Annotated in this window: 102 protein-coding genes and 2 pseudogenes (1 of these 104 running past the window's edge); 43 read left to right on the forward strand and 61 right to left on the reverse strand. The window is 33.6% G+C overall.

All coding sequences use genetic code 11. From position 1 onward, the window contains the following. From J7E44_RS18810 to J7E44_RS18830, 5 genes are all read left to right on the forward strand, one after another. Window positions 1-284 carry the 3' portion of a lipocalin family protein gene (locus tag J7E44_RS18810; protein ID WP_214832456.1) on the forward strand. The gene continues 163 nt to the left of window position 1, outside the view, so the window shows 284 of its 447 coding nt (coding positions 164-447); the start codon falls outside the window, past its left edge; it ends in the stop codon at window positions 282-284. Between the two features lie 142 nt (window positions 285-426). Further along, entirely contained in the window at window positions 427-2,130 is a 1,704-nt protein-coding gene (locus J7E44_RS18815; RefSeq protein ID WP_214832458.1) for a S41 family peptidase, read from the forward strand. 71 nt (window positions 2,131-2,201) lie between these two features. Continuing rightward, window positions 2,202-3,116 (forward strand): alpha/beta fold hydrolase, encoded by a 915-nt coding sequence (locus J7E44_RS18820; RefSeq protein ID WP_214832467.1) that lies wholly within the window; start codon window positions 2,202-2,204, stop codon window positions 3,114-3,116. Window positions 3,117-3,186: 70 nt separating this feature from the next. Continuing rightward, entirely contained in the window at window positions 3,187-3,603 is a 417-nt protein-coding gene (locus J7E44_RS18825; protein ID WP_214832469.1) for a VOC family protein, read from the forward strand. Between the two features lie 176 nt (window positions 3,604-3,779). Then, a complete protein-coding gene (locus tag J7E44_RS18830; protein ID WP_214832471.1) occupies window positions 3,780-4,514 on the forward strand; it encodes a DUF3108 domain-containing protein in 735 nt (244 codons plus the stop codon). A gap of 78 nt (window positions 4,515-4,592) precedes the next feature. Here J7E44_RS18830 and J7E44_RS18835 read toward each other — a convergent pair whose 3' ends face one another. From J7E44_RS18835 to J7E44_RS18845, 3 genes are all read right to left on the reverse strand, one after another. Continuing rightward, window positions 4,593-5,519, reverse strand: a complete 927-nt coding sequence (locus J7E44_RS18835) for a malate dehydrogenase (RefSeq protein WP_214832473.1) — start codon at window positions 5,517-5,519, stop codon at window positions 4,593-4,595. A gap of 139 nt (window positions 5,520-5,658) precedes the next feature. Continuing rightward, window positions 5,659-6,210, reverse strand: coding sequence for a biliverdin-producing heme oxygenase (locus tag J7E44_RS18840; protein ID WP_214832475.1), 552 nt, complete (start codon window positions 6,208-6,210; stop codon window positions 5,659-5,661). A 26-nt stretch (window positions 6,211-6,236) separates the two neighbouring features. Then, a complete protein-coding gene (locus J7E44_RS18845) occupies window positions 6,237-8,426 on the reverse strand; it encodes an ATP-binding protein (protein WP_214832477.1) in 2,190 nt (729 codons plus the stop codon). Between the two features lie 539 nt (window positions 8,427-8,965). Between J7E44_RS18845 and J7E44_RS18850 the strand changes: the two genes are divergently transcribed. Genes J7E44_RS18850 through J7E44_RS18870 form a run of 5 tightly spaced genes read left to right on the forward strand, consistent with a single transcriptional unit; the run spans window position 8,966 to window position 14,937 of the window. Beyond that, entirely contained in the window at window positions 8,966-10,123 is a 1,158-nt protein-coding gene (locus tag J7E44_RS18850; RefSeq protein WP_214832479.1) for a porin, read from the forward strand. 20 nt (window positions 10,124-10,143) lie between these two features. Then, window positions 10,144-11,574 (forward strand): anion permease, encoded by a 1,431-nt coding sequence (locus J7E44_RS18855; RefSeq protein WP_214832481.1) that lies wholly within the window; start codon window positions 10,144-10,146, stop codon window positions 11,572-11,574. A 19-nt stretch (window positions 11,575-11,593) separates the two neighbouring features. Continuing rightward, entirely contained in the window at window positions 11,594-12,250 is a 657-nt protein-coding gene (locus tag J7E44_RS18860; protein ID WP_214832483.1) for a succinate dehydrogenase cytochrome b subunit, read from the forward strand. 9 nt (window positions 12,251-12,259) lie between these two features. After that, complete coding sequence (locus tag J7E44_RS18865; protein WP_214833197.1) at window positions 12,260-14,176, forward strand: fumarate reductase/succinate dehydrogenase flavoprotein subunit; 1,917 nt, start codon at window positions 12,260-12,262, stop codon at window positions 14,174-14,176. A gap of 11 nt (window positions 14,177-14,187) precedes the next feature. Then, on the forward strand, window positions 14,188-14,937 hold the full coding sequence (locus J7E44_RS18870; protein WP_214832485.1) for a succinate dehydrogenase/fumarate reductase iron-sulfur subunit: 750 nt from the start codon (window positions 14,188-14,190) through the stop codon (window positions 14,935-14,937). 122 nt (window positions 14,938-15,059) lie between these two features. On the opposite strand, the gene J7E44_RS18875 is transcribed toward J7E44_RS18870, so the two are convergent. Next, window positions 15,060-16,073, reverse strand: a complete 1,014-nt coding sequence (locus tag J7E44_RS18875) for a nucleoid-associated protein (RefSeq protein WP_214832487.1) — start codon at window positions 16,071-16,073, stop codon at window positions 15,060-15,062. Window positions 16,074-16,443: 370 nt separating this feature from the next. Between J7E44_RS18875 and J7E44_RS18880 the strand changes: the two genes are divergently transcribed. The 3 genes from J7E44_RS18880 (at window position 16,444) to J7E44_RS18885 (ending at window position 17,518) form a co-directional block, all read left to right on the forward strand. Further along, complete coding sequence (locus tag J7E44_RS18880; protein ID WP_214832489.1) at window positions 16,444-16,800, forward strand: DUF7674 family protein; 357 nt, start codon at window positions 16,444-16,446, stop codon at window positions 16,798-16,800. Between the two features lie 134 nt (window positions 16,801-16,934). Continuing rightward, window positions 16,935-17,066 (forward strand): hypothetical protein, encoded by a 132-nt coding sequence (locus tag J7E44_RS24145; protein ID WP_261511196.1) that lies wholly within the window; start codon window positions 16,935-16,937, stop codon window positions 17,064-17,066. Window positions 17,067-17,119: 53 nt separating this feature from the next. Next, window positions 17,120-17,518: a DUF7674 family protein gene (locus J7E44_RS18885; RefSeq protein WP_214832492.1), complete on the forward strand. Its 399-nt coding sequence runs from the start codon at window positions 17,120-17,122 to the stop codon at window positions 17,516-17,518. Window positions 17,519-17,582: 64 nt separating this feature from the next. Here the strand turns inward: J7E44_RS18885 and J7E44_RS18890 are convergent, their stop codons facing one another. After that, window positions 17,583-18,104: a thioredoxin family protein gene (locus J7E44_RS18890; protein ID WP_214832494.1), complete on the reverse strand. Its 522-nt coding sequence runs from the start codon at window positions 18,102-18,104 to the stop codon at window positions 17,583-17,585. A gap of 104 nt (window positions 18,105-18,208) precedes the next feature. Then, complete coding sequence (locus J7E44_RS18895; RefSeq protein WP_214832496.1) at window positions 18,209-19,315, reverse strand: heparan-alpha-glucosaminide N-acetyltransferase domain-containing protein; 1,107 nt, start codon at window positions 19,313-19,315, stop codon at window positions 18,209-18,211. Between the two features lie 490 nt (window positions 19,316-19,805). On the opposite strand from J7E44_RS18895, the gene J7E44_RS18900 reads away from it, so the two are divergent. From J7E44_RS18900 to J7E44_RS18910, 3 genes are all read left to right on the forward strand, one after another. Then, window positions 19,806-20,594, forward strand: a complete 789-nt coding sequence (locus J7E44_RS18900; protein WP_214832498.1) for a helix-turn-helix domain-containing protein — start codon at window positions 19,806-19,808, stop codon at window positions 20,592-20,594. 92 nt (window positions 20,595-20,686) lie between these two features. Further along, window positions 20,687-21,112 carry a DoxX protein gene (locus tag J7E44_RS18905; protein WP_214832500.1) on the forward strand — a complete coding sequence of 142 codons (426 nt, stop codon included), beginning with the start codon at window positions 20,687-20,689 and terminating at the stop codon, window positions 21,110-21,112. Window positions 21,113-21,128: 16 nt separating this feature from the next. Continuing rightward, complete coding sequence (locus J7E44_RS18910) at window positions 21,129-21,482, forward strand: cupin domain-containing protein (protein WP_214832502.1); 354 nt, start codon at window positions 21,129-21,131, stop codon at window positions 21,480-21,482. Between the two features lie 183 nt (window positions 21,483-21,665). On the opposite strand, the gene J7E44_RS18915 is transcribed toward J7E44_RS18910, so the two are convergent. Next, the gene (locus J7E44_RS18915) at window positions 21,666-22,205 is read right to left on the reverse strand and encodes a hypothetical protein (protein WP_214832504.1); all 540 of its coding nucleotides are present in this window, start codon (window positions 22,203-22,205) and stop codon (window positions 21,666-21,668) included. 137 nt (window positions 22,206-22,342) lie between these two features. On the opposite strand from J7E44_RS18915, the gene J7E44_RS18920 reads away from it, so the two are divergent. Then, the gene (locus tag J7E44_RS18920) at window positions 22,343-23,239 is read left to right on the forward strand and encodes a winged helix-turn-helix domain-containing protein (protein ID WP_214832505.1); all 897 of its coding nucleotides are present in this window, start codon (window positions 22,343-22,345) and stop codon (window positions 23,237-23,239) included. Between the two features lie 444 nt (window positions 23,240-23,683). Here the strand turns inward: J7E44_RS18920 and J7E44_RS18925 are convergent, their stop codons facing one another. Together J7E44_RS18925 and J7E44_RS18930 are read right to left on the reverse strand one after the other, a co-directional pair. Next, window positions 23,684-26,098 (reverse strand): tetratricopeptide repeat protein, encoded by a 2,415-nt coding sequence (locus tag J7E44_RS18925; RefSeq protein WP_214832507.1) that lies wholly within the window; start codon window positions 26,096-26,098, stop codon window positions 23,684-23,686. A gap of 439 nt (window positions 26,099-26,537) precedes the next feature. After that, a complete protein-coding gene (locus J7E44_RS18930) occupies window positions 26,538-26,930 on the reverse strand; it encodes a hypothetical protein (protein ID WP_214832509.1) in 393 nt (130 codons plus the stop codon). A 496-nt stretch (window positions 26,931-27,426) separates the two neighbouring features. Between J7E44_RS18930 and J7E44_RS18935 the strand changes: the two genes are divergently transcribed. From J7E44_RS18935 to J7E44_RS18945, 4 genes are all read left to right on the forward strand, one after another. Beyond that, entirely contained in the window at window positions 27,427-28,500 is a 1,074-nt protein-coding gene (locus J7E44_RS18935) for a DUF4297 domain-containing protein (protein WP_214832512.1), read from the forward strand. Window positions 28,501-28,551: 51 nt separating this feature from the next. Then, window positions 28,552-28,827 (forward strand): hypothetical protein, encoded by a 276-nt coding sequence (locus J7E44_RS23985; protein WP_251040624.1) that lies wholly within the window; start codon window positions 28,552-28,554, stop codon window positions 28,825-28,827. Between the two features lie 11 nt (window positions 28,828-28,838). Continuing rightward, window positions 28,839-30,293, forward strand: a complete 1,455-nt coding sequence (locus tag J7E44_RS18940) for a hypothetical protein (RefSeq protein ID WP_251040625.1) — start codon at window positions 28,839-28,841, stop codon at window positions 30,291-30,293. Window positions 30,294-30,418: 125 nt separating this feature from the next. Beyond that, window positions 30,419-31,171 carry a methylamine utilization protein MauJ gene (locus J7E44_RS18945; RefSeq protein WP_214832514.1) on the forward strand — a complete coding sequence of 251 codons (753 nt, stop codon included), beginning with the start codon at window positions 30,419-30,421 and terminating at the stop codon, window positions 31,169-31,171. Between the two features lie 264 nt (window positions 31,172-31,435). On the opposite strand, the gene J7E44_RS18950 is transcribed toward J7E44_RS18945, so the two are convergent. From J7E44_RS18950 to J7E44_RS18965, 4 genes are all read right to left on the reverse strand, one after another. Further along, entirely contained in the window at window positions 31,436-33,322 is a 1,887-nt protein-coding gene (locus tag J7E44_RS18950; RefSeq protein WP_214832516.1) for an AAA family ATPase, read from the reverse strand. Window positions 33,323-33,356: 34 nt separating this feature from the next. Next, window positions 33,357-33,848: a hypothetical protein gene (locus J7E44_RS18955; RefSeq protein ID WP_214832518.1), complete on the reverse strand. Its 492-nt coding sequence runs from the start codon at window positions 33,846-33,848 to the stop codon at window positions 33,357-33,359. A 10-nt stretch (window positions 33,849-33,858) separates the two neighbouring features. Further along, entirely contained in the window at window positions 33,859-35,022 is a 1,164-nt protein-coding gene (locus tag J7E44_RS18960; RefSeq protein WP_214832520.1) for an ImmA/IrrE family metallo-endopeptidase, read from the reverse strand. A 185-nt stretch (window positions 35,023-35,207) separates the two neighbouring features. Continuing rightward, entirely contained in the window at window positions 35,208-36,881 is a 1,674-nt protein-coding gene (locus tag J7E44_RS18965; RefSeq protein ID WP_214832521.1) for a helix-turn-helix domain-containing protein, read from the reverse strand. A 393-nt stretch (window positions 36,882-37,274) separates the two neighbouring features. Here J7E44_RS18965 and J7E44_RS18970 point away from each other — a divergent pair, with 393 nt between their 5' ends. Together J7E44_RS18970 and J7E44_RS18975 are read left to right on the forward strand one after the other, a co-directional pair. After that, entirely contained in the window at window positions 37,275-37,703 is a 429-nt protein-coding gene (locus tag J7E44_RS18970) for a MauE/DoxX family redox-associated membrane protein (RefSeq protein ID WP_214832523.1), read from the forward strand. A gap of 202 nt (window positions 37,704-37,905) precedes the next feature. Continuing rightward, window positions 37,906-38,235 (forward strand): hypothetical protein, encoded by a 330-nt coding sequence (locus tag J7E44_RS18975; protein WP_214832525.1) that lies wholly within the window; start codon window positions 37,906-37,908, stop codon window positions 38,233-38,235. Between the two features lie 61 nt (window positions 38,236-38,296). Here J7E44_RS18975 and J7E44_RS18980 read toward each other — a convergent pair whose 3' ends face one another. Genes J7E44_RS18980 through J7E44_RS18990 form a run of 3 tightly spaced genes read right to left on the reverse strand, consistent with a single transcriptional unit; the run spans window position 38,297 to window position 44,160 of the window. Then, window positions 38,297-39,640, reverse strand: a complete 1,344-nt coding sequence (locus J7E44_RS18980; RefSeq protein WP_214832527.1) for a RagB/SusD family nutrient uptake outer membrane protein — start codon at window positions 39,638-39,640, stop codon at window positions 38,297-38,299. 10 nt (window positions 39,641-39,650) lie between these two features. Continuing rightward, window positions 39,651-42,854, reverse strand: a complete 3,204-nt coding sequence (locus J7E44_RS18985) for a SusC/RagA family TonB-linked outer membrane protein (protein ID WP_214832529.1) — start codon at window positions 42,852-42,854, stop codon at window positions 39,651-39,653. A 13-nt stretch (window positions 42,855-42,867) separates the two neighbouring features. Further along, a complete protein-coding gene (locus J7E44_RS18990; RefSeq protein WP_214832531.1) occupies window positions 42,868-44,160 on the reverse strand; it encodes a TlpA family protein disulfide reductase in 1,293 nt (430 codons plus the stop codon). A 944-nt stretch (window positions 44,161-45,104) separates the two neighbouring features. On the opposite strand from J7E44_RS18990, the gene J7E44_RS18995 reads away from it, so the two are divergent. Continuing rightward, window positions 45,105-45,626, forward strand: coding sequence for a helix-turn-helix domain-containing protein (locus tag J7E44_RS18995; protein WP_214832533.1), 522 nt, complete (start codon window positions 45,105-45,107; stop codon window positions 45,624-45,626). 89 nt (window positions 45,627-45,715) lie between these two features. On the opposite strand, the gene J7E44_RS19000 is transcribed toward J7E44_RS18995, so the two are convergent. The 14 genes from J7E44_RS19000 to dnaK form a co-directional block, all read right to left on the reverse strand. Beyond that, entirely contained in the window at window positions 45,716-46,774 is a 1,059-nt protein-coding gene (locus J7E44_RS19000; RefSeq protein WP_214832535.1) for a hypothetical protein, read from the reverse strand. A 278-nt stretch (window positions 46,775-47,052) separates the two neighbouring features. Next, on the reverse strand, window positions 47,053-47,673 hold the full coding sequence (locus tag J7E44_RS19005; RefSeq protein ID WP_214832537.1) for a hypothetical protein: 621 nt from the start codon (window positions 47,671-47,673) through the stop codon (window positions 47,053-47,055). Further along, the gene (locus J7E44_RS19010; protein ID WP_214832539.1) at window positions 47,655-48,893 is read right to left on the reverse strand and encodes an RHS repeat-associated core domain-containing protein; all 1,239 of its coding nucleotides are present in this window, start codon (window positions 48,891-48,893) and stop codon (window positions 47,655-47,657) included. The genes J7E44_RS19005 and J7E44_RS19010 overlap by 19 nt, the downstream gene beginning before the upstream one ends. Window positions 48,894-48,934: 41 nt before the next feature. Beyond that, window positions 48,935-50,398: a hypothetical protein gene (locus J7E44_RS19015; protein ID WP_214832541.1), complete on the reverse strand. Its 1,464-nt coding sequence runs from the start codon at window positions 50,396-50,398 to the stop codon at window positions 48,935-48,937. Between the two features lie 629 nt (window positions 50,399-51,027). After that, window positions 51,028-51,639, reverse strand: coding sequence for a hypothetical protein (locus J7E44_RS19020; protein ID WP_214832543.1), 612 nt, complete (start codon window positions 51,637-51,639; stop codon window positions 51,028-51,030). 20 nt (window positions 51,640-51,659) lie between these two features. Continuing rightward, window positions 51,660-52,808: a relaxase/mobilization nuclease domain-containing protein gene (locus tag J7E44_RS19025; protein WP_214832545.1), complete on the reverse strand. Its 1,149-nt coding sequence runs from the start codon at window positions 52,806-52,808 to the stop codon at window positions 51,660-51,662. Further along, window positions 52,801-53,250: a plasmid mobilization protein gene (locus J7E44_RS19030; protein WP_214832547.1), complete on the reverse strand. Its 450-nt coding sequence runs from the start codon at window positions 53,248-53,250 to the stop codon at window positions 52,801-52,803. The genes J7E44_RS19025 and J7E44_RS19030 overlap by 8 nt, the downstream gene beginning before the upstream one ends. A gap of 147 nt (window positions 53,251-53,397) precedes the next feature. Then, a complete protein-coding gene (locus J7E44_RS19035) occupies window positions 53,398-54,276 on the reverse strand; it encodes a DUF8464 domain-containing protein (RefSeq protein ID WP_214832548.1) in 879 nt (292 codons plus the stop codon). Between the two features lie 221 nt (window positions 54,277-54,497). Further along, on the reverse strand, window positions 54,498-55,727 hold the full coding sequence (locus J7E44_RS19040; RefSeq protein ID WP_214832550.1) for a primase-helicase family protein: 1,230 nt from the start codon (window positions 55,725-55,727) through the stop codon (window positions 54,498-54,500). Next, a complete protein-coding gene (locus tag J7E44_RS19045; protein ID WP_159745262.1) occupies window positions 55,724-56,101 on the reverse strand; it encodes a helix-turn-helix domain-containing protein in 378 nt (125 codons plus the stop codon). Before J7E44_RS19045 ends, J7E44_RS19040 begins: the two co-directional genes overlap by 4 nt. A 112-nt stretch (window positions 56,102-56,213) precedes the next feature. Then, window positions 56,214-57,005 carry a DUF2214 family protein gene (locus tag J7E44_RS19050; RefSeq protein ID WP_214832552.1) on the reverse strand — a complete coding sequence of 264 codons (792 nt, stop codon included), beginning with the start codon at window positions 57,003-57,005 and terminating at the stop codon, window positions 56,214-56,216. A gap of 1 nt (window position 57,006) precedes the next feature. After that, window positions 57,007-58,248, reverse strand: coding sequence for a site-specific integrase (locus J7E44_RS19055; RefSeq protein ID WP_214832554.1), 1,242 nt, complete (start codon window positions 58,246-58,248; stop codon window positions 57,007-57,009). After that, on the reverse strand, window positions 58,245-58,814 hold the full coding sequence (locus J7E44_RS19060; protein WP_214832556.1) for a helix-turn-helix transcriptional regulator: 570 nt from the start codon (window positions 58,812-58,814) through the stop codon (window positions 58,245-58,247). Before J7E44_RS19060 ends, J7E44_RS19055 begins: the two co-directional genes overlap by 4 nt. A 238-nt stretch (window positions 58,815-59,052) precedes the next feature. Then, on the reverse strand, window positions 59,053-60,948 hold the full coding sequence (gene dnaK, locus J7E44_RS19065) for a molecular chaperone DnaK (protein WP_214832558.1): 1,896 nt from the start codon (window positions 60,946-60,948) through the stop codon (window positions 59,053-59,055). 622 nt (window positions 60,949-61,570) lie between these two features. Between dnaK and ppk1 the strand changes: the two genes are divergently transcribed. The 4 genes from ppk1 (at window position 61,571) to J7E44_RS19085 (ending at window position 68,869) form a co-directional block, all read left to right on the forward strand. Then, window positions 61,571-63,643: a polyphosphate kinase 1 gene (ppk1, locus tag J7E44_RS19070; RefSeq protein WP_214832560.1), complete on the forward strand. Its 2,073-nt coding sequence runs from the start codon at window positions 61,571-61,573 to the stop codon at window positions 63,641-63,643. Further along, entirely contained in the window at window positions 63,640-64,524 is an 885-nt protein-coding gene (locus J7E44_RS19075; protein WP_214832562.1) for a Ppx/GppA phosphatase family protein, read from the forward strand. The genes ppk1 and J7E44_RS19075 overlap by 4 nt, the downstream gene beginning before the upstream one ends. Window positions 64,525-64,893: 369 nt before the next feature. Continuing rightward, the gene (locus J7E44_RS19080) at window positions 64,894-65,553 is read left to right on the forward strand and encodes an NAD-dependent epimerase/dehydratase family protein (protein ID WP_214832563.1); all 660 of its coding nucleotides are present in this window, start codon (window positions 64,894-64,896) and stop codon (window positions 65,551-65,553) included. Window positions 65,554-65,827: 274 nt separating this feature from the next. After that, a complete protein-coding gene (locus tag J7E44_RS19085) occupies window positions 65,828-68,869 on the forward strand; it encodes a choice-of-anchor I family protein (RefSeq protein WP_214832565.1) in 3,042 nt (1,013 codons plus the stop codon). A 70-nt stretch (window positions 68,870-68,939) separates the two neighbouring features. Here J7E44_RS19085 and J7E44_RS19090 read toward each other — a convergent pair whose 3' ends face one another. The 5 genes from J7E44_RS19090 to J7E44_RS19110 all read right to left on the reverse strand — a co-directional run bounded on the left by J7E44_RS19090 (window position 68,940) and on the right by J7E44_RS19110 (window position 73,954). Beyond that, a complete protein-coding gene (locus J7E44_RS19090) occupies window positions 68,940-69,554 on the reverse strand; it encodes a response regulator transcription factor (RefSeq protein WP_214832567.1) in 615 nt (204 codons plus the stop codon). Window positions 69,555-70,260: 706 nt separating this feature from the next. After that, window positions 70,261-71,844, reverse strand: a complete 1,584-nt coding sequence (locus J7E44_RS19095; RefSeq protein WP_214832569.1) for a flotillin family protein — start codon at window positions 71,842-71,844, stop codon at window positions 70,261-70,263. Between the two features lie 28 nt (window positions 71,845-71,872). Continuing rightward, window positions 71,873-72,439: an NfeD family protein gene (locus J7E44_RS19100; RefSeq protein ID WP_214832571.1), complete on the reverse strand. Its 567-nt coding sequence runs from the start codon at window positions 72,437-72,439 to the stop codon at window positions 71,873-71,875. A 112-nt stretch (window positions 72,440-72,551) separates the two neighbouring features. Next, window positions 72,552-72,800 carry a NifU family protein gene (locus J7E44_RS19105; protein ID WP_214832573.1) on the reverse strand — a complete coding sequence of 83 codons (249 nt, stop codon included), beginning with the start codon at window positions 72,798-72,800 and terminating at the stop codon, window positions 72,552-72,554. Between the two features lie 44 nt (window positions 72,801-72,844). Further along, a complete protein-coding gene (locus J7E44_RS19110; RefSeq protein WP_214832575.1) occupies window positions 72,845-73,954 on the reverse strand; it encodes an Mrp/NBP35 family ATP-binding protein in 1,110 nt (369 codons plus the stop codon). Between the two features lie 285 nt (window positions 73,955-74,239). Between J7E44_RS19110 and J7E44_RS19115 the strand changes: the two genes are divergently transcribed. Then, window positions 74,240-74,572, forward strand: coding sequence for a hypothetical protein (locus J7E44_RS19115; RefSeq protein ID WP_251040626.1), 333 nt, complete (start codon window positions 74,240-74,242; stop codon window positions 74,570-74,572). A 14-nt stretch (window positions 74,573-74,586) separates the two neighbouring features. Here J7E44_RS19115 and J7E44_RS19120 read toward each other — a convergent pair whose 3' ends face one another. After that, entirely contained in the window at window positions 74,587-76,929 is a 2,343-nt protein-coding gene (locus J7E44_RS19120) for an outer membrane beta-barrel family protein (protein ID WP_214832577.1), read from the reverse strand. A gap of 93 nt (window positions 76,930-77,022) precedes the next feature. Between J7E44_RS19120 and J7E44_RS19125 the strand changes: the two genes are divergently transcribed. Next, on the forward strand, window positions 77,023-79,824 hold the full coding sequence (locus tag J7E44_RS19125; protein WP_214832579.1) for a GH92 family glycosyl hydrolase: 2,802 nt from the start codon (window positions 77,023-77,025) through the stop codon (window positions 79,822-79,824). A gap of 181 nt (window positions 79,825-80,005) precedes the next feature. Here J7E44_RS19125 and J7E44_RS24425 read toward each other — a convergent pair. Next, a pseudogene (locus tag J7E44_RS24425) lies at window positions 80,006-80,725 on the reverse strand (phytanoyl-CoA dioxygenase family protein). A 15-nt stretch (window positions 80,726-80,740) separates the two neighbouring features. Continuing rightward, a complete protein-coding gene (locus J7E44_RS19135; protein WP_214832581.1) occupies window positions 80,741-81,991 on the reverse strand; it encodes a dicarboxylate/amino acid:cation symporter in 1,251 nt (416 codons plus the stop codon). 202 nt (window positions 81,992-82,193) lie between these two features. Here J7E44_RS19135 and J7E44_RS19140 point away from each other — a divergent pair, with 202 nt between their 5' ends. The 3 genes from J7E44_RS19140 to J7E44_RS19150 all read left to right on the forward strand — a co-directional run bounded on the left by J7E44_RS19140 (window position 82,194) and on the right by J7E44_RS19150 (window position 85,137). Then, window positions 82,194-82,682, forward strand: a complete 489-nt coding sequence (locus J7E44_RS19140; protein ID WP_214832582.1) for a BON domain-containing protein — start codon at window positions 82,194-82,196, stop codon at window positions 82,680-82,682. 5 nt (window positions 82,683-82,687) lie between these two features. Then, window positions 82,688-83,107, forward strand: coding sequence for an SH3 domain-containing protein (locus J7E44_RS19145; protein WP_214832584.1), 420 nt, complete (start codon window positions 82,688-82,690; stop codon window positions 83,105-83,107). Window positions 83,108-83,277: 170 nt separating this feature from the next. Next, window positions 83,278-85,137, forward strand: coding sequence for a CocE/NonD family hydrolase (locus J7E44_RS19150; RefSeq protein WP_214832586.1), 1,860 nt, complete (start codon window positions 83,278-83,280; stop codon window positions 85,135-85,137). Between the two features lie 38 nt (window positions 85,138-85,175). On the opposite strand, the gene J7E44_RS19155 is transcribed toward J7E44_RS19150, so the two are convergent. The 4 genes from J7E44_RS19155 to speB form a co-directional block, all read right to left on the reverse strand. Continuing rightward, window positions 85,176-85,784: an alpha-ketoglutarate-dependent dioxygenase AlkB family protein gene (locus tag J7E44_RS19155; RefSeq protein WP_214833201.1), complete on the reverse strand. Its 609-nt coding sequence runs from the start codon at window positions 85,782-85,784 to the stop codon at window positions 85,176-85,178. A gap of 4 nt (window positions 85,785-85,788) precedes the next feature. Beyond that, window positions 85,789-86,499: a class I SAM-dependent methyltransferase gene (locus J7E44_RS19160; protein ID WP_214832588.1), complete on the reverse strand. Its 711-nt coding sequence runs from the start codon at window positions 86,497-86,499 to the stop codon at window positions 85,789-85,791. A gap of 23 nt (window positions 86,500-86,522) precedes the next feature. Further along, on the reverse strand, window positions 86,523-87,380 hold the full coding sequence (locus tag J7E44_RS19165; protein WP_214832591.1) for a bifunctional helix-turn-helix domain-containing protein/methylated-DNA--[protein]-cysteine S-methyltransferase: 858 nt from the start codon (window positions 87,378-87,380) through the stop codon (window positions 86,523-86,525). Window positions 87,381-87,448: 68 nt separating this feature from the next. Continuing rightward, window positions 87,449-88,303: an agmatinase gene (speB, locus tag J7E44_RS19170; protein ID WP_214832593.1), complete on the reverse strand. Its 855-nt coding sequence runs from the start codon at window positions 88,301-88,303 to the stop codon at window positions 87,449-87,451. A gap of 207 nt (window positions 88,304-88,510) precedes the next feature. Between speB and J7E44_RS19175 the strand changes: the two genes are divergently transcribed. Continuing rightward, entirely contained in the window at window positions 88,511-89,173 is a 663-nt protein-coding gene (locus J7E44_RS19175; RefSeq protein ID WP_214832595.1) for an HAD family hydrolase, read from the forward strand. Window positions 89,174-89,246: 73 nt separating this feature from the next. Here the strand turns inward: J7E44_RS19175 and J7E44_RS19180 are convergent, their stop codons facing one another. The 5 genes from J7E44_RS19180 to J7E44_RS19200 all read right to left on the reverse strand — a co-directional run bounded on the left by J7E44_RS19180 (window position 89,247) and on the right by J7E44_RS19200 (window position 93,668). Further along, window positions 89,247-90,638, reverse strand: a complete 1,392-nt coding sequence (locus J7E44_RS19180; protein ID WP_214832597.1) for a type III PLP-dependent enzyme domain-containing protein — start codon at window positions 90,636-90,638, stop codon at window positions 89,247-89,249. Between the two features lie 130 nt (window positions 90,639-90,768). After that, window positions 90,769-91,644, reverse strand: coding sequence for a tyrosine-protein phosphatase (locus J7E44_RS19185; protein WP_214832599.1), 876 nt, complete (start codon window positions 91,642-91,644; stop codon window positions 90,769-90,771). A gap of 111 nt (window positions 91,645-91,755) precedes the next feature. After that, on the reverse strand, window positions 91,756-92,403 hold the full coding sequence (locus J7E44_RS19190) for a thiamine diphosphokinase (RefSeq protein WP_214832601.1): 648 nt from the start codon (window positions 92,401-92,403) through the stop codon (window positions 91,756-91,758). Further along, window positions 92,393-92,962 carry a cob(I)yrinic acid a,c-diamide adenosyltransferase gene (locus tag J7E44_RS19195; RefSeq protein ID WP_214832602.1) on the reverse strand — a complete coding sequence of 190 codons (570 nt, stop codon included), beginning with the start codon at window positions 92,960-92,962 and terminating at the stop codon, window positions 92,393-92,395. Before J7E44_RS19195 ends, J7E44_RS19190 begins: the two co-directional genes overlap by 11 nt. A gap of 121 nt (window positions 92,963-93,083) precedes the next feature. Continuing rightward, window positions 93,084-93,668 carry a hypothetical protein gene (locus J7E44_RS19200; protein ID WP_214832604.1) on the reverse strand — a complete coding sequence of 195 codons (585 nt, stop codon included), beginning with the start codon at window positions 93,666-93,668 and terminating at the stop codon, window positions 93,084-93,086. Between the two features lie 185 nt (window positions 93,669-93,853). On the opposite strand from J7E44_RS19200, the gene J7E44_RS19205 reads away from it, so the two are divergent. Beyond that, entirely contained in the window at window positions 93,854-94,357 is a 504-nt protein-coding gene (locus J7E44_RS19205; RefSeq protein WP_214832606.1) for a DinB family protein, read from the forward strand. A gap of 87 nt (window positions 94,358-94,444) precedes the next feature. Here the strand turns inward: J7E44_RS19205 and J7E44_RS19210 are convergent, their stop codons facing one another. Both J7E44_RS19210 and J7E44_RS19215 read right to left on the reverse strand, forming a co-directional pair. Beyond that, window positions 94,445-95,545 carry a linear amide C-N hydrolase gene (locus tag J7E44_RS19210; RefSeq protein WP_214832608.1) on the reverse strand — a complete coding sequence of 367 codons (1,101 nt, stop codon included), beginning with the start codon at window positions 95,543-95,545 and terminating at the stop codon, window positions 94,445-94,447. Between the two features lie 16 nt (window positions 95,546-95,561). Continuing rightward, complete coding sequence (locus J7E44_RS19215) at window positions 95,562-96,515, reverse strand: helix-turn-helix transcriptional regulator (protein WP_214832610.1); 954 nt, start codon at window positions 96,513-96,515, stop codon at window positions 95,562-95,564. A gap of 99 nt (window positions 96,516-96,614) precedes the next feature. Here J7E44_RS19215 and J7E44_RS19220 point away from each other — a divergent pair, with 99 nt between their 5' ends. Together J7E44_RS19220 and J7E44_RS19225 are read left to right on the forward strand one after the other, a co-directional pair. Then, window positions 96,615-97,184, forward strand: coding sequence for a Crp/Fnr family transcriptional regulator (locus J7E44_RS19220; protein ID WP_214832612.1), 570 nt, complete (start codon window positions 96,615-96,617; stop codon window positions 97,182-97,184). A gap of 78 nt (window positions 97,185-97,262) precedes the next feature. Next, window positions 97,263-97,724, forward strand: coding sequence for a carboxymuconolactone decarboxylase family protein (locus tag J7E44_RS19225; RefSeq protein WP_214832614.1), 462 nt, complete (start codon window positions 97,263-97,265; stop codon window positions 97,722-97,724). 71 nt (window positions 97,725-97,795) lie between these two features. On the opposite strand, the gene J7E44_RS19230 is transcribed toward J7E44_RS19225, so the two are convergent. The 3 genes and pseudogenes from J7E44_RS19230 to lptB all read right to left on the reverse strand — a co-directional run. After that, entirely contained in the window at window positions 97,796-99,523 is a 1,728-nt protein-coding gene (locus J7E44_RS19230; protein ID WP_214833203.1) for an ABC transporter ATP-binding protein, read from the reverse strand. Between the two features lie 182 nt (window positions 99,524-99,705). Further along, the gene (locus tag J7E44_RS19235; RefSeq protein ID WP_214832616.1) at window positions 99,706-100,785 is read right to left on the reverse strand and encodes a baeRF3 domain-containing protein; all 1,080 of its coding nucleotides are present in this window, start codon (window positions 100,783-100,785) and stop codon (window positions 99,706-99,708) included. A 646-nt stretch (window positions 100,786-101,431) separates the two neighbouring features. Next, window positions 101,432-102,157, reverse strand: a pseudogene (gene lptB, locus J7E44_RS19240) (LPS export ABC transporter ATP-binding protein); the annotation flags it as partial. Window positions 102,158-102,261: 104 nt separating this feature from the next. Between lptB and J7E44_RS19245 the strand changes: the two are divergent. From J7E44_RS19245 to J7E44_RS19255, 3 genes are all read left to right on the forward strand, one after another. After that, window positions 102,262-102,555, forward strand: coding sequence for a TM2 domain-containing protein (locus J7E44_RS19245; protein WP_214832620.1), 294 nt, complete (start codon window positions 102,262-102,264; stop codon window positions 102,553-102,555). Window positions 102,556-102,626: 71 nt separating this feature from the next. After that, window positions 102,627-103,355, forward strand: coding sequence for a hypothetical protein (locus tag J7E44_RS19250; RefSeq protein ID WP_214832622.1), 729 nt, complete (start codon window positions 102,627-102,629; stop codon window positions 103,353-103,355). Window positions 103,356-103,395: 40 nt separating this feature from the next. Beyond that, on the forward strand, window positions 103,396-103,578 hold the full coding sequence (locus tag J7E44_RS19255) for a bacteriocin (protein WP_214832623.1): 183 nt from the start codon (window positions 103,396-103,398) through the stop codon (window positions 103,576-103,578). A 54-nt stretch (window positions 103,579-103,632) separates the two neighbouring features. Here J7E44_RS19255 and hemB read toward each other — a convergent pair whose 3' ends face one another. Then, window positions 103,633-104,622: a porphobilinogen synthase gene (gene hemB, locus J7E44_RS19260; RefSeq protein ID WP_214832624.1), complete on the reverse strand. Its 990-nt coding sequence runs from the start codon at window positions 104,620-104,622 to the stop codon at window positions 103,633-103,635. A gap of 119 nt (window positions 104,623-104,741) precedes the next feature. Between hemB and J7E44_RS19265 the strand changes: the two genes are divergently transcribed. The 3 genes from J7E44_RS19265 to J7E44_RS19275 all read left to right on the forward strand — a co-directional run bounded on the left by J7E44_RS19265 (window position 104,742) and on the right by J7E44_RS19275 (window position 107,424). Further along, the gene (locus tag J7E44_RS19265) at window positions 104,742-105,092 is read left to right on the forward strand and encodes a T9SS type A sorting domain-containing protein (protein WP_214832625.1); all 351 of its coding nucleotides are present in this window, start codon (window positions 104,742-104,744) and stop codon (window positions 105,090-105,092) included. 105 nt (window positions 105,093-105,197) lie between these two features. Beyond that, entirely contained in the window at window positions 105,198-106,109 is a 912-nt protein-coding gene (locus J7E44_RS19270) for an ABC transporter ATP-binding protein (RefSeq protein ID WP_214832627.1), read from the forward strand. A 4-nt stretch (window positions 106,110-106,113) separates the two neighbouring features. Next, entirely contained in the window at window positions 106,114-107,424 is a 1,311-nt protein-coding gene (locus J7E44_RS19275) for an ABC transporter permease (RefSeq protein WP_214832629.1), read from the forward strand. A 70-nt stretch (window positions 107,425-107,494) separates the two neighbouring features. On the opposite strand, the gene J7E44_RS19280 is transcribed toward J7E44_RS19275, so the two are convergent. The 8 genes from J7E44_RS19280 to J7E44_RS19315 form a co-directional block, all read right to left on the reverse strand. Next, window positions 107,495-108,163: a porin family protein gene (locus tag J7E44_RS19280; RefSeq protein ID WP_214832631.1), complete on the reverse strand. Its 669-nt coding sequence runs from the start codon at window positions 108,161-108,163 to the stop codon at window positions 107,495-107,497. A 17-nt stretch (window positions 108,164-108,180) separates the two neighbouring features. Then, window positions 108,181-109,053 carry a succinate--CoA ligase subunit alpha gene (sucD, locus tag J7E44_RS19285; protein ID WP_214832633.1) on the reverse strand — a complete coding sequence of 291 codons (873 nt, stop codon included), beginning with the start codon at window positions 109,051-109,053 and terminating at the stop codon, window positions 108,181-108,183. A gap of 91 nt (window positions 109,054-109,144) precedes the next feature. Further along, entirely contained in the window at window positions 109,145-110,047 is a 903-nt protein-coding gene (locus tag J7E44_RS19290) for an LpxD N-terminal domain-containing protein (RefSeq protein WP_214832635.1), read from the reverse strand. A gap of 69 nt (window positions 110,048-110,116) precedes the next feature. Beyond that, window positions 110,117-110,680, reverse strand: coding sequence for an elongation factor P (efp, locus tag J7E44_RS19295; protein WP_214832637.1), 564 nt, complete (start codon window positions 110,678-110,680; stop codon window positions 110,117-110,119). A gap of 34 nt (window positions 110,681-110,714) precedes the next feature. After that, on the reverse strand, window positions 110,715-111,503 hold the full coding sequence (gene lpxA / locus J7E44_RS19300) for an acyl-ACP--UDP-N-acetylglucosamine O-acyltransferase (RefSeq protein WP_214832639.1): 789 nt from the start codon (window positions 111,501-111,503) through the stop codon (window positions 110,715-110,717). Continuing rightward, window positions 111,504-112,901, reverse strand: a complete 1,398-nt coding sequence (locus J7E44_RS19305) for a bifunctional UDP-3-O-[3-hydroxymyristoyl] N-acetylglucosamine deacetylase/3-hydroxyacyl-ACP dehydratase (protein WP_214832641.1) — start codon at window positions 112,899-112,901, stop codon at window positions 111,504-111,506. Next, complete coding sequence (lpxD, locus tag J7E44_RS19310) at window positions 112,894-113,925, reverse strand: UDP-3-O-(3-hydroxymyristoyl)glucosamine N-acyltransferase (RefSeq protein ID WP_214832643.1); 1,032 nt, start codon at window positions 113,923-113,925, stop codon at window positions 112,894-112,896. Before lpxD ends, J7E44_RS19305 begins: the two co-directional genes overlap by 8 nt. Before the next feature lie 72 nt (window positions 113,926-113,997). Then, window positions 113,998-115,224, reverse strand: coding sequence for an HD domain-containing protein (locus tag J7E44_RS19315; RefSeq protein WP_214832645.1), 1,227 nt, complete (start codon window positions 115,222-115,224; stop codon window positions 113,998-114,000). Window positions 115,225-115,343: the final 119 nt, after the last annotated feature.

Below are 115,343 nucleotides of genomic sequence, written 5' to 3' on the forward strand. Positions count from 1 at the left end.
AATATCTTCCTGATGACTGTAAAAAACAAAGCACTTATGAGTACAGAAATGACGGAATATATATATCTAATGATTACAATAATATTGGTAACTCTTGTATAAAAAAGACCGATACCCGCGATTATGTTTACAAACCATCCGAACAGAAAATCATCATAAATAACTCTGTAGAAGCAAAGGTCCTGGAACTCACTTCAAACAAATTAGTGATTTATGTCCCCGATAATTACGATTATAACGGAGATGGCACATTTGATTACTTAAAATATATTTTTTACAAATAAGAACAAATAGTTTCAACTGATAAAAACGCATCATTAGATGCGTTTTTTTATTTTTATTGATCAAGCTTTTTAATTATTTAAATATATAATCATTTAAGATATCTTTATGCAATAAAAACTAATCTGATAAACTTCCATTTCCATGAAAAAAATCATTATTCTTTTCTTCTTGTTTCTCATTCAACAGGTCATTTATGCTCAAAAAGAGCAGTATGCTTTTTTTATGAAAACCTGGAATTTTCTAAAATATTATCATCCGGATCTAGCAAGTGGAAAAGTGGATGCTGATAGTCTATTTTTAGCTAATATTGAGAAGGTAGATGAGAAATCGGATGCTAACTCTATTATTAAGCAACTATCAGGAAAACTGAGTAATCCTATTTCCCATTCACTTGTGATTGATGAAGCTAAAGAAGCTTTAACGGTAAATCAGAATTTTGATTGGTATAAAAAGAATAAAATGCTCACTGCGGAAGGTAAAACGATTTTGAGCACTATATTTGAACACCGGTATATAGGAAAAGTTCTAAAAGAAAAACAATATGAGCTTTCCAAAAAAGAACAATTACCACTGCCCTTCAGGCTGCTCATACTTGCTAAGATACAAGGCTCCATAGATTATTTATTTCCGCATAAATACCTTATGGATAAGAACTTCGAAGTCTTCTTTACAGATCTGGTGGGACAAGCAATATCTTCACCTTCAAGAAAAGATTTTGAAATTATTCTTGCAAAAGCAATTTCTAAAATGGAAGACAGTCATGCTTTTAAGTTCTATGATCAATTAAACTATAAAAATGAAATCCTGCACAGATTTTATTATGCTCCTTTTGATTACCAAGTTTTTAATGATCATCTCTTAATTACTCATCTTATTTTTCCTGAGATCTGCTCTAATGCGCAAATAGTGGTTGGAGATAGAATAACCGAAATCAATGGTAAAAGTATTAAACAGATCATCAATGAAAAAAGAGAACTGCTTTCCGTTTCAAATCTTGAGAATCTATTATATCACCTTTCAGATTATCAAAGAAATATGATATGGCCAGATGATGTACAACAAAAAGATTTCAAAATACTACATACCCAAAACAATAAAGCTGAACATACAAAAATCACCTTTATTAATCCTACAGATCAGCAACAAACGTCTGTCATCTCAGCTTATTTAACTGAGAAAATCAGTCTAAAACAGCAACACAAATTGGTTCACAATGATATTGCATATTTTAAAATCAATGATGTATTTTCTCTGACTGATAATATTGCAGATGATAAGTTTGACAGTCACATGGATACTATTTTTAAAGAAGCTTCTTCTAAAAAAGCAATTGTCTTTGATATGAGAGGATATCCGAACTGGGGTGGATTTGTTTTTCATTATATTTACAAATACTTCTCACCCAGAGAAAATTATTTTGGAAAATATTATGAGCCTAATTTAAAAAATATGGGTACTTACATTCCTATCAGTTATAAGGTGTATGGCCACTATTACCCTAAGATTGAGAACAAAACAGTAAACCCATATAAAGGAAAAGTTTTTATAATCGTCAATCCTGAAACCTTAAGTATGAGTGAATGGAACACTATGAATCTGCAAAATATTTTTCCTCAAGCCATTACAATAGGACAGCAAACAGCTGGTGCTGATGGAGATACAGTAGAAATACAATTACCAGCAGGCTATTCACTGGTGTTTACAGGGAATGGCATATTCTATTATGATAACACACAAACTCAAAAAGTAGGTATAAGAATTAACGAGTTGATAAAATATACCGATGATGATATTATTCAAAATCGTGATCTGGAATTTGAACATATTTTAAAAGCTATTAAATAAGACAAATAAAATCCAGCATGTAATAAATACATTTACTAATCTGTTCTACTAATATAAAATGTACAAAGCATATGAAAGCTCTTTTCTTTACCCTGTTGTTATTTTTCAACTACCTGCCTGCTCAAGGTCAATCCAAATCTGAAGACTTTTTTCAGACCAGTGATCATGTGCAGATCCATTATAAAGTTTCGGGAACCGGAGAAGCCTGCATTTATATTCCAGGGGGACCGGGACAGGGCTATCCTTCATTTGAACTAATGGGAGGAAATCATCTTGAGAAAAACCTAAAGATGATCTATATGGATCAGAGAGGATCCGGAAAATCTGCTCAGTCGGATGATTATCATTTAGATAAAATGGTACAGGATATTGAGGAATTAAGACAACACTTGAAATTAAATAAGGTTTTCCTCATGGCTCACTCTTTTGGTGGAATTATCGCGGTAAGCTATGCCAAGAAATACCCTCAAAATGTAAAAGGTCTTATTTTAGCCAACGTAACCTTACATTTCTTAAATAATGAATCAGTTAAGGAACAAATTGATTATGCCAATGAACTTCTCCATCTAAAAAACAGAAAAATAGAAAACGATAGTCTTTCTTCCGAGCTTTCCAAATTAAGCAAATCGTTAAGATCAAAACGAATGGGATACAGATTCCTTACTGATGACATTGAGACGATCAAAGAAATGGACAAAATAGATTCATTAAATCCGAGAATTATTGATTTTGGAATGGCTGTGATCTCAAAACCTAAAGAATATCCGGAATATTATGCTGATTATGCGCAATCAACAAAAGACATTAAGGTTCCAACTTTAATCATTACAGGAAAAAAAGACAAAGCGGTAGGTACAAAACATTATCAATCATTCAAATTCGTTAATAAACAAGTGGTTTCAATTGATGGTGGGCATCTTTTGTATTATGAGAAAAACCCAGAATTCATTAATACCGTATGGACCTTTGTAAAGAAGGAAAAATAAATTAGATAGTGATTGTCACTGTTGGTATTGTATTGGATACCTCAACCTTACACCAAAAAAATATTAAGTTATGCAACCACTAAAAAAAATCGACGAGAATACCAATGTTATTACCTGGTTTGAAATCCCTGTTACTGATACCAGCAGGGCAAAAACATTTTATGAGACAATTTTAGACATTAAAATGATTACCCGTTCTATTCCCGAAACCAATGAGGAACTTACTTTTTTTCCTTACAACCCGAATGTAGTTCAGGCAACCTCCGGCAGAATTACAGGCGTTTTATCAAAATCAAAAGACAGCCACCCTTCAGATAAGGGAACGCTGGTCTATATCAATGCTTATCCTGAAATTCAAAAAGTTTTAGATAAGGTGGAGTCTGCTGGTGGGAAAATAGTAACTCCACCCATTCAAATGAACGCAGGTTATATTGCTGTTATCACGGATACAGAAGGTAACAGGATTGGTCTACATGCCGAAAAATAATTTATCATTACTATTTTATTAAAGAATATAAAACGTACTATCAGGTGCGTTTTTTTGTTTGGATTTTTTATTCGTTACCGATAATCAAATAAAAAAATTACCATTCTTTAGCGTGTGTGCTGTAACATTTGTTCATTTCCAAAGACTTAATAATAAAATCAACAAAATAATATAATATGAAATCAATCCACTTTTTGAGTTCTGTTTTTGTAATCTTATCTTTTTTCTCTCTTACAAATGCACAGATTAAAGATCAGACTCCTGAAAAGAATGAAATTGTTCCGAATCTAATAAAGAACGGAAAAGAAACAATGATCTGGTATGCATTAAAGGATACCACTAAAATTGAAATTGCAAAAATATACACCGATATCAGTCGCAACGGTAAAACCATCAATGTAAAAACCACTGTAAAAATGTCAGGAAAACCTGATTGGGTAGATGAAACTACGGCTGAACTTCCTCAATTAAAACCGATAAAACATACCTCCTTTAATACCCAAAGGGATATGTCTTTAAATTTCGGGAAAACAGTAACCGGATATTACACAGACAAAGTGACAAATGCCAAAACTGAAATCAATGAAAAAGTGGACGGAAGTTTTTTTGACAGTAATCTATACCCTCAAATTATTCGTTGGCTGCCATTAAAGGATAATTACAAAACTGATATTGCCATTTTTGATTATAATCCAAAATCAGGCTCAGGATTAATGAAAGCCCATATTACAAACACTCAAAAAGGAAGTTTCCAAAATAAGGAAGTCTGGATCGTTAGCGTAACGGATGATATTTCAAGTAATGCTGTAAAGATGACTTTTTATATCGATACAAAATCCAATCAGGTATTGAAGCAGGAAATTGACGCAGGGGGAAGAAAAATGCTTATTGAGAGAATTGAAGGAAATTAAGAAGGGAACAGAATAGAGAATATAAAGAGAAAACGCGCCCTTCGGGCGCGTTTTCTCTTTATATAAAGTTTAAAATAATTAAAACTTCAAATCTCCATTTACTTCTCTTACCGCTTTAGCAGCTTCAGCAAACTTCAATTGTTCTTCTACTGTAAGGGTAATGTTTACGATTTTTTCTACACCGTTTTTACCGATAATAGCAGGAACACCTAAACAGATATCACTTTGATTGTATTCACCTTCCAGCATTAAAGAACAAGGAATCATTTTCTTTTGATCACATGCAATTGCCTGAACCATTACAGAAACAGCAGCACCTGGTGCATACCAAGCAGAAGTTCCTAATAATTTAGTTAATGTAGCTCCACCAACTTTAGTTTCTTCAATTACATATTTTTGTTGCTCATCATCAAGGAAGTCAGTTACAGGAACTCCGTTTCTTGTCGCTTTGCTTAATAATGGAAGCATTCCAGTATCACTGTGAGCAGCGATTACCATTCCGTCAACGTCAGAAATTGGGCTTTCTAATGCTTCAGCCAATCTGTATTTAAATCTAGCAGAATCCAGTGCACCTCCCATTCCGATAATTTTGTGTTTCGGAAGACCAGAAGTTTTGTGTACCAAATAAGCCATTGTATCCATTGGATTAGAAACTACGATGATAATAACCTCTGGAGAATGTTTTACTAAGTTTGCAGTAACATCTTTTACAATCCCTGCGTTAATACCTATTAATTCTTCTCTTGTCATTCCAGGTTTTCTTGGAATCCCTGAAGTGATCACTGCTACATGAGAACCTGCAGTTTTGCTGTAATCTCCTGTTGTCCCGGTAATTTTGGTATCAAAACCGTTAAGCGACGCTGTCTGCATCAAATCCATTGCCTTACCTTCAGCAAAACCTTCTTTAATGTCTACTAAAACTACCTCTGAACAGAAGTTTTTCATAGCGATGTATTCTGCACAGCTTGCTCCTACAGCGCCTGCACCTACTACAGTTACTTTCATAATGTATACTTTTTAAAATTATTTATTTTTAGTTCAGTCTAAAAATTTGACTCCCAAATTTAACAATTCCTGAAAAATTGAGCAATCTTTCAGGAAGTTAATTATCTGCAAAGGATAGATTTAGATTTTAATTTGAAAATTAATTAACGTTTAATAAGAACGTATATAATTTTTTAGCTCCTGATAATACTTCGTTATAGTTCTCTTCAGCAACTTCTGTATCCAGAACTTCTTTAAAATTCTTCCACATTGGCCCTGTATTTTCCTGATAACACCCAAAGAAATTGAACGTTATATCATCGAAACCTTCTGTTTTAGAAAGTTGTTTTGCAATCACGTTTCCACCTAAAGTAGACCCTTCGATCACATACATCATTCCTAACGCTTCATTTTCATTATTAATTTCAAGAGCATGAGAAACAACTTGATTTTTCAAAGCAAGGCTTACAAGATCTTTTTCAATCAATGGAAGCTTTTTTCTTTGATTCAATTGAAGTTTCTCAGCGAATTTTCCATTAAGGCTATTAAAAATTTTGTCTTCAGAATGCAAAAGCATTAAATAATTGGTATTGATGATTTTTTTGTAATCTTCTAAACTGAAAGTCTTGTTAAAAATCTTTTCAGAGTTAAAAAGTTTCTCAGCAGCATCGTGATATTCTGCTGTATTTTGTTTAAGATATTCTGAAACCATAATTAGAGTTTATAAGTCCTCCAAATTTAAGGCTTTTTAAACGTTAAAAGGAAAGAAGTACCATCTTTATTACTTTCATAATCCACATTTCCGCCTATTCTTTTCATAATTCGATGAACAATTGACAGGCCTATTCCATTGCCTTTAAATTTCTTTGCATTATCCATCCTGTTAAAAATTTTAAACATCTTATGTTTCTCTTCTTCAGGAATTCCTATTCCGTTATCTGAAATTCGGTAAACAATGGTTTCGTTATTTTCTATCCCTTCAATTTCTACTCTTGGATGATCCTGATCTGACGAATATTTTACAGCATTATTGATGACATTTAGAAATACCTGATGGAGCATTGTTTTATCGGCCAATACTTCCGGACAGTTTTTAATAATGATCTCGCTTTTTGGACTTTCAAAAGTCATTTTAGCATTTTCAGAGATTTTTCTTATCGTATGAACTGTGGGCAGGCTTTCAAGTTCTATTTCACTGTGTTTTGCCCGGCTTAGCTGCAAAACATCATGCATCATCTCTGCCATATTATCAATTTCCTCAATAATAGACTTTAGCTTATTTTTCTCTTTCTCAGATTTATCAAAATTAGCGAGCAGCATTTGAGCATTTAGTTTCATTACGGTAAGCGGGGTTCCAAGATCATGGGAAATGGTATAGGAAAAACTATCAAGTTCTTCATTTACCTTTTTAAGCTGATCATTAAGCTGCTTTATCGTATTGTACTGTTTATGTGAAGTTTCCAAGATCACATCTCTGATTGCCTGTACACCACTTGTATTTCTTGAGCTCCATCTTTTGGAATTCCCTTTAATATTTTCTTTAAAAACTTCAAAAGATGTTCTTGGAGATACCATTTTTTTTTCTTCACCATTGTGAAAGAAAACATCAGTTTTCTTTTCAGGATTTCCGGCCCATTGAATATGCTCATCAAATTCCTTACGAAACCAGATCAGCATCTCATTTTTAGTCCGATCGATAAAATATATAATAATACCTGCTGAATCTTTGTCCAATCCTAAATTCTCACCATATTCCTTCAGGAAACTGCGGTTTACATAAATACTTTTATTCGTATTTTCATATGCCCATTTTACTATTTTTTCAATAATCGCATGTGGAGGAGTTGCTCCCGTTCTTACAATATTTTCATCAGAAATAATAGCGAGTCCATCAGCTTCAGCAAGATCTTTAATTTCTATTCTGTTTTGAACTAAAGAATCAAATAAAGAATTTTGTTTCAGAAATTCTGTTTTCAGATAGGCTGATTTTTCATTAAGATCCATACGATACTCCAGCTCTTTCTTGGTCTTAAAAGATGAATAAGCGTTGGATGCTAAAGCGGTAAAAATTCCGGCCTGTACCCTGTCCTCAAGATCAATATGTTTAGATTCTGAATTCTGACATGTAACCAACCCCCAAAGTTTATCATCAATGATAATAGAAATACTGAAACTGGAAGAAGCTCCGGAATTTTTTATATACTGACCATGAATCGGTGACATTCCTCGTGAAGCCGTAAACGTAAGATCAATATTTTGTTTTGTTTTGCTTAAAATCGGAACTGTTTCAGAATATACATTACTGAAGATTCTTTTTCTCTTCTTCATATACAGCGCTCTTGCCTGTTTGGGAATATCCGTTTCAGGATAATGCAGGCCAAGGTAACTTTGCATATTATCATCTCTCTTTTCAGCAATTACCTTCCCAGAACCGTCTGTCATGAATTTATAGATCATCATCCGGTCATAGTTTACAATTTTAGAAAGTGTACTTAGAAGCTGATCCCAAATATCCTGTGCGTTATCAATCACATAGAAATTATCATATTTGTTCGAAATACGTTTATCAGGATTTTCCAGTACGGTTTCAAACTCTAAAAAGATTTGGCCTCCATTACGGAAAACAGAAAAATGATATTCAGTTCCTTTAATAAAAATTTTATCAAAATAGGTTTCATTTTCACGTCTTGTAAATGTGTCCAATGACTTGTAAATATCAGATTCTATAATGCTTTGAAAGCTTTCAGGAAGATCAGTAATTTTTTTATCGAAAAGTGATTCCTTATTTTCGATAGTAAATATATCCCGGATATTTTCACTGAAAAAAGTAATGAGATAAGATTCTGCGTCAATGCCAATCAGGTATCCAAAACTTTGTATATACCCTGGAATATGGATGGGTTCTTCATGACACTCTACAAAATTCATAATATTCTAAAATCAATCAAATATAACGAATTTTTTGCTGATATATTATAGTGTGGTATCTAATTTACGAATAGCAATAACTAACTGAATTTAAATACTTTACATACATACCAATTGTCTTTAATATACACAATTCTGTTAACAAAATCACAATTTTTTCATAGAAATTAATGAGAAATGATTATTAACATTAAAACAGTATTAAAATAAAATTATTCTCTTAATTAAGTAAAATTTAGTAGATTTATATCACCAAAACATGAAAATACGGATAAATAATTGAATATTATTATAAAAAATTCATTATTTACTTCTCTAACAATCAAATACATCAGTATGAAAAAATTCCCATCCATTATGCTTCATTCTTTTCTTCTATCTGGATTATTAAGTCATATCAATTCCAAGGAAAAAATAATAGTGATCAATTCTGATAATATCAAAAATTTATCATGAGCACACAAAATTTCGCGAAGATCTGGTTTTCTAAATTCCGAGGATTTTAGCATTCACCCAATCATTAACCAATACAAAGCACTATGACTTTTTTTTCAATAAAAAAAAGAACGCAATTATTTTGCTTCTTAGTCTTCTCTTTATCAATGAGTGGACAGGTAAAAGATTCTGTTCAAAATAAAACAGAGGAAGAAAATGTAAAATATCCCATACTACAGATCAAAGGTCTTTTCCAGGCTCGATACCTTTTAGGTATGACCAAAAATGTAGACGTTAACGGCCTTCATCACGAGGATGGATCAGGAACAGACAATAATTTTATGCTGAAATATATGCGGGTACAGGTTCGGGCACAGATCAGCAAACGAACAGAAGTTGTTGTTTTGGCCAATCTCGCCGACTTTAAGAATGACCCCAAAAGCAGGGTTCTTGAAAATGCCTATTTAAAATACACTTTTAACCCTAAACTGGCCATTACTGTAGGTCAATTCCGTCCATTATTTGGTATCGAAGAAACTTATCCTATTGATATCATCAAGTCTTTGGATTGGTCTAATCAGTACACCGAGTTTGGAAAATTAGGCTGGACGAGTTTCCAAATTGGAATGGCGGCAACAGGTCAGCTGGAATTGGGAGAAATACCTTTTCAATATGCCGTTTCTGTAGTTAATGGAAATGGGAAAAATCAGGTTAATGATAACGATAATGGAAAGCAGTATTCAACACGATTGGTATTCGGACTGTCCAAAAAATATAATTTTAATGTTGGCTTAAATGGTGGTATTGGTGAAGTCCTGGGCAAGAAAGTATATGCATTGGGGGTTGACTTCAGCTCATTGATCAATTTCGATTCCAAATGGAGTCTTGATATGCAACTAGAAGGTAAACAGGCAACCAACCATGTTTTGTACAACTCCATAACCCCAGAACAAAGACTTTCTAATCCCGATGATTATCTTATTCGCGGAGTTTATTTCCTTCCTAATCTGAGGTATGAAATTAACCATAGAAATCTTAGCGCCTTTGAGCTGTCGTGCCGTTATGAATATCTGGATACTAATTTCAGAGTAAGCTCTAATCCCAGACAGACGGTTACCCCAATGTTCGGATTGGAATTCCTCAAAAACTATGGTGCCAGAATTCAGTTGGGTGTACAATTCGACAGATATAAAAAACAGATCGCAAACACCTCACAATACAATAATAATCTATTCATTGTTCAGGTACAAAGTAGATTTTAATCATTAATATCAATACTATTATGAAAGAAATTAATATCAAGAATACGGCAATAACTTTTGCTGTTGCTCTTATCATCTGGTTTATCCCTGAACCCGATGGTGTTACTGCAGATGCATGGCATCTGTTCGCTATTTTCGCCGCAACAATTTTAGGAATTATCCTTAAAGCTGCTCCCATGGGAACTATGTGTATGATGGCCATTGCGTTTACAGCGCTTACACAAGTGATCGCTCCCGGAGATGCTGGAAAATCAATTACCAAAGCACTTTCAGGTTTTGGAGATAAAGTGATCTGGTTGATTGGGATCTCATTTTTTATTGCCCGTGGATTTATTAAAACCGGATTAGGAAACCGTATTGCTTTTTTATTTATCAGAATATTTGGGAAAAGTTCCCTTGGATTAGCCTATGGTTTAGGACTGGCAGACGTTTGCCTTGCCCCGGCTATTCCAAGTAATACCGCAAGAGGTGGTGGAATCATCTACCCTATTATGAAATCCATGGCCATCAGTTTTGATTCTGTTCCTGAAAAACCTGAAACCCACAGAAAACTGGGTTCATTTTTAACACTGAACAGCTACTATATGAATCTGATTGCTTCTTCAATGTTCTTAACAGGAACAGCCAGCAACCCGATGTGTCAGAAGTTTGCAGCCAACCTTGGCATCAATATCACATGGATGTCATGGGCAGCTGCAGGTTTCCTACCTGGTCTGGTAGCATTTTTTGTTGTTCCTCTTGTATTGTATAAATTGTATCCACCAGAATTGAAAAAAACGGGTGATGCTCCTAAAATGGCCGCTCAAAAGCTGAAAGAAATGGGTCCGATCTCCAAAAATGAATGGCTCATGTTATTGGCATTCTTTATCTTATTAGCTCTCTGGATATTTGGAGGATCCCTTTCAATTGATGCCACTACAACAGCCTTCATAGGTTTAACCCTGTTATTGTTAACTTCTGTACTGACATGGGAAGATGTAAAAGCTGAGAAAGGTGCCTGGGATACTATTGTATGGTTTGCAGTATTGGTCATGATGGCCAGTTCGCTTAATGAACTTGGATTTATTGGATGGTTCAGTGACCTTATCAAGGTTAAGATCGGTGGATTGAGCTGGCAGATAGCCTTTCCTGTAATTATTGTAGTTTATTTTTTCAGTCACTATATTTTTGCAAGTGCTACAGCTCACGTTGCTGCGATGTATGCTGCATTATTAGGTGTAGGAGTTGCTGTTGGAATTCCACCCATGTTATTAGCGATGATGCTTGGTTTCTTAGGATCTATTTATGGGGTTCTTACCCATTACGGTCATGGTCCTGCTCCCGTATTTTTCGGAAGTGGATATGTAGAATTAAAAGCATGGTGGCTTCGAGGTCTCGAAATAGGAATTGTATTACTTATTATTTATATGGTAGTAGGAGGTCTCTGGATGAAAGTATTAGGATATTATTAAATTAATAAAACAAAAAATTATGCTGTCTACTTTGTCAAGAAAAATGCTGATGTGTCTTACCGGACTTTTCCTGAGCTTCTTTTTGTTGATTCATTTCCTTGGAAATCTTCAGCTATTTCTTCCCCAGGATCAGGCTCATTTACAGTTTAATGCGTATTCACATTTTCTGTCAGGAAATATTGTGATTAAAATAGTTTCTTACGTTCTGTATGCAAGCATAATTCTTCATGCAATTGATGGTTTAATAATCACTTTGAAGAATAAGAAATCCAGCGCCCATTATCAGGCTGACAGACGTGGAAGAGCCAGCAAATGGTATTCCCGCAATATGGGAATATTAGGAACATTACTATTAATTTTTCTGGTTATCCATTTTCAAAACTTTTGGTATGTGTATAAATTCGGAACTCCCCCTCTGGATGAAAACGGAAATAAAGATTTATATATTCTTGTGGTTGCAGTTTTTAAAGAATGGTGGTATGTGATCATTTATATTATATCAATGGCCGCTTTGTGCTACCATCTTATTCACGGGATATACAGTGCTATAAGAACATTAGGATTATATCATCCTAAATTTGTAAAATGGGTTAAAACCATAGGAATTGCTTATTCAGTAATTATAAGTATCGGCTTTGCACTGATGCCCATCTATATATTCTTTACTTCTAATTAAAATAAAATGATGATGCTAGATTCTAAAATACCTCAAGGACCATTAGAACAAAAATGGACCAATTATAAAAAAACAGCAAAGCTCGTTAATCCAGCCAACCGTAAAAAATTAGATGTAATTGTTGTAGGAACAGGTTTAGCAGGGAGTTCTATTGCTGCATCTTTAGGCGAAATGGGATACAATGTAAAATCATTTTGTTTTCAGGACAGCCCGCGAAGAGCACATTCTGTAGCAGCTCAGGGCGGAGTGAATGCTGCTAAAAATTATAAAAATGATGGTGACAGCGTCTACAGAATGTTTGTAGACACTTTAAAAGGTGGCGATTTCAGAGCACGGGAAGCTAATGTATACCGCATGGCAGAGTGTTCTTTAAACCTCATCGATCAGGCTGTAGCCCAAGGAGTTCCATTTGGGAGAGAATATGGTGGTTATCTCAATAACCGTTCTTTTGGTGGAGTTCAGGTTAGCCGGACTTTTTATGCAAGAGGACAAACCGGACAGCAATTACTTTTAGGAGCTTATCAGGCTTTGATGAGACAGGTTGGCAAAAAAACAATTGAATTATTTTCAAGACATGAAATGCTGGATCTGGTGGTTATAGATGGAAAAGCAAGAGGGGTTATCGTAAGAAATTTAGATACCGGAGAAATTGAAAGGCATGCTGCTCATGCTGTTGTATTGGCTACCGGAGGATATGGCAAGATATACTACCTTTCTACATTAGCAATGGGGTGTAATGGCTCTGCCATTTGGAGGGCTCATAAAAAAGGAGCTTTAATGGCTTCTCCCAGCTGGATTCAGGTACATCCTACTTCGCTCCCACAATCTGGAGATTATCAGTCGAAATTAACCTTAATGTCGGAATCACTTCGTAATGATGGGAGAATATGGGTTCCTTCAAAAGAAAATGAAACCAGAGCTGCTAATGATATTCCTGAAAATGAAAGGGATTATTATCTCGAAAGAAGATATCCGGCTTTTGGAAATCTTGCTCCGAGAGATATCTCATCCCGAGCTGCAAAAGAAAGAATTGATGCCGGGTTCGGAATCGGACCTTTAAAAAATGCTGTATATCTCGATTTTTCAAAAGCAATTAAAGAACAGGGAAAAGAGAAGATTCAGGAAAAATATGGAAACTTGTTTGATATGTATCTTAAGATCACAGGATATGATGCCTATCAGGAGCCTATGATGATATCTCCTTCGGCTCACTTTTCTATGGGTGGTTTATGGGTAGACTACGAGCTGATGACTACTATTCCAGGATTATTTGCTTTAGGGGAAGCTAATTTTGCAGACCATGGAGCTAACAGACTTGGAGCAAATTCTCTTCTTCAGGCTTCCGTTGATGGTTATTTCATCGCTCCTTATACAATTGCCAACTATCTTTCTAATGAAATCCATACTGGAAAAATATCTACAGAAGATCCGGCATTTGAAAAAGCTGAAAATGCAGTTAAACAACAGGTAAAAAATCTGATCAACATCAATGGAACAAAAACCGTAGATCATTACCACAAAACCTTAGGAAAGTTGCTTTATGATTATTGTGGCCTGGCTAGAAATGAAAAAGGTCTAAAATACGCTATTCAGGAAATACAAAAGCTAAAAGCAGAGTTCTATAGAAATGTAAAAGTATCCGGACAGGGAAACAGCATGAATACGGAACTGGAAAAAGCGGGACGCGTTGCTGACTATTTCGAAATCGGAGAATTGATGTGCTATGATGCCTTGACCCGAAATGAATCCTGTGGTGCTCATTTTCGCGAAGAATATCAAACTCCAGACGGTGAAGCTTTGAGAAATGACAATGAATTCCAGTTCATTTCAGCATGGGCATGGACGGATGAAAACAAAGAGCCTGAATTAATTAAAGAACCGCTTGTATTTGAAGAGGTACAACCAACGGTGAGAAGTTATAAATAAAAACAAAAATTATGGATTTACATTTGAAAATATGGAGACAGAAGGACGGAAAGACCGAAGGAAAGCTGGTAAATTATGATTTAAAAGAATTGAATTCTCATATGTCTTTTCTTGAAATGCTGGACACTTTAAATGAAAAACTGATCACTGAAGGCGAAGAACCCGTAGAGTTCGATCACGATTGTCGTGAAGGAATCTGTGGACAATGTGGAATGATGATCAACGGTTTAGCTCACGGTCCTTTAAAAAATACCACGACATGTCAGTTGCATTTACGTTCTTTCAAAGATGGAGAAACTATTGTTATAGAACCCTTCCGGGCAGAAGCATTTCCTATAAAAAGAGATTTAAAAGTAGATCGTTCAGCTTTCGACAGAATAATCTCCTCAGGAGGTTTCGTTTCCATAAATACGGGACAGGCTCCTGATGCAACAGCCATAGCTGTTACGCATCAAACTGCCGAAGAAGCTTTTGACTCCGCTGCCTGTATAGGATGTGGGGCATGTGTGGCAACCTGTAAAAATGCAAGTGCCGCTTTATTTACATCTGCCAAAATTACACATATGGTTCTTCTTCCTCAGGGTAAGGAAGAAAGAAGTAAGCGCGTTATAGATATGGTAAAGCAAATGGATAGCGAGTTATTTGGACATTGTTCCAACACTGAAGCCTGTGAAGTAGAATGCCCGCAAGGTATTTCAGTTCTCAATATCGCCAGAATGAATTATGAGTATAGCAGAGCTTTATTTTTCGGGAAGAAGTAGTTGAATAGTGATAGTCCTAAACTGTAAAAAGCAAAAGGGTAAAATTACTTTTACCCTTCTTACTCATCTATTCTTTTCTGAGACTTTAGCAATTCATCGCTTTACTGCTTTTATCCTTTGTTTTAAACTTCCTTATCGAAATACAGCATATAGAATTTTCCTTTTTCATCTTGTCCCTGCTCCAGCATTTTTCGATCACCATGGATGTAAATATGGAAATTCTTATCTAATTTGATAATACTCTTAAAATGTCGCTGCGTCTTTTTCACCGCAGCTTCACTGATTGGGAATTCTTCAGCAATATTGATCTGCATATCCTGTTCATAATCTGTTTTAAAATTAACGAAACTTTCTATCACATGCTGGTCACCTAATACTTCAGTTGCAAAATCATCAAGTTTAAATTCCTCTTTTTCTTTGAAGAAATTAATCGATTTATTTAAAAAGTCAGCCTGATCTGCTTTTGAAACTTCAAACTCCTGAGGAAGCTGTTTTGTAATATAATCTTTATAAACCATTAACGCTTCCTGAGTGTGGAAATACTCATCATCACGCTGTTTCACTTTCAGGAAATCTTCAAACCAATAATACATATCTCCGTTTTTGTTGTTATCAACTACAGACAATACGTATCCATTCTCTTTATGATTATTATAGATCAAAGCTGCTTTATCAATTTTTGATAATCCGATACCCTGATCTTTTTCCAATGCAAAAGTTTCTTCCTGAGGGAATATCTTTAAGAAAGATTCTCTTTTTTCAGTTTTAAAAATCCCGATCTTATCTACTTTCTCATCCCCTTCTCTCTCATCTTCAAAGAATACAATAAATAACTCACCCCCCTGAACTCTAGGGTTTTCAGCAGCTTCAAAAAGATGCTTAGCAATGTTTTCAGACTCCCATAGGAATTTAGCCTTATCCTCAAAAATTTCTGTTACAGAACTGTAAACAGGATTATTTACTAAATAAGTATCACTATAAAACTGATAGGTTTCTTCTGTTTTAAAAGAACCTAAAAAATAATCTTCAAGCATTTCTGCCATCCCTTCTTCCAACTGCAATTCTTCCTGAGAAAGTGTTAAAGACTCACCATTGATCTTATTACCGACTCTGTGTACTATAATTTTTGAAAACATTTTTGATTTTTATGGACTGCAAAGATATTAATAATCTCAAATATCGAGCAGCATTTCGTTTTGATAATAACCTTATCATTTTGGATAGCTTTTTTGCATTATAAAATTCAACAAAAATAATCAACACATTGAATTACAACTAATTAAAATAAACCAATCTTTAAAGGAATGCAATTGGCATCATCATTATCAAAACATACAAAAATGGACTTAAAAACTTTAAACAAAATCGACAAGCTACGAAGATTAAAAAGCACAGGGCCAAAAACTCCAAAATGGATGAAGCCCTATCATCTGTTGCTTATAGCATTCTTAGTGATTTTTATTTTTGGAGGATTTATAAAATTTTTAGAACAAAATCATTATTAATATGAATTATTTACAAGCCGTTCAGGAAATTACAGAAGTAATTCCTAGCATACAGTATGAATTGGATGAAACTAAAACACAGAGTTCTTATAGTATGATGAATACTTTTACAGATCACATCAAAAGAATGATTCGTCAAAATGAAAGACCTCTTTTATTTAAAAGTCTAAAAAAGATGGGTACGATCTATAAAAACGGAGATGCAGTACTTAAAAATGCCATAGAATGCACTTTTATCTATTCATTGGACAATGTAACAACTTTCTGCAGTGAAGAATACCGAAAAGCTATCTTTAGTCATATGTCCAAGGATCTTCAGAGAATTTATTCCAAACAGATTTATACACATGGTATATAATGGCAGTAATTGTAAGAAGAAATAATCATTTTGTCACATTACAGAGATTTTTCTAAAAATAGATTCCTCAAAAAACTGACACTACTTTTTTTTATTACATTTTTCAACGATTTCATTACAAAATTATTACGATTATGAAGACAAAAATCAGAAAACAATTTGACTGGAAACAATGGAAAGAGTCGAATTCCAGACACAATATTGAAATCCTAGCTACTCACATTGCACTGATCATCGGAGTATTTATTTTTGCTGCCTGCTTATAAGTTTGGTACACTTTTAGCGGCAGTAAAAGTGTTTGAAAAATAAAATATTATTTATGATGAACGAGCCAATGCAAACTATTAATGAAGAGACCGCTGTAGAGTATTTAAAATTTTTCTATCCCACTCTTAGAGGTGAAATTACACAGTTATCGGTGCAAAATAATTTTGCAGGTATTATCCAATCAACTGTAAACTACTTAAAAAACCTTTTACGAGAGTCCAAAATCAATATTATCGGCCATCACATCAAACTGATGGAAGGGATCTATAGAAGTGCAGATTCATATGTAAAAGATATTATCGAAAATCTTTTCGTAAGATCTTTTGAAAGTTTTAAGAAACATACTAAGATACAGCATTGGAATGCCATTTTCCAGTACATGCCTGTCAATTTCCAGGAGATCTATCTGGATCAACAAAAAAAAGATCAAATATTTTTTGGTAAAAAATAATTTTAAATAAAAATACCCCCGAATCAATAGATTCGGGGGTATTTTTTATCTTAATCTCTTTTTCCTATTGAGCTTTTTTCTTCACAAAAACCTTTTGAATAGTAGCAAGTTCCTCTTTATTGAGCTTTGTTGTTTTTTCCAGTTTAGCTAAAAAAACGTCAACCTCTTCTGGTGTTGCCGGAGATCCTAGATTTTCGCCTTTATCATTAAAAGAATCTGCCAGAACCTCGCCTTTAGGATTTAAGATCAGCCAAAAAGGAAGTCCTGCATCTTTTCCTTTATACCTGCTCATCATTTCCTCCCCACCCGGATTTTCAAGTGCTTTCTTTTCTCCTCTTTCCTGAACATCAAGATAAGTGGTAACATAGTTTTTATCAAATAGTGGTTTTGTTTCCGGCAGGTTCATATTTTTCTCCATTAGCTTACACCATTGGCACCATGAAGCATGAAACACTAAAAGGACATTTTTATTTTCTTTTTTTGCTTCACTAAGCGCTTTATTTAATACTACATCTGCTTTTTCCTGTGCAAAACCTATCTGAAATAACAATAAGGTAAGAACCAAAATAATTTTAGAATACTTCATTTTTGTCTTTTAAAAAATTTAACTAAACGAATGTACTTAATTTTTCTTTTGAAAATTCTGATTGACAAAAATATCTTTTACGAAGATTAATCAAATCGTAATAACTACTTCAGGACAGTTTCCTCTGTTGCGATTCGTCGAAAAATAATTAACGGTTCTTTCTTCCTTAAGATATCTAACAGGATCTGAACTGAAAATGTAAGAATCAAATAAAATAGTATAAGGAGTAATACGAATCCAATTCCATGTTGTCTATATCCGAAAATACCTTTACCCCAAGAAATTAGTATCCATTGTATCATATACATTGATGTCAGATTTTTACTACAATATTTTAAAATTCTCATGAATGCATTTTCTTTAGCATTGGAAGTCATCCTAAAAATAACCCAAAGAAAGATCAAAGTCCATCCTGCAAAATAAATAACACCTCCAGGCCCCATATGATAAAAGCCATTGTAATTATAGTCTCCATACACAAAAACTAATGGTGCTCCAAATGCTGCAAACACAAGTCCCACATACAGCATGTTTTTAAATAATTTCTTACTGTCATAGTTTAACTCCTGAAACCATTTACCAAAAAACATCCCAATGATAATAAAGGACATCCACGGAAAAACAGGGAAATAGACATAAGCAGGAAAGTCATTATTAAAAAGAAGATCTAAAACATAATTAATTCCCGGAACGTCAATATTAATTCCACTAACTTCTCTGGATACCAACGCTACTAACAATCCTATAGCCAGAATGCCAAATTTATTTTTAACATATTTTCTTATAAAGCCAACAAATAGTAAAGACATTCCCGCTAATTGTAAAATATCACCTAGCAAGACCAAATACACATATTGCTGCTCTATTGGGGCATGCCATCCATACTTTTGAATAAAATTATCCGGTGCAAAACCAAAAATTACAGGAATCATAAATTTCATGAAATTCATGAAAAGAGCTGCCAGTAAAAGTAAACCACCCCGCTTTATTGAACTTTTAAGACTTTGATGACTGGACGTCATAAATGTTACCCCCATACAAATCAGAAAAATAGAAGTACCTCTGCCCAGAAAGACAATAAAACTACCGATAGCTGTTTCTGATTGCGATTTCACATTCGCAAATATGAGTAAGGTGTGAATAATGACCATTCCTATAACACTCATTCCCTTTATTAAATCCAGTGCCAGAATTCTTTTATTTTGTTTCATAATTTTTTAGTTTTTAAAAAGCTTCAAATTCTATCATACATGAACTATTTGAAGCTAGCGAAAGTCCTTTTTGTATTAAATTTCTGTTATCTCGTTACTATTATTTTTTTAGCAGAATAATCAACCTTTCTCTAATTCCTTATTTTGCTGGGTTCTCCAATACTTTTCTCATCCTAAAATTAATTATATTTTATTTAGAATAAATAAAAACAAATATATAAATAAAAAGTAAATATTTTATTTTGGTAATAAATTTTCATAATATTTTGGTGATTTTCCAGAATTAAATACCATTAGCCTGGATATGAAAGTCATTTGGATACCGCTAACTACCCTTTCAATGGAATATCAGTTAAATAGAAACCTAATCTTTCGACCCTGTTTTTACATTCACTTTTTTTGTAATTTAGATTCAAAAGAATACAACGATTCATAAGAACATAGATTCATTTCTGGTTGAACATAAACTCAATTCTAATGCTCATCAAACATGATTGAAATAAAAAAATATTCAAATCAAATAAACCATTCTGAACCAAGACGGGTGATCAGATACACCTTATTCTGGTGCAAGAGTGGATCTGCTGAAATCTTGATTGATGAAAATATCTTTAATCTTACGGCTGGAGAAACAGTAACCATCACTTCAGGGCAATTTCATCAATTGAGAGCTGTTGAAGGAGAAGTGACAGCACTTGAGTTTACTCTTGATTTCTTTAGTAAAAATGACAGCGATATTGAACTCATTTTTCACAACGGTTTATTCTGTCATTTTGGAATGAATGAAAAGATAAGTGTCCGTCAACCCGTATTTTTCACTGAAACATTGAATCTAATTGAGAATGAAATCAGTGAGAAGCCCTATCAGTATTTAATTTCAACACATTCACTGGTTGAATTATTACTTATTGAGATCAACCGCAGTAAAATAGCAAATGGTGATGAGATCTGGAAGCCTGACGCTTTATTTTTAAAATTTCTGGAAAGCGTACGTAATCATTTTGCAGAAAACTATCAGGTATCTCATTTTGCAGATCTCCTAGGAACTACAGAAGCTAAATTGAATGAAGTTTCAAAACTGCATACTAACAAAACAGCACAGAATGTTATTTACAGCCTTATCATTTCTGAGGCTAAAAGATTATTACTTTACGAAAAGTTAACTGTAAAAGAAATCGCCTACCAGCTTGGGTTCAATGATCCCTTTTACTTTTCCAACTTCTTTAAAAAACACACTTCCCTATCTCCAAAAGATTATCAGAAGTCGGTAAAAAACTAAATATTATATGCTTTTCCCAGAATTGTCTATTCTTTAGGCTACGGCTATCACCGAACTTTGTACTTGTAATTAATCAACTAAGATTTTTAAGTATGAAGACTAAACAAGATATAGCCGTTTTCCTGTTAAGAATAACATTAGCGACAGGTTTTTTATCAGCTGTTGCAAGCAGGCTTGGTTTTTGGGGTAGCTATTCTTCGGGTTGGAAAAATTTCGTCAGTTATACCGCTGAAACCAATTCCTTTTTACCACAGACATTTGCACCATGTATTGCTTTATTGTCAACTATTGCTGAATTATCGATTGGTATTTTTCTTCTTGTTGGCTATCAAATCAGTAAAACTGCTTTATCCGCTTCTATTCTCACTTTATTATTTGCATTAGCCATGTCTATTTCTTTTGGTTGTAAAGAGCCTTTGGATTATTCAGTTTTTGCATTCAGTGCGGGAGCATTTTTGCTAAGTACTTTCTCACGTTACAAATGGACCTTAGAAGAGTTTTTAAACACAATAAAATAATTTAAATTTTAATATCATGAACACAAACATCCACGATTACATCGTAAAAACAGAACAAACAGAGTGGCAGCCATTAATTGAAAAAGGAATTCACTACGAAGGCATATTTGTAAAGTCTTTAAAATTTGATCCTGAAAAAAACCGGTCTACAACCATACTTTTAAAATTTGAGCCAGGTGCGAGTTATCCCTATCATAATCATCCAGCTGGAGAAGAATTATTTGTAATGGAAGGAGATGCTGTTATTGCAGGAGCACATTTGGAAAAAGGGGATTATTTATATACTCCATCAAATTTTAAACATTCCGTGAAATCAGAGAATGGTTGTATACTTTTTTTCATGATACCAGAAGAAGTAGAGATTCTTTAAAGTATTTATTTCAATAAAAAAACCGGGGTAAAACAATGTTTTACTCCGGTTGTATAATCAAGTGTAAAGAATTACCTATATATTATTACACACAAAACCTTTTTCTAAGCATCATTATAGAACAATATTGGTTCGTTGTTTTTTCTTGCTTCTCATGCAGATGTATATCATAATTTATTTTACTTAACAGCCTCCTTTGCGGGGGATACGTTGAAAAATTATCTTACTATCCCGTTCTACATATTCGCCAGATACTATTGGGTATGAATACTTGGGTGCATGCAATATGTTATGGCTTCTTACAATTATTTTGTCGTTAACTTTCAGACTATGCAATTGTTTTAGTTGAGACTTTTCCGGCTCAAATTTTACAATGTAATCGTCACCATTAATTCTGACCATCACCCCAAAACCTAATCTTGAACCTGGCGGAAGAGAAAGTGAGGTTACAACTCCATCCATATTGGTATAATCTTTAATGTTCTTCCATATTTTAGCTTCAGCGTCCCGTACTTTTTTACCTGCGGGAGACACTTCCCATTTTTTATACATTATACCAGCAGGAGTAGCCTCCCACTGTTTCAATGCAGCTTTCCTTTCAGCAGAAGAGAGAGTCTTTGGGATTGATTTTTTAGAAGTTTCATTTTTAATTTCACGATTAGCAAATACCAATCCACTTACCACAATCAGCAGCAAGCTCAGCACATAAATCATTTTTTTCATGTTTTTTGTAGGTTTAATTAATAACATCGCTTTATCTTCTTTTAAAGTTTATGCGATAAAATTACTTTAATGTTTTTCTGCCTGTGAACTTAAAATTGTAAATAAAAATGTAAACTTTGTAAAAAAAACTTGACACTATGTTTAATAGCAGAAATCTCCTTTCAGGAAAACGCAAATACCTGTTCGGATTAATACTTCTCTCATTTATTTGTGTAATCTATGCATATGCGGATTTCAGCAGTGAGAATAGTGACGACTTTGACTTTGCCAGAAGGGAAGTTTTGCTCCGCAGAATCGGACATGAAATACTTCTACAGTCGGGTGATAGTATATCAAGAGTACTCCCTGTGAAAAAAATTGCGAAAAATGAATATCTGATCAGCTTTGAGAATAAAATTACTTTTCAACCGGACTCCTTAGTTAATACGACTCAACGTTTGTTAGCCAAAGACCCGCTCACAAGTGATTATATTGTAAATGTACTTAACTGTGACAACTCCAGCGTAGCCTATGGATATGCTATATCTAAAAATAAACGAGATGATGTTGTACCGTGTAGAGGAAGAAAGCAACCCGTTGCCTGCTATATGATCAAAATTAAATTCAAACCCACAGGAATAAACATAGTGAAAAATGGGTATCTTCTGGGTGGCCTGTCATTTTTAGCATTTGTTGGTTTTATTATTTTCAGATATGCTCAGCCCCGGAAAACTTTACCTGAAAATCAGCATACAGATATGTTCACTTTGGGCTCAGTGTTGTTCGATGCGAAGAACCGTAAGCTTATAATAAATGGAAATACAATAGAATTGACCGGAACTGAAGCACGTCTGTTACTTATTTTCGCATTATCTCCTAACGAAACTATAGAGAGAAGCAGGTTGCAAAAAGAGATATGGGAAGATGAAGGTGTTATTGTGGGGCGTAGTCTGGATATGTTTATTTCAAAACTTAGAAAAAAACTGGAATTTGATCCGAATATCAAAATTGTTGTTATACGCGGAAAAGGATATAAGCTTGAAATTAACGCTTAAGAACTTACCGCATTGTTCGGTACAATAAACCGAGGTGACAGTTTTAGGTATAAACTGTGCATCATAAATGGGACACTTTTTTTAATCCTATTATAATAAAAATTTACTTAAGTTTCACTTTATCACAACTTAAGTTCTGGTACAAATAATTAAAAACGAAATATAAAACACATAAACAATAGTTATTAAAAAAATAAAAACCGCTATGGACAAAGGTCAATAGCGGTTTTATATGTTTTATTGATTAATATTAATCAATAATTATTTTACTTCTTCAAAAATAACAACGACTGATTATCAATACTATATAATTTTATGGTACAAAAAAGATACAAAATAAAAAGAATTCCATATGTTATTTTAAAATTCTCAATTTATCCTCATAGATTTTTGCAGCTTCAAAATCATTTTGTACTCTGCATAAATCTATCAAAAACTGAAACATTAATATAATATGAGCATTTTTATCTCTTGTGACTCCAAAATCTCAGTGCATTTTTGTTGGTACATTATAGCAGACTGAAGGTTATTTTTAATTAAAGAATATTCGGACAGTTTGTTATAATAACTGGAAAGTAAGAAATCATTTCTTTTTTCAATAGGAATTAGATTATGATATCTTATAGCGTCTTTGATAAGACTTTCAGATTTATCAAAATCTTTCGTCTTTTTATAAAGTTCGGATAATATAGTGTAACCAACTCCAATTTGCGCATCTTCATAAAAATAATATTTTTTTCTGAGAGCGGATACTTTTTGGAAGTATTTAATTGCATTATCAATATCATTTTTGAAAAGATATGCTTGAGATAAATTATTTAGTGCCGTTATGAACATTAATAAGTCTCCATCTTTATAATTATCAGCATTTTTATAGTATACATTAACGGCACTGCTCAAATAATTAATAATTTCATCTAGTGATTTCTCCGGCTTTAAGCTTAAGGCCAAATTATTGTACATAGCTGCCAAAGAAACATCCTCTCTACCCAAATAATTCTCGCTTCTTTTAATCAAATCCTTCCACAATTCAGCGATATCTTGCCTGATAAAGAAAAAAGCTGATAAATGCAAATACTCATTCTCGAGCATTAGAAGTGGCTGGTAAACGCTTTCACGATATTCCTCTTTAATAGTATTAAGAATGGATTCCGCATATTTTAAAAAACGGAAGGAGTCCTTAGGAGAATTATAGCCATCTGACAACCTGCCTGTCAACCACGCTATATAATGGAATGAACTAAAGAATGCACTTTTTTGATCTCTTATCGAGTATAAAATGGCATCCTGTAATATTTTGTGAATACGGATACTTTTTTTATCATTCTCATACTGTATAAACCCCTTTTTTTCTAAAGAATTAGTCAAATTGATATAGTTGGTTTTGTTACCATCATAAAAATCTTTGCCACAAATTAGTATTAAATCTTCAATTATAATGTTGGAGGAAGGAAGTAAAGAAAGATATTCTAAAAAATATTTTTCGCTATTGTTAATACCTTCGAGCGAAAACTTTTGAAGTATAAAATCAAAAATCCTAATAACTTTACTCTCTTCTTCTGGAAGTTCAATCTCTATTTTTAATGATTCATCATCTAGGTCTTGGTTTTTTAAAGAATCGAAAATATATTCTAGTGTCAAGTCGAAGCTATTTTCGATAGTTTTGGCAACTAACTCTATAATCAGATTATTGCAATCAATATATTCCAGAAACTCTCTAAAAACAACATCATTAATATTGTGCGAACTATGTAATTGAAAGAGTTTTTTTGCATCTTCAAAATTCAAATAAGGGAGCTGGTATGGATTATATGATTTATATTGATTGCGAGCAAGGATTATTTTTTTCCAATTTCTTAAACTAATAATTTTATTTAGATCAGTGATATTTTCTACATTTTTCTGAATGTCTAATACAATGAGATTATTACTTCCATATTTATCCAAGTCATTGAGAATTACATTAAATTGCTGTTCAATGGTTAGTCCTTTGTTTAAATCAATATTCAGATTGGAGATCAAAAGTTCATTTAAAATAAATGCGCTATGAATGGATTCTTCAATATTCAGCCAAATCACATTATTAAAATAATTTCGATATTTAGCTAAAAACTTTTTTGCAAAAGTTGTTTTTCCTATACCTCCGAAATTGTTTATTGCAGTAACATTTTTCTGATTGACTATATTGTAGATTTCTTCAACCTCATTGTCCCATCCTATAATATCTTGAACATTATAGATGTAAGGAATTAAAGTTAGATCAGTATTTTCTAAAATATGGGGTTTTAGTTTCTTTATTTCCGAAGTGTGTTTTTCCTGTACAGCTTCAATATTTTTAACTCTATCTTTTAGTTCTTCTATTTCAACACCGATCAAATGGATGAATTTTGGATCTATCTTATTTTGAATATCAGAGTCCGATAATTCTAAAAGCTTTTGTAGATCAGAATTGTTAACGCATCTTTTAGACTTTTCACTCTCCTGAGAGCAACGGTTAATCTCAGAAAGCAAAACTCTAAATATGACATCGACTTGTCTGTTATTAAATAATTCGTTTTTTAGAATGATAAAGATTTCACTTTTAATTTTATCAACAGCTTCTTCGGTTGTTTGATCACCAAATTCCCAATGAATCGCTTTACAAAAATCTTCTATAAGTAAATTGTCATCGACAATGTAACAGAGCGCTTGATAATTAGCATTAATTTCTTGTTTTTTATGCACCGAAAGATTTTGAAGATTGAGTTTTGATTGTCTTATTTTATTCGATTCGCTTCTGAGTATTTCTTTGTTCTTTTTCTTTAAAAGCTCTAAATCCTCACCGTTATTAAAGATCTCCCTACTACACCATTTACCCAATAGCTTTTCATTCTTCTTTATGCTGGAGTTGGTTACAAATGAAAAAATAGGAAAGATGTTATCCTGTCTATAATTGAGGTAGGTAATAAAAAAATCGAAAATTGAATGTTTGATCTCTTTAGAATTTAGACTAAAGTCCGAGGTGTAGCATTTCAATTGAGTGAAAACATAATTCTCTCCAACCTCCTTAATATCGTTTTCAACTTCAGTATAGATTAAGCTATCATTACGATTTACAAAATTTTTTACCCATCTTTTTAAAACAGATAAATATTGATAATAAAAACCCCTGTTAGTGAAAATGGCATCCGTATTCCTCTTGAAAATTTTTATTGAGTTTAAATCTAATTTGATATCGGGCATTTTATATGAATTCTATTTTAAAAGGATAATGTTCGAAGTTATTATTTACTGTTGGATTTTAGTCTTTAAAGAATTTTTATAATAATTTCTCCTTATAATCATTCATCAATTGTAACAAGTCAGTTTGCTTATGTATATAATAATCGATTTCTTTATATTCTCTTTCAATACTGATTTCATCAGTGAATTCATCAATTTGTAAGTTGATTAAATATTGATACCTTTTACTCAATTTGTCCAAGTTAGAAGACAAAAATCTTATAAAATGACTAACGAAATCTCTAGGAGTAACAAATTTTATTTCCGTATCATTAATAAATATAAGATAGTTTTCTTTTCCAGTTGCAAGATTAATCATCTTATAAATATTATGAAATTCAATCCCACTATCCTTAAGCTGTATACCAAATTTTATTTTTAAAATTGTCGATAGGATTGAATAAGTACTTTCATTTTTTTCTCTAAACATTTCCGTTATCTGTTTTTTTAGGTAATTAAAATAAATCTACAATTTTTTCAGGAATTATTTTTACTTTTTTCTCACAGCTAACGATTAATAATTTATAAGTATATTTTACTAAATTCTTAACCGACGCAGCCATAAAACCTTTCAAATTATTGATTTACAATATTTTAATACTATAGCAAACGCTGATCTTAGTTGCTCTTGATAAACTTTGCGACAAATATAATCTGCACAAAAGTAGCTTAAACATTATAACAGTAAATAGCACATATTTATACAAGTACTTAGGTAGGATAATTCCAAAAAGCAAAAGTCTCTTTGATGATTTGTAGAAGAATTTCAGTACTTTAGCACTGAAATAAAGTATTAAATTTCACATAAAGTCATTCAATTTTAGGCATATTAATATGGTTTATTATTTATAAGTTAATAATTATAATATAAAGGCACAACGTCGGAAAACCAATCAGAAGCAGTCACAAAACAATCCATCAGAACAATGAATCATATCACTAATCAAAATCCACTGCTAGCAACTCAGCGAGAAAAGGCAGGTTCTGAAACGTTTGAAAAATATTCTTATCAATATCATTGGGCTTTATATCGGATTTTAAACGACCACATCAAGACCAAGGAGTATGCTGTTTTCGTAGAACTTCACGAAGATGTTGTTATTAGTGACTCTCTAGATTCGTCCAAAGCAAGATTTGAATTCAATCAAGTTAAAACAACTAAAGGACGTTTTACCGCACATAAACTAGTCCACCAAAAAAAGAATAAAAAATGTGTGTTAGGCAAATTGATTAGTAGCGGTTACGGAAAGCCTTTTAAAGATAAAATAACAGAATTAAACTTAATTGCACTCAATGACTTTTCACTGACTCTAAAAATTGAAGGTTTGAGTCTAAATAAAATAACATTAGATGATCTATCTGATGCTCAATTCAAGGAATTAGAGGATGCTATAAAAAATGAATTGGGTATCCCATCACTGCCACCAAACATTCAATTTATCGTACCAGAACTATCTGAAAAGAATTTTCAAAATGATGTAATTGCTTCGATTGCAAAACTAGTTTCTGTACTATTTCCTAGTTCTCATTGTAGTCCCTTGGAGATATATCGATTGTTAATAGATGAGATTAACCGAAAAGGTAAACTGACCTATGACTTTACAAAATGGGACGAATTGTTAACTAATAAGGCTCTTACCTCACTAACCGTTACAGAAGTTATTAATTCATTTACTAATATTAAAGAAGAAGCAAAAGTTGAAACTGAATTTTATGCAATATGTTCAGAATTAAAAATAAATTCTATTAATTCAAAACTATTAAAACGTTCATTTGATAGATACAGAACTAAAAGAATAAGCAATAGTAGCACGGTTCAAATGGATACGACTAATTTCATAGTGGATCAAATTCAGATTAACGTTGATAAGGGAGTTGATAATCTAGAACAATTAATAGAAAGTGTGAAAATTAAAATGCCTAAAAATATAATAAGACAATTTAATGAAGATATAGATATAAAAAGTGCGATAATTTGTGAATATATAATGATGTCATAATGAGTAAAGAAAATTTTAAAATATTAATTAGAAACCTAAGAACTGCTAAAAATGCCAAACTTAAAATTCAAACGTCTGCTGATTCTATCAAATTCAACAAAATCAGCAAATCAATTCGAATTCAGCGAAACTTTGAATCTAATAACGGCGATTGATAACAGTGTAGGAAAATCAACTTTGGTAAAACTATTGTTTTGGGGGGTTGGTTGTGAACCAGCTTTAGATACAAATTGGAGTACAACTGATAGCAAAACTATTGTAGAATTTAGTATTGACGATAAAAATTATAGTGTTAAACGATATAAAAATCAAGTTTCTCTAAAATAGATAGTTATATTTTGGATTATGAAAAAATCACAGGAGACTATTCTGAAAAATTAGCTGAGATTTTGGAATTTAAGGCTCTTCTTCCAAATCGCACTACAGGACTAATGGAAACACCGCCACCTGCATTTTATTTTTTACCATTTTATATTGACCAAAAAAAAAGTTGGTCAAAAGCTTGGGATAACTTTGAGAAATTAGAACAATTTTCTAGTTGGCGAAGTACAATCATAAAATATCACGTAGGTTTACTAACCGCCAAACATTTTGAGCTTGAGAGTGACAAAGCTGAAAAGAAGGATACAAAAAAAATTGTACAGTCTCAAATTGAAAGAATTGTAACAACTTTAGAAGTAGTTGAGCAATATATTCCGTATATATCTAATGCGACAACAGAAGCAAAAGAATTTGACATATTAACCGAAGAAATAAAAGTTGATTTAAAAAATCTACTCGAACAACAAGAAAAAATTTTTAGTCAGCTAACTATATTGAATGCTGATAGAGTATATCTTGAGCAACAACAAATAATTACCGAAAAAATCATTTCAGAACTAGATAAAGATTATCAATTTACAATTGAAAATATAGATGAAAACGAGATAGAATGTCCACTATGTGGTATTGTTCACGAAAATTCAATAATAAATAGAACGTCAATAATGACGGACAAGAATCAAGCAGAAAACCAGCTTGGATCAATTGTAAATGAGCTACATAAAATCAATAAAAAACTAGAAGATGCTAATTTAAACCTACATAAAGCACGAGAAAGAATTAATCAAATAAATGAGAAATATGTAATTAATGAAGAATTTACTGATTCTCAAGATTCTTCTGGTTTAGTTGAAAATGAAACTAGAAATATTAATTTCAACCAAATAATAGAAAACATCGCGGGTAATTCTATCAAACAAAATGTATTAAAGGACAAAATTCAAAAAACTAATTCTGTTGCCACTCTCACAAAAGACATTAAGGAAATTGGAAAAGAACAAAAAAATTTAATTACTCTTGATGATATAGAAAAAATTAATAGTTCTTTCAGCTCAATTTTTTCTGATTATATAGAAATATTAGATGCAGAAGCAGTTAATATTTCCGCAATAGATTCTCCACTTGATTATAATAAAGTTATAAAAGAAGGTGGAGCAGCCGAAGGTTCTAGAGCAATCCTAGCGTATTATCTAAGTATTTTTACAATGGTTGAAAAATATGGCAACGAAGTTAATTCTGCATTAGTAATTGATACCCCGAACCAACAAGAACAGTCTGACTCAAACTATGAGAAAATCGTAAAGTTAATTAGTGATAAAACATCTAATAAGACACAAATTTTATTATGTGCAATGGAGAATGATCATTTGACCGACTTTAAGAAAAAAGCTAAAGTCATCACTCTCACAAAAGACAGGTTAATACTTAAATCAGAATATGAAAATGTTAAGATAGTATTCGATAATTGGTAAATTCTAGATATGAAGATGACTTTTTCGCATTAGTAATAGCGAATAAAATTGTATATTTTCCCTTCTAAACCTCCGCTACTACAAATTCGCAGTCAGTTATTAACAATTAAACAAGCAATACACTTATGAGAATATATGAAGTCGAACTAAATTTATCGGGAACAATCTCCTTACAATCTCCAATTAACTTTTCTACCGAAAAAGAACTTGAAATTGGGGCAATATTTAATAGTTCCGTTAAAATAAATAATAATCAGCAAGGTCTAAAGATTTCTACGACTGTTAGGACTAATTCCGAGGATAAAGCTAAAAAAATTGCATTGCTATTTATTGGTAAGATGTTAGATGTTCTTTCTTTCAAGTTGAATAAACCATTAAATATTTCAGATAATGAAATAATAAATAAGAGTTTGCGTGGAAATGTGAGAGCGATAATAGAAAAAAATGAATTTAGAGAAGCATTTGAAATTTCTAGAAATTTAAATTTAAATCATACAACATTTCTTAGAGGTCTTAATTGGTACAGGAAAGGACTTTATTCAGATGACCCATTTGACAAATTTTTAGCTTTTTGGAATTCTGTTAGTATTGTAGCTTCAAAATATCATACTCCAAACGCAAGAACATCAAATGGCTCAATTAACCAGATTTGGAATTGTTTCGAAACTTTGTGGTCTTCTGACATATCAAACTGGGAAGGAATAAATAATAATGATCGATGGATTAATGAAATGAGCAATATTAGAAATAATATTGCTCACGGACTTATTCCAATTGAAATAGAATATGTCGAAGATGTTATCGGTAAACTTGACAATGTAAAAGATGTAGCCTACAAATTTCTAAATGAATGGTTCAATAGCCAACTAACAAATTAACTGTGATAAAAAGGTATGACCTCAGATGAGCTTAAGTTAGAAATTCTTTTTCACTTCAATTTGCAATATTTTCACAGCATTGTTCTTTGATTTTCCATCCACCACAAGTCTATAGAAATTACATTTTTTTAACATAAAAACATAAACAAGATTACTCTGATGTAGGAATTGGATAATTCTTGCTCTTATTGATTTGCTTTAGTAAACTCCATTTTTATTTTTGTTTCGCAGATAATACTAATTTTAAAAGCGTTGTAGTTATGCCTATAAAAATGCGTTGAAAATTTTTGTCCATTTTTCGATATAGTCTTGCGGTAAAGAATCAGCTTTTTTATTTTTCAATTGGGCTTTTGCAGCCATAGATATACCAACTTTCCATCCCTTTTCTAATTCAATTCCATTAGCCTCAGCAAACGCTTCAATTTGAGCTACTACCGGAGTATCTTTATTGTAATTATCTTCAAAATCTATCTCATCCAAGGAATTAAAAAGTCTGTCAATGCCTTTCTTTATCAAAGCAAAAGGAATCAAATCTTCCACTTCTGATTTTTCAATTTCGGTATAATCTTTAACATCAAGTATCCTTTCCTCAAATCCTTTATACAAACCTGATAATAATCTTTTCTTTGCATCTTCACCACTCTTATCCGAATCGATAATTAGATAAGGTATATCATCTACTTTGCTCGAAATCATACTAACAACCCCCGGAACTCCTTTAACTCCTCCCGATGGTACAAATACAATTTCTTGTTCCGGAGCAATAAGCTTTTCTCTAATTAAAAATCCCTTAATAGCATTAAGATAAAACTGGTCAGATGGTCCCTCTACTACAATAGCTTGGCAACCTTGTAATAAAACATCTGAAACACTTAGTCCTAAAGCAGCGTGAACTGCGTAAATAGATTTTTCATTTAAAGCATCACTTCCTTGTCTTAAATTACTTGAAGCTACTGTATATCCATCTTTATCCATATACACAACCCTGCATTTATCTATGTTAGAAGTGTCAACAATAAATGGAGAATGCGTTGTATTGATTATTTGATTGCCTTGTGATAAATTGTCAAAAAATATTGCTAAATCTTTTTGTGCTAAAGGATGTAAAGTAAGTCCAGCTTCGTCAAGCAATAAAATTGCACCCTTATGTCGTTCCTGGCTTTCAACAAGGAAAATCAAGTAAAAGCTGATAAACCATTGAAGTCCAGTACTACGAAGTTCTAATGCCACTTCGTCAGTTCTCACACTGTCAGATACCCATATCCTGAAATAGTCGCCATCTGCTTCAAATCTAAATTTATACTCACCTTGCTTCCACCATTCTTTAAATCTTTTTGTCAAATCACCTGAAGCTGACTGTAAAAGGATACTACGTTCTTCCTTATCATTTTCCGCCTTCCTAATTTCTTCGGCAGTAGGTTGATTTTCTCCGTTTCTGCCGTTCCTAAGCATTGCCATTTCTTTGGGATCTTTTCCCAATTCCAAAATCTCTTTAGGGTCTAATTTCACGAACTCAAAGAGCACTCTTAATGTCCGTACTTGCTCTTCATTGATATCAATCCCATCTACAGTTTGCCCCTTTAACCATTTGATAACATTTGGGAGATAAATTTTGGAAGATAGATTTCCGTAGTTTGAATAATAAACAAATGATGGTAATTCAGCAAGAACTGCCTTTTCTAAATCGGCAGCTTTATATGGTACAATAATATCTTCTTCAATTGACTCTTCATCTTCTTCAACTTCCTTTGTTACTTTTTCTATCTTCCTAGATACTGGATTACCACTTGGAAACTCGAATATGTAACTCCCGTCATATAAGCGTGCAACAGTTACTGATTTATCTCCTTGCAAGCTACATTCAACCTCAGTTTCAATATTCTTTATGGCTTCATCATCAAGTTCAAACTCCGCTGTAATGAATTTTATATCTCCTGGAGTTTTTCGATAAGTGCTCAGTTTAGAAACTGGCATATCGTGTAAAATATCAATCTTTCCTTCTCTTGCCGGATTTAGTTTCCACAAAGCTAAAAGTAAGTTTGACTTTCCAGCCTCATTAATTCCCACCAATGTTGTTACATTATCACAATCAATCCAACCACTATCAAGAATTGATCGGAAATTTTCTACTTTGTATTTTTTTAATATCATATTTTATTCTAAATTTCAACTGTCATTTCTATATCTAATCTTGATGCCCATACCCAAGTTCTTCATTTTTGTCCCAAAAAGACATAAAAAGTTCTGCTGGAGTTCCTTTTCTACTTGTCCATTCTGCAACAATTTTTATTGCTTCTTCTAAATCTTCGGTATATGCCATTCTGCCATCGCTACCTCTAATTCCCTTTTCATCTTTTTTTGCACCTCTATTTATTAGTACATTTTTTTCGTCATAAACAATTCTTCTTACATCTTCAAACTCTTTACCTTTTGGTAAATTATCCTTCAATAGCTTAGTTAGACCGTGATAGTACAATTGAAATTTTTGAACAGGATCATCAATTTTTTGTCCCAGTAGCTGCTCAGCTTCGTTTTCAATTACTACTTCTGAATCAAAATTCATAAAAAGTTGTTCTCCTTTTACTTCTTCTGACTTTTGTAAAATTTCTAACCTTTCCAAATCTTCTTTCGAGAGATTACGTTCTAATTGCTTTTTGTTTAAATTATTATCACTCATTTTGATGGATTTATACAGTTAATAGTTCTCTTATTTTCAATGATGCATCTCTAATTGATTCTACATCCCAATTAGCAACATTCAATTTTTTGGTTATATTTTTTATGTTTGGAAAAGCATCTTTAAATGCAGCCCAGTAATCATTTCCTAATTCAGATTGCCTCCATTGATATTGAGAATAAATAATACAAGGATGTATTTGACATTCCTTAGCAAATTTTGCTACCATAAATTTATTGTGAATCATTTTTTCGATGTATCTCATTTTCTCTGAGGACAATAAATATTCAGAGGCAAATTCATTTGCTTTATCTTCCTGAATCAGAAATAAATCTGGTTCTCCCGATAAATGGTAACTTGTTTTCTGGATTGTTTCTAAATCAAATAATACGTGATGTAATTCGTGTATTAATGCAAACCAGATGGTAGCATAATTCTTATTGAAATCAGTGATAACAATACACGGTTTATTATTTATGAAAAAAGTTGCACCTCTTATCTGTGTTTTAGGTAATAATGGCTGAAAAACTACTGTAATGCCAATATTATATAATGCTTGAAAAACAGTTACCAGTCCATTTTCTATATTTTGAGTATAAGGTTTTATTTTAGGAATCAGTTCTACTAAACTCTTTCTGCTATATTCATTTGGATTATCAATAAGCTCGAAATATTTATAGCTGGATTTTATCCAAAAGTCTTTCATTTTATCACTGAATGATTTTTTCGTCCTACTATAAAGAGCATCGTTTAGCTCTCTATCATAATCGTAAATAGAACCTAAGTCAAAAAAACTACAAATACGGTCTTTCAGAGTTTCTAAGGAATCATTCTTTTGAATAAATCCTAATACTGCCAATGTTTTTAAATCAAAATATTTATTAATGAATGTGATATCCATTGATGACTGTAACTCTCTGATTTCTTCAACAGGTCTATCTTTGAAATAAATAATCAGCAACTCACTTAAATCAATTTCCAAAAACTCGGTAAGTTTCAATAATTTAATAATATCAGTTTGCTTAGAAGTCTTATCTAAAATAGCATCCAAACTTCTTCTTTCCATTCCGGATAGCTTTTCAAATTGGGTTTTTGTCAAGCCCGATTCCTCCAACTTGATGGCAAATAAATCTTCAATCGAAGATCCATCATATCGAAGACTCTTATGTAACAAGTTATCTATCATTTTAATTAAAGGTAAATTTACCTCAAAAATACTAAACTATTTATTATAAACAACATTATAAAGGTAAATTTACCTCTATTTTTTATATTTTTTAAATAAAATAATATTTCATTGGTTAATTTTGTAGATGTCAAGGAGTTTTTCTGAATCATCGCACCCAAAACACAACTTAATTAAGATCTGTCATTCGCAGCGAACTTCTCCCTGCACTGATGCTGATATTCTTGTAGCGGCATACCATAGATCTCTGAAAACAGTTTTAGAAAGTTGGAGCGGGAAGCAATTCCGCATAACTTTGCAAGAACTTCTGTTTTCTGATGAGCTGCTATAGGATCTTCTGCGAGCAGTTCGGCGATATAGCTGATGCGCAACTCACTTAGGTAACGGTTAAAATGCATTCCTTTCTCTGTGTTAATGTAGGCAGATAGATAATTGGCATTTGTCCCTACCCTTATTGCAATTTTTTTAAGGGTCAGGTTCGATTCCAAAAACTCCTTTTCGTCTTCAAATCTTTGCAGATTCTTCCGAATTCTGTTGCAAATCTCCGCACTCAATGTCCATTTTGGTAGTGAGACATCGGGTTCTAGTTCATCAATGCCCACACCTGCCAAGACCACACCGTACGCTTTCTCAGGTTTCTTTTCCAGATAAGTGTTGACCGTGAACATAAGTAAGAGCATAGAGACAACTACAACGCCAACGAGGATATTCCTGTTACGTTGTGCAATACTGGCATATTCAATATTTATCCGTTCCATCTCAAACCTCGTGGAAAGATGATGTCTGTCTTCCATATTTATTTTTTCAATTTCGTGGAGGGTATTGGTAAAAGATAGCATTTCCTCTATATTTGATTTTTTACGGGCATTCTCCAGTAAAATCTGATAGTTTTCCGTAAGCTCAGGAAAGAAAAAATAATGTTTCTGATAGATGGAATCTACTTTTTTAAAAAAACTAAAGGATTCTTGTTGCTGGTGCTGAGCCAACTTATTCTTTCCCAGATAAAAGTAGATCACCGATACCCAGGCAAAGTCGTTTACCCTTATCAGTTCTGGAAGTGCGAGACTTAGATCAGCAATACTTTGCTCATAATTTCCTTTACGGAATTCAGAGATGCCTTTAGATTTAAAAAAATAGCTCCTTAACTGGATGAAATCTAAATTTTTGGGTATCTCTCTCTCGCCTATGTCAATTAAGTGGTCGGCGGTATCATTATCTCCTATTTGCTGGTAGCAGTTGATAAGCTGATGCAGACTGTTGTAATAGTCTTTGCGCATATTGTAGAGGGTATTATCTGGCGAAGGTTTTTTACCAATCTCCTGTCGAAAGAAAGCAGAACAGGTCTCAAAATGACTAACCGCCTCATCATAGGATCCCAGATAACTCTTCATTACACCCAGATGATATAATATTTTATACTTCACGTATGGGCTAGTGCTACATCTTGCGTAGAATAACGCTTTAATATAATCATCCAATGCAGGTTGGTAGTCTTTAAAATTAAAGTAAGACACAATTCCCCTTCCAAGATAAGCAGAGGCAATAAGATCGTTATTACAACTATGCTGAGCGGAAGTTATTGCACTATCTGCATACAGCATTTTGCGGTATTCTGATGGCTCAAAATTTAGGGCATCTTGATAAGCATATGTTAATTCAGAATAATTTTTTTCTTTTTTTGCGAGGGTAATTAAAAGGTCAACGTAAGGAAGTGCTGTAGTATCATTAACCTTCTGGTGATCATACTTTTTTCTGATCTGATGATAGGCCACATTGTCTGTGCTCTGCGCAACCCATAATTCCGCAGAGGAAACCAAAAGCAATATAAACAACCTGAACATCTGCACGTTACCTTCATTTTATTAAAACCTTTTATAAAATTACGTTATTTTTTATGGAATATCCAACTGTTTTGTAAACTACATCACCAAAATGCCATCCATAACGGTTCTTATTTATGTAAAAGCACATTTGATGTGATGAATAAGCATCATTTGTCTTTTTGAGCACAATCTCCAATTCCAACTTATAATCACTTTTATGAAAAAACTACAGCCTAACCATATACCGCTCTGGGATTTTGATACAGAGAATCAGTTTATAAACTGGCACCAGACATAGGAAACAAGCATCGTAAATCATTTTTTTTGTTGGATTTCTGTTTTACATTTGATCAGTAATTGTAAGAAAAATAGACATATACCTTACACAGAAATACTGTCAACAACAAACCTAATGTCGTGAAATATTTAAAAAAAACAATACCATTTGCGGTAAGTATTTTCTTTGTTATTCTCTTCTGCTATGCAAGTATCAGCAAGATTTTAGATTTTCGAAATTTCCAAAGTCAACTGGGGCAGTCACCCGGACTAGTAGGATACGAAATAGTTGTAGCGTACGGCATTATCTCTCTTCAGATGATTGCAGTTATTCTGCTTTGCTTCCGTACCTCAAGATTTTTGGGTTTATGGATCACTTTCGGAATATTGTCTGTCTTTGCAGGGTATGTTGCTTTCATACTCATCCATAGTAAAAATCTGCCTTGCACCTGCATAGGCTTATTCGAAAAAATAAGTTGGAATGGAAATTTTATTTTAAATATTGGATTAATGACTATCGCCCTAACTGGCATTATAGTGCAAAAAAGCGAGATCAAAAATAATAAATAAAAGAGTGCGCCCTTTTCAAAAGAATGTTGCAACATTCTAAAAGTGCGGTCAACAAACAATTGATGTTGACCAAATGTAAGCCGAAGGATCGACGGATACAGAAGTAGTACATCAGAAAGTCTGTCCTAAAAGACAGAATACCTTAATTTAACAATTCTTGAGTTTTTAAGGGAATCTTTTTTATCAAAAAAAGACCAATAGTATGAAAACACTAAAGTTTTTACAAACCAACTTTATGTTGGCTATCGCACTTTTAACGGTAGGCATCACTATGTCATTTAAATTAGCTGAGAAGAAAGAAAAAGCTGTAGCACAGACTTTTTACTATATCAGCAACGATATGACAGCCAATGCATTCAGGGATGTTTCGCACTGGAGCACTTCAACGATTCCGACAGATTGTTCACCTGAAGAACCTGTAAGACCTTGTAAGGTAACAGTTCCGGATGGCAGCTCACTGAGTGCTGTTTTAGGTTCTAAAACCAACAGTGAAGTTTTAGCAATATCAGAAGGTTACAGACCAGAGCCTTAATAGTATGATTTAGCTAATAATTTGGGGTGGAAATTTTTCCACCCCATTTTTTGTTATTGACTTACCTCGGATTCTGAGGCATTCCCGTCATTTTTATAATATCTTCAGGAATGGCGATGGCATAACGAAGATCATTCGGTGGTAAAGTATAGGTTTTTCCATTTATCGTTCTTTCTAAAGAAATTCCAGCGCCGTCACGGTTATACCTTTTTAGATCTGACCATCGCAAACCACGAAATAATAATTCTTTTCTCCTCTCTTTCAAAATAATATCTACGGCTACACCTTGTGAATTGGCAACCATCGGAATATACGTTCCTGTTTTCCAGCGTGTTTTTAATAATTGATTTAAGGTTTGCATTGCCATCGGTATGTCATTAAGCCGGGCATAGCTTTCAGCTATATTCAGATAGATTTCATCTGTTGCTAAACAAGTCATTCTCGTAGCACCTCCTGAATAGTTTCCTTTAAACAGTATCTGTTGTGCTGTATTAAATCTAAAATAAACACTCTTTCTCAAATCATTATTGTCATAAGTATTGTACATTAATTGCGGAATTTTAGCCATAGAACCTGATAAAAACTGTGAATACACCATAGAGGAATGAAGGAGTACTTCAATATTCATTGATTTTATAGGATAAGAATCGGAAGGATTCAAAGTATTAAAGTCCATTAATTTATCATTGATGAAAAGAGTCTGTTTTCCATATTCTAAAGCATTTTGATAATTCCCCATAAACAAATAGGTTCTCGAAAGATAACCTAATGCGGTAGCTTTCGATGGGCGTATCTGGGCAATTTGCTTGGCAGGTAATAACGTAGCCGCCTCTTTCAAATCACTGATGATCTGATTATAGGTTTCCTTTAACGATGATCTTTTAGAAGGAATATTCATATCCGGATCTAATCTCAGTGGTAATCCCAAATCTGTATTTGCTGTGTTCTCATTATACACCAGGCAATAAATTTGGGCAGCTTCCAGATAAATTGCAGCTCTAAGAGCCAAAGCCTGCCCTTTTAGATTTTCTGCTCCTGCAATTTGATAATGTTCGATATTATACAAAACCGTATTGCATACATTGATTCTCCGGTAGCAGCTTCCCCAATCATTTTCATCACTGCTGGACACTTCACCGGGTTGCCAGGTATATAGTCTTTTTTCAAATTCATAAATTAAATTACCATAATCTGCATCTGTAACATAAATTTCGTCAGCCGATATTTGCCCGCTGATACTGTTTGAAAGTACCGTATTGAAAGTTCTGTCCATCAGAGCCTGATTATCTTCTAACGTGACAGGTGTAGCCAATCTGGAATCTGATTTTTCCTCCAAAAAATCCGAGCATCCTGTAATGCTGCACAAAACCCATAGGGCGAATAAGTTTAAAAGTATATTTTTCATAAAGTTGATTTTAAAATTGTGTTCTAAGTCCTATAGAGTAAGTCTTTACAGGTTTTAAAGAATAAGTTCCCCAATTATAATCAGGGTCGATACCTACCTTATTGGCTTTCCAAAGTATTCCTAAATTATTTACGGATGCAAAGAGTTGTAAACTCTGAATAGGCAAACTCCCTAAATTCTCTTTCCTGAAACTGTAGTTCAGGTTAAGATATTGCAAACGAATATGGTCACCTCTTTCCACTAAAACACTGGAGCCGTTGTAAAATGCATCCCTCGCAGAGTTCGTTGTGTATGGGTTGGAAGGAACATTCGTCCATTGCTCATCGCCCGGCTTCTGCCATCTTTTGGAATAGTCACTATGCCCATCACGACTTGCAATAAGGTCAGTATAGTTAATAGAACTTCTTCTAAACCAATACCCGAACTTATAAGTAATTCCAACATCCAAAGAAAACTGTTGGTAGGCAATCGTGTTGATGAATGAACCATACTTTGTAGGAATCGCTGATCCAAAGTATTCTAAGTCTTCAATTCCTCGAGCGGAATTCAATATTTTAGTGTAATCCTTACTGACTTCTCCATCCAAATACCCTTGAGGATCTCCTGTTTGTGGGTCGAGAGCTGCCCATTTGTAGGCAAATACACCATAAACGGGAAGTCCGACAATACCACTTATGGGAGCTGTGGAACCTGAAGAGACCACGAAATTATTGGCAAAGGTGGTAGGTAAATAATAGTTGGTGACTTTGTCATTATAGATACTGAAGTTAAGAATGCTGTTCCATTTTATGGTTCTATCAATATTTTTTGTTTTCAGCTCGATATCCAAACCTTGTCCTTTCATTCCTGCGACATTCCATAGCATACTTTTAACACCAGTGGTATAATCCAATGGTGCTGTACCAAAAAGATTACTGCCCTCTTTCGTAAAATATTCAACCGAACCCGTAATGAGATTGTTTTTTAACCCAAAATCCAATCCCATATTCATTATTCTGATCGTCTCCCAACGCAGGTTAGGATTATAAAATTTATCTATTCTGGCGGTATTACCTCCCGTGTACACTGAAAGGTCCGTATCAAATAATATGGTTGTTACGGCGACCATTGAAGGATCGATATTTCCATTAAAACCGTAAGAGCCTCTTAATTTCAGGTAAGGTAGAAAACTGGAATTGTAAAAAGCTTCATTCGAAACGTTCCAAGATAAACCTGCAGACCAGAAGGGATTCCATTGTTGATTGGTCTTTAATCCAAATAGATTACTCGCATCCTGCCTTACGCTTCCAGATAATGTATAGCGTTTATCGTAAGTATATGCAGCATTGGCATACAGGGATACGAAACGGATATTGGTTTCTCTAAGAGACGTTCCTCTTTCAATAAAGTCCAAACTTCCCGTCACAAAGTTGGGATATTGTTTCGTATAGTCAATACCCGCAGTAGATAAAGTATTCGTATTGTAACCGTAATACCTGTTGTTGTCATATTGGGTAATGGTCTCTCTTATTTCTCCTCCTGCAATAGCATTAATGGAATGTTTACCAAAATTTCTATTGTAATTGAGCTGTCCTCTCAAATTGTTGACTGTAGTTTCAGAAAGACCTTTATCAAAAATTCCTCCTTTGGGAACGATGAAACTGATACTGCCATCACTGTTCTGTTTTGCAAAATTATTCACATAGTTTCTTGCGTAATAGCTCTGTTCATCATATAGTGTGCTGCTTTCTCCATTATTATATTGGTATTGGTACTTAATATCAAAATCCAAACCTTTTATAATTTTATAATTCAATCCTGCGTTGAGGATGAGTTCGCTTGTTTTGTTTTGAGTTATATTGTGCATCCAGTCGGTCAATGGATAGTAATTCCAATCCAAAAGCCCCTTGCCTTGCAGGCTGTTTTTATAATCCTGATCCAACATATAGTTCATCACCAGAGGGCTTCCGGCATCATCTGCAAACTGCATATAGGGAACTTTCCAATTATCACGCATCGTAATACTATTGTAGGCACTTTTACCACTTTTTGTTGTGGTACTAGTGTAGTACATCCCCGTAGTTATGGTCAGCTTTTCAGTTGGTTTCCAGGTATTTTGAAAACGGGCGTTCAACCGTTGGTATTTTTCATTTAAATTCCCTGTATTATCATCATACCCTATAAATGATGTCCAAGACAATTTAGGCGTACTTCCAAAAATATTAAGCGCATATTGTCTATTTTCCATAGGTTGGTACATATACTTTTTATACTGGTCTCTCACATCGATATTTCTTAGTCGATTTATTTCAGTCATCGCATCATTATGAGATAGAAGCCCCTGTTTTTCCTTATTTAAGAGTGTAACAACCGGGGTTAAAGCAGGATGGCTGGAAGAGTTAAGATCGCTGTCATAATATCCTTTGTTAAAAAGCTGCATTTCCACATCGATAAAATCACTGCTGGAAATCTGCCTGCTGTAACTTAGGTCTGGCTTTGCGCTTAGTGTCGTATTGGCTGTAAATTCTACAGACGTTGCCTGATTATTTTTGGCGGCTTTGGTTGTGATCACAATAACGCCATTCGCAGCTCTCGCTCCCCAAATGCTGGATGCTGCTGCGTCTTTCAGGATAGTAACACTCTCAATAATGTTTGCATTAATATTGCTGATACTCCCTTCGTATGGAAAATTATCTACAACAATCAATGGATTCTTAGGTCCCTGCATAGTACTTAAGCCTCTTATCATTAGTTGACCATCTTCGGTCAGTCCTTTACTGACCGTCAGACCATTGCCTATGGCAGGTAACCTGTCCATAATATTGGTGGTAACCTGTTGCTGCAATAATTTGTTGTCCACTGATGAAAAAGAACCTGTAGACCTTTCTTTGGGAATTTTCTGATAACCTGTTGATAACGTAACTTCTTCTATTTCTGTAATCTTTGTAGATATAGATATTTTCAGCTCCTTTTGCAATGGCAATTGAATATCTAGCGACTGACTTTCGTAACCTGCCTTGCTGATGAGTAAGGATAATCGGGATTCACCAGTGGTCAGACTGAATATTCCGTTTTTGTCCGTATTGGTAACCGCATTGATGTTCTGGATGATTACGGCAACTCCTGATAAAGGTTTTCCAGTAGTATTTTCTGTTATTTTTCCTGTAATCGTATGCTGTTGTGCGACCATCAGGGAACTGCAACATATAATGGGAAATAGTATATAGTTTTTCATAATGATTTAATGATTAATATGATTTATCCTTAACCACCAGCATAGGCAGTTCCTTCACGACTTCCACAAGCTCAAGGTCATATGCAGAAAGTTCCTTTTGAATACTTTTTAGATCTTGAAAACTTGAGAATTTCAGATCGACTTTTCCCAGATAATGTGTTTCATCTATTACAGGTAATGTTGTAATGTCGTTGGTTGCTTCCAGAGCGGATAGTAAAAAATCAAGAGTGACATTTCGGAGTATAAAAGGAGATTTCAATATATTTCCGATAGGTTCACCTCCTTTCGATGCCATCTTGTCTACATTAGAAGTTTTCCTTAGAACAAGGCATTTAACAGGTTTTTTTTCGATGCTGGCAACGTAATTGGAATTTTCATTGACATACCTTAGCATTCTGGTGTATAGATTAATTGCCTCATCTTTTGGAACAATGTATTCGATGCTGTACAGCTTCTCAAAATTTCCACCAGTCGTAGTATTGAAATCAATAGCTTCGGGATTTTTTGTCAGATTCATCAGACGTTTGTCCGAAAATTTATCCCCGGACTGACGGAATAATTCGTACGAAATACCTCTGTAGATATTCATCAGGGAAAAGTTGGTAAACTGCCTTCCGTAAACGCTTTCTCCATCTCTATGAAAACCTGAACCAAATGGAATTGCCCGTATCCTTCCTTTCGCAAAAAGGCTATAGCCTACAATGCTGCTCAGCTTTTCCAGCTCAAAATTCTCAGAAAGCATCAGCGGACGTTTTCTATCGATCTGAATGACCGTCTGCAAAGAAGATGTTTCATTTTTCAATACCTCTGCAATGGTTTGTTCATTGACCTGTCCACCATCGGTGGTATTAATGATCTTTCCGTCTTTTATCCAGACAATAAAAGGGACTGCAGTATGAGGGAACATTGTATGAAGTATTTTGTCGTCCACAACCGATAAAACACTTTTGTAACGTTGTCCATTGGTCGAGGAGAAAAATTTTTCTATGGTTGCCCGATTCTGGTCGGTTACTGCTATAATGTTGATCTTATCACTGAATTTCTTTTTAAGCTCTTCCATTTCCGGAAATTTTTTCAGGCAGGCACTGCACCAGGTTGCCCAAAAATCTAGGAGAATCAGTTTGTTTTTATCTGAGTTAAAGCTGATGGTTTTCTGTGGGTGGTTGACCACCTGCAAAGGCGTTGTCCAGAAGTTTTCGGGAAGAGTTTCTCCGACTTTAAGAGATTTGTTTTGGGCAAAGGATGTGGTGGATGCCACAAGAGTAAAAACAAGGGACAGGATTCCCTTGCAAAAAATATTTTTCATACTTTTGAATAGGTTTAATTCGTTAAACTTGGCTCTTCCTTGCATCCCGTAAATTCCAAGATACTATGGTGCAGGGAGGGCTTTTTATTGGTCTTTGTGGTTGATTAATTTCTACTGTCTGTTTTGTACTTTAATTGTTTATAGACCTTTCGGGAGGAAGTTTTACCAGTACAGAAAACTCCCCACCCATACAGGTCAAAATTTGAATATGAATGAAATTTGTGTCCCGTGAAAGCTGTGAAGCCGCAATAGGCTATGCACCCATTGTAATTGTCATTTCTAAATGAGAAAACATTTTATTGAAATCTAAAAACAGCCGTAACCATCTGAATTAAGCAGACCGTCCACTTTTTGTCTTCAGTAATAAATTCCCTTCGTACTGAAAAATAATTTGGAAAATTAAAAGAAAGCGAGTACTTTTAAGGTGTGAGTTTAAAGCGTAGTCTGGCTTTCCTTTTACTGTTAAAGGAATTTCGGAGTGTGTCGATAATAAGTAAGTTATGCCAATCCCGCATTTTGCGGGCAAATCGAGCATAAAGCTGTAATTTCTTTTGTTATGCTTGCGGACTACTCCGGTGGGCAGATAAGCAGAATGGTTGAAAATGTCGTCCTCATAATATCTTGTTTTATGAATTGTATTATGAGTTCTGGAAAGATTACTATAAAAAAATAGCGGAGGATAATCCCTCACCTTCCACTGCCAAACAGGTACGACCAAGCACCCTAGACACAGCTTCCAGCAAGGGACTATCCCCCGCATTTGTGCAAATATACAAATTAGCGGGGAAATTAACTCCCTCGGACTCCGTGTCTTAAAAATTGGTCGTTTTGTTTGACGGAACTCATTTGTTAATTATAAAATGTTATAACTAACTGGAACAAAGGTATAAATAATAATCGTAAAAACAAAATATTATAATACGATTTTAATAACGAGTGAAAATTTGGAATCAGAAAACCAAAGAATTAGAGATTTAATTAGGAAATATCGTGAGCATTATAAATGTTCACGCAAGGAAATTGCACATTTAACAAAGTTACAAGAAGCACTATATACTTCTATTGAAAGTGGGACAGGTAATATTGACTTTGATAGAACCGCCATCATTGCCAAAATTTATGGACTTTCATTATTGGATTTTATTAATCCCAAACAAAAAATCCCACAAATTGAACTCTTGCCATCAGCAACGAAAAAGGTCGTATTGAAGAATAAGAACAAGCAAATCCCTATTTCAAATATCAATCTGAACCTTCCAGAAAAAATTAGATTAATATTAGATTCAAAACAACTTCCTAAACAATTTACAACAAAGGATATCAAAAGTTTACTTCCTCAAAATCTACAAGAGGTAATTACTACGTCTAGAATAGCAGATACTATCACCCGAAAAGGTTTTGAAGATTTGGTTGAGGTTGGAAAAATTGGAAGAAGCAAGTTATTTGAAATCAAAATAAATCTTTAAAAAGATTTCAATCTAAAGCTAACGTGAGAACCGCTTACTTACCATATAAAAGTAAAGTTTTTTGAATGCTTGCCGTCACCGAATGAATATTATTTCTGTAACCTTGTATCTTCATATTTTACTCTTTCAGTTTTCAAAGATACCAGCCAGTCAAGATACATTTGTTGTGGCATACTACGGTAACCTATCTTATGGATGTGCGCATATTCCTTATTCATAAGATCAAATAATTCTTTAGCTTTCGGATCGCTTAATGTAGCCTGAATATCTGTTGTATTATGCTCTTTCATCAGTTTTTGGAACTGCTTTGTATGGGTTTCCGCTTGTAATAGCAAAGCATTAGCTAAGTATGGATAAATCTGGATTGCTCTTTCTGCACATTTTATTGGAAAACTCCCATCATTGTCAGGAAAACTTCTATTATAAGCGTTTCCTAAATCGACCAAAAGAAGTGCAAGACTTTCTTTATTCGTAAGAGCTTTTAGATATACACCATTTTGGACAGCTTCTAAATGGATAAATCCTGAAGCCATTAGCCAACTGTCTTGCGGAAATATGCCACTTGTAAGTTCGGTATTATACCAACCCAAAGATTTTATATTATGTTTGATATATACGTGGTTTGGAGCAAGCGCCAAATTTGCATCAACACCTAATTCTTCTGCTAAAATCTTATAGAGATATGGCATTGAGTTACAGTTTCCTTTTTGGGTGTCTAACAATTTTGAAACAAAGAGATTTGATAATTCTTTATTCCCGAAAACATCTTCAAAATCATAAGTGAAGGGCTTATATTTGACAGTGTCATTCCTTACAATTACAGGAGTTGTTTGACATAAGACTGTGAAAATGGCAGCGTATTTACTTACTTTTTCTTTGTCTCTATCAGTATAATTTAAGTCCCGACTATCAACAATTTGTTTGCAGAACTTTCCTAAAAATTTGACTTTTCTGTTTAAAGATAATGTATCCAAATTTCCTTGATAATATGCGTTTTCCACATTAAATACCGCTTCTTTGAAACTGTATTTTTGCCTATCATTCAACATATTATCTATTGTCTGAAATGCATCAGAATAAAAATGATTATTCTGACTTTTCGCAAATCCGAAAATAGTAACTGTTAAAATGAAAAAAAATCTTTTCATTATTTTTTATTGTTTTGATTTATAGAATCTTTTACTTTAACGGTGTCAGACTTGTGTTGATTATTATATTCTTCAACTCTTCTATTCCACGTATTTATTTCATTTCTTTCTTTGAATAAATAGAAATTCCAATAAATAAATCCCCAATATGCTATAAAAGCTACTAGTATAATAGAAATTATTATAATAATTCGTTTAACTTTTTTACTCAGTTGCATATAACTGTGGACTACCAAGAAATATTATAGAAGAAGAAGTAATATATATTTAACCCAATATCAATAACAATTCATTTCAAAATGTGACAATTGCTTACTTTCTGAGTTATATACGGTAATTATTAAAGGTGTATATTCTAATTTTATAACCTCTCCGCTAGCAGGGCGTGGAATATTATCAACTATTTCAACATAATTAATACTATTATTGTCTGCCGCAAATACAGAATAAGGGCTATTAATTAAAGAGCCGAATTTCAATTCTTTTCTTTCTGAAACAGAATAACATAAATAATTCCAATAATCAGCTCCAATACCAGATGCTCCAGATGCTTTACCAATAGCTATTATAATATGTTGATTCTGATTTTGTAGCAGATAAAATTTTACATCCGTTGAGTACGAAACAAAATCCTCAAACTTTTTCGCTATTGGCATATTATTTTTCTCTAAAAGCTTATACACCTGCGTTGTGTCTAATGGGTAATATTCTGATTCTTTAGAAATAGTTTTATTTGCTAATTTGTAAACTTTATCAAAACAAAATTGCTTTTCAAAGTTTTCAAATTTGAGAGAATTTTTTGAATTAAGATTTAGTTCTTCTAAAAGATTCTTATTATTACAGCTAAGCAATATAGCTGATAGTAATAGACATTGAAATATTATTTTGAAATGTACCATTTTGCTCCAGGTTTTGTATATCGTGAAAAAGTTGTACTACCAATAGCACCCGTTGATTGAAATTTATAACCTCCATTAACTCTATTATTGCCTTGTCCAAACAAATCGTGTGATGGACTCGTGAATAAGTATCCTTGTTGATATCTAGCCCTGTTTCCTCCACCTGATTTAAAATCAACTCCATCCCAATGAGTTCCACCTCCTGTAATGTCAGTTTTGCTTACCATTGCGTAAGCAATAGCTTTGTGAATGTTACTACGCTTTGCGTCAGCATCAGAACCTGTTTCATTAGAATAAGAGTATTTGTAACCGCTTTGCGAACCCCCATCAGTTTTTCTTACTCCGTAAACCCCATAAGGAGAGTCATCTGAAAGCTGATCCATTAAACCATTTCCTTGATTAGCTGCTCTATTTTTAAGAACATCAACAATCCCCCAAGATTCAAGAAAACCTCCTGAGCTTTCTGCATATAACGTCTGAGCTAACAGATTAAACTGACTTGATGTTAAATTCAAATTAGCACCTGAATTTTCTTTTTTTTCTAATTTGTCAAAATAAGCATCTTTGTCATTTTTAAAATCTTTTTTGGCTGTATTAATTTCGTGTGTAGTCGCTGCTATTGTTTGATCTTTACCATCTTCTATATGAGTTTTTTTGCCCGAAAAAATATCAATAAAATCTGTCTCAGGAGCCATTCCTGTAGGATCTGTAAACTTTAACGGGTTATTAAAAGCATAATTATATGGTGACCAATCAGAAAATTCCTCACTTAATGGATCGGGTGAAATCCAACGTCCGTGAGTGTCGCCAATCGGCTGTGCATCAGGATCAGATAAATCAATTTCTCTTACTTCAACTATATTGCCGCTTTTTGTGTTGTATCTTATAGAGCCAATAACCACAATACTATCCGTATCGTGAAACTCCAAATACTTGCCTTTGCTCAAAGTAGCAATCTTGGGATAATATCCATATTTGGCAAATGGATTTCCAATCGCTATATTCTTACGTCTGCGTTCTGCTTCCTCTGGAGTAATAGAATCTCTGGTCTTTAGAACCTCGTCCATATATGGACGGTTTCGCTCTTCTTTGGTCAATTGTACAGGATTCACCCATTTCTTTTCAGTTTTCGGCTTCTGTGTATTTGGGGTCTTTTTTTTGACCTGTGCCTGTGTAAAGCCTGTTATTACTGCAAAAGCAATCAATAATATTTTTTTCATAGTCATCTGCCTTTATGATGGTTAAAGTTATTTATTTTTTGTTATAGTTTACTTGAATCTATCGGAATATATTTCGGTTTTTTATCCTGCTTTTTCTTGTCCTCAGCTTTTTTGATTGCTTCCTGCTGTTGTTTTTGTAGCTGATACAGGTGTATTCTTTGCGCTAGTGCTTCACTTTCCATCTTATTGGTTTCGGTTTTCAGGCTACCAAGCCACGCTTCGTAAGCAGATGAAGGCATTTCAGCATATCCTAAATTATTAATTTTGGTAAACTGTTCTTGCAGTTGCTTGAACTGATCTACAGCTTTGGGAAAATAACCCGCTCTTTCCACATCTCTTTTATCTTCAGGGTTAATTCCTAATCTTCTTAATGCAGACAACAATCTTGTCCTACTGACATTTGACTTTTCCATATTAGGAGCTATACCATTAGGATAAAGTTCTAATGCTTTGTCTATAACTTTATTTACAAATTCATCATATCCGAATTTGTGAACATATCCTCTTGCCAAATCAAAATATGCCATTCCTAGCAATTCTTTTTTTGTCAGGTTTTCCATATAGATTTTATTTTGCAGAGCTTCGGACTTAATATAGCCTGATTCTAATAGAAACGTATTGGTAGAAAACATTCCGTTGGTCAACTCTATATTCCGCAACTTTCCTTCATCATCTATAAATCGGATGTAGGAATGGTTAGGAGCTAATGCTAAATAAGCTTCAGTTCCCATAGCTTCCGCAAGCATCAAATAATATTGTGGCATAGAATGGCACTGCCCTGATCCCGTTTTCAAAAGTTTGGAAACAAACATTTTGCTCCAGTCCTTTTCTCCTAAGTAGTCTTTAAAATCGTATTCAAAAGCTTTGTGAGTTGTTCCACCTAATTTCATATCCTTAGAGAAATACTCAAAAATCATCAGATTTTTAGAAACATTACTTTCGGTATCCTGTTTCCGTTCTCTCATTTTCTGCAACAATTGTTTTGCAGTTTTCTCTACGCTGGATTTCAATTGTGATGAATTCTGCTTATTACCATAAAAAGCGTTCTCAACAGTAAAATTAGCATCGGTCAAAGAATAATTTTCAGCATCCATTCCGGAAAGTTTATCAAAAGCATCGTAATAGGATTGTGTTCCCGCTTTTCCGGATAATGTAGGCAGATCGTAAGACATATTTCGTCCATTCGTAACCCATTCACGGAATTTCATTTCTTCTGCATCCTTGTTCAATTCTGCTTGTTGACGATTTCTTTCCTTTTCTTCGGCTTCTGCACGTTTGAAATCTTCCATAACCATTCTTCTATTTCGTTCATCTTGTTTGGATAAACTACCATTGATATAGTTTTGAGGAACACTTGGAATATTTGATTTTGTACTGGTAAAGGTTTGACTCGAATAATCACCCAGGGAACTTGGACTATTAGTTTGTTGTATGGTTGGGAAATTTGGTAATTGCCCAAACGTAAAATTTATAGTTGTAAAAAGAATAAAGAGTATTAATTTCATATGAATATCTGTGGTTTCGCTAAATTAAGGAAAATCAACTACAATATAAAAAGGAAAACCATAAAGGCTTTTTTTCCAAATATAATAAAAAATTCATTAATTCGGATTTGAGTCCGAATTAATTTAGAGGCTATCTCTTTTATTTGTGAATATGAAAGTTGCAAATAGGAAGATTGTTGAATATATAAGGGATAACTGGGTTATTCCTATCAACAACAACAGCCTCTTTGCTACCGAATATAATATTGATGAAAAGACGGTTCGCAGAATAAAAGATGATGAAAATTATCACATAAGTCTAATAACTATTATGAGAATCTGCGAAGCAAAAAATATTACATTATCTAAATTTTTTGAAATGGTCGGAATTTAAAATTTATACTATCCTGAGTAATTTTCCATTAATATTGAGAATATAATTAACTTTCCAATTTTGTAGCCAGTGGCTACAAAATCGATAATTCAGAAAAATCACTTGAAAATTTTGATGAAACGCAAGAATCTCTTTCTCACCTAAATATAATATTGAACGTAAAATTCTTATTCTTTCTGCAATCTGAACAGTAGGTAGTTTTCTTTGCTTTCTGGAGAGTTTGATCTGTTCTAATAATTGGCTTAGTTTAGTTTCCTTATTTATTTTGCTTACTCGCCTCAAACCCATCCTTAAACCTCAAAAAATCTCCTGCTTTCTTAGGATTATTTTTAATCCAAAGTTGCATTACTTTAGTGTTTTCCTGTAACATTTTCACCTCATTTTCGTCATAGATTTTTTTTCCTTCACCAGCAATTTCATTTAAAATATCTTGGCGTAGTTCACTTTTTGCTTTGATGCTTTCTTTGTACCATTTGGTAGCGAAATTGATGGAGGCGATGAAAACTAAAATCGCAAAGACAAAAACTCCAATTCCGCTCCAAATAAATTTCTTCTTCCATTTTATATCCTTTCCAAAACCTTCCAAATAATCTTTAGCTTCTTTTGAAAGAACCATCTCTATCTGATTAGGAATACTGGCAAGGAATTCAGCTCTATAGGTTTGCTCTAATTTAAAAAAGGCTACCGTTTCATTATTGAACGACTGTCCTTCTTCCAAACTGATCTGTACCTCGTTCAACAGGGTCGTATGGTCTTCAATGGCAAACTGAAGTTTGATATTTTGTTCAATATTTTCATTGTTTGATTTGATCACATTTTCTAAAAGCTCCATTCCGTTACTTTTAGATTCTTTATTTTTATTTTCCATATTTATTTTTTAAATTTTTATTATCGTTTTAATTTTCGCTTCTTTTTCCAGAGTTCATCTTCGTCCTTAGAAACATAGGTTGGATTAAGGAAGTCACCTAATAATCCGCCTGCAATTTCTATTAAGCTTTCATTTGTTTCTGATTTTAGATGATTACTTGCATCACTTACTACACTATTTTGATTCAATGATTTTAGCGCATCACCAAGATCAGAATCTATTGTTGACAGAGAGAACCCTATATTTTTCCGGAAGAACAATCCGTTTTTATGTCGATTGCTATCATCTTTATCGATCCATATATCCTGAATATCATTTTTTCGATTGGCTTTAAATTCTTCGATATATTGAATCTTTACAGAAAATCCCTTTTGTTGGAGATTTTCCCTAAACTCCTTTAAGTTGTCAGCGTTTTTTTGTGCTTCCTTAACCGCAGTTTTAACTTCAAACAGAGATTTTATTTCAGAGATTCTCAACTGATTTGAGACCTCAGATAATTTGTAACCCGCTTTATAAAGTTTTTCTGTTTGATGATTTTTGTCCTTTTCCATCACAATCCGCATTCCCGAAATTCCGTCCTTGACATTTGAAGACAATTGAACTTCAAAACCTTTTTTCTTCATTTCTAACATCAAGTCATCAAAATTATCTTCTGACCTAATAGCCTCGGTCAAGTTTTTCAGCATCTCAGCTTTTTTCTGAATTCCAATTTCAACATCGGTCAATAATCCTTTCTCTTTGCAAACTTCTCTGACAGCTTCCCCAAATCTCTTTCCGATATCGTGTGCTTTCACAGTGCACTTTCCCGAAATATCAATCCTATTGACAACAAAATGAATATGCTTATGTTTTGTACTGTTGTGAATATCCAATCGGTACTGATTTTTGTTTGTAACTCCAATTTTTCCTAAAGCTTTGGTGGCAATTTCCGCGAGTTCTTCATCTTTCAATTTTCTGCCAATTTCGTCCGGTTGAGAAATGTAGCCTGTCAATGCCCATTTTTTCACTTTAGGATTTCGCACAGCTACTGTTTTCATTTCGTTAAACTGATCTTCAGAAGTATCGCTTAGAAGATAATTCGAAGCCACCATTTCTGCTGTTCCTTTATCATTGCCATTGTATTCCAAAGCAATTTTTGTAATGGTTCTCGTGGTTGCGGAATTATTCATTTCTTTGTTTTTTTGAATACAAATATTGATGAATCAATTCGATCAGATTTTCAATTCTCAATAAAATTTCTTTTTTATTTTCAAAAACATTCCATTCTCGATTTCGCAAAAGGTTGGTGATTTTTTTGAAATGCGTTCCGTATTCAAGTAAGACCTCATCAGTTTGAAATTCATTAATCTTGAGTTCTTTTTCGAACAAAATATTCCGAATGTAAGTAGACAATTTTAGCGGATATTTTTCTTGTTTTTGAATGAGAGTTTCATATTCGGAATTGGTCATTCGTATTGAAATAACCTTGTCCAGTTTTTTATTCTCCTTGGTCTTCAAACCTCCTTTACGACCTAGTTCCTGAAAATATTTTTTTCTCATTTTCTGAGCAATTTTAGCTTCATTTTCTTTGGTGGCTTGGTTTATAAATTCTTGTAAAAAGTCTTTTCCCATTGTATTAATTTGTGTGTATTTAAAAACATTTCTGACGATAGGAAGAAATCAAAAATCCCAATTTTACAATCAGCGGATACGCTTATTGTAAACTTTGGGTACTTTTTGCACTAACACCCCACCATATTTTACCTGTATTTATTTTACTCACCTTCGCCTTTGTTTCATTTGTCTATCATTTGATGGATTTTTATGGATCAACCAATCATTCAAGTCTTTGAAATCTGAGTACAAAACCCGACAATCTTCTGCTATTTCATTTTCGTTTTTAATCATTTCAATAGCTCTGTTTCCGGCTTCGTCATTGTCAAAATAAAGCTCAATATTTTCATAATTTCCTAGTGAACTTTTAATATTGTGAATCATCGAAACGGAATTCAAAATGAGATAATCGAGAGGTTCTTTTTCTAAAAAATTCTCTACATTTTTAAAGGAAAGAAAATCGAAAAAACCCTCAAAAACTCTTAATGAATTTGAATCGTTTTTAATTGTCGAAATGTCTTTTTTACCCAAGCAAATTTTGGAGTATTTATTACGAATTTCATAACCGCTAGAATCGTTCTTGAAACCAATTCCGAAATAGTTTTTATCTTTCATCCGGTAATGGATTTCGTGTAAGAACTGAGTTTGATTTTCAACTTTTCTTTCTCTTAAATATTCCAAAAGTGCAGGATGCTGGATTTTTTTCACGTCAAGTATCTCATAATTTTTGCTCAGGTTTTCTAACTTCTGATCAGGAATTTTTTGATTTTGAAAAGAAGAAAAATTCTGATTTTCTGCCCAAACCAAAACTTCATTGACCGAAGCGTTTATATATTTTTTCATAAAGTCAGTATTGTTTCCACCGATTCCTTCTGAAAATAAGTACCAATTGTTAAGACTTTTATTGATTTTAAAAGAGGCTTGGGATTCGTTGGCAAAAGGGTTGAGATACCAAGCTTCTTTTTCATTTTGTTTCGTTGGAAGGTGTCCGAGAGAAAGGAGGACTTCTTCCAACCGGATTGTATTAAATTGTTTGCAATTCATAGCTGTAAATTTTCCGTGTTTTGAGTGAGATATTTTTTGTTGAATTGTTGAGAGAATCTGGTAACTTATTGATTTAATCATCTTTAACACCTAAACAAATGCTCAACAATTCAACAAACTAGAGGTTTGACCCTCAACAAACATTCAACAAAAAGTGAAGTTTAAAAGTTTGTTGAGGATTTTGTTGAGTTTAAAGTGCTTGATTTTCTATTCATTATCAATCAATTCAACATTTCAACACGTTTATTAAGAATAAAATCCTTTTTTATGGTGAAATAGCGACCAACTGAATTGTTTTGGTAAAATATTCCTGCAAAATCAAGGTCGTATCTGATGTAAGTCAAACCATTATTTTGTGGATTTAATTTCCAAGTTTCCTTTAAAAGATTTCGGATATCATTTCTTGTCCAGTAAGTTGGGCGAAACATCCTATTCATCATATTCAGCAAGTCTTGCGGAACGACATTAATTTCTTCATCATTGTTGCTTTCAAAAAACTCATAAAGCAATTCTATAATCTTAGACTCGAGTTTATTGTTGTTCTTAAAAACTAATTTTCGAAGTGCTTTTGTTCTGATCTCATCGGCAGAAAACCACATTCTTGTTTTCTTTTCCGTTGAAAATGGTCTTTCAATTAAAAACCGAAGAAAATAGGGGATTTCGGAAATGAGATTATTCAAAAACTCAGTGTTTTCGGTTTTGATCGGATTGATTTTCAGAATCCAAAATCGGATTTCGTTTTCATCGATTTGAATAAAATTCTCTTCGTTATTGGAACAAAGAATAAACTTGGCGAAAAAATCGATTTCTTCTCTGTCTTTACCTTTGGCTTCGAGTTTATCTTTATTAGTTGTTGATAGATATTTCAATCTTTCAGTGATTTCTTTCTTATCGAAAAAAACTTCATCGATTGCCACCAACAACATTGCTGCCCAATCGCTGTTGAATTGACTTCCGAATGAATCTCCTTTAATATAAGTCATATTCAATCCGAAAATCTCCCTCAACCATTTGATAAATGTTGATTTTCCGGTAGCTCGTTCTTTGGATACCAAACATAGAATAGGTAGAATTTGTGTTGGAAATTGCAGGAGAATTTTGAGATAATCCAAACCCATTTCCAGTTGTTCTCCGAAAATGTGCGCTACAAAATTTAAGGAAAATGGAATTTTAGATTTCAAATCTTCCGTTTCAGATGAAGGATGAAATGGGATTTCATTGTAAATATTATAGAAACCCTGAACGATTTGTTGATAATTTAAATGCTCCGGAATGCAACAGAAACCGTCAAATTTTGGCACACTTGAAACATACATTTTTCCGTGATCGTTCACAATTGTTTCTCGATTCCAGCGAACCAAAACAGAAGTTTTATCGCCCGAAATTAATGGCTTTTCTATTACTTTATAGTAAGTTATACCAACTCGGATATAGGGATTTTTTTGGCTCATCTTTGAAGATTTTGGTTAGAATCTACATTTGCCTTTCTTGAATTTTTTCTAAAATTGGCTTCCGCTTCAGATTGGATTTCTTGTAAGGTTTTCTTCTTTCCTTTAGAAATCCAATCCAATAATTCATCTTCAAAAAAGTATAGTTTCTTGCCATTTTTGTAACAAGGAATCAATCTTTTCCGCACTAGAGTATAAACAGTAGGTTTTGCCTTACCTATAATTTGGCAAGCTTCTGCAATATCAATCGGAATTCTTTTTACGGGAATTATCGGAGGCTCTTTCCTTTCTACCAGAAATTTAATTTCGGCTATTTCGCTAACCAGATGCGCAACTGCTCTTGGCAGATTTTCAAATGAAATATCATTGCTATCCATAACTATTGTTTTTGATTGTTATGGTGCAAAGAAAAAAAGTGATTCCTCTGTGATCGCTATAAACACGCAATCACAGAGGAATCACTAAACATACACTTCATTTTGTGATTTTTTATGTTTTTTGGTACTCTGTCAAGTCTTCTTGAATTTTGATATTACCTTTTTGAGGTTCATCTTTCAAATGTGACTTGATACTATCTAAATCAATATCATCAAGCGAAACAAATACAGTTTTTAATAATTTTGAAATTTCTTCCTGTTTTATTGGTCTAAAATAATTCCAAATATTCCAACCGAAATGATAAAGGTCTAGATTAGTTAATTCTTTGGTGTGGACGGAAATATCGTTAGGAATCTCTTCTTTTTTCGAATATAAACTTACGGCATTACAAAGTGCATCAAGACCTTCATCTGTCACATATAATGCAAATTGATTCCGAGTATAATCCAAAGCGATTTGTAGTTTTTCACTTTCACTCTGTTGCTTTTTCTGGAGTTGAGTTTTTCTTATAGATTCTAGATTTACGGATTCAGTAGTTTGATTCACAATATTTTCCTCTGAATTTTCGACCAAATACGTTGGTATATTTTCATTAATTATTTTTTGTTGTTCTTCTCTTATATTCTCAAGATTTTCAGATGGCATAATATCTACAGTTGAATTCTCGGAACTGCCCTTTTTAGGGAAAATCTTTCTGAATAAAACAATTATCCCATCGAGAAATAAAATTATAAGTGCATAAAATAATATACTTAATGCTGTGATTGACCAAAATACAATATTTGCGGTATATTCGTCACCACCTTTTCCAAGAAAAGAAATTCTTGCTAACGCTCCCCCTATTACACATACTAATAGAACGGAAAGGTAGATAACAATATATTCGAAATATTTCAAGTGCATTTTATAAGTTTTTTAATTGAATAGCTGTAGAAGCTTTATTTTTCTTTTCATCAACAACCTTTGCATAAACCTGCGTAGTTTTTACGTTCGTATGACCAAGCATTTTACTTACTGTGTAAATATCAGTTCCACTCGAAAGTTGAAGCGTTGCAAAAGTGTGTCTAAAATTATGAAAGGTTATTTTTTTAGTAATTCCAGCACTTTCAATCCACTTCTTGAGTGGTCGGGAAATCCAAGCCGGATTAGTCAAATTTTTAAAAATCAAATCATTTGGAAGACCTACTTCACCACAAAGTTGTAATGCTTGTTTAGACATCGGCATATATTCTACACCTTTTGTCTTTTTTTGAGTAAAATTTATTTTTGCCTGATCGTTTTCAATACTTATTTCGTTCCACGTTAGTTTCTGAATATCGGAATGTCGTAGACCTGTTAAAGCAGAAAAAAGTGCTGCTCGTTTAAGAACTTCAAGTTCGCACGGCGTTTCAACTAAAGTATTAAGTTCATCAAGTGTTAAATATTCTCGTCTTGATTCCTCGTGCGGAATAGCTTTTATTTTAGCAGAAATGTCAGTCGTAAAATATCCATCAATAAAAGCTTGTTTTAATGCAGCTTTGAAAACAGAAAAATAAGTTGAAGCCGTATTTTGAGAAATAATCTCTTCCTTATTGCTACCACTTTTCGCAGTCAACAAATATGATTTAAAGTTTTCACAGAATTTTGTGTTGATCTGAGAAAACATAATTTTTTCACCTCCGAAATCTTTGAGAAATTCTATTGACCGATACCAATTTACTTGAATAGATTCGGAATTGTTTTTATGCCTTTTGTTAACCAGCAAATCAAAATATCTCACAAAATTCTCTTGAGATTTTTCCTTTTGTTCTACTTGAATTTTGTCAAGTTCGCTGTAAAGTTCAATATTATCATATTCTCTCTGACGTAATTTACGAATAGAATCTGCATAGAACATTGTTTCCCGATCATTTTCGCTTTTGCAAACGATAATTCCGTTGTCATCTCTCTTAGGTTTAAATGAAACAGATTCTTGGGTTGTCCTCGCAGGTCGTTTCTTGTCAAAATCTACGGTGGTAACACTTCGATTCAAATACTCCCTGATTCTTTGAACTTTATCTTTACCTGGAATCATCACAGGATAACTTTCCAAATAGATAAACCATTCTTTTCGGAATTCGGCTTTTCGCAATCGTACGGTAACTTTGGTTTTTAATAACTCTTTCATTTTCCGTCAAAAATTTTATCAATTAAATTTTTAGGAACATACACGAAACTTCCAACTTGTTTTGTCGGAATTTTGTTTCTTCTAATTACATTGTTTACGGTTCCCGGATCCGCACGGTATTTTGCACTTATCTCGGAAATTGTATAACAATTACCAACTTCAAAATTGGGTTTCTCAATTATTATTTCTTTTTCTTCCGGCATTTCAATTGCTGAAAATAAATCTTCCAAATCTGATCGTTTCACGCGAGTTAATCTTGAGCCTAGATTAACTCCAGTAATAATCCCTCGTTTTATATATCTGTGCACTGTATCTTTTGAAAGTCCAAACATAACAGTAGCTTCAGCAACTGAAATAAATTCTCTATTCTGAACTTCTGCAATCTTATTCTTATATTTTTGTAAAAGAGTGTCTTTTTCTACTTTTTCTTTTTCAAGTTTTTTCCTTTCTTTTAATGCTTTATTATTACAAGATATAGAGCAAAAACGAGTCATAACCGTTTTTGCTTCAAAGGGTTTAGAACACTGCTCACACACCCTGGGTATTTTCAATTTACTAAATCCCATTCTGAAATAACATCCTGAACATTCTCTGTTTTTTGACTTTTTTTTACTATCAAGGCGCATAAGACGCACATACTATTTAAATAGCGCTCGGTACAAGTAAGATACAAAATTACAATAAAAATCGATTAAAAATCAACTATTATTGAAAAATGTAAAAATAAAAAAATCGCTGTAAACATTACGTTTACAGCGATTTGCTAATTTATTTCAATCGATATTAATCGATGATAATTGTTACTTACTTGACTTCTTCGAAGTCTGCATCCTGCACATCTTCACTTCCTGCGTTTCCACCAGGATTTTGAGCACCTGCATCAGCTCCTTGAGCTTGCTGTCCTGCTGCATACATTTCTTCTGAAGCTGCCATCCAAGCTGCATCTAAAGCTTCTGTTTTAGCTTTTGTATCATCAGAATTTTTAGATTCGAATGCTGTTTTCAATTCAGCTGCTGCAGATTCTACAGCTGCTCTTTTATCAGCAGATAATTTATCACCAAACTCTTTCAATTGTTTTTCAGTCTGGAAGATTAATCCGTCTGCTTTATTGAAGATTTCAACTTCTTCTTTTTTCTTAGCATCTGCTGCAGAGTTTTCCTGAGCTTCTTTTTTCATTCTTTCGATTTCTTCATCAGAAAGACCTGAAGATGCCTGAATTTTGATCGTTTGTTCTTTACCAGTTCCTTTATCTTTAGCAGAAACGCTAAGAATACCATTCGCATCAATATCGAAAGTTACTTCAATTTGAGGAACTCCTCTTGGTGCTGGTGGAATGTCTGCCAAGTCGAATCTACCGATCTCTTTGTTATCGTTGAACATAGGTCTTTCCCCTTGTCCTACTCTAATGCTTACTGCTGGTTGATTATCAGAAGCAGTAGAGAATGTTTCAGACTTTTTAGTTGGGATTGTTGTATTCGCTTCAATTAATTTAGTAAATACAGAACCCATTGTTTCAATACCTAAAGAAAGTGGTGTAACATCAAGAAGTAATACATCTTTTACATCTCCTGTTAAAACTCCCCCTTGGATTGCTGCACCGATCGCTACAACCTCATCCGGGTTAACTCCTTTAGATGGTTTTTTACCGAAGAATTTCTCAACTTCTTCCTGGATAATAGGGATTCTTGTAGAACCACCAACCAAGATCACTTCGTCGATTTCAGAAATAGATAAACCTGCATCAGCTAATGCTTTTTTACAAGGCTCCATAGATCTTCTTACCAAGTCAGCAGATAACTGCTCAAATTTAGCTTTTGTTAAAGTCTTCACTAAGTGTTTAGGACCTGTAGCTGTAGCCGTAATATAGGGTAAGTTGATTTCAGTTTGTGGAGAAGAAGATAATTCAATCTTAGCTTTTTCAGCAGCTTCTTTCAATCTTTGTAATGCAATAGCATCAGATTTTAAATCTACTCCTTCTTCAGCTTTAAATTCATCTGCCATCCAATTGATAATAACATCATCAAAGTCATCACCACCTAGGTGTGTATCTCCATTAGTAGATAATACTTCAAATACACCGTCTCCTAAATCAAGGATAGAAACGTCGAAAGTACCACCACCAAGGTCATAAACAGCAATTTTCTGATCTTTGTGATTTTTATCCATACCATACGCTAACGCTGCAGCCGTAGGTTCGTTGATAATTCTTTCTACTTTAAGACCTGCGATTTCTCCAGCTTCTTTAGTAGCTTGTCTTTGTGCATCATTAAAATAAGCAGGTACAGTAATTACTGCTCTTGTTACTTCTTGTCCAAGATAATCTTCAGCAGTCTTCTTCATTTTCTGAAGTGTCATTGCAGAAATTTCCTGTGGTGTATATTCTCTATCGTCAATTTTAACTTTTACAGTGTCATTCGGACCTTTTACAACTTCATAAGGTACTCTTGAAATTTCACTTGCATCATCTTTAAAATGAGTTCCAATAAATCTTTTGATAGAATATACTGTCTTTTTTGGATTCGTTACAGCCTGTCTTTTTGCAGGATCTCCTACTTTTCTTTCACCATCTTCTGTAAATGCTACAATAGAAGGAGTCGTTCTTTTACCTTCTGCATTAGGAATAACAACAGGGTCTTTACCCTCCATTACAGCAACACAAGAGTTGGTCGTTCCTAAGTCAATTCCAATTATTTTACTCATAATATTTTTATTTTTTCTAATTTTTAATTTGATTTACACTCTACATTTCTCAATATTCGTACCATTCAAATTTATATGACAAATTGACATAATAAGTAAAAAGACTTGATTTACCCAAGGTTTCATGAAGCCATCAATTCAAAATATTTCATTATTTTTCAGTGGATTATAAAATAATTCATCTTTGAATCTTTTTATCATTCTTTATGACAAACCTTCATGTTTAATTTACCATTCACTAAAAACTAAGAATGAAGATTTTCATAAACAGATCTGAGAAAAATAAAATAATACATCTTTACATGGTATAAAATATCATATCGAATTAGTCGATGTGTAATTTGTATAGTTAGGGTTAAAGGCAACAAGTAAATTTAACTTGAAAAATCAATAATAAATAGATGACCGAATCTTAAAAAAACATATCTTAGTGAAGAAAGTCAGTATTGTCCTTGCACACTGATTATGGGTAGGTGACTCATACTGGAACAAAATAATTCGATCTCTTATTAGTGAAGGTCATGTAGATGTTCCCATTCAAAATTATTAATCAAAGTTTAATCTTGTTTATCAACATTAAATATGTTTTAATCCTTATTTTTGATAAATTTTTTATATAAATATGTCAATACACTTTAATCCGAGAGATATTACCTGGCTGGCTTTTAACGAAAGGGTTTTACAGGAAGCAATGGACGAGAATGTACCATTGCATTTAAGAATACGTTTTCTGGGAATTTTCTCCAATAATTTAGATGAATTTTTCAGAGTACGTGTTGCCGGATTAAAGCGCGCCATGGATTTTAAAGAAAAGGTAATCGCTGAATCTTTCTATCAGCCACCTTCCAAGATCTTACAGCGAATCAATGAAATTGTAATAAGTCAACAGCAGAATTTCGATAAAACCTGGAAAAAGATCCAGGGTGAAATGGCTGATCATAAGGTTTCGATTAAAAACGCAAGAAACCTAACTGTTTTACAAAAAGAGTTTGTCAGAAAATACTTTGATGAAGTGGTAGAATCCAATGTAATTCCTATCCTTCTTCACGAAAATACATCAATGCCTTACTTAAGAGATAAAAGTCTCTATCTTGGGGTTGCCATGAGAAAAAAAGACTGGCAGTATCAGAGTAATTATGCCATTATAGAAATCCCTTCCCGTTTTGTGGGAAGATTTGTTCTTCTGCCAACAGAAGATCCTGAGGAAAAAAATGTAATGCTTCTAGAAGATGTAATTACCTTTAATTTACCACATATTTTTTCATACTTCGGTTATGATGAATTCGCTGCCAATGCCTTTAAAGTAACAAAAGATGCAGAAATGGATTTGGATAATGATATCAAAACCAACTTCGCTGAAAAAATAGAAAAAGGTCTAAAAAACCGTAGAAAAGGAAAACCTACAAGATTCGTTTTTGATAAAGATATGGATAAGGCATTATTGGAATTGCTTATCCGCAAACTTAACCTGACAAAAAAAGACAGTATCATTCCCGGAGGAAAAATTCATAATTTCAAACATTTCATGGATTTCCCTGATGTTTTTGCAACTTACACAAGACCTTTGGAAAGAACTTCTTTTACACACCAGGCTTTTGAACATGGCGAAAGAGTAACGGATGTTATATTAAAAAAAGATGTACTTCTCAGTTTCCCTTATCATAAATATAATCCAGTTATCGATCTTCTTCGTGAAGCGGCAATGGATCCTGATGTAAAATCAATACAGATCACTGCCTATCGTTTAGCCAGCAGTTCGAAAATAATCAATGCACTTATCTACGCAGCAAGAAATGGCAAAGAAGTAACAGTCATGCTTGAACTTCAGGCAAGGTTTGATGAAGAATCGAATCTTGAATGGAAAGAAATGCTGGAACCTGAAGGCATAAATGTTTTGGTAGGAATTCCTGATAAAAAAGTTCATGCAAAGCTTTGTGTCATTAAAAAGAGGGCTCATAATAAAACCATTCAATATGGCTTTATAAGTACCGGTAATTTTAATGAAAAAACAGCAAGAATTTATGGTGACCATCTCTTGATGACGGCAGACAGAGGCGTTATGGCAGATATCAATAAAGTCTTTAATGTTCTTAAAAAGCCTAAGGAAGATTATATCTCTGTTTTGAAAACGTGCAAAAATCTTGTGGTTTGTCCACAGTTCATGCGTGAAAAGATTGTACATCATATCGACAAGGAAATCGATGAAGCCCGAGCCGGAAGAAAAGCTGAAATTATCATTAAGGCAAATTCAGTAAGTGATCGTGCTTTAATTACAAAACTCTATGATGCTGCATTGGCGGGGGTTACGGTAAAAACAATTGTAAGAGGGATCTACTGCGTTGTTAACCAAAAAGAATTTAAAGAAAAAATAAAGGGTATAAGTATTGTTGATGAATACCTGGAACACGCAAGAGTGATGTACTTTTATAATAAAGGCGTTGAAGATATGTATATTTCTTCCGCAGACTGGATGACAAGAAATCTCGATTACAGGATTGAGGCTGCAGCTAAAATCACAGACAAAGATCTGAAAAAGGAGCTGAAAGACATTCTTGATATACAGCTAAGAGATAATGTAAAAGCTAGAATTTTAGATAAAAGGCTAGGCAACGAATATGTGAGAAATGACAAACAGGAATGTCGTTCTCAAATTGAAACATATAAATATTTAAAAGCTAAAACAAATATCAAATGAAGATTGCAGCGATAGATATAGGAAGTAATGCAGCGAGACTTTTAATTAATGAAGTAAAAATCACCAATAAACACCCCGAATTTATAAAGCTTAATCTTCTGAGAATTCCTCTGAGATTAGGAATGGATGTGTTTACTCATGGAGAAATTGGTAAGGAAAGGGAGAAAATGGTCATTGACTCAATGAGAATTTTCAGTGATTTGATGAAGATCTATAAGGTAGATCATTATAGAGCTTGTGCTACCAGTGCTATGCGTGATGCTAAAAACGGACAGGAAATCATTCAGCAGGTAAAGGAAACTTCTGGAATTAATATTGAAATTATTTCTGGAGATGAGGAAGCTACATTAATTTATGAAAATCATGTTGCAGAAGGTTTAGATAAAGATTTTGCATATTTATATATTGATGTTGGCGGAGGTTCTACAGAGCTTACCTTTTATGAGAATGATAAAATGGTTTATGAAAAATCTTTCAATATCGGAACAATACGTCTTCTGAATAATTTCGTAACTGCCGACAATTGGTATGAAATGAAGCAGGAGGTAAAGAAAAATATTATAAGCAAAAAACCAATCGTTGCAATTGGATCAGGAGGAAACATTAATAAGGTTTTCTCTATGAGCAAAACAAAGGACGGAAAACCCATGACTTTATCGCATTTGAAGAAGGTGCATAAAGAGTTTGATGAATTGAGTGTGGATGAAAGAATGACAAAACATAATTTGAGGGAGGATAGAGCGGACGTTTTAGTTCATGCTTTAAAGATTTTCAATAATGTAATGTTGTGGTCTGATATCAACAGGATCTTTGTTCCAAAAATCTCTGTTGCTGATGGTCTTATTCACAATATTTACAGTCAGTTACATGAGAAAAAATAATTACATTTAATTTGTAAGCATATCGTAAAACCAGTTGTCATTGCAACTGGTTTTTTTATTTTCTTAACTCATTTTCATAAATTTTTATTCTTAGCATAGTTATTTGGTTATACCGTAGAAAACAAATAGACCTCAAGCAAACTTTATTACCACGTTTTTTCCATGCTTTTTTATTAAAATTTACTTAAAATGACAATATGTTTAAAATATTCGCTTTCAATAAAAACTGCTTAAATTATAGGTATACAAGACACTTACCTTTTAGGCACAGCTAAAACAAACGAAAGTGTTTAAAAATATTTTAAGAATTTAATTTTTTTTAAAGTAAATTTAAGTGCCCAATCGTTATAAAAGTATAATCGAAATAACATGAGTTCAAATCCAATCAAAATAATCATCACAGGAGCTACAGGAATGGTAGGAGAAGGTGTTCTAATGGAATGCCTTGAAAACCCTTCTGTTTCAGAAGTTTTAAGTGTCAGTAGAAAACCTTCAGGAAAAAAACATGCTAAATTAAAAGAGTATATTATTTCTGATTTTTTGAGCATCAATTCAAATGATGAAAACCTGAAAGGTTATGATGCCTGTTTTTTCTGCGCTGGGATCAGCAGTATAGGAATGAACGAAGAAGATTACACTAAAATAACTTACGAAACGACCCTTCATTTTGCCAAGGCTGTATTGGATCAAAATCCAGATATGGTTTTTAATTATGTTTCCGGTTCACACACTGATAGTACGGAAAGTGGAAAGACTATGTGGGCAAGAGTAAAAGGGAGAACTGAAAACTCTTTGAAAAAATTAGGTTTCAAAGGATCTTATAATTTCCGTCCAGGCTTTATGAAACCTGTAGATGGGCAAGTGAACGTAAAGTGGTTTTTTAAACCTTTTATCTGGCTCTTTCCTATTCTATTACCTTCGAAATCTTTAACATTGCATGAGGTAGGAAAAGCTATGATCAATGTTGTTAAGAAGGGATATCCGACATCAGTTATAGAAATCAGAGACATTAAAAAACTTGCAATATGAGAGAAATGCTAAAAAGAATAATCCTTGTTATTTTTATATTACTTGTTTTAACTGCAATTTCAGGGTTTTTATATACTCAGAAACATCCATTAGAAAAAGTATCAGCAGAAAAACATTGGATACAAAAAGGAAAGAACCAAAAATAGCTTTAGAATCTGATTAAGTATGAACAAAATTTATATTATTACACATTATTAATCATTTCTTAAGATTCCATTAAAATATTTACAAAGGATAAAGTCCATTTTTGCATTAATCAAAATTTAAAGTAAAAATGACAAATAACTACCTTTTAAGAGGTTTCCTTCCTATCGCTGTTTTATTTCAAGGCAGTATTTTTGGACAATCATTGATCCATTATTGGAATTTCAATAACAATACTTCAGAAACTTCCATTACCGCTCCCACTTCTTCTTTAATAAATGGTTCTTCCCTCGTTGCCATTGCAGGTGGAACAAGTATTATTGATTTTGCGAGTGGAACCGGACAAAATTTCAATGTCGATAATTTAAATACCCGAAATAATGATCCTGCCGGAACCCATTTAAGATTTAATAATCCAATTGGTGGTGGACTTCAATTTTCTTTACCAACAACAGGATACAATAACGTGGTTGTAAAATTTACAACGAGAAGATCAGGTTCAGGAGCAGGGGCACAATCCTGGTTCTATTCACTTGACGGGACTACTTTTACACCCTATCAAACAGTGAATCCACAAGATGGAAATCCACAGCTGATTAGTTTTGATTTTTCAAGTATCGCTGGAGTTGCCAATAATCCAAATTTCAAATTAAAAGTTGAATTTTCAACAGGAGCGGGAGGAAATGTAGGTAACAACCGTTTTGATAACTTCACTGTTGATGCAACGGCTGCAGGTGGTGCAGACACTACTCCACCCTCTGTAGCATATCTTCCGGCAAACGATACCAATAATGCTTCCACAACTGTTAACCCAAGTATCTCTTTTAATGAAAATATAAGATTGATCGATAATTCTACAGTCAACGATATTAATGCACAAAATCTTGTTGAATTCCGTCTGGGAAGTGCTTCAGGAACACAAGTTCCTTTTACAACAACGTTCAGTAATAATAAGATCACGGTGATCCCAACTGCAGGTTTACTTCCAAATCAGACTTATTATTTAGCATTAAAACCTAATACTGTTGAAGACTTAAGTGATAATGCAGTGACTACATCCACTTCAACCGTTTTCACCACTGCAGGTACAAGTATTTCTTTAGATAAAAACTTTGTAAAAGTCAATGAGAATGCGGGTAGCTTAAGCTTTAAGATCAACATCAACAATCCTTCAAATTCTACTGTAAATCTTGTGGTAAAACCAGCTCCTTTCAGTACAGCGGGAAGCAATGATTTTACATTAAGCAATCAGACCATCAATATCACACCGTCAACAACCAGTTATACGGTGAATATTCCAATTATTGATGATACACTGGAAGAGCAACAGGCTGAATACTTTGTCGTAAGTCTTGAGAACCCTGTAGGGGCAACCATAACGGGAGATAATTCGGCAACAATATATATTGTAGACAATGACAAAGCTGCTCCGGTTCCTTCTAATCAGATTCAGCTGAACTATATCGGAAGTTTTGATCCTTCAGGTAATAACAATAGTTCTACAGAAATTGTTGTTCATGATCCTGCCACGCAGAGATTATTTACGATCAGTTCCTTAACAGATGTTTTTGATATCATTGATTTTACTAATCCAATCACACCAGTAGTTATTAAAACAGTAAATATGGCTCCTTACGGAGGAATTACAAGTATCGCTGTAAAAAATGGGATTTTAGCTGTTTCCTCTCCTAATGCTAATCCACAACAAAACGGTTCTGTAATTTTCTTTGATATCAATGGAAACTTCCTTAAGCAGGTAACCGTAGGTGCCTTGCCTGATATGATCACGTTCACTCCGGATGGTACAAAAGTAATCACAGCAAATGAAGGAGAACCTAATGATGCTTATACTGTAGATCCGGAAGGTTCTATAAGTATTATTGATATTTCTGGCGGAGTTAATAATGTTACCCAAACGAATGTTACTACGCTTAATTTCACCAATTTTAATTCTCAAGAAGCTGCTCTTATAGCAACAGGTCTTAGAAAAGTAAAATCTACGAGTACACTAGCTCAGGATTTAGAGCCTGAATATGTTACTGTAAGCTCAGACAGTCAAAAAGCATGGGTTACTCTTCAGGAGAATAATGCTATCGCTGAGATAAATCTTGCGACAAAAACCATAACAAGCATTTGGGGTCTGGGTAAAAAAGATATGAGCTTACCTGGCAACGGATTCGATGCTTCAGATAATAATGGTGAAGTATTAATTGCCAACTGGCCGGTAAAAACGTTCTATACTCCGGATGCAGTACAAAACTACAAAGTGGGTGGTACCAATTACATTGTAACGGCTAATGAAGGTGATGAAAAAGACCTTTCTGGGTTTAGTGAAAGAACTACAGTAGGAGCTAATGGCTATGCTTTGGATGCGGCAGTTTTCCCTAATTCATCTGTATTAAAAGCTTCCCATAACTTAGGTAGATTCAGAGTAACATCGGTAAATGGAAATACAGACGGAGATGCTGAATATGAGGAAATCAATGCAATGGGAGCTCGTTCATTCTCTATCTTTAATGCCGACACAAAACAGATTGCCTATGATAGTGGTGACCGATTTGAAAGGTATATTGCTGCCAATCATCCATTAATTTTCAATGCTGATAATGAAGCAAACGGTGCTAAAAACAGGAGCCGCGCAAAGGGTCCTGAACCCGAGGGCGTCGCTTTAGGAACTATCAACGGGCAGACTTTTGCTTTCATCACTTTGGAAAGAACAGGAGGTGTCATGGTTTACAATATTACGGATCCTAATAACGTAACATTTACTGACTACAAGAACTCTCGTTCTACATCCGCTTATGGAGGTGATAATGGTCCGGAAGGCATTATTTATATAGCTCCTCAAAATACAACAACAGGAAAAGGATATGTAGTGATCGCCAATGAGATCAGTGGTACCCTATCAATGTATGAAGTGGCACAGTCGCCGACATTAGGAACAGGGGAAATAAAGGCTGAAAAAGCAACTTTCAATATTTTCCCTAATCCAGTTGCAAAAGGAAATACTTTGTATTTTAACAGAGCCCAGGATTATGAATTGTATGATATGTCAGGAAAGCTAATTGGAAAAGAAAAAAATGCTTTAACAATTGATACTTCCAGACTTTCTACAGGAGTATATCTGGTTAAAACTTCAGATGGTACAATTAAGAGATTAATTGTAAAGTAGAATATATTATTTAGTTGAGCAAAGAGCTTCGGACAATGTCTGAAGCTCTTTTGTTATAGGCTTAAATTATTTAATGCATATCATCGTAAATACGAACGAGATCAACAACATTTTTAACCTTTAGTTTATCAAAAATTTTCTTTTTGTAGGTACTGATCGTAGACATTTTAAGATCCAGAATATTAGCTATTTCTATATTTCCGTTTCCTTCTGCTAAAAGTTTAAATATCTGAAACTCTCTTTTAGAAAGCTTTTCTACAGTACGACTATCTTTGGAGTGGTTTAAAAGCTTATTCACCATTTTTGAAGGATAATAATACCCTTCTTCAAATATAGCGGTAATCCCTCTCAGTATTTCAGATTCTGAAGCCCCTTTATTAAGGAACCCTTCTGCTCCTTCTTCAATATACTGAATACCTACACTTTCATCATAGATGGAAAATATCATGATTTTAAGATCATCCTTTTTCTTTTTAAGCTCTTTTACCATTGCCTTATAAATGCTATCAGGCATATCAGTATCAAGGATTACCAGATCATATTTTTTTTTAGAAACTTTTTCTTTGGTTTCTGTATAATTTTCGGCAAAATCTATTACACAGGGATATTGAAGTTTTGATTCTAAAAGCAGCGCAGTACCCGTTCTCACAATATAATGGTCATCCGCAATGAGTATTTTTTTCATAGTTCTAAGTTTTTGATCATAACTTCCAAAAGGAATTTTTCTTATTCTTTTGGAAAGCATTTCCTCTTCCGATTTTTAGCACGAAATGCAATACAACATGTAGGCCGATACTATCTTTTTTCAAAGAAATTTCTTTATAATAAGGTTTTACATATAATTTTTACTACCATCTATTTGTTTCGAAGAAACCTATATCCTGAATTGTCAATTTTAATGACTCCCAGTTGTCTCGCATTTATAATCCTAGTAACGATCAATTTTGGTTTAGTCTCAATTAATATACAATCGTAGTCATGGAAATTGCATTTATATTCACAAGCCATATTAAGCCATAATTATTTCCTGTAATACTTTTTTGTCTCTTATATATCGTTTCATTGGTTGATTGAGACCAAATTGAAAAGTACTGCACATCAAAATAGGAAAATAAAAAGCATAGCCGGAGTAAGAAAAGCCTCATATAGTGTTGTAAATAAATTTTTTACAAAAGTAACATTAATAAAACTCACAAAAACATAGAATTATTTCTATATGAATTTAATATTAATTCTAATTATTAATCACATATTCTTGAGTAAAGATCACAAAAAAAAGACAGGTTCTAAAAACCTGTCTTTAAACATATTATATTATTATAATTGAATAAATTAATAAAATTGGAAATTGAATATAAATATTTAAATATATAGATATATGGACTTCATTTTTAACCCTTTGAAGAATCATCTTTTGGAGCTTCATTTCCCAAAGTCATATCATCAAAATTCTTCTTTTCTTTCTTCTCAATGATCTTAACAATCTCCTTTTGAACCTCTTCCGGTTTTCCTTTTAGATAATCCGGTAAATTTAATCCCGCCATATTAAATAAATCATTCAATGGGGGAACTGATTTCATCATTCCTGAAACAAAGTTAGCTGTGGAAGTATTTCCATCTTTATCATTTCCGCTATCCCATACTGTAATCTTATCGATCTTAATATTCTTAACAGCTTCCACCTGGGTTTTAACCAATTCAGGAAGTTTTTCAATTAACAATAACTGGAATGCACTGTTCGTATCACCACCAGCTGCCTGTATTATTTTGTCGTAACCTTCAGCTTGCTTTGTCAGAATCTCGTAGAGACCTTTTGCTTCAGCTTCCATTTTAGCAAAAATAGCGTCTGCCTCACCTTTTGCCTGAACTCTTATTTTCTCAGCTTCTGCCTGTGCATCAATGATTGCCTTTTGCTTTGCAATTTCTGCATGAACGACAATATTCGCCTGTTGGGTAGAACGTTCTCTTTCAGCCCTGGCTGTTTCGGCTTTCTGTTCGGCAAGATAAGATTCCTCCAATGATCTTGCGGCCTGAACTTTCTCGGCTGCAGTAGCAATTCTCAGCGCTTCAGCTTCTTTTTCTCTTCTTTCGGCATCAGAGTTTGCAATGGTAATTTTTGCTTCGTTTTCTCCTTTTACAGCGATAGAGTTGGCTAAGGAAGTTGCAATACGTGCTTCTTTTGCTGCTTCTGCCTTTCCGATTGCTTCATCCTTTCCTGCTGCTGCAATACTTACTTCTCTGTCTTTTTGGGTGATGGCAATTTTCACATCACGATCTCTCTGCGTTTCGGCAATCTGAGTGTCTTTTTCACGATCAGCAATCGCTTTTCCTGTTTCTCCGATTTTAGTCTGCTCTGCAACACTAATAATCGCCTCATTGATCGCTTTAGCAGCAGCTTCTTTACCTAAAGCTTCAATATATCCGGATTCATCCCTGATATCCGTAACGTTTACGTTGATTAATTTTAAACCAATCTTCTTTAATTCGGTATCAACGTTTTTCGAAATATTATCTAAGAATTTATCTCTGTCTGAGTTAATTTCTTCAATGGTCATTGTTGCAATAACCAAACGTAACTGACCGAACAGTATATCTTTAGAAAGCTCCTGAATTTGCTCCGGGGAAAGACCTAATAAACGTTCTGCTGCATTTCCCATGGAATCAGGTTCCGTAGAAATAGCAATCGTAAAACGACATGGCACATCCACCCTGATGTTCTGACGTGAAAGTGCATTGGTAAGATTAGCTTCAATAGAAATTGGCTTCAGATCCAAATAAGCAAAATCCTGAATTACCGGCCAAACAAAAGCACCTCCGCCATGAATACATTTTGCAGAACTTCCACCTGTTTTACCATAAATTACTAAGATTTTATCTGAAGGACATCTTTTGTATCGCGAAATAAGTGCTAGGAATGTAACGAATAGCACAACGACTATTACAACTGTGAGAATAAGAGTTCCGGGAATTTCCATATATAGTTTGTAAAATATTGATAATTAATTAGACTTTCGAAACGACAAGAATTTTATCGTAGATATATATCACCCTTACCGAATGACTTGAAGGGATACTTTCCTCTGCTTCTGTCATAGCCTGAAGTTCATGATTGGCTCCATTTACAGAAATCAAAATCTTTCCTTTGCCACTCATATTGGCTGGAATAGTAAGATAGACCTCACCGGTTTTTCCAATAAGATTTTCCATCTTAAAAGTATTGTCTTCTGTTAATTTTAAAATTTGAAGAATAAGAATAAAAAATATAAATAAAAACCCTGTTCCAATAAGGATCGCTACCACAAATAACAATGCCTTACTACCTATTGAATTGTAGAATGCTACACCACCCCATCCGAATCCCAGGAGAAAATTAATTAAATTTCTGAAAGAGAATAACTGAAAAGGGGTATCACCATGACCAGCATCACCTGTAAAATCTGTATGAAGACCATCAGAATGACCACCTATAAAAGTAAGGATCGTTTGAAATAAAAATATTAAACTGGCAGCCAAAGCAATATACCAAAAGCCTTGATTAAGAGGTTCTAAATTTTCTAAAAATCCAAACATAAGTATGTGCTTTTCACAAATATAACAAAAACTACCTTATAATTCCGAAAAGGAGAGCAATAAAAAAAGACAGGCTTAAAAAACCTGTCTCTTAATATCTATAAACTTTCTTTTACTCTACGCTTATTACCTTTTCGATTTCCGGAGCGTGTTGTTTAATTGTATTTTCAACGCCCAGCTTCAGGGTTGAAAAGTTCAAAGAACACCCGGAACAGTTTCCTAAAAGTTTTACATAAACTGAGCTATCTTTCACATCAATAAGCTCAATATCCCCGCCGTCTTTATTTAAAAACGGACGAATACTTTCTAAAGCCTCCATTACTCTTGTTACAGTATCTTCGTGTGCTACGTTTGTTTCCATATTTTTCAGTTCAATTCGGTTTTTTCAAAAATTAATTTGAAATATTATTTTTTTGCCTTTGGTGAGCATCCGGCCATTGTTGTAATTTTTACAGCTTCAGTAGGTGGAAGACTTTTATTTCTTTCAACAAGACTCTCTACCATTTTACGTGCTGTGTCAGTATAAATCTCTGCAATTTTAGAGTTTTCCTGTAATGCTGCTGGTCTTCCAACATCACCTGCCTCCCTGATGCTTTGGATCAACGGAATCTCTCCCAGTACCGGAATTCCCAAATCATCAGCTAAATATTGTGCTCCCTGGTTTCCAAAGATGTAATATTTATTATCAGGTAATTCTTCTGGTGTAAAATACGCCATATTTTCGATTAATCCAAGAACCGGAATATTTATGCTTTCCATCTGGAACATGGCAATCCCTTTTCTTACATCTGCCAGAGCAACATGTTGAGGTGTGCTTACAATTACGGCACCCGTTACAGGTACTTCCTGAATAATTGACAAGTGGATATCACCAGTTCCCGGAGGTAAATCAATTAATAAAAAGTCCAGTTCACCCCAATCAGCATCTCTTATCATTTGATTTAATGCCTTAGAAGCCATAGGACCTCTCCAGACTACTGCCTGATTAGCTCCGGAAAAATAACCTATTGAAAGCATTTTCACTCCATAGTTTTCTACAGGCTTCATTAGATTCTTTCCATTAACCTCCACAGAAATAGGCTTCTGCCCTTCAGTATCAAACATCGTAGGAACAGATGGTCCATAAATATCAGCATCTAATAAACCTACTTTAAAGCCCATTTTAGCTAAAGTAACGGCCATATTTGCGGCAACGGTAGATTTACCAACTCCTCCTTTTCCTGAGGCAATCGCAATAATATTTTGAATTCCTGAAATTTGTTTTCCTTTGATCTGGCTTTGTTGAATTTCGCTAGGTTCAGGAGAAACAATTTTAAGCTTTAAATGAATCTCTTCTCCAAACTCACTTGCAAAAGCCTGCTTCATGGCAGCTTCTAATTTTTTCTTTTCATGCATTGCCGGTGAATGAGCTGTCATATCTATATAAACATCATTCCCTACAATCTGAATATTATTTACTAAATCATCTACTTCTATTTCTTTAAGGAAATCTTGAACCTTTTCTTTCGTCAACATAAAATTGCTATAAATTGTTTACAAATTTACGTAATTTTTCTATAATTTAGAATGAATAAAATCTATAACTCAAGGTGATAAATCGCATCACAAAAAATACCTAATTAATTTTTTTAAAGACCCACCTAAAAAAAACAATCCCTAAATCACAGAAAAACGGACACAAAAATAACTTCATATCCTTCCAAAACTGCCTCTCATCAAGATACTTTTAAAGTTGGAAAAACAAGATTCAAATGGTATAATCTGGCAGAGAATATTGAAAATATATCTACTCAGGATATTATGAATGCCAAAGCATGTATAGAAAATTCTGATGAAAAATTTCAGAATATAAATGATTTAGGGTTTATTATTCTTCATAGATGTGGTGAAAACTACCTCCTCTTAGTTTGCACCTGGAGAAATGAAAACGAATTATGGGAAAGTGTGTATTATGATGGCTCAGGAAAGTTTGAAATCTGGGAAAGAAAAAGCAATCATATACCTACTTATTGTGTCTGGGAAATGGGAATTGTATATCATGAGTCACAGGCATGGAAAAAACTCTTAGGGACAGATAGAGAAGAAAACAGCAAACAGCAATATTTAGATCATCTGTTTGAAGGTGAGGTTTAAATTAGTATGCTGATTTAATTTACTCTGTTCTTTTCATCAAACTTTATATTACGATCTGTTCCCTTTATTTTTTTGTTTCCAAAATTATAAGTTAATGAAAGATTAAGTCTTCTTCCATCATAGTAGTTATCATAAAAATGGGTTGAGTTGGTATAATATATCTCACCATTGCTTTTTGCTTGCCTGAAAATGTCTGAAACTACCAGGTTCATTTGAAGATTCTTATCCATCAGATTGAGTTTAATTCCTGAGGTAAAGTTTCCTACAAAATAAGAGTAGGTATTTCCAAAACTAGAAGGCAAACGTAACCAGTAGTTTAGGATTAGCTGTATGGTTTTAGCTTTATTCAATGATAGGTTATTCTGGAAATCCATTGTATAAGCATTTCCCTTTGAAGATGCTGCGTCTGTTGCAAAAACATGTGTTTTCATATAGGATACATCTGCCGAATAATTAACCTCCCATAATTTTAAAAAAGTATCTGAATAACTCAATGTTATTCCTGCACTGTTTTGATTGTAATAGTTATCAAAAGTACTTATTCTGCTTTCTCCCTCCAGATTTACCAATTGGCCAAATGCACCTAAAATTCTTTGAAAATAGGCAGTAGCTGATAATTTTCCTTTATAAATGTAAGACAATTCAAAATTATGGTTGATCGAAGGCTTCAGTACAGGATTCCCTGTAAAATATGAGTTTACATTAATGTACCAGCGATAGGGATTAATTGCTCTAAACCCAGGTCTGTTGATCCTCTTTGAATAATTAATGCTAAAGGTATTATTCTCATTGCTTTTATAGGTAGCATAGGCGGTCGGAAATAATTGACCATAAGAATTGCTGGTTGTCTGACTGGAATTTACAGAATTCCCATTTACAGTAGAATATTCATATCGAAGACCTGCTTTCGCTGTCCACTTTTCATTAAATTCTTTTTCCATGCTCAAATAAGCTGCATAATTTTTCTCGTTATATTCAAAGATATTGCTTTTGCCAGGATCTGTAATATAGTTTCCATTGATCAGGTTTTGATAGGCTACATCAGAATTATTGTCGAAATTGGTAAACTTCACCCCGCTCTCTATTTTTGCAAACTTATAAGGCAATGAGAGATCTGCTTGTCCAGAATAGATTTTATAATCCACAGTAGAGGGTGTTCTCACTACGGAATTGCTTCCTGAGTTCTCAGTAGTTGTAAAATTGATATTACTTTCTGGAATATTAGAAAAGTAATTACCTGTAATGCTCAACTTATTATCTTGTTTTCCAAATTTAAGGTCATAATAGGCACTTATTGTCTGTTGGTTACTTTTTGAGCGGTGTTTTGCATAGGTTAATAATGTATTCGTATAGTTTCCATTTTGGAAATAATCTGAGGTATTATAAATATCCATATTCGAATGACCATAACCAATATCATAAATAAATCCGGTATTTGATTTCGTATTAATTTGGTAATCTACACTAAGATTGGCACCTATCCCATCACTAAAGTCTCTTCTCTTATCTGAACTTACCAATCCATCCTCTCCAATAATTTTATAATTTTCATATGATCTTTTCTCATTATCATATTGCCTTAATTTAAGTGAAGAACGCAGTCTTTCATTTTGATAATTAATCGTGGCTGCATTAGAAACACCTTTATAAGTTGTCTGGACTAAACTGGTAGTTAAACTTCCGTTCCATCCAAGTTTTTGATTTTTCTTTAGAACAATATTAATCAAGCCACTATTTCCCTGCGCTTCATATTTTGCCGGAGGCGCTGTAATTATTTCTATCTTTTCAATATTTTCTGATCTTAAACTTTTTAAATAATTGATAAGCTCACTTCCGGAAAGATTTAAGATTCTTTCATTGATCATTACTGCTAATCCGCTTTTTCCTGCCATAGAAATACCTGAATTCTCATCCACTTTGATCAACGGTGTATTTCCAAGAGCTTCTATCCCATCCATTCCCTGTGAAGCTACAGAGGCAGATATATTATAAATCAACCGATCTGCTTTTCTTTCAATAAGCTTTTTTCTGGCAGTAAGACTAACTTTCTCAATCTGCTTCTCCTGTCTTTTCTCAATTGTAAAATCCCTTCTTGTATCCATGGTTACAACAATACTGGTAGTCAAAACCTCAGCTCCATCCTGAATAAGTTTAATATTATAATCTCCGTTTTCAGGTAATTTTAATGTATAATTTCCGTTTTCATCTGAAATAGCTGTTTGTCTGTACTTATCTTTAACAGCAATAACTTCAATATATGATGCTTCATTTCTATCCTGATGGATTTTCCCTGTTATAGTTTGAGATATCGCAAAAATTGGAAATAATATCAATCCTGAAACTAAAAATATTTTCATTGTTATCGTTTCTATTAGGACAAGTCTTATCTTCCCTTTATTACATTTTAGTTCGTGTATTTTTCAATATATTCGCTAGCATAAAATTATTTTATGAGAAAAAGTTTCATTATTCTTTCTTTATTTATTGCTCAGATTATTTATTCCCAGAATTATTCTCAACATGTTAATCCATTTATAGGAACCGGAGGTCATGGTCATACCTTTCCCGGAGCTATTGTTCCTTTTGGAATGGTACAGCTTTCACCTGACACAAGAGTAGATGGCAGTTGGGATGGATGTAGTGGTTATCATTATTCTGATTCAGTAATCTATGGTTTTTCTCATACCCATCTTAATGGTACCGGAGTTTCAGATTATGGTGATATTATGCTGATGCCTACTATGGGAAATCCAAGTCTTAATAACAAAGACTATTCTTCAAAATTCTCTCATAAAAATGAAAAAGCTACGGCAGGATTTTATGCCGTAAAACTGGATAAAAATAATATTGATGTCCGTTTAACCACTACTAAAAGAGTCGGATATCACGAATATATCTTTAATAATGTTGGAAATGCCAACATTATCTTAGACCTAAATCATAGGGATAAACTTCTTGAAGGTGAAGTAAGAGTCATTGATGACAAAACCATTGAAGTTTTCAGAAGGAGTGAAGCCTGGGCTACCAATCAATATATATATGCCAGAATTGAGTTTTCAAAACCGATGAAAATTTCAAAAATAGAAACGAATGGAAAGCAGGAAAATAATCTTTATACAGGAACAAAGTTAGCTTTGGCATTTTCAACAGCTGTTAAAAAAGGAGAAAAGATCTATGTAAAAGTATCCCTTTCCCCGACGGGTTATGAAGGTGCTGCAAAAAACATGTTGGCTGAGGGAAAATCCAATGACTTTGAGACGATAAAGGAACAGGCAAAAAGGGATTGGGATAAGGAACTTTCGAAAATTGAAGTGAAGTCGGAAGATAAAAACAAACTAAGTATTTTCTATACTGCAATGTATCATGTTTTTACGCAGCCAAACATCAATATGGATGTTGATGGAAAATACAGAGGGCGGGATAATAAATTTTATACAACTAAAAACTTTGATTACTACTCTGTCTTTTCACTTTGGGATACCTTCAGAGGAGCACATCCTTTAATGACCTTAATTGATAGAAAAAGAACTTCTGATTTCATTAATACTTTTATCAGACAATATGAACAGGGTGGAAAACTTCCTGTCTGGGAACTGGCTTCCAATGAAACTGAATGTATGATCGGATATCATTCTGTTTCTGTAATTGCAGATGCGATGGCGAAGGGAATTACCGGTTTTAATTATGAAAAAGCATTCGAAGCGTCTAAAAATTCGGCTATGCTGGATATTTTTGGATTAAATGCCTACAAACAAAATAACTACACCAGCATTGACGATGAACATGAAAGTGTTTCTAAAACATTGGAATATGCTTATGATGACTGGTGTATTGCTCAAATGGCAAAAAATTTAAATAAAAAAGAAGACTATCAATATTTCATGAAACGTTCTCAGAATTGGAAGAATCTTTACAATCCGAAAAACGGCTTTATGCAGGCCCGAAAAAACGGAAACTGGTATGAGCCTTTTGAGCCTAGAGAAGTTAATAACAATTATACAGAAGGAAATTCATGGCATTACTCTTATTTTGTTCCACAGGATATTCCGGGGTTAATTCAGGCTCATGGTGGGAAGGAAAAGTTTGAACAGTTTATTGATGCTATTTTCGCTGCACCTAATACGACAACTGGAAGAGAACAGGTGGACATTACCGGACTTATAGGACAGTATGCACAGGGCAATGAACCAAGCCATCATATCGCTTATCTGTATAACTTTGTTGACAAGCCGCAAAAAACAGAAGAAAAGATCAAATATATCCTTGATAATTTCTATAAAAATACTCCAGATGGATTGATTGGAAATGAAGACTGCGGGCAAATGAGTGCATGGTATATCTTAAGTTCCATAGGTATTTATTCCGTGACTCCAGGGAAACCGGAATGGGAAACTGTAACTCCTTATTTTGATGAAATTAAAATTCATCTGGAAGATGGAACCACAAAAACCATTACCAAGAATACAAGCAAAGAGGAGCTGAAAAGACTGGGATTCGAAAATATAAAACCTGTAAAAGATTTTAAATACACGGAACAAACGGCATCACCTGTTATCACAGCAGATAGGCTTTTTGAATTTTCTACTAAAGTGGAAATTACCCCATTGAATGAAAAGGATAAGGTATACTATATGACGATGGATGAAAATGATAAGAATGTAAGAAAAACTTTTACGACCTATAAAGGTCCATTTACCATTAACAAAACCACTCAAGTTTCTGCCTATACCGAAAGGGATGGTGAAAAAAGTTCTATCACCTCAGCGAATTACAATAGAAGGCCTAACCATTGGGATATTATCGTAAACTCGACTGTAAATCCTCAATATACAGCAGGTGGGAAACTTGCCCTTATCGATGGTATTAATGGTGTTGAAAACTGGAGAAAAGGTGAATGGCAAGGCTATCAGGGACAGACTTTTGAAGCCATCCTTGATTTTAAATCTCCACAAAAGATCAAAAATTTATCTTCGACCTATCTTCAGGATAGCAGAGCCTGGATCTTAATGCCTAAAAAGGTTGAGTATTATGCTTCTATGAATGGTAAAGATTTTATTCTCCTTAAAACCATTGATAATACTATTGATCCTAAAGATGAAAAAGTTCAGGTCAAAGATTTTACAGCAGATATTTTACCCACTGAAGCCCGTTATATAAAAGTAAAAGCCCATCATTTTGGAAAACTTCCGGAATGGCATCAGGGCGCGGGTGGTGACTCTTATCTATTTGTGGATGAAATTTCTATAAAATAATTCTTCCACATTTTAATTAAATAAAACCCGCCTTCAAATCAAAGGCGGGTTTTTATGTCATTTTGAGCACAGGAGAAATCTCCTAATGTGTTGTATTATGTTTAGTAGTTACTATAGAGATTCTTCATTGTCTTTACGCTTTATTCTGAGGCCGAAGCTCAGATAGAATCAATGGCTATAACTATATTCTTTCTGACCATTGAAGTTCTTCCGGCAGTTCCTTATCCGAGAACTCAATATGAATTACTCTTCTTTTTTTAGAATTGGTTGTTCTGTTTGAGCCGTGAAGAAGCAAAGGTTTCATAATCATTATACCACCTTTTTTCACTTTACAATTCTCTTCAGTCTCTATTCCCCAATTTATTGTTTCTGGTCTGTAAATTCCTTTGGCGTGGGATTTCGGAACAACTTTTAAAGCACCATTATGCTCATCTGTATCGTCCAAATGAATTCTTATGGTATATATATTTTCAAGTATATCCAAGGGTGGCTGAACAGCAAACTGATTTTACTTAGTCGTCCAGGGTCCAAAGTTAGGTAAATTGAGTTTTTTATCCACTGAAATAGTCAGATCCTGATGATAAGCCACATACCAATTGGATTTCTCCGGTTTATCAAAATAAATACTTTTTACTGCAAAATATTTATCTCCGAAAACTTCTTTTATTATGTCTTTAAGCCGATCCGTGAAAACAAGTTTTGTAACTTCAGGAATTTCTTTTAAGAACTGTCTTATAGCAAACAGGTCTTTAGATTTTCTGAACGTATTTTTTGACGTATCCGTATCCTGAATAACATTAACTATACCTTCAATTTCTTTATCAGAAAAAATGTTATTGATAACAGCAAAGCCATTTTCTACAACCTCACTCTTAGAAGCCTTCAAATCATATCCTCTCATTAAAGCCTACGCTTATTACGACTCTACGCCGGGATTTTCCAGCTGCCCTTCCCATTTTGATACTGCAGATGTCGCCAAAGCATTTCCTAAAACATTAGTCATACTTCTTCCCATATCACAGAAGTGATCGATAGGTAAAATCAAGGCAATTCCTTCCGGTGGAATTCCGAACATAGAACAGGTAGCTACAATAATGACCAACGAAGCCCTAGGTACCCCGGCAATTCCTTTTGATGTAAGCATAAGAACCAAAAGCATTGTGATCTGTTGTCCCAATGTCATTTCTATCCCATAAATCTGAGCAATAAAGATCGAAGCAAATGTCATATACATCATACTTCCATCAAGATTGAATGAATATCCTAGAGGTAAAATAAAAGATACCACTCTGCTGTTGCATCCAAATCTTTCCAACTCTTCAACTAATTTTGGGAATACAGCTTCGGAACTTGTAGTAGAAAAAGCGATTAGTAAAGGTGCTTTAATTCTTCTCAGTAATTCAAAAAGACGGTTTCCTAAAATAAGGTAACCAGCCAATAAAAGAACCAGCCAAAGAACTGCTAGTGCAAAGAAAAAGTCTCTCAGGTAGACTGCATATACTTTAAATATCTCAAAGCCATTCATAGCGACTACTGCAGCAATTGCGCCGAGTACTCCAAACGGAGCAAACCACATGATGTACCCTACCATTTTAAGAATAGCATGAGCAACAATATCAAATAACTTAATAACCGGCTGTGCATACTCTTCACCCAAGTTAGCTAATGCAACCCCAAACATAATTGAAAATACAACGATCTGAAGAACCTCATTGGTTGCAAAAGCTTCAAATATACTTTTTGGAATAACATGTTTTACAAAATCCTCAAGAGAAAATCCTTTACTGCTTTTCAAGAGTTCTTCGGCTGAAGCCGCATCCTGAATAGGCAGCTTGGTCACATGTCCGGGTTCTAGCCAGTTTACAAGTATCAATCCAATAAAAAGAGACATCAGAGATGCGGAAATAAACCATAGCATAGCCTTTGTTCCTACTCTTCCGATCATTTTGATATCGCTCATTTTAGCAATACCAACCACTAGCGTTGTAAATACCAACGGAGCAATAATCATCTGAACAAGTCTGATAAAAATAGTTCCTAATAATTTGATATTTTTAGAAAAAGGTTCTGCACTCTCCGGGTACTGCACATGAATAACCCCTCCAATTCCTACACCCAAGATAAGTGCAATAATAATTGCTATAAACAGCTTATTTTGTCCTTTCATATAAATAGTTCAACTTTCGCAAATATAATAGTTTTTAAATTGTTCAGTACTACTTATTAAATTGGAACATAGGCAAAATTAAAACGCTGATTTTAAAAACATTGTAAAAAAATTAAGAAACATTTAGCTAATTTTTAATCATTTGGTATAAATTTTATTATTACATTTATAGTATCAATACATTACATTTAAATATACAACTATGAAAAAAACAATCGCAATGGCTGCCCTTGCTCTGGCAGTATCTTTCGGAGCTATTTCTTGTAAAAAGAAAGTTTCTGATGCAGATCTTCAGACACAAGCTACAACAATTGTAACGTCGAACCCTAGCGCTTCTGTTGAAGTAAAAGAAGGTGTAGCACACTTAAGCGGAACGTTCCCGGATCAGGCTTCTAAAGATGCTATGATCAAACAACTTAAAGCAGTAAATGGAGTAAAAGATGTTATGGATATGTCTACTATTGCTCCTGAAGCTACTGCTGCTCCTATAGCAACAACTTCAGCTGTAGATCCGGCTGTTCAGAAAAAAGTTCAGGATGCTGTTAAAGATTTCCCTTCTGTAAAAGTAGAAGTGGTAAATGGTGAATTAACACTTACAGGAAATGTTTCTAAAGAGCAAGCTAGAAAAATCAAGCAGTCTGTAGATGCTTTAAAGGCTGGAAAAGTAAACTATAATTACACTGTAAAATAATTAAAATGAGTACATTACAAGATAAATATTCAGGGGTTATTTCAGCAGCTCAGTCTGCAGGAATTTCAAATCTTCAGGTTCAGGAACAGGATGGAATTTTATATATTTCAGGAGCAGCTTCTAATACAGCAGCAAAAGATGCAGTATGGAATGCTTTAGGAACTATTGATTCTACTTATTCTGCTTCAGACATCAATGTTGACGTACAGGTTGCAGGTCTTGCTTCTGGAGCAGCACTTACAGTTGCTACTGAGGATTCAAACCTTAACATCAGACAGGAGCCTTCTACTGAAGCTGCTGTTGTAGGAAAAGCATCAAAAGGTTCTTCGGTAACTTTAATTGAACAAACTTCTGATGATTGGTGGAAAGTAAAAACTGCTGATGGACAGGAAGGATATGCTTATTCAAGATACTTGAAAGCTTAATTCATTATAATAAATACTGAATCCCTGAAATTTATTTCGGGGATTTTTTTTGTTTACAAATCTAAAATAGCCTGTGTAACTCTGATCATTTCTTGTGATTTAACAGTGATAAAGCAATATTTATCATGGTCAAAGCGTTTTTATTTTTAAATTAGCGACAAATTTTATTTATGAAAATCCATATTTCCATTTTATTTATTTTCTTTTTCATCCTTGGAAACGCACAAAATACCAACCAAAAGGACAATTTTGTAAAAGACAATTTTACAAAACAGGAATTTTATATCCCTATGCGTGATGGTATTAAGCTTTTCACAGCAGTATATACCCCAAAAGATATCACAAACAAAAATAAATATCCATTCTTAATGCAGAGAACCTGCTATAGTATTGCTCCTTATGGAGAGAATGAATACAAGGCCAAAGTGGGTCCTAATCAATATCTGATGCAGGACAAATATATCTTTGTATATCAGGATGTGCGTGGAAGATACATGAGTGAAGGTACTTTTACCAATATGACCCCTCAGGTAGAAAGAAAAACTAAAAAAGATGTAGATGAAAGTACAGATACCTATGATACTATAGAATGGTTATTGAAAAATGTAAAAAATAATAATGGAAAGGTAGGACAATTCGGAACTTCTTATCCTGGTTTTTATACGGCTGTAGGAATTCTGGCTGATCACCCTGCCTTGGTAGCTTCATCTCCTCAGGCACCAATTTCAGATTTCTGGAATGATGATTTCCTTCACAACGGAAGATTTATGCTGGGTTATTTCAGAACATTCCCGGTTTTTGGAGTTCAGAAGACCAAAGCTGAAAAGCAGGCCTGGTACATGGATACTTTTATCAAGCCTACTTCTGAAGACGGTTTAAAATTCTACAGAGATATGGGAACTTTAAAAGACGGTTACGATAAGTATTACAAAGACAACTTCTTTATGACCGAAATAATGAATCATCCTAACTATGATGAATACTGGCAGAAAAGAAGCCTACTTCCTCATCTTAAAAATGTAAACCATGCTGTAATGACCGTTGGTGGATGGTTTGATGCGGAAGACTTATCCGGACCGCTTAACATTTACAAAACGATTGAAAAAACAAGCCCAAAAGCAAAAAATACTATTGTGATGGGACCTTTCTCTCATGGTGGATGGTCTCAGGAAATGGGTAAACACTTCCACAATGAGATCTATTTTGGAGACAGTATTGCAACCTATTATCAGAAAAATATTGAAACCAAGTTTTTTAATCATTATCTAAAAGGAAATACAAAACAGGATGCAGGTCTTCCAGAAGCAATGATGTATGATACCGGAGCAAAGCAATGGAAAGAGTTTGCAACCTATCCTCCAAAAGAGGCTAAAAAGATTAATTTTTATCTTACTAACGGAACTCTGAAAAATGTTTCAGATCAAGGATTTTCAGAATATTACAGTGATCCAAATAACCCGGTATTAAGTTCTTCAAGTCTGAAAGATTTTAATGGCTTTACTCCCAGAAATTATATGTCGGAAGATCAAAGGTTTGCAGAAGGAAGACCAGATGTTATTACCTTTACAACAGATGCTTTATCAGAAGATATGACATTTGCCGGTGAAATTATGGCTAAATTAAACATTGCATCCACTTCTACAGATGCTGACTTTGCTGTAAAAGTAATTGATATATACCCGGAAGATTTTAAGCCAACAGAGAAGAAAGATGGTGTTATTTACGGTAATTATCATCAAATGGTAAGAAGTGAGATTATGCCTGCAAGGTTTAGAAATTCAAGAGAAAAAGCAGAGGCTTTGGTACCAAATCAGAAAACAGCCGTTAACTTTAGGTTACAGGATGTTGTTCATACCTTTAAAAAAGGACATAAGATCCAGATCCAGATCAGCAGCACTTGGTTCCCGCTCTTTTCTGTAAATCCACAGAAATTTATGGATAATCCGAATATGGCGACTAAGGAAGATTATACAAAGGCTTTTATTAAAATTTACAATGACAGCGCTATTGAAGCTGAGGTTATAAAATAAATAAAAAAAGGTGGCTTCGAGAATCTCAGCCACCTTTTTCATTCTTCAATCGTTCTAAACGTTAAATTAACCCTGGGAGTTTTCACCTTCGTAGTAGGCGGAAGTCTGTGGAGCCAGTTGTCCTGTGTCGCTCCTTTCATCACCAATAAGCTGCCATTTTCTAAGAAGATTTCTACTTTCTCTTTGGTTTCCTTATGTTTAAATAAAAATTTTCTTTCTGCTCCAAATGTTACAGAAGCAATTGCACCATGTTTTTTCAAATCTTTTTCACCATCACTGTGATAAGCCATTCCCTCACTTCCATCATGGTACAAATTCAGCAGACAGGAATTATAGGTTTCCCCTGAAACTTCCTCGCATCTTAGCTTTAATTCTAATAATTCAGGAGTCCATGGTATTGCATATTTCGTTCTGTTGGAATACGTATATTCAAAAGCCCTTTCCCCGAACCATGCAACCTTTCTTTTAGTTAAAATCAACTTACCGAATATCACTGCCTGATCATTTTCCCATGGAATCTGATTAAATAAATAATCATAGTAAAAATCCGACTTTTCTTTAGAGAAAACGGTGCCATAATAATTGACTACTCCATCATTGGGAAGGATATTAATTGGAAAATCTGATATTTCTTCAAATAAACTCATCATTTTATTTTTTTATTGCACGGATACACATAAAGGCAGGAAACTCATTAAGCTCCTTATAATGTTTTGGATCAAGTTTTTCAAACTCTTTTGTTGGTTTAGGTTCGATTAGTTTATCAATATAGAATCCATTATCAGTTAAAGGAGTTATACATTCGCTAAGCGGTCGTCTGAAACTGTTGATTTCAATGGGATCGCCAAATCCGTTCCATGTACAATTCACATGCTCAATTTCAAAATACTTCTCTGATTTGAAGTAATTGTATTCAAAAAAAGGATGCTCAATCGATATAACAAGACTTCCGCCAGGTTTCAATACCCTGTAGAATTCTTTAATCGTAAGGTTCCAATCTTCTACATAATGAAGGGCTAATGTACAAATAACAGTATCAAAGCTTTCATCATTAAACATTTCGAAGGGTGAAGACAAATCATGAACAAAAAAATCTTCTTTGTTATTATTTCTTATTTGTGCAAGTTCCACCATTTTTAAACTGATATCAAAACCTTTTACTATAGCACCTTCAGACAATAATATTTCAGCATATTTTCCCGGACCACAGGCTGCATCAAGGATAATCTTCCCTTTGGCATCCTGAATTAACTCCAGTGTATTAGGCCTGTCATAATATGCATTATGCGGCTTATGATCAATCAGCTCATTGTATTTCTCAGCGATCCCTTCATAAGCAGATATGATCTTATTTTTAATCATGCTTTTATTTTATATTATGCTTTCTAGATTGAATTAGCCATATTCGAAGTATGTGAACCTTCCCAACCGATAATCATCTGTTTTCGATCACTTCCCCAACGGTAGCCTCCCATATTTCCTGAAGATTGGATCACACGGTGACAAGGAATAAGAAAAGCAACGGGATTACTTCCTATTGCCGTACCTACTGCTCTCGAAGCTTTAGCATTCCCTATCTTTTCGGCCAGATTACCATACGTTGATAATTTACCCATTGGAATAGAGAGAAGCCCTTCCCAGACCTTAAGCTGAAAGTCGGTGCCTTTAAGATGCAGTTTTATAGTGTTTAATCTGTTCCAATCTTTATCAAAAATTGAAAGAGCATTTTTTTGAAGCTCATCATGTTTTTCAAAAAAAGAAGCATTAGGAAACTGAGTTTTCAAGTTTCCTAATGCCGTTTCTTTATCGTTTTCAAAAGCCAAATGGCAGATTCCCTTTTCAGTGGAAGCTACGATAACATTTCCAAAAGGACTTTCGGAAAAGCTATAGTTGATCACAAGGTTTTTTCCACCATTTTTATATTCTGCAGGAGACATTCCTTCTATGTTTACAAACAGGTCATGAAGCCTGCTGGTACTGGAAAATCCCGTTTCATAAGCTGCATCAAATATGCTGAGTTTTTCTTCTTTCAATAGACTTTTTGCATGTTCCAGACTAATGAATTGTAAGAATTTCTTCGGACTTGTCCCAGCCCAATCAGTAAATATTTTCTGAAAATGAGTGGGGCTCAGATGTATCTTTTCTGCTACCTCATCCAAGCTTGGCTGAAGTTTAAAATTACTTTGGATATACGCTATCGCTTTCGCAATTCGGTTATAATCTATTTGACTTTGTGTAGACATATCTTTGTATTTTATCTCACAAATTTCCAAAGAAAATTCCGCAGAAAAAATCCGATTCTTGTGGAATTTTAGCCTTTGCTAATGTGATAATAAGCTAACATTTTATAGTATAATTTAGCTGCCAGGAAAGCACTAGGCTTAGCCATTGGAGAATCCATTAATTCTACAATATCAAAAGCAACTACATTACATTTTTCAAATACCATTCTTAATAATTCTAATGTCGGATACCATTGTAAACCGCCAGGCTCCGGAGTTCCCGTAGAAGGACAAATGGAAGGATCAAAAGCGTCTAAATCTATCGTAATATAAACATTACCAGAAACCTTCTCCAATACATCATTGATCCAGTTTTCATTTACTGCAATCTCATGAGCAAAAAACACTCTTCCTTCAGGCAAATATTGGTACTCTTCAACATCCATTGAACGGATTCCCACCTGAACCAGATTGTGCTTCTGATTGGCTTCAAAAACGGCACAAGCATGATTGGAGGTAGAACCATGGAACTCAGGGCGTAAATCTGTATGGGCATCTAATTGTAAGACTGTTAAGTTCTCATATTTTTCACCTACAGCACGGATAGAACCAATAGAAACAGAATGCTCACCACCAAAAAGTGTAAACAATTTACCATCGTTCTGTAACAGTTCTTTTGTTTTTTGATAAACAGCTTCTGTCATCGCCTCCGGTGTAGAATTTTCAGAAATTTCTCCACCTAGATAAACACCTTCCAAATAAGGTTCAGTTCCTGTCTCAATGTCATAAAGCTCCATATTTTCAGAAGCGTCAAGGAATAATTCAGGACCTTTATCTGCTCCCTTTCCCCACGTTGAGGTTCCATCATAAGGAACTGTTACCAACATTACTTTTGAGTTTTCTAATGATGCATTTTCTTCAGGAATTCCCGCGTATGTTTTCATGTTTTTATTTAAAAATTAAATGATTTAAAATTTGAAATACTGAGCAACAAAGATACAAAGAAGTTGGAAGTCGGAAGCAAGGTCCCTGAATTTTTTGAAAGAAGATTAAGATACAAATAGACAAGAGCTAAAACTTAAATCTAACTCCTAACTTCCTCCTTCCTTCATTATTTAAATATTAAACCTTATTTTTGCAAAAAACAAAATATGTCCTTAAAAGCTGTGCTTTTCGATATGGATGGGGTTATAGTAGACACAGAACCATTGCACAGAAAAGCTTATTTCAAAATGTTTAACGATCTGAAAATTGAAGTATCAGAAGACCTATACACTTCATTTACCGGATATTCTACCAAAAAAGTTTGTGAAATATTAATTCAAACTTATGGACTTAATTATACCTATCAAGAACTTAGCAACATCAAAAGGGATTATTTTAAAGATTATTTCTACAATGATGCAGATTTCGATTTGATCTCTGGAGTACGAAAATTAATTGAGCATTATTATGAAAACGGAATCAAATTAATCGTTGCATCATCTGCAAGTATGATCACTATAAATATGGTTTTTGATAAATTTGAACTTGAAAAATATTTCAATGGAAAAATAAGTGGTGCTGAATTAAAAGAATCAAAACCTCATCCTGAAGTTTTTCTTCTGGCAGCAGAAATGGCCAGTGAACCTATTGAAAACTGTATGGTAATTGAAGATTCTACAAATGGAATTTTAGCAGCCCACAATGCCAATATTTTTTGCGCAGCCTATAAAAGCGAACATTCCCTTAATCAAGATTATACTTTAGCTAATATTATCGTTTCAGATTATACTGAATTGGAATTAGATAAGATTTCAAATTATTTTGAGTAAAAAAGGGTTCTCAGCTGAGAACCCTTTTTTATATTGGTTAGTCATTAAAAAAATGGACTAATTATTTTTTATGCTAGTAACCCAGAAGTTTAAGAACATCTTCAGGTTCCTGTCTTTCACGGAATATCTCATATTGAAACTCCCCGTTTTCGTCTTTCTGGACCAGGATATGTCTTGGCTGAGGCATTAAACAGTGATGTACCCCACCATAGCCACCAATTGTTTCCTGATAAGCTCCTGTATGGAAGAAACCGATATACAGTGGTTTTGTATCACTAAAAACAGGCAAATAGATTGCATTGGTATGCTGTTCAGAATTATAATAATCATCTGAATCACATGTTAGACCACCTAGGAAAACTCTTTCATAAGTATCTTCCCAACGATTTAACGGAAGCATAATGAAGTGTCTTGAAATCGCCCACGTATCAGGAAGTGTGGTCATAAATGATGAATCGATCATATTCCACTTCTCTCTGTCATTCTGACGTTTTTGAGAAATAATCTTATACAGGTTAGCACCACTTTCTCCAACTGTGAAACTTCCAAATTCAGTATAGATATTCGGTTCCTCTACTCCTTCTTCTTCACAGAATTTTTTGATCTGCGAAACGATTTCTTCAACCATATACTGATAGTCATAATCGAAGTTTAAAGAAGTTTTAATTGGAAAACCACCACCAATGTTCAATGAATCAACTTCTGGAGCAATTTTTTTCAAACGTGCATAAACGCGAAGACATTTATATAATTCGTTCCAATAATAAGCAGTGTCTTTAATCCCCGTATTAATGAAGAAGTGAAGCATCTTCAATCTAGCATTTGGATGTTCAGCAATTTTCTGACTGTAATATGGAATAATATCTTTATATCCAATACCTAATCTTGAGGTATAAAATTCGAATTTAGGTTCTTCTTCCGAGGCTATTCTGATTCCAATATCAAAAGTACTGTCAATACTTTCTGTAAGCTTATCAAGCTCTCTGTAATTATCAAGAATAGGTGTAATATTTTCAAAACCACTGTTGATCATATCGGAGATCTTCGCCAGATAATCATCTGTTTTGAATCCGTTACAGATCACTTCGATACTCTTATCTACTTTTCCTTTTTTGTAAAGAGATCTTACAATGTCCATATCATAAGCCGAAGACGTTTCAATTGAAATATCATTCTTCAGCGCTTCTTCAATAACAAAATTAAAATGACTGGATTTCGTACAATAACAGTATCGGTAATTTTTCTTATATTCGATTTTCTCAAAAGCCTCTTTGAACCAGCCTTTTGCTTTTTGAATATTTTGAGAAATCTTCGGGAGGTAACTAACCTTTAAAGGTGTTCCAAACTTTTCAACAACTTCCATTAAAGGAATATCGTGAAACAACAAATTGTTCTCAGAAACATTAAATTCTTCCGTTGGAAAATATAATGTCTGATCAATAAGTTCCGAGTATTTTATTTTCATTTTTTAACAAGTGAATTAAGAATGCAAAATTGCTAAAAAAGTTTGATTTTTTGGTGTTAAAATTATTATAATTTTCGTCAGTTCCCCTAAAGACCTGCATCTAAAACAATAATTACATTTTTAAGATTTATTAATACGTAAACTTCTTAAGATAAGATTCTCTTTTATCCTCAGAAATACCCAACACCTTATGAATATAAACATCTATTGAGCCATATTTATTATCAATTTCATTAAATGCTGCATCCAGATAATCTTTTTCGACCCAGCTCAATTTTTCCAATACTTTTAAATCCATTTTTGGATATAAAAAGTGCAGATTGTTTGCAAGTCGAAGTCTCTTTATGATCATCTCCTTCCTGAAATTATTAGATAATAGATAATCGTTATAAATGGTTGCTTTGTCAAACTTTAATATCGTAAGAATTAAAGCCGTAATAATTCCCGTTCTATCTTTTCCAGCCGTACAGTGATACAAAACAGGTTGATCTCCATCTAAAATTTCTGTAATGATCTTTTTTATGACCTCAGGATTTTCAGTTACGTACTCACAATAAAAATCGATCATCCTTTTATCAGCATCTTCAGCACTTACTTTTCCCTTTAAAACTAATTTTCTAGCTTGCGATAGCTGATCTCCCTGATCTTCAAAGGCAGAATATTTTTTATAAATAAGATTTTCAGGAAGCCGATCAGGTTTCGACGTGATTTCTTTTTCATTTCTAAGATCAATAACTTCCTTGATTCCTAACATTCTAAGACTATCAAAGGATTTTTTCTTAAGCTTATTAAGATGACCACTTCTATAAAACCGACCTTCCTTTAACGTTTTTCCTTCAGAATTTTTAATATTTTCCAGTGTTCTGAAATTGTATACTTTTTTTATTTCGATGTTTTCTGCTCCTTCATTTTTACCATATTCAGGTGAAGTAAAATTTTGTGTTTTACAGGAAAAAACACAGTGTAGAATAATAATTAGAAGCGATATTTTAAATAATTTTTTCAAAATTTAGATCTTAGAAACATGATTTGACCACAAAAGGTACAAAAGTTTTTAGAGACTGCTGAATACAGTTATATTTTATAAAGTTTTTGGGATATGATGGTAAAAATTATTTTAATAGATCTCAGGGTATTTTATTCCATCACGCCCTACAAAAAACAGAAGATCTCCTAATTCATATTCAACTGAAACTTCATCTTCAATTGCAAAATTCCGGGTTCCAATTCTTGAGGTAATACTTAAGCTTCCGTTTGTTAAAGGCCAATTTAATCCTTTTGTTGTTATATTTTCTACTGAAGGGAATGGATAAAGTGAGATCATTTTATTTTTCACTCCATTCAATTTAAAATTTTTAGAAATAAAATAATACACTGAGAATTCATCATAAAATTTGATATTCAATTGATCTTTAAATGCATATGCTACCGTTAGATTTCCTAAGAAATGATCCTGTTCACCACCACTAGCCCCTAAAACATCTACAGAATGAAATCCCCTTTCTAGGATAATTTCTAAAGCTTTATGAAAATCCGTTTTATCCTGATCTAAAGTAAGAATGAATTTTTCCTGATACACATTTTCATCAGATCCCGTGTGCGAATCAAAATCACCAGAAATAAAATCCAATTGATCCAAAGGAAAATTTCCTTGTTTCAGATAATGAAAAGCGCCATCGGTACAAGCAATTAAATCGTAATCATTTAAAGTTGGAAAAGATTTTGGAGGTTCTCCGTTAATAAAAAGTAGTGCTTTATCTTTCATTAGGATTCCAGTATTCTTCCGGTTCGTTATTTAATTTCGAAACGTAACGTGCCAAAACAAAAAGGTAATCTGAAAGTCGGTTAAGGTATTTAATAAGTTCAGGACGGACTTCTTCTGCTTCATTTAAGAAAACCAGAGATCGTTCTGCTCTCCTGCAAATAGTTCTTGCAGCATGTAAAAATGTAGCTGACTTACCTCCACCTGGTAATATAAAATATTGAAGAGGTTCAAGCTTCGTTTCAAAATTATCCATCCATTGTTCCAATTCTTCAATTTCAGATTCCGAAATAATTAGTGGAAGACGGGATTTCCCATTAGCAAGCATCAATTTATCAGTAGGTGTTGCTGCTTCAGAACCTACAGTAAACAGATCAAACTGAATTTTTTTTAATTGTTGTAAAACTTCAGCATCTTCAATATGGCTTTTTGCAATGCCAATAAAAGAGTTCAGCTCATCTATATTTCCATAACTTTCTACTCTAGCACTGGCTTTAGAAACTCTCGTTCCACCATAAAGAGCAGTCTGTCCTTTATCTCCTGTTTTCGTGTAAATTTTCATAGTACTAAATTACTTTTTTAAAATTATCTCTACAATACTTTCAAGTCCTGTTTTTATGGATATTATTACTTTCCAGTATTATTATAAAAAAAATGACTGGTTAAAACCAGTCATCTTCAAATTATTTATCTACCTCTACATATTGCAACACTGTCTTATTTTTAGAATTATAAATGATTGTACTGCTATTAGGAAATCGTTTTAATTTATAATATTCAATACCTTCATCATTCTTTATATCATCTAAAATGCCTTTATCAATCGTATTCTCAGGAAGGAATTTTTCTATAAAACTTATTTTATCTACAATATTCTGCCCATCTACTTTTCGGGCTTTTTTATCAGAACGCGATTCATCAGTAGAGGGTTGACTTTCCAAAAACGGAATTAAGTCTGCCTTATCTGCCTTATACTTAAAAATGTAGCCTTTTGTTCCATTTGGAAATACAAACTTCTTTCCACTTTCTGCAGATATAAATCCTTTTCCTGAATGAGGAAAGACCTGATTAAACTGAACATCTTCGGAATTGGTAAGCGATTTTATAGATTCGTTCACCGTTTTTTTTACTCTTTCTTCTACAGCGGCCTGGGTTTTCTGTTTTACTGTTTCAGTGGTTTCCTGAACAGTCTGATCTATTTTTTCGCTGATTTTATTACAAGCTAATAGCGACAAAGCACTTGTAACAGCTAAAATTAACTTCTTCATTTCTTTGAAATTATAAATAATTATCCGCTTTAGCAATACTTCTTTTTTCTAAACGGAAAAATCTGAATGATATTTTGAAATTAAAAATAAATATTTTTTTTAATCTATAAAATCCTACTGACAAACTGTTGTCATAACCTGCTCTTATCTTTGTATCAACAATAACAAACTAAAACAAAAATATTATGACAACTACAGCAACTACCACAGCTACAGCTACAAAACAGTTCATGACTACTGAACAGTTATTAGAACATTGGCAAGGGCATAGAAATCTGACAAGAAGAGTGATCGAAGCTTTTCCTGAAAAAGAATTATTTGAATTTTCTGTTGCAGGAATGAGACCTTTTGCAAAACTAGCAGTAGAGCTAATAAGCATCGCAGGACCAGCTTTAAAGGGAATCAACGAAAAAAATATGGAAGCTTATAATGAAGAAGGCTTTAATCCTAAGACTAAAGAGGAAATACTAAAAAAATGGGACGAAGAAACTGAAGTGATCAATCATTATTTCAATCAAATTTCTGAACAACGTTTTCAAGAGACTTTCAATCTATTCGGTCAGTATGAATTTCCGGTTTTTCAAAATATTCTTTATTTCATAGATAATGAAATTCACCACCGTGGACAAGGATATGTTTATTTAAGATCTTTAGGAATTGAACCTCCTTTCTTCTGGGAGAGATTTTAATTCTTTTTATAAAACTTCTCATCAAATTATTAAATTAAGCCAACGCAAAAGCTTTCAGAATATTTCTGAAAGCTTTTGTAATTTTGTTTAACCAGGTAGGATATTTTTAAAGAAACTTACAATATTTTCTTTAAGCTTAGTAAAGGTGTCGGAAGTTCCAAACTCTTTATTGTCATAACCAATTGGAAAACCTTTTTCTACATATTCATTATTTTTCTGCAAAGTAAGTGTCTGGAAATCGTCATTTACTTTCCCAAGTTTATCTGTATGAATATCCAAAAATTTAACTGAAGCCTGTTTTGAGAAATCAAGCTTTGTGATATCAATAGTTTTAATTTCCTTTTTCAGATCTGACCGGAAATAAAGATTCATATTTTTCACATCAATTACAGTTTGCCATTCTCCCGCATATACGGAATTGAGAATATTCCAGGCATAATCTACAGGCTTTTTATCATACTTATAATTATTCAGCATATAGTAGGCTTTGTTATAGCGATCTTCCCATTTGCTCTGTTGATTAATGTCGAACTTTTCCTTTCCACCTAAGAAATCAGACCTTTGAATATTATCAAAATCTTTTTTATACTGGTTATTGCATAAAAGTGGCATAGGCATATCTTTACCTGCAATTACTTTGTATTTCCCATTCAGCAATGCGATTGTTGCTGTATTTCCTTTAGCATCACTAAGAAAAAAATGGCTACCTCCTGCACTAGGCCACCAGTCTATATTGGGGCCACTATTTAAATGATCTACAACTTCCTGGACAGATTTATAATTATCCAGTTGATATTGTATCCACTGTGCCCAAAACATGTTGGGTTGTGTCGGATTAAATACCTTTGTTGTTTCCTCCAAAGAAAGCTCAACTAAAAAAAGTCCCTTTTCATTTACGCCATAACAAGGAAAATCATATCCAAGGAGATTAAAGGTAACAGAACCATATTGGGAATTCCATTCTTTAGATCCGGTCAAATGATTCGTTGTAAGGTTTTCCCAACTTATATTCCTTTTCGTAACACCTCGTTTGTTTACAACGATCATTCCTGGCATTGTTTTCCAATTTTCATTGAATCCTACTACACAATAGTCGTTTCCTTTTAATAAAAATGCTGAACAGGCCGAAGCCAGAGTATAATATGTAACTGCCAACAGAAGCAAGCAGCGTGAAAATAAAAATTTCATAATCTTTAGTTTAAAGTTATTTATATTTTTCAGAAATATCTGTAATCAAATTTTTAAGCCTCACTTTGAGCATTTCAGGCTCTAAAATTACAGCGTAATCTGCAAATGTAATTAGCCAGCGTGGAAAACCATCATTGATCCATTCGGTTTCAAAAGTCAATAACATCCCTTCCTCAGTTTCTACCTCTTCTGTTAATCCATAATATTTTTTAGAATTGGCAAGATGATTCATTATTTTCTTCTCTACCAGTAATTTCACTACAGTTACCTCGTTTTTCGAATTTCTTCGGTAATCATTTATACCTCCATATTCTTGTGAAAAAGGATTACTGGTTTTAGCAACCTGCAGAATACGATCAACTCTAAATTGCCTAAAATCTTTTCTTAAAGTACAAAAAGCCATAATGTACCAGTAATTAAATTCCAGAAATACACCAACCGCCTCTATAACTCTATTAGAAACCTTTGAATCAATACTTTTGTATTCTATTGATAGTTGAGTTTTTTCTGCAATACTTTCAAGAATAGTAGGAATTATATTTTTGATCGTTTCTATAGTTGGAGCGTGGTAATTAAAAATATCAATCTGCTTTTCAATATTTTTAATTAAGTTTTTATCTGAATTCTTCAAAACCGAACGTACCTTTTCCATGGCCGTCTGATAGTGCGAGCCCAAACTCTGATGTGAATATTTTTGCATTAGTTTTTCGGCGGTAATAAAACTTAAAACCTCTTCCTTAGTAAACATCACGGGTGGAAGTTTGTAGCCATCCATTAAAGAATATCCACTTCCTGCCTCTCCTAAAATTGGAATTCCAGCATTTTCAAGCGTTTTAACATCTCTATAAATCGTCCTTATGCTTACCTCAAATTTTTCCGCTAAATCTTGAGCTCTTACCAAGGGCTTGGATTGTAATTGGGTAAGAATTGCTGTTACTCTATCGAGCTTTTTGAGATAATGGTCATTCATTTTATCTGATCAATCTAAACTTTTGTGCGGGAATTTTAAATACCATAAAACAAGAATTTTATTTATATTTAGATATTCAAGAACCACACTTTAATAATAATGAGTTACACTAATTTCATCCAGACTATTGAAAAAATTTCTAATCCCGAACGGGCTGTCATTGATGAACTGATTTCAAATTTAGAATTAAAAAATTACAGAAAAGGTGATTTTTTATTAAAATCTGATGAAACCTGCAAACATTTTTATTTTTTAGAAAAAGGACTGGTAAAATTATTCTTTGATAATGGGGATAAAGACTTTATAATGACATTCTTTTCTGAAAATTCTTTTTTCACAGAACTCAGTGGATTTCTTACAGGCAAACCTTCAAAATATATGTTTGTTGCTCTGGAACCTGTTGAGGTATATTCTATTCGAAAAAATGTGGTGGATGATCTATGTAAAAAGTATCATTCTGCTGAAACACTTTTCAGCAAACTGTATTCAAAGGCTCCTGTTAATATGATGGGAAGGATAAGTGAAATGTTGGAAGATGATGGTAAAAAGCGTTATCACAATTTTTTAAAACAAAAGCCGGAACTTATCCAAAGGATCAGTCTGGGAGATCTTGCAGATTATATTGGAATCACTCAGGTATCGTTAAGCAGAATCCGGGCGCAAAAATGATTTTTTATCATTTGTAAAAAAATCTGAAATAAAACCGATCTACATTTGTCACATAATTAATCAATAAAAATTAAAATTATGTCACAAAGAATCAACGCATTCGCTATGGGAAACAAAGCTGTAAATGCACTTCACACGATGGGATACCATGTAGAAAACTCATCAATTGATAATGCTTTTCTCGAGCTTTTATACTTCCGTGTTTCACAGATGAACGGCTGTGCTTTTTGCCTGGATATGCACTCGAAACAACTCAGAGCAAAAGGAGAAACCGAACAAAGAATTTTCTTGGTAAGTGCATGGAGAGAATGTTCTTTCTACACTGAAAAAGAAAAAGCAGCATTACTATGGGCAGAAAGCCTTACTATTCTAAATGGGAAAGAGATATCTAATGAAATATATTCAGAAGTAAGTCAACATTTTTCAGAAACCGAAATGGTGGATCTTACCATGGCTATTATTGCAATTAACAGTTATAACAGAGTAAATATAGCTTTTGGAGCGGAAGTTGGTACGTATCAGGTTCCGGAAAAAAAATAAATCAAATTCTATCATCAAAAACAAGCTCAATGATTTCTTTTTCATTGAGCTCGTTTTTTTCCTAGATCAATCTAGTTTTCTTTAAAAGTATTTATTAGTTTATCAAGATTTAAGCTTCTCGCAGAAGCATCAAAGATCTCCCGATAAGTACCGTTCATTTGCACCAGCTCACTATGAGTTCCACTTTCAACTACCCTTCCTTTTTTCATCACATAAATCTTATCTGAATCTAAGATCTGAGATAAAGAATGCGAAATAATAATTACTGTTCTTCCCTCTTTAATAGCATCCAAAGAATTTTTTATTTGCTCTGTTGCAATAGCATCTAAACTTGCCGTAGGCTCGTCGAGAAATATAATAGGTGGGTTTTTTAAAAATAATCTTGCAATAGCAATTCTTTGCTGTTGTCCTCCTGAAAGCTGAGTTGCATCATGACGGTATTGTTCCGGTAGATCAAGGATCTGGTCATGCAGATAAGCTTTTTTTGCAGCCGCCTGAATATCATCAAAACCGGCATTCATATTTCCATAACGGATATTGTCTTCAATACTTCCCTGAAAAATATGGTTTCTCTGAAGTACCAAACCTATATCATTTCTTAAAAAAGTATTATCAAAATCATTCAAATTAACACCATCCAATAAAATTTCTCCAGAACTGGGTGGATAAAACTTACATAAAAGATTAATTATTGTGGATTTCCCGGCACCACTCAATCCTACTAAAGCTGTTGTTTTACCATTTTCAATTTTCATGGAAACATCGTGTAAAGCTTTAGTTCCATTAGGATAGGCAAAATCTACATTTTTAAGTTCGAATGTTCCTTTAATTTCTTTTTCCACAAATGTTCCGTTTTGTTCTTTTTCGTCATCCGCATTCAGAATATCAAAATAGCCTTCAGCATAGATCATCGCATCATTCATATCATCATAAATACGATGAAGCTGGCGAATGGGGGACGAGACATTATTGAAAAGCATAATATGAAGCATGATAGCACCAATGGTCATCTGCTGATCCAATACAAGATAAACGGTCAATAAAATAATAAGAACAACTCCAAACTGCTCTATAAAGGTCTTCAATCCATCATAAATAAAATTGGTTTTCCTTGTGAACATCTGACTTTCCATTAATTGCATCTGCAGGTCATATTGCTTTTTACCTTCAAACTTTTCACGTACAAAACTCTTAATCACCATAATCGAATTGATCAGATTTAAAAGTCCTGAAGTTTTCTGCTCCCGCTGATTTCTCAATTGACGACGAACTCCTCCTAATTTACCGGCTTGAAGAGAACTGATGTAAAAGTAGATAGGAACAATAATGGTGGAAACCATTCCTACATAAACATTTTGCATATAGATAATAATCAGTGCAATAATAGCATTCGAGAATAGAGGTAAAATGTCAATAAAAAAATTCTGAACAAGCTTTGTTAAACTTTCTATTCCCCGATCTATTCTTATTTGAAGTTTCCCTGATTCATGGTTTTCATCATTAAAATAAGCAACTCTGTATGTCAATATTTTATCAATTGCTGATTGTGCCAGGACAGAGCTTACATTAATTCTAATTTTCTCACCGTAAAATTTCTGGCCGAAGTTGATAAAGATATTTAATAATTCTTTTCCCAGTAAAATGATGGAGATCACTACCAGAACATGAATACCTTCAGACATAGGATGTTGAAGATGTGTAAGAGTGGTTACCTCATCCACTGTATATTTTAATACCAAAGGATTGACTTGTGCAGCTAATGCTCCTAAAAAAGTAAGAAACAGTGTTCCATAGATCATCAAACGATAAGGTCTGATAAACGGAATGAGTTGTTTATATATTCCGAATAAAGTAATTGTTCTATTAAAAGGTTTTGCCATTGATATAAAGATCTTTAGTAAAATTAAAGCTTTTTTAAAATAATACATAAAAAAAGCTGGTATTATGCCAGCTCATCTTCTTTCTTAACGAAAATTTATTTTTAGTATCTCGTTTTTAATACAATCTTTCCAAGATCCAAAAGCCCATCCTGTTGGGTGAAGTGCACTCTTCCTTTTTTAGAAAATACTTCCCATGCAATTATGGATACAATATCATCAACTGCACCCTGCTCTTTAGAATCATCTACATATTCAAATGTCCGATCATCTACCATTTTTACTGGTTGTTCATAATCCTGATGAACGATCAGTAAATCTCCCCTCCCATCTAATGCAGCCTGATAAATTTCCTGTAGATCTGTAAGAACAGTTCCCTGTGGAACAGCTTCTTTAATTTCTTCTATTGCTAGTGTACGACTTTCCTTTTGTCGAGCTTTAATAATTTCATAAGCTTGTTCGACAATATGATGCTCTTCCGCAGAAACATAACTTTTATTATCGTGGCCTATGTATATCTTGGGGATATCTGCAACTTCAAGAAGTTTACTATAATTATCCGCTGTACTGACTACAATAACATTCAGATTTGATTTTTTGCTAATTTCAACAATTGATTTATCAACCCTGTTAAAATATTCTTTTATCTGATTATCGACCTGTTTTGAGTCACTTCTTACATCTGAATGGGTGATATAAAAAGGGTTCTGTGGAAATGGAAATCCTTCTTCACGAATTTCGTTTATAATAGAGTCATTTAACGCTTCATATAATTTTGTTCCATTCTGTGTTAATAATAAGATGAGGTATTCCTGGGCTCGTACTGCTGCCTTAATAAGGGGTCTCACTGCAAATTTCTCATCTATCTCAGCAACATTGCCTCTTGATGTCCATGTAGATTTTATAATTTCTTCCGTATCCTTGGATAAGAAGATATGTAAACTATCAAGATTATATTGGTGATCAACTTTATCTGCAATCTTTTCCAGTTTTTCTAAAACTCCTGCAGCAGGTCTTTTTCCATATTCATCAATAACCCGATTTTCCGCTTCTTTTACCAAATTTTTTAAAATGATCTCATCTTGTTGGTTTTCAGGAAATGTTCTGTGTGTGCTTAATAAAATGCTTACACATGGTTTATTTCTTTCATTGGCGAGTTTTTGTAATTTTTCTTGTAATGACATATATGCGTTTTTAATTATTAATAAAGTCAGACAATCTGTTTTATCAATTTCACATAATTAAATACAATAACCAGACCTTTAGTTCATCAAAATATCACTTTTAATGAAAATAAGAAAAACATAAATGATAATAAAATTTTGTATTGAAAATATTTCGCAATTACTCAAAACAATGCGAAATAATATATATTAAAATAAACAAATTTGCATGGCAAAATAAAATCCAGGCTTTTATCTGCTAAATATTGAACGTACTTCGACAGCAACTAAAAAGTCCACTGTATTTATAGAGTCAAAATAAAATCTGCTTTTATCCCTCGAAAAGATATGTTGTAAGATAATGAAGTTCTGATTTGCTTGCTTCTTTTGCTTCAGCACCTGCATCTTCTAAAGAATACTGAGATGTAATTTCTTTTCTTTGGAACACAAAAGAGTTATTAGCATTTTTATCAACTACATCATTAAAGATATGTTCAATCTCAGAATTTGCTAATGATGCAAAACTTATATCTTCAAAACCATACATTAATCTCAAATCATCAAATTGAGAGAATTTATTATCTACAAAACTTTGAAACTGAGTTTTTGAATCAAAATTTCCAGCCCAGATATTGTATGCGTATTTTTTCTTTTTAGGTTTGTCCAAAATACTCTGATAAACAAAATTCTCTCCAAGATAAGCTTCTCTTACCTGTGGATCATTAGCTAAATCTTCAGGAAGGCCTTCTTTTAAGATTCTCCCTTCAAACATAATATAGGTTTTGTTTGTAATGGCAAGTGTCTGTTGAACGTTATGATCGGTAATCAAAATTCCGATATTTTTATCAACAAGACTTCTTACAATCTTTTGTATATCTTCTACAGCAATAGGGTCAACACCCGCAAAAGGTTCATCAAGAAGAATGAAATTAGGACTTGTTGCTAAGCATCTTGCAATTTCTGTTCTACGTCTTTCACCTCCGGAAAGAAGATCCCCTCTGTTTTTACGAACATGCTGCAATGAAAATTCTTCAACCAGTTCATCACATTTTATTTGCTGCTCACGTTTCGAAAGTTTAGTCAGCTGCAAAACTCCCATAATGTTTTCTTCTACTGAAAGCTTCCTGAAAACAGATGCTTCCTGAGCAAGATACCCAATTCCTTTTTGAGCTCTACGATACATCGCGTCAGTGGTTATCTCCTGTTTATCGAGAAAAATCCTTCCGGAAGTAGGCTTAACCAATCCTACGATCATATAAAATGAAGTGGTCTTACCTGCCCCATTGGGACCTAGTAAGCCAACAATTTCTCCCTGTTGAACTTGTACAGAAACTCCTTTTACAACTTTTTTAGGACCGTATTCCTTGATTAAGTTTTCTCCTCGTAAAATCATAGTCGCAAAGATATAAATTTGTTTTAAGTTATGATTTTGTAACTACTCATATTTTTCCTCGACTTATGTTAAAAACAATTCACTTTATCATAAAAATTATTAAAATGGAAAATTACGGTTATACAAAAACAGAAAATGAGCAAAATCAACAAGCGACTGCAACGTATCGTTCAGAAAAGAAAATTCCTGCAGCATTGTTAGGGATACTTGTTGGATGGTTGGCCTTAAATAAATTTTACCTGGGTTATACCAAAGAAGGAATTATCCAAATTGTTTTAAATATTGTCACTTTAGGTGCAGCTTCTATTATTCCTTTCATTGAAGGTATTTTATATTTGTTTATGAGTGATAAACAATTTGATGACACTTATGTTTATGGTAAAAAAGGTTGGTTATAACATGCTTATAAACTCGATAGCTTTCGATTTTATTTGATAAATTTATAGGACCAATCAACAATTAATTTTTTATGGAAAATAATAAAGAACTAACAGAACTGCTTGCACTAGATTTAGGAATCAATCTTGTTGACCGAAGACCCTATGCTAAAGAAGTTTTCAAATGGCAGGATATGGATCTGCTTCCCCATTCGTCCACCGATACTTTGCTTTGTGAAATTTTCGAATGGAATGGTAGAAATTGGAGAACGACTGGTAATAATCTTATTGGATATTTATTTTCTGGTGAGAGCTTAAATACGGTCAAAAATCAATTGATTAATACCCCTAAACATCCGGCTTTAATTCCCGACTTCGAATTTACAAAAGAGAGTATGATTGAATATGGGCTTTCTTTGCCATCCTTATTTAATATTGGAGTGAATGGAGAGATCAAAAATGCCAAGAGCTTTTCTGTAAGAGTAAATGGGGTAACAAAATCTAGAATCACTAACATTGATTCCCCAGGAATTGAGATTTTAAAAAATTACTCTGCTTTCACGCAGGATAAAACCAAAACGTATAGAAAAAATATTAAGTTTAATTATTTGAGTACTTCTTTATTTTATGCTGAGAGTGTAGAAATTTATCTGGAAAAAGAATCTTCAGTTGCTTTAGATGTAAGCTTTCAGACTCAGGACGTAGAGGTTGATGCAAAATTAGATACAGATACCAAGAAACATTTTGTTCTAAAATATTCAGGTAATCAAGCTCCTTTTGCCGCAAAATTTACCAAAGGAAAAGATTTCAACATCATGTGATAAATTTTTATTATATTAGATTATCTAAATAAATATTATCATGAAAAAATTAACAAAAAAGGACTTAAAAAATATCAATGGTGGAAACATCAGATTTCCTGACGCTAATGGTAACTGTCAGCCAGGTTGGTATTTATGCCCTTCAAACATTTGCGTTTTTGATGATGGAGGCAGAGACCCTATTGTTCCGGGTAAGCCCCATTACAATGCATGTTTTGGATAAACAAAAAACACTTCGATTTGAAGTGTTTTTTTTATTTATATAAAGTAATTAATACTATTTATTTAGAAGTATGGCTGCTTCCTTCGCAAAATAAGTAAAGATCATATCTGCTCCAGCTCTTTTAAAGCAGGTTAAGCTTTCTATAATTGTTTTATCATTATCCAGCCAGCCATTTTGAGCAGCTGCTTTTACCATTGCATACTCTCCACTTACATTATAGACGGCGATCGGAAGATCTATAGCTTCACGAACTTTAGAAACAATGTCCAGATAAGGAAGTCCCGGTTTGATCATAATAATATCCGCTCCCTCATCAATATCTTTGAATACTTCATTTAAAGCTTCACGGGAATTATGGAAATCCATTTGATATGTTTTCTTATCCTTTGGTATTTCCATATTATCTTTTGGAGCACTATCCAAAGCACTTCTAAAAGGTCCATAGAAAGAACTTGCATATTTTGCAGAATAACTTAAAATCCCCACATCTGTAAACCCATTGTCCTCTAAAGCTTCACGAATACCCAATACTCTGCCATCCATCATATCACTAGGGGCAACAATGTCAGCTCCTGCTTCTGCATGAGATACAGACATTCTGGCTAACGCATCAACGGTGGCATCATTTACAATCTTTCCATTTTCAATAATACCGTCATGTCCATAAATTGAATACGGATCTAAGGCAACATCAGGCATTACAATCATTTCAGGAAGCGCATCTTTGATCGCTTTGATGGTATTTTGCATTAAGCCATCTTTATTCCATGCTTCTTTTCCTGTATTATCTTTCAAATGATCAGACACCTTCATGTACAAATTGACCGATTTTACACCAAGGGAAAATAATTCTTTACATTCCTTCACGGTTAAATCTATACTCCGCCTGAAAATTCCCGGCATTGATGCAATTGGTTCTTCCTTGTTTTCACCCTCCATTACGAAGATTGGCATTACGAAATCATTAGTTGTAAGTATATTTTCTCTTACTAAACTTCTCATTGATTCATTAACTCTTAGCCTTCTATTTCTTGAATGTATCATTTTGGAATACTTTTTGAATAAGTTTATGCAAATTTACTACAAGTTATATGAAAAAATATATTGAGGAGTGGTAGATTTTTTATATTTTTGTTTTTAAATACTTGAGAAATTATAATTTGATGAAAAAACTTTTACTTTTAATTCTTTTCGTAGGCACTTTTGTTGGATTTTCCAGCAATGTTAAAGCTCAACTTAGAGAGCCTGGTTCCATCTCACAAAAATCTGATGATGGAGTTTTTATTGCCTATCCAAATCCCGCGAAGGATTTTCTCATCGTAAAGGCAAAAGATTCTTCTTTAAGAGTCAAAAGTGTTACATTCTACTCTATATTGGGTACACAGGTTGCAACTTATACCGTTAATATGAATTCGGGAGAAATAAATATTGAAAAATTGAAACCCGGCAAATATTTAATTCGTTACATTTTAAGTGACAACACACAAAAGGTTACCCAAATAGTAAAACAATAAAATTAAATCCTGATAATCATCAGGATTTTTTCTTTTACGTTAGTTCTCCCTTAATTATTCCGTAACTTTCGGGAGATTTTCATACTAATTGTAAAAAACAATTTAATGCTAAAAGCTGAACATATTACTAAAACCTACAATGCAGGAAAAAAGACAGCATTGGATGATTTTAGCATACATGTCCCAAAAGGGAGTATTTATGGTCTTCTAGGACCTAACGGAGCGGGAAAGACTTCATTTATCCGTATCATCAATCAAATTACTCAAGCTGATTCCGGGGATATATTTATCAACGGAGAAAAGCTAAATCCCAGTCATATTAAAAACATCGGTTACATGCCTGAAGAAAGGGGACTGTATAAAAATATGAGTGTTGGGGATCAGATCCTCTACTTCGGTGAATTGAAGGGAATGAGTAAAAACGACGCATTGGGTGAGGCTAAAAAATGGTTTGAAAAACTTAATATCGATCAGTGGTGGAAGAAAAAACTCTCTGAGCTTTCAAAAGGAATGGCTCAGAAGATCCAATTTGTAGTTACTGTTCTTCATAGACCTCATCTCTTAATTCTTGATGAACCTTTTTCAGGATTTGACCCCGTAAATGCGAATCTTATCAAAGATCAGATTATCGATCTCAAAAATAACGGAACCACTATCATACTTTCTACTCACAGAATGGAAAGCGTAGAGGAGATGTGTGATTATGTAGCCCTTATTGACAATTCTAAAAAAATTCTTGATGGTAGGGTTTTCGATGTAAGGGAAAAATTTAAGAAAAATATTTTTGGAATCACCCTTTCTGAAGTCAGTGATTCTAATTTTGAAAATTTCAAAAACAAATATGAGGTTTTCAATTTTTCTAATGAGAATGAACTGATTTCTTTTGATTTGAAAAACGAGAGTGATCAAAATAATATTCTTTTAGATTTAGTACATGTTGGAAAAGTCAGGTCATTTGATGAACGAATCCCCAGCATGAATGAAGTTTTTATTAACGCTGTAGGTAATCATTCTTAATTTTATGAACAATATTTTTTTAATTACAAAAAGGGAATTCCTTACACAGGTTAAGAAGAAGTCCTTCATTATATTAACGTTGCTGGCTCCTGTCATGATCATTGCATTTGGTGCGGTTATAGGGCTAATGTTTAAGGCTAATGAATCACATAGTGTTATTGAAGTTGTTGATAAGAGTGGTTTATTTAAAGATAAATTACTATCGGATTCCAAACTCAATTATACTTTTATTCCTTCTGCTGAGGAGAAATCAAAGGTTAACAAATTAAAAGGAAATGAAACCTTAGATGGCATCCTTATTTTACCTGAACTGAATGCTAATAACTTTGATGATCTGGAAAAAAACACAAGACTGGTTATCAATAGTAAAATTGGTTTTGATACCAAGCAGCGAATCGTTTCAGATATTACAAATGTTATTAAGAAAGAAAAGATCAAGCAATTGGGTATTGCTGAAACTCAATTGGACAATCTTGATAAAGGCTTCACTTTAAAAACGATTAATGTTTCAGAAGACAATAAGGAAGATTCTGATATGACTTTCGGAGTAAAAACAGGACTTAGTATGGTTCTGATGTATGTTACTTTCATGTTTATTATAATTTATGGAGTTAGGGTAATGAGAAGCGTTCTAGAAGAAAAGAATAACCGAGTGGTTGAAATTATTATCTCTTCAGTAAAGCCATTCGAGCTTATGATGGGTAAAATATTGGGCGTAACAATGGTTGCTTTAACCCAGTTTATCATATGGATTACAATGTCAGTAATCGGAGCATTAGTTCTCAATACAGGGTTTTCATCAATTCAAAAAAATATCCCCGGAGGAAGTGAAGGAATGGCTAGTAAACTGGATATAGCACAAATTGCTACTCAGGTTTCTCATAGTCTGCTGGAGCTTAATTTCCCGTTGATCATTTTTGTATTTATTGTGTTCTTTCTTCTTGGATACATTTTTTACAGCTCTGTTTATGCGGCTATTGGATCTGCTGTTGATAATGAAACAGAAACCCAACAGTTTACACTATTTGCAATACTACCTTTAACTTTAGGGATGTATGGGAGCTTTTCGCTAATGAACAATCCGGATGGACCTTTAGGATTTTGGTTATCGATGATTCCTTTTACCTCTCCAGTAGCAATGATTGCAAGAATTCCTTTTGGAGTTCCGGCATGGCAGATTGCGTTATCCATCACACTTTTGGTACTGACCACTATTTTTATGATATTCTTAGCTGGAAAAATTTACCGCGTAGGTATTTTAATGTACGGTAATAAAGCTACCTTAAAAGAGCTTTGGAGATGGATTAGAAATTAGTATAAAATATTAGACATCACAAAAAATCCCGAGAATAATCTCGGGATTTTTTTATTTGAATGAATTATTCTTATTGAAAGATATAACTAAGACTTAAACTAAGAACTTGTTCTGATTTACCCTTACTAGTTCCATCAGGTTCTTTTGCAAGATCAGGATATGTATTGGAAAATCCATAATCATACTTTAAAGCTAATTCCAATTGTCTCTTATAGCTATATCCTACGCCTATACCTAATCCAAAATTAAAACTGTTAGCTTTTCCACTAACCCCAGGATGTTTTGGATCATTTACATCCGGATCATAATAAGCTCTGCTTGCAGGAGCATTTTTAACGTTCTGGTTTAGCAAAAAGTTAAATCTTGGACCTATCATTCCAAAAAATTCAGATTCTGCCTCTGAAAAGTATCCTTTGAAATAAACAGGTACACTAAGGTAATTATTTGCATATACAGCGTTATAACCATCTCTACCTTTAGCATCCTTATCCTTCCCCGTTTCTCCGGCACCATAATATAGTACTTCGGGTTGGATATAAAACTGATTACCTTTTCCTACTGGAATAAGGGCTAAGGCTCCCGCCTGAACAGCAAATCTTGCTCCGGAGGGGTTATGTGCATTTTGTACTCGGGAATAGTTGCCTCCAGCTGTAATACCAAATCTTGTCGCTTTAAGGTTAACTTGTGCTAAAGATAAGGTAGAAAAAGCCAAAGTAGAGGCTAATAAAAATTTTTTCATATTGTTTTTGTTTATGATTATGCTAATACTTTTGCAACAGTAACACCAATATCAGCCGGAGAATCTACAACGTTGATTCCGTTTTCTCTCATGATTTCCATTTTTGCCTGCGCTGTATCTTCATCACCTCCTACAATAGCTCCTGCATGTCCCATTGTTCTTCCTTTAGGTGCAGTTTGTCCTGCAATAAAACCAACTACAGGTTTAGTAGAACCACTTGCTTTATACCATCTTGCAGCTTCAGCCTCTAGTCCACCACCAATTTCACCGATCATTACTACCGCTTCTGTTTCAGGATCATTGATGAACAATTCCAAAGCTTCTCTTGTAGTAGTCCCAATAATTGGGTCTCCACCGATACCAATAGCTGTAGAAATACCGAAACCAGCTCTTACAACCTGATCTGCAGCTTCATAAGTAAGAGTTCCAGATTTAGAAACGATACCTACTTTACCTTTTTTGAAAACGAAACCTGGCATAATACCAATTTTAGCTTCTTCTGAAGTAATGATTCCAGGGCAGTTTGGTCCGATTAATCTACAATCTCTATCAGCGATGTAAGATTTTACTTTTACCATATCTGCTACAGGAATTCCCTCAGTAATACATACGATAACTTTAATTCCAGCCTCAGCAGCTTCCATAATAGCATCAGCAGCAAATGCAGGTGGTACGAAAATAATACTTACGTTAGCTCCTGCTTTTGAAACAGCATCAGCAACCGTATTAAATACAGGCTTCCCTAAGTGCTCGCTTCCTCCTTTTCCTGGAGTAACTCCACCTACTACATTGGTTCCGTATTCAATCATCTGGCCAGCATGGAAAGTACCTTCGTTCCCTGTAAATCCTTGTACAATTACTTTAGAATCTTTGTTTACTAAAATTGACATTTTATTGTTGTTTTTAATTTATTTACTATTTTATTAATGCTCACAAATTTACTTATTTTTCTTTGATTTTAAATAAAACCTTGTGAATTGTTTATTTGAGATTTCTCAGTTTTACTTCTTTTTTCAAATAGGTTTTGAAATCTTCTGCAAACATACCAATGTAGGTCCCTTTTTCAAGATCTCTATTTACACCAGTCTTTCCTAAAAGCACAGATCCACCTTCGATCTTATTTCCAGAAGCAATTCCAACCTGTCCCCATAATGTTACCTCATCTCCAATTATACAACAGCCGGCAATTCCCACCTGAGAAGCGATCAGACATTTTTTTCCAATTATGGTATCGTGTCCAATCTGAATTTGATTATCTAAAACAGAACCTTCACCTATAATCGTAGAATCTGTAACTCCTCTGTCGATTGTACAGTTATTTCCTATTTCAACGTTGTTTTCTATGATAACGTTACCAACAGATATTAAGCGGTCAAAATTACCATTAAGCTTACGGTAATAGAATGCATCACCACCTAAAACCGTCCCTGATTGAATGACTACATTATCCCCAATAATCGTTCTGTCACCAATAACTACATTTGGAAAAATAAGACTATTCTTTCCAATTCTCACGTTGTTACCTATAACTGCGGTAGAATGAACCTTAGTCCCCTCACCGATCTCTATATCATGAAGTTCTTCGGTGAAATTATATATTCTTGTAAAATGGGTATTGATAAGATTAAAATCCCTGAAAGGATCATCTGAAACTAATAGAGCTTTCCCTTCCGGGCAATCTACTTCTTTATCGATAAGAATAATTGTTGCTGCAGAATTTAATGCTTTATCATAGTATTTCGGATGATTAACAAAAACGATCTCCCCCGGTTTTACCATGTGAATTTCATTAGTTCCCAGCACTTCAAAATCATCAGAACCAACAAATTTCGCTGAAATTAAATCAGCAATTGTTTTAAGTTTTTGTGGAGAATGAAATCTCATAAAAAATATTTTTCTTGTAAAACAAAATTCGGACTGCAAATGCAGACCGAATTTATATAAATTGTATTATTATTTTACTCTTTCCAAGTAAGAACCATCTTCAGTACTTACTTTGATTCTGTCTCCTGGTTCTATGAACAGTGGTACCATCACTCTTGCTCCTGTTTCAACGATTGCATTTTTAAGAGCATTAGTAGCTGTATTTCCTTTCACTCCTGGATCTGCTTCGATAACATCTAAAAATACAGACTGTGGAAGTTCAGCAGAAAGTGGAGTTTCATCAGATTCTTTTAAAATGATCGTTACTTCTTCACCAGCTTTCATAAACTGAGAATTTTCAATCATTTCTTTATCGATGTATAATTGAGAGAAATCATCATTATTCATGAAATGGAATCCATTCTCATCGTCATAAAGATATTGGAATTTTCTCGTAATTACTTTTACTTCATCAATTTTATGACCTGCAGAAAAAGTGTTATCAAGTACTTTTCCATTCGTCACTGACTTCAATTTTGTTCTAACGAAAGCCGGTCCTTTACCTGGTTTTACGTGAAGAAATTCAATTACTTTGAAAATATCATTGCTAAATTCAATGCAAAGTCCTTTTCTTATATCGTTACTTGTTGCCATTAATTTTTATATTATCTTTTTTATTTTTATTTAATTACTCCTTTCCGGTACCATATCCTTTTACAATACCTCTAGGAGAGTTTTGAATAAACTGGAGAATTTCATCTCTTTCAGCGGTTGGTAGCATTTCTTTCTCAATATGAGTGATTGCCTGAGAGACATTCATTTTCATTTGGAAAATAGCTCTATATATCTTTTGGATCTCAAAAATTTTCTCGTTTGTAAATCCTCTTCTTCTCAGACCCACTGAATTAATTCCGGCATAAGCCATTGGCTCTCTTGCTACTTTTACATAGGGCGGAATATCCTTTCTTACCAGTGTTCCACCAGAAATCATAACATGTTTTCCAATTTTACCAAACTGATGAACTGCACTAAGGCCACCCATTACTGTATAATCACCTATTTCTACATGACCAGCAATACCACAACCGTTTACGATGATAACATGATCTCCGATAACGCAATCGTGTGCAATGTGAGAAGTTGCCATGATGAGACAGTTTTTACCAATTTTGGTAAATCCAAGGGCTTTTGTACCCCTGTTCACTGTTACGCACTCTCTTATTGTAGTTTCATCTCCGATAATTACCTGAGTATCTTCTCCATCAAACTTTAAATCCTGCGGAATTGCAGAAATTACCGTTCCGGGAAAAATTCTACAATTTTTGCCTATTCTTGCTCCATCCATGATGGTAACATTGGGACCAATCCAAGTTCCTTCTCCAATTTCCACGTCCCCTGCAATAGTAGTAAAAGGTTCTACGATTACATTTTTGCTGATTTTTGCGCGTTTATCTACGGCTGCTAATTGATGAACCATTTAATCAACTTTATTTTTTGCAACTTGAGCCATTAATTCGGCCTCGACAGCCACTGTATCTCCTACATATCCATATCCCTGCATATGAACGATACCTCGTCTGATGGGCTCTATCAACTCAATTTTGAAAATCATAGTATCTCCAGGAACTACTTTTCTTTTAAATTTTACTTTATCCATTTTAATGAAATAAGTAGAATAATTTTCAGGATCCGGAACACTAGCCAAAACTAAAATCCCACCTGTTTGTGCTAAAGCTTCCACCTGTAAAACACCTGGCATTACCGGTTCTTTAGGAAAATGTCCAACAAAGAAAGGTTCATTCATTGTAACATTCTTCAATCCTACCACATGAGAGTCAGAAAGTTCAAGAATTTTATCTATTAATAAGAATGGTGGTCTGTGAGGCATCAACTTCATAATTCCGTTGATATCAAAAACCGGTTCTTTTGTTAAATCAAAATCAGGCACATTTTTCTTTTTTTGCAATTTCCACTGACGATTGAGTTTTTTTGCAAATTGAGTATTTACAAAATGTCCGGGCTTATTAGCAATTACTTTACCTTTTATTTTAACTCCAGCTAAAGCTAAATCACCAATCACATCAAGTAATTTATGTCTTGCCGCTTCGTTAGGATAATTTAAAGTAAGATTATCAAGAATGCCATTTGGTCTGATAGAAACATTGTCTTTCCCAAATGCCTTCTTTAACTTTTCAGTTGTATCTGGGGTTAAATCTTTATCAACATATACAATTGCATTAGAAATATCCCCTCCTTTAATTAAGCCATGATCTAAAAGCATTTCTAATTCATGCAAAAAGCTGAATGTTCGTGCTGATGAAATTTCCTCCTTAAATTCTGAAATATTTTTAAGTGTAGCATTTTGAGTACCCAATACTTTGGTTCCAAAATCTACCATTGTTGTAATTTCGTAATTATCTGATGGAATAATCGTGATCTCAGAACCTGTTGCAGGGTCTGTATAACTAAGAACTTCTTTAACGACAAGATATTCTCGAACAACCGCTTGCTCTACAACACCTACACTTTCGATAGCTTCAACAAAAAACTTTGAAGAACCATCCATGATAGGCGGCTCAGAAGCATCCATTTCCAATATTGCGTTATCTATATCACAACCAACTAAAGCTGCAAGAAGATGTTCACAAGTATTGATTTTTACACCTAATTTTTCTAAGGTTGTCCCTCTTTCAGTTGCTACAACATAATTAACATCAGCTTCGACTTGGGGATGTCCCTCTAAATCGGTTCTTACAAAAACAAAACCTGTATTTTCTTTAGCAGGTTTAATGGTAAGTTTTACTTCTTTACCAGTATGAAGGCCAATTCCAGAAAGAGTAACCTCTTGCTGAAGTGTTTTTTGCATATCACTCATTAGTATTATCTTTTGAGGTATTCTCAAGATTATTTATTCGTCCTACAATTTCAGTAAAGTTTCTGAAATGAACATAATTTCTAAGGTAGTCATTATAGCTTATTGCTGGTGAACCATATAATGTTTCTTTGTCATTAACGCTGGAATTCACCCCACTTTGTGCCTGAATTTTGACCTGATTGCCTATTTTAATATGACCAACCACGCCTACTTGCCCACCAATCTGGTTCCAGTCACCAATAGTTGTAGACCCTGCAATTCCTGCCTGAGCTGCAATCACATTGTTCTGACCAATCTTTACGTTGTGTGCTATTTGAATTAAGTTATCTATTTTAGTTCCTTTCCCAATGATAGTAGAACCAATAGTGGCTCTGTCTATACTACAGTTTGAACCAATTTCTACGTCATCTTCAATGATAACATTTCCGAGTTGAGGAATTTTCTTAAATCCTTCCGGTGTTGGTTGGAAACCAAATCCATCACCACCTACTACAGTATTAGAATGAATCACGCAGTTATCTCCTATAATACAATAATCGTAGATTCTTGCTCCGCTATCAATTTTACAGTTTTTACCTATTTTTACTCCCTTGCCAATGTATACTTGCGGATAAATTTGTGTTCCTTCACCAATTTTGGCTTTTTCTGAAACATAAGTAAAAGCTCCAATATATACCTTATCAGCAATAACGGCAGTATCATGAATAGATGCGCCATCTTCAACACCCTCTTTTTTACCTTGCATTTCCTGATATAAATTCATCAGAACCTGAAAAGACAAATAAGCATCTTTTACGGCAATTATGGTAGCATTGTAAGAATCCTTTACAATAAGTTTTTCAGAAGCAATAATTACTGAGCACTTTGAAGTATCCAAATAGTGAGAAAATCGATCTTGAGCTATAAAAGAAAGATGCCCCGATTCCCCATTTTCAATTGGTGAAACGCCACTAATAAGTGCATTTTCATCACCTATTATTTTTCCGTCAATAAAACTTGCAATTTGCGAAGCTGTAAATTCCATATTCTGCAAAGATAAGAAATTCTATTATTCGTAAACATTTTTTAGTTTTACGATCGTTAATTTTAATATTCTTTAAGAATTTACTTTGGATAAATCTCTTGGAAATGTTAAAATATATCTTTTGGTCTTATTTACTATTAAGCCTGATAAAAGCTGATCTTCAGACTCATCCAGCCTTATTTTCGTACCATTTTTCTGTAGTAAGTAGATCGGTTGCATTTTGGTGTTGTAAGGCAAAAGTTTTCTCTTAATCTCATGAACTAATTCAGCACCATTATCAATATTAAAAAACTCATTGGTGTTTTTTATTTTTTCTTCAACAAGTGTTTTATCAAATGAATGCGATGAAATAATTGTTTTAGGAAGATCTCTCTTAATCACGCACTTACACCAATATGACAAAATAAAATCATCAGAATTCTGCCATAATTTCATGGCTTGAATCACATCATTATCATCCAATTGTGTAAATCTTTCAACATCTTCATCTGTTGCTGCACTCTTTTCTCTATATAAAAAGTATTTCAAATTTTCAGTAGCCGGTAAATCTATGCCTTTTGAAACCAAATATTTTGCTCTTTCTAAAATTTTAACCAGAATAAATTCAGCTAAAGCAGATGTTTTATGGTAATATACCTGCCAATACATAAACATTCTTGCCGTCAAAAAGTTTTCAATGGAGTAAATCCCTTTCGCATCTATTACTAATTCGCCCTCTTCACAAACATTCATCATAGAGATGATTCGTTGGGTATTAATATTTCCTTCAGAAACTCCTGTAAAAAAGCTGTCTCTTTTTAAATAATCCAAACGGTCAACATCCAGTTGAGAAGATATTAGTTGATTGAAAAATTTTCTATGGTATTGCCCCTGAAACATTTCAATAGCTATGGAAAGCTGACCATCAAACATTTCATTCAACCTATTCATTAATAATAATGAAAGATTTTCATGATGCCAATCATCCATCAGCATGCTTTCCAAAGCGTGAGAAAATGGCCCATGACCAATATCATGCATTAAGATCGCTAACATGGCTCCTTTTTCTTCTTCGTCAGATATTTTAACTCCTTTTTGCTTTAATGTTTCCAGTGCAGTGAACATCAAATGCATGGCACCGATAGCATGGTGAAACCTCGTATGCGTAGCTCCTGGAAAAATCAAATTGAGAAGACCAGTCTGAGAAATCCTTCTTAATCTTTGAAAATAGGGATGTTCGATAATATCAAATAAAATTTCGTGGGGAATTTTGATAAATCCATGAACGGGATCGTTGATAATTTTTAGCTTATTCTGCATTTGATAACTGAAGTATTAGTAAACAAAGTTAGGGAAATTTAATCTTAGGCTTTAATTTTGTAAACCATAGATCATTAGGTAGAGATTTTTATCTTTGAGTCTTTAATAAACGAACCCAT

Source organism: Chryseobacterium sp. ISL-6, assembly GCF_018613715.1.
GTDB classification, from domain to species: Bacteria; Bacteroidota; Bacteroidia; order Flavobacteriales; family Weeksellaceae; genus Chryseobacterium; species Chryseobacterium paludis.

What these genes read in the sequence shown, in the direction of transcription:
- J7E44_RS18815 (WP_214832458.1), top strand. Translation starts at nt 427, where the DNA reads ATGAAAAAAATCATTATTCTTTTCTTCTTGTTTCTCATTCAACAGGTC.
- J7E44_RS18820 (WP_214832467.1), top strand. Translation starts at nt 2,202, where the DNA reads ATGAAAGCTCTTTTCTTTACCCTGTTGTTATTTTTCAACTACCTGCCT.
- J7E44_RS18825 (WP_214832469.1), top strand. Translation starts at nt 3,187, where the DNA reads ATGCAACCACTAAAAAAAATCGACGAGAATACCAATGTTATTACCTGG.
- J7E44_RS18830 (WP_214832471.1), top strand. Translation starts at nt 3,780, where the DNA reads ATGAAATCAATCCACTTTTTGAGTTCTGTTTTTGTAATCTTATCTTTT.
- J7E44_RS18835 (WP_214832473.1), bottom strand. Translation starts at nt 5,519, where the DNA reads ATGAAAGTAACTGTAGTAGGTGCAGGCGCTGTAGGAGCAAGCTGTGCA.
- J7E44_RS18840 (WP_214832475.1), bottom strand. Translation starts at nt 6,210, where the DNA reads ATGGTTTCAGAATATCTTAAACAAAATACAGCAGAATATCACGATGCT.
- J7E44_RS18845 (WP_214832477.1), bottom strand. Translation starts at nt 8,426, where the DNA reads ATGAATTTTGTAGAGTGTCATGAAGAACCCATCCATATTCCAGGGTAT.
- J7E44_RS18850 (WP_214832479.1), top strand. Translation starts at nt 8,966, where the DNA reads ATGACTTTTTTTTCAATAAAAAAAAGAACGCAATTATTTTGCTTCTTA.
- J7E44_RS18855 (WP_214832481.1), top strand. Translation starts at nt 10,144, where the DNA reads ATGAAAGAAATTAATATCAAGAATACGGCAATAACTTTTGCTGTTGCT.
- J7E44_RS18860 (WP_214832483.1), top strand. Translation starts at nt 11,594, where the DNA reads ATGCTGTCTACTTTGTCAAGAAAAATGCTGATGTGTCTTACCGGACTT.
- J7E44_RS18865 (WP_214833197.1), top strand. Translation starts at nt 12,260, where the DNA reads ATGATGCTAGATTCTAAAATACCTCAAGGACCATTAGAACAAAAATGG.
- J7E44_RS18870 (WP_214832485.1), top strand. Translation starts at nt 14,188, where the DNA reads ATGGATTTACATTTGAAAATATGGAGACAGAAGGACGGAAAGACCGAA.
- J7E44_RS18875 (WP_214832487.1), bottom strand. Translation starts at nt 16,073, where the DNA reads ATGTTTTCAAAAATTATAGTACACAGAGTCGGTAATAAGATCAATGGT.
- J7E44_RS18880 (WP_214832489.1), top strand. Translation starts at nt 16,444, where the DNA reads ATGAATTATTTACAAGCCGTTCAGGAAATTACAGAAGTAATTCCTAGC.
- J7E44_RS24145 (WP_261511196.1), top strand. Translation starts at nt 16,935, where the DNA reads ATGAAGACAAAAATCAGAAAACAATTTGACTGGAAACAATGGAAAGAG.
- J7E44_RS18885 (WP_214832492.1), top strand. Translation starts at nt 17,120, where the DNA reads ATGATGAACGAGCCAATGCAAACTATTAATGAAGAGACCGCTGTAGAG.
- J7E44_RS18890 (WP_214832494.1), bottom strand. Translation starts at nt 18,104, where the DNA reads ATGAAGTATTCTAAAATTATTTTGGTTCTTACCTTATTGTTATTTCAG.
- J7E44_RS18895 (WP_214832496.1), bottom strand. Translation starts at nt 19,315, where the DNA reads ATGAAACAAAATAAAAGAATTCTGGCACTGGATTTAATAAAGGGAATG.
- J7E44_RS18900 (WP_214832498.1), top strand. Translation starts at nt 19,806, where the DNA reads ATGATTGAAATAAAAAAATATTCAAATCAAATAAACCATTCTGAACCA.
- J7E44_RS18905 (WP_214832500.1), top strand. Translation starts at nt 20,687, where the DNA reads ATGAAGACTAAACAAGATATAGCCGTTTTCCTGTTAAGAATAACATTA.
- J7E44_RS18910 (WP_214832502.1), top strand. Translation starts at nt 21,129, where the DNA reads ATGAACACAAACATCCACGATTACATCGTAAAAACAGAACAAACAGAG.
- J7E44_RS18915 (WP_214832504.1), bottom strand. Translation starts at nt 22,205, where the DNA reads ATGAAAAAAATGATTTATGTGCTGAGCTTGCTGCTGATTGTGGTAAGT.
- J7E44_RS18920 (WP_214832505.1), top strand. Translation starts at nt 22,343, where the DNA reads ATGTTTAATAGCAGAAATCTCCTTTCAGGAAAACGCAAATACCTGTTC.
- J7E44_RS18930 (WP_214832509.1), bottom strand. Translation starts at nt 26,930, where the DNA reads ATGTTTAGAGAAAAAAATGAAAGTACTTATTCAATCCTATCGACAATT.
- J7E44_RS18935 (WP_214832512.1), top strand. Translation starts at nt 27,427, where the DNA reads ATGAATCATATCACTAATCAAAATCCACTGCTAGCAACTCAGCGAGAA.
- J7E44_RS23985 (WP_251040624.1), top strand. Translation starts at nt 28,552, where the DNA reads ATGCCAAACTTAAAATTCAAACGTCTGCTGATTCTATCAAATTCAACA.
- J7E44_RS18945 (WP_214832514.1), top strand. Translation starts at nt 30,419, where the DNA reads ATGAGAATATATGAAGTCGAACTAAATTTATCGGGAACAATCTCCTTA.
- J7E44_RS18950 (WP_214832516.1), bottom strand. Translation starts at nt 33,322, where the DNA reads ATGATATTAAAAAAATACAAAGTAGAAAATTTCCGATCAATTCTTGAT.
- J7E44_RS18955 (WP_214832518.1), bottom strand. Translation starts at nt 33,848, where the DNA reads ATGAGTGATAATAATTTAAACAAAAAGCAATTAGAACGTAATCTCTCG.
- J7E44_RS18975 (WP_214832525.1), top strand. Translation starts at nt 37,906, where the DNA reads ATGAAAACACTAAAGTTTTTACAAACCAACTTTATGTTGGCTATCGCA.
- J7E44_RS18980 (WP_214832527.1), bottom strand. Translation starts at nt 39,640, where the DNA reads ATGAAAAATATACTTTTAAACTTATTCGCCCTATGGGTTTTGTGCAGC.
- J7E44_RS18985 (WP_214832529.1), bottom strand. Translation starts at nt 42,854, where the DNA reads ATGAAAAACTATATACTATTTCCCATTATATGTTGCAGTTCCCTGATG.
- J7E44_RS18990 (WP_214832531.1), bottom strand. Translation starts at nt 44,160, where the DNA reads ATGAAAAATATTTTTTGCAAGGGAATCCTGTCCCTTGTTTTTACTCTT.
- J7E44_RS19000 (WP_214832535.1), bottom strand. Translation starts at nt 46,774, where the DNA reads ATGAAAAGATTTTTTTTCATTTTAACAGTTACTATTTTCGGATTTGCG.
- J7E44_RS19005 (WP_214832537.1), bottom strand. Translation starts at nt 47,673, where the DNA reads ATGGTACATTTCAAAATAATATTTCAATGTCTATTACTATCAGCTATA.
- J7E44_RS19010 (WP_214832539.1), bottom strand. Translation starts at nt 48,893, where the DNA reads ATGAAAAAAATATTATTGATTGCTTTTGCAGTAATAACAGGCTTTACA.
- J7E44_RS19015 (WP_214832541.1), bottom strand. Translation starts at nt 50,398, where the DNA reads ATGAAATTAATACTCTTTATTCTTTTTACAACTATAAATTTTACGTTT.
- J7E44_RS19020 (WP_214832543.1), bottom strand. Translation starts at nt 51,639, where the DNA reads ATGGAAAATAAAAATAAAGAATCTAAAAGTAACGGAATGGAGCTTTTA.
- J7E44_RS19025 (WP_214832545.1), bottom strand. Translation starts at nt 52,808, where the DNA reads ATGAATAATTCCGCAACCACGAGAACCATTACAAAAATTGCTTTGGAA.
- J7E44_RS19030 (WP_214832547.1), bottom strand. Translation starts at nt 53,250, where the DNA reads ATGGGAAAAGACTTTTTACAAGAATTTATAAACCAAGCCACCAAAGAA.
- J7E44_RS19035 (WP_214832548.1), bottom strand. Translation starts at nt 54,276, where the DNA reads ATGAATTGCAAACAATTTAATACAATCCGGTTGGAAGAAGTCCTCCTT.
- J7E44_RS19040 (WP_214832550.1), bottom strand. Translation starts at nt 55,727, where the DNA reads ATGAGCCAAAAAAATCCCTATATCCGAGTTGGTATAACTTACTATAAA.
- J7E44_RS19045 (WP_159745262.1), bottom strand. Translation starts at nt 56,101, where the DNA reads ATGGATAGCAATGATATTTCATTTGAAAATCTGCCAAGAGCAGTTGCG.
- J7E44_RS19050 (WP_214832552.1), bottom strand. Translation starts at nt 57,005, where the DNA reads ATGCACTTGAAATATTTCGAATATATTGTTATCTACCTTTCCGTTCTA.
- J7E44_RS19055 (WP_214832554.1), bottom strand. Translation starts at nt 58,248, where the DNA reads ATGAAAGAGTTATTAAAAACCAAAGTTACCGTACGATTGCGAAAAGCC.
- J7E44_RS19060 (WP_214832556.1), bottom strand. Translation starts at nt 58,814, where the DNA reads ATGGGATTTAGTAAATTGAAAATACCCAGGGTGTGTGAGCAGTGTTCT.
- dnaK (WP_214832558.1), bottom strand. Translation starts at nt 60,948, where the DNA reads ATGAGTAAAATAATTGGAATTGACTTAGGAACGACCAACTCTTGTGTT.
- ppk1 (WP_214832560.1), top strand. Translation starts at nt 61,571, where the DNA reads ATGTCAATACACTTTAATCCGAGAGATATTACCTGGCTGGCTTTTAAC.
- J7E44_RS19075 (WP_214832562.1), top strand. Translation starts at nt 63,640, where the DNA reads ATGAAGATTGCAGCGATAGATATAGGAAGTAATGCAGCGAGACTTTTA.
- J7E44_RS19080 (WP_214832563.1), top strand. Translation starts at nt 64,894, where the DNA reads ATGAGTTCAAATCCAATCAAAATAATCATCACAGGAGCTACAGGAATG.
- J7E44_RS19085 (WP_214832565.1), top strand. Translation starts at nt 65,828, where the DNA reads ATGACAAATAACTACCTTTTAAGAGGTTTCCTTCCTATCGCTGTTTTA.
- J7E44_RS19090 (WP_214832567.1), bottom strand. Translation starts at nt 69,554, where the DNA reads ATGAAAAAAATACTCATTGCGGATGACCATTATATTGTGAGAACGGGT.
- J7E44_RS19095 (WP_214832569.1), bottom strand. Translation starts at nt 71,844, where the DNA reads ATGGAAATTCCCGGAACTCTTATTCTCACAGTTGTAATAGTCGTTGTG.
- J7E44_RS19100 (WP_214832571.1), bottom strand. Translation starts at nt 72,439, where the DNA reads ATGTTTGGATTTTTAGAAAATTTAGAACCTCTTAATCAAGGCTTTTGG.
- J7E44_RS19105 (WP_214832573.1), bottom strand. Translation starts at nt 72,800, where the DNA reads ATGGAAACAAACGTAGCACACGAAGATACTGTAACAAGAGTAATGGAG.
- J7E44_RS19110 (WP_214832575.1), bottom strand. Translation starts at nt 73,954, where the DNA reads ATGTTGACGAAAGAAAAGGTTCAAGATTTCCTTAAAGAAATAGAAGTA.
- J7E44_RS19115 (WP_251040626.1), top strand. Translation starts at nt 74,240, where the DNA reads ATGAATGCCAAAGCATGTATAGAAAATTCTGATGAAAAATTTCAGAAT.
- J7E44_RS19120 (WP_214832577.1), bottom strand. Translation starts at nt 76,929, where the DNA reads ATGAAAATATTTTTAGTTTCAGGATTGATATTATTTCCAATTTTTGCG.
- J7E44_RS19125 (WP_214832579.1), top strand. Translation starts at nt 77,023, where the DNA reads ATGAGAAAAAGTTTCATTATTCTTTCTTTATTTATTGCTCAGATTATT.
- J7E44_RS19135 (WP_214832581.1), bottom strand. Translation starts at nt 81,991, where the DNA reads ATGAAAGGACAAAATAAGCTGTTTATAGCAATTATTATTGCACTTATC.
- J7E44_RS19140 (WP_214832582.1), top strand. Translation starts at nt 82,194, where the DNA reads ATGAAAAAAACAATCGCAATGGCTGCCCTTGCTCTGGCAGTATCTTTC.
- J7E44_RS19145 (WP_214832584.1), top strand. Translation starts at nt 82,688, where the DNA reads ATGAGTACATTACAAGATAAATATTCAGGGGTTATTTCAGCAGCTCAG.
- J7E44_RS19150 (WP_214832586.1), top strand. Translation starts at nt 83,278, where the DNA reads ATGAAAATCCATATTTCCATTTTATTTATTTTCTTTTTCATCCTTGGA.
- J7E44_RS19155 (WP_214833201.1), bottom strand. Translation starts at nt 85,784, where the DNA reads ATGAGTTTATTTGAAGAAATATCAGATTTTCCAATTAATATCCTTCCC.
- J7E44_RS19160 (WP_214832588.1), bottom strand. Translation starts at nt 86,499, where the DNA reads ATGATTAAAAATAAGATCATATCTGCTTATGAAGGGATCGCTGAGAAA.
- J7E44_RS19165 (WP_214832591.1), bottom strand. Translation starts at nt 87,380, where the DNA reads ATGTCTACACAAAGTCAAATAGATTATAACCGAATTGCGAAAGCGATA.
- speB (WP_214832593.1), bottom strand. Translation starts at nt 88,303, where the DNA reads ATGAAAACATACGCGGGAATTCCTGAAGAAAATGCATCATTAGAAAAC.
- J7E44_RS19175 (WP_214832595.1), top strand. Translation starts at nt 88,511, where the DNA reads ATGTCCTTAAAAGCTGTGCTTTTCGATATGGATGGGGTTATAGTAGAC.
- J7E44_RS19180 (WP_214832597.1), bottom strand. Translation starts at nt 90,638, where the DNA reads ATGAAAATAAAATACTCGGAACTTATTGATCAGACATTATATTTTCCA.
- J7E44_RS19190 (WP_214832601.1), bottom strand. Translation starts at nt 92,403, where the DNA reads ATGAAAGATAAAGCACTACTTTTTATTAACGGAGAACCTCCAAAATCT.
- J7E44_RS19195 (WP_214832602.1), bottom strand. Translation starts at nt 92,962, where the DNA reads ATGAAAATTTACACGAAAACAGGAGATAAAGGACAGACTGCTCTTTAT.
- J7E44_RS19200 (WP_214832604.1), bottom strand. Translation starts at nt 93,668, where the DNA reads ATGAAGAAGTTAATTTTAGCTGTTACAAGTGCTTTGTCGCTATTAGCT.
- J7E44_RS19205 (WP_214832606.1), top strand. Translation starts at nt 93,854, where the DNA reads ATGACAACTACAGCAACTACCACAGCTACAGCTACAAAACAGTTCATG.
- J7E44_RS19210 (WP_214832608.1), bottom strand. Translation starts at nt 95,545, where the DNA reads ATGAAATTTTTATTTTCACGCTGCTTGCTTCTGTTGGCAGTTACATAT.
- J7E44_RS19215 (WP_214832610.1), bottom strand. Translation starts at nt 96,515, where the DNA reads ATGAATGACCATTATCTCAAAAAGCTCGATAGAGTAACAGCAATTCTT.
- J7E44_RS19220 (WP_214832612.1), top strand. Translation starts at nt 96,615, where the DNA reads ATGAGTTACACTAATTTCATCCAGACTATTGAAAAAATTTCTAATCCC.
- J7E44_RS19225 (WP_214832614.1), top strand. Translation starts at nt 97,263, where the DNA reads ATGTCACAAAGAATCAACGCATTCGCTATGGGAAACAAAGCTGTAAAT.
- J7E44_RS19230 (WP_214833203.1), bottom strand. Translation starts at nt 99,523, where the DNA reads ATGATCTATGGAACACTGTTTCTTACTTTTTTAGGAGCATTAGCTGCA.
- J7E44_RS19235 (WP_214832616.1), bottom strand. Translation starts at nt 100,785, where the DNA reads ATGTCATTACAAGAAAAATTACAAAAACTCGCCAATGAAAGAAATAAA.
- J7E44_RS19245 (WP_214832620.1), top strand. Translation starts at nt 102,262, where the DNA reads ATGGAAAATTACGGTTATACAAAAACAGAAAATGAGCAAAATCAACAA.
- J7E44_RS19250 (WP_214832622.1), top strand. Translation starts at nt 102,627, where the DNA reads ATGGAAAATAATAAAGAACTAACAGAACTGCTTGCACTAGATTTAGGA.
- J7E44_RS19255 (WP_214832623.1), top strand. Translation starts at nt 103,396, where the DNA reads ATGAAAAAATTAACAAAAAAGGACTTAAAAAATATCAATGGTGGAAAC.
- hemB (WP_214832624.1), bottom strand. Translation starts at nt 104,622, where the DNA reads ATGATACATTCAAGAAATAGAAGGCTAAGAGTTAATGAATCAATGAGA.
- J7E44_RS19265 (WP_214832625.1), top strand. Translation starts at nt 104,742, where the DNA reads ATGAAAAAACTTTTACTTTTAATTCTTTTCGTAGGCACTTTTGTTGGA.
- J7E44_RS19270 (WP_214832627.1), top strand. Translation starts at nt 105,198, where the DNA reads ATGCTAAAAGCTGAACATATTACTAAAACCTACAATGCAGGAAAAAAG.
- J7E44_RS19275 (WP_214832629.1), top strand. Translation starts at nt 106,114, where the DNA reads ATGAACAATATTTTTTTAATTACAAAAAGGGAATTCCTTACACAGGTT.
- J7E44_RS19280 (WP_214832631.1), bottom strand. Translation starts at nt 108,163, where the DNA reads ATGAAAAAATTTTTATTAGCCTCTACTTTGGCTTTTTCTACCTTATCT.
- sucD (WP_214832633.1), bottom strand. Translation starts at nt 109,053, where the DNA reads ATGTCAATTTTAGTAAACAAAGATTCTAAAGTAATTGTACAAGGATTT.
- J7E44_RS19290 (WP_214832635.1), bottom strand. Translation starts at nt 110,047, where the DNA reads ATGAGATTTCATTCTCCACAAAAACTTAAAACAATTGCTGATTTAATT.
- efp (WP_214832637.1), bottom strand. Translation starts at nt 110,680, where the DNA reads ATGGCAACAAGTAACGATATAAGAAAAGGACTTTGCATTGAATTTAGC.
- lpxA (WP_214832639.1), bottom strand. Translation starts at nt 111,503, where the DNA reads ATGGTTCATCAATTAGCAGCCGTAGATAAACGCGCAAAAATCAGCAAA.
- J7E44_RS19305 (WP_214832641.1), bottom strand. Translation starts at nt 112,901, where the DNA reads ATGAGTGATATGCAAAAAACACTTCAGCAAGAGGTTACTCTTTCTGGA.
- lpxD (WP_214832643.1), bottom strand. Translation starts at nt 113,925, where the DNA reads ATGGAATTTACAGCTTCGCAAATTGCAAGTTTTATTGACGGAAAAATA.
- J7E44_RS19315 (WP_214832645.1), bottom strand. Translation starts at nt 115,224, where the DNA reads ATGCAGAATAAGCTAAAAATTATCAACGATCCCGTTCATGGATTTATC.